Origin of the sequence: Mesorhizobium atlanticum (assembly GCF_003289965.1) — a bacterium.
In the GTDB taxonomy this organism is placed as follows: domain Bacteria; phylum Pseudomonadota; class Alphaproteobacteria; order Rhizobiales; family Rhizobiaceae; genus Mesorhizobium; species Mesorhizobium atlanticum.
This window is the reverse complement of sequence record NZ_QMBQ01000001.1, coordinates 770905-886247: the sequence shown is the minus strand read 5'-3', so window position 1 is coordinate 886247 and position 115343 is coordinate 770905. Positions and strand designations below refer to the sequence as shown.

The following is a 115343-nucleotide window of genomic DNA, read 5'->3' as shown; positions in this document are numbered from 1 at the left end:
TCGCGGCGGCGGCGCAGGATATCGGCTGTCCTCAGCAGCACGCCGGCCCGGTCGGCACCCGGCAGTCCGGCCCACCGGCGATCCTCGAATGCACGGCGCGCCGCCGCGACGGCGGCATTGAGGTCGTCCACCGTGCATCTGGGCGTGAGCGTTACCGGCACGCCGTGGCCCGGCGACCGGCGCTCGAACAAAGCGCCGCCCTTGTGCCAGGATCCGTCCGACCAGAAACCAAATTCGCGCGGTGCATCCGGCAGGGTCGCGCGGTCGGTGAAATCGAGCATGGAATGCCTCCGTTCTGGCGGTGCGCCGGCCGCCCGCCGCTGCAAGCGGGTCGCGCCGGCTCCTAGTTCAATATGATTTGCGTCTTGAGATCCTGGGGCCGCTCGGCCAGGGTCTCGAAGGCGCGCTGGATGTCGTCGAGCGGGAAGGTCGCGCGCGTGAACGCCTCCGTCCGGAAGCGGCCATGCGACAAGAGCGTCAGCGCATCGTGCATGTCTTCGCCCATGCCGGCGACCGAGCCCTTGAGACTGTTCTCCTCGATGATGGTACGAAGGATATCGACCGGCACCGTGTCGTTGGGTCCGGTGAGGCCGAAGAAAGCGACATGACCGCCCTTGCGGATGAGCTCGAAAGCGAGCGCGTAGAGCCGCGGCGAACCGACGCTCTCGATCACGAGATCCGCGCCGCGCCCGCCGGTCCTTTTCAGGACCTCCGCCTTAAGTTGGGCGGGATCGGCGACGGCTGCGTCCGCCCCGGCTTGAAGGGCAAGGCGGCAGCGGTCTTCCGACAGGTCGGCGACGATGATTGGCGCGGCGCCGCACAGGCGCATCATCTGGACATGAAGATTGCCGATCGGTCCTGCTCCGAGAACGACGACGGACTGGCCGAAACTCGCGTGCGCTTTGCGCGCCGCGCGCACCACGCAAGACACCGGCTCCGTCAGGGCAAGCACCTGAACCGGCACATCGTCCGAAGCCGGTATGACAAGCCTGGCTGGCACGCACACATATTCGGCGAACGCGCCGTCACGCCCGATGCCCACCTGCGTCATCGACGGGCAGTTGAGGATCTCGTTGCGGCGACACCAATAGCATTGGCCGCAGCCGATATTGATGTCCGCGACGCAGGTCGTGCCTGGCTTGATGTGCTTCACACGCTCGCCTGTCGCGGCGACCGTTCCGGCGAACTCGTGGCCCGGCACCAACGGCAGCCGGTCGGCGGCATAGTGACCGTTGAACATATGGATGTCGGTGCCGCATATGCCGGTCCGCGAGACGCGGATCAAGGCGTCGTCGGGTCCCACCTCCGGGATGGCGACCTCGCGCAGATCGAAACGGTGCGGAGCGGTCAGGACGGCGGCGCGCATGGTTGCCATCTCACTTCACCGTGCGAAGCTTGGAGCGGTCGATAGTCAAGGCGATGGCGGCGATCAGCACCAGGCCGAAGACCATCTGTTGCTGCGTCGCCGCGATGCCGAAATAGAGCATCGAGGCGCGGATGACCGCCACGATCAGCGTGCCGATCGCGGTATTGAGCACACCGCCGACGCCGCCCGTCAGCGGCGTTCCGCCGACAAGCACCGCGACGATGGCCGGCAGGAGGAAGCCGTTGGCGATCGTCGGCGCGCCGCCCGACAGCTTGACGGAGAACAGCAGCCCGGCCACCGCGGCCAGCCCTCCGGATATCGCAAAGGCGAGGATTTTGTAGCGGGCGACGTTGAGGCCGGACGCGGCCGCGGCCAGTTCGCCGGCGCCCACGGCCTTCAGCGCGCGGCCGAGGACCGTGCGCCGTTCGATGAGCAGGCAGATCGCCAGCAAGCCGATCGCGATGAACAGCTCGTGCGGCACGATGCCGGTTCGACCGATCATCCAGCCGAACGTCTCGTTGCGCTGGGTGGCGTCCATGTTCAGGGCGCGGTTGCCGGAAAGCCATTGCGCCACCGAGAAGCAGATGCCGCCGACGGCCAGCGTGGAGATGAAGGATGGGACGTACATGCGGGTGGTCAGGTAGCCGGAGAGTGTTCCCAGCGTGAATCCGGCAAGGATGCAGAGCGCCGCGACCCAGATCCCCAGCGGCGCCAGGTACACCGAAGCGACGACGGTGATCATGTTCGCCATCGACTGTGCCGACAGGTCGATGCCGCCGATATAGATCGCGAAGGTCAGTCCGAGCGCCATGATGAACAGCGGCACGATATCGCCTGCAAGGCTCAGCAGATTGGCCGGCTTGAGGAAGCTCGGATCGGCGATGCCGACGATCGTGACCAGGACCAGAAGTGTGATCCAGGGGAAGTGCGGCTTGAGGCGTTGGATGTCCATGGAGGCCTCTCAGATCATGTAGTGCAGAAGGTCGTAGAGCGTCGGCTTGGAACCGGGCACGCAGTCGAAGCGCTTCTGGATCTCACCATCCTTGATGACGACGATGGTGTGGGAGAGGCCGATCGCCTCCTCAAGCGTGTCGGCGACCAGGACAACGCCGACCCCGTCGTCGCACATTTCCCTGATCATGTCGTACACATCCTCCTTGGCGCCGATGTCCAGGCCTCGGGTCGGATGATCGAGCAGCATGATGTCGGAGCCGCCCGACCGCCATTTCGCAAGCACGACCTTCTGCTGGTTGCCGCCGGAAAGGTTGCCGCAGTCGGCATATTCGGAGCTTGCCTTGATGGCGAGCTTGCCTATCCATTTCCGGGCCAGGGCACGCTCGTCGGCAACGTCGAGCCAGCCCATCCGCGCATAGTGCGGCATTTGCGACAGCGTCATGTTCTCGTAGACATTCATGCCGGCCACGATGCCCTCGATCTTGCGCTCGCGCGGCACATAGCCGACGCCGCGCTCCACCGCTCCCCGGGCGGTCAGCCTGGAGACGGTCTCGCCCTTGATCTTGAGGGTGCCCTTGGTGGGCGTCCGCATGCCGTAGATCGTTCGAAGGATCGCTTCGCGGCCGGAGCCTTCGGTGCCGACCAGGCACAACACCTCGCCGGCATGCAGCGTCAGCGAGATATCGTGAACCCGCCCCGGCAGGTCCACGCCTGACAGCTCGACCAGCGGCTTCGTCGCGTCGTAGGGCTTTTGCCGCTGTTCGCGATAATATTCCTTGTCCACGTGGCGGCCGACCATCTTGTGCTGGATCGCCTCCGGCGTCGCCGCGCCGCGCGAGACGACGTCGACCACCTGGCCGTCCTTCATCACATAGATGCGGTCCGAGAGCTCCATCACCTCGTCCATGCGATGGGACACGAAGATGAATGAGGCGCGCGTCGTCAGCTCCCGCACGAGCTTGAACAAGAGCTTCACCTCTTCCTCGGCCAGCACCGAGGTCGGCTCGTCGAGCAAGACGACCAGATGACCCTGCACCCGTTCCTCCAGGGTCAGCACCTTGGCCAGTTCCACAAGCTGGCGCTGCGCGAAGGAAAGGCTTGAGGTGATGGTGCGCGGATCGATATCGAGCTTGACCTTTGCAAGCTGCTTCCCGGCGGCTTTGGCCATCGCCTTCCAGTTGACCACGCCGAAGCGCGAGAACTGGTCTTCATAGCCCAGGAAGATGTTTTCCATCACCGACAGGTTGGTGATCAGCGATTGCTCCTGAAACACCATGCCGATGCCTCGCTCCATGGCGTCGCGCGGGCCGGCGAACCGGACGGGCTTGCCATCGATGAGGATCTCGCCGCCGTCGGGCTGGTAGGCGCCGTAGATCACCTTCATGAGCGTGGACTTGCCCGCGCCATTCTCTCCCACCAGCCCGACGATCTCGCCGCGGCTGATGGAAAAGTCGACCGATTTCAGCGCACGGACGCCCGGGAACTTCTTTTCGACGGCTTTCAATTCATACATTGCGGCCTCACTTGACGAACGCGACCGCGCGCCGGTCCGTCGACAGGATGACCGCGATGATGACCAGCAGCCCGAGGACGGCGGCCTGCAGGAAATCGGGCAGGCCGATGACCACCATGCCGTTGTTGATGACGGCGACGATCAGTACGCCGACGAGCGTGTTCCATACCCCGCCGATGCCACCCCAGAGCGCCACGCCGCCGACCACCACCGAAGTGATGGACATGAACATGAAGTTCGATCCGGTGACGGATTCGGCCTGGCCGAGCTTTGCCACCTGCAGGATCGCCGCGATCGCGTAAAAGAAGCCGGCAAGCGAGAAGCCGGCCATCCTCACATGCTGCACCCGCACGCCCGAGGCGTGGGCGAGTTCCTCGCCGCCGCCGACCGCATAAAAGTAACGCCCAAGGCGAGTGTGGGACTGGATGAACCAGGCGAGGACGAGGCAGAGGCCCGCGACATAGACCATCAGCGGAAAGCCGAGGATGCGCCAGGTCAGCAGGGCGCGGAACGTCGGATCGTTGAATTTGACGATGTCGCCGCCGGTCAGCAGGATCGCGGCGCCCGTGCCGACGAATCCGAGCGCGAGGCTCGCCATGAAGGACGGTATCTTCAGCTTGACGTGGATGAAACCGTTCACCAGGCCGATCGCGGCCCCGACGGCAAGAATGACCGGGATTGCGACCCAGCCACCCGACGCGAGCGTTCCACCGAGTGCCAGCATCAGGAAGCAAAAAAGGACGGCCGTCAGGGAAACGACGCCCTCCATGGAGAGGTCGATGGAACCCATCACGATGATGAAGGTCACCCCGACCGCAACCATGAGCGCAGGCGCCGCCGCGATTGCGATGCGCGCGAAGTTGCGTTGCGACAGGAACGAGGGGTTTATCGCCGTGAACAGAACTATGAGCGCGAGAAGCACCATGAAGGGCGCCCAGCGGATCGCGTTCTCCCGCGTGAGGATGCGTGGCAACTCCGGCCTCCCGTCCAAGCGTGCCGTGTAGAGGGGAGCGGCCCGTTCAGGGCCGCTCGATCGAGCTTCGTATCACTTGTACTTGATCTGGCCGTTGCTCGGTCCCCAGAAATCCTTCCAATTGTAGGAAGGAACGGCGTCCAGATATTTGGCCTTGAAGTCCGCGGCGTCCTTTTTGGTGACGAGGACCGTCGGGCCGTAGAATTCGCGGTGCTCCTTCGGTTCCTCCGAAGGTTTGAAGGCGCCGGTCGCGGCGTAATAGGCGAGCGCCGCCGTGATGCCGCCGCCCCAATGCGGATTGGTGAAGACGGTCGCCAGCAGCTTGCCGTCCATCACCAGCTTCACGGCTTCCGGATTTCCGTCATAGGCGACGATCGGCATGTTCTCGATCCCCTCGGCGCGCAGCGCCTCGATCACGCCATAGGCGATGTTGTCGTTGGCGCAGTGCACGCCGGTGATCTTGTCGCCGAAACGCGTCAGGAAAGACGCCATCAGCTCCGTGCCCTTGGTCGTGTCCCAGTCGGCGGGCTGAGCATCGAGGAGCTGGATGTCGGGAAAGTCCTTCAAGGCGTTCTTCAAGCCGTTCAGACGCTCGATTGCCGGGTTGTTGGCGGCAATGCCGCCCAGATGCACGACGCCACCCTTGCCGCCCATGGCATCGAACAGGATCCGCGCCGTCTGCTCGGCCGGCTTCTCGTCCGACCAAGTCATGTGCGAGACGTAGTTGTCGCCGATGTCCCACGGGTGCAGGTCGTCGGTCTTGTTCCAGATCGTGGAAATGTAGGCGCCGGCGTCGCGCACCGCCTCAACCACCGGACGCGCGTTCGGGCTGTCATTGGCGTCGCAGGCGATAGCGCACTTGCCGCCGGTCTTGGCCAGGAAAGCCTTGATGTCGGCCAGCGACTTTTCGGAGGACCCTTCGTTGATCAGCGAGACGAGGGAATCCTTGGACTTGCCGAGGGACTCTACGAATGCCTCGCCGCCCGACACGACCGAGTTCCAGTAAGCCGAGGCGCGGTCGCGATACGACCAGGCGATCGCCGGGTCGCTGATCGCCGCTCGGGCAGCGCCGCCGCCGAAGGCGAATGGCACGGCCATCGCCCCCATGCCGGCAGCCGTGGCGAGCAGGAAATTGCGCCGATTGACGGTCTCGCGCTCGATGAAATCCTTGATGAAAGTCGACATGTTACCTCCCATTTGGCGACAGCCCGCAAGGGCGGGCCGTCTATTGAGCAACCTCGAGAAGCCAGGCCGTCCAAACCGCTCTCTTGATCGCTGAATGCACCATCTAGTTACTTCCTGAATGCGCGAGAGTCAAGCGGCGGCGCGGTGCGCGGCCTGTTGACTTCTTGGACAATTGAAATGACTTTCAGCGCATGACCGATCGTCGACAGCACGCTGGAACTGGAATCAAGGGAGCGGCCAAAGTGGACGCCAAGTCCGAAAAATCAGGCAATGTCGCCAAGAAGAAGCGGCTTCGGGATGCCGAAGCGACCAAGCTTCGTATTCTGGAAGCGGCGAAGAGCGATTTCGCCAAGAATGGCCTCGGCGGCGCGCGCGTCGATGTTATCGCGGCCAAGGCCAACGCCAACAAGCGTATGATTTATCATTATTTCGGCAGCAAGGACGGTCTCTTCCAGACGGTGGTGGAAAATGCCTATCTGGACATCCGCACGGCCGAGCAGAAACTTCATCTCGACGACCTGGAACCGAGGGATGCCCTTGAACGCCTCGTGCGATTTACATGGCAATATTATCTGAAGAATCCGGAGTTTATCACCCTGGTCAACAGCGAGAACCTTCACCGCGCGAAGCATGTGAAGAAGTCCGAACTGATCAAGACCGCCAGCCGCAAATTCGTCGCCATGGTGTCGGGCATACTTGAGCGGGGCGTCAGCAGCGGCGATTTCCGCGCCGGTATCGATCCTGTGCAGCTCAACATCACGATTGCTGCGATCGGATACTACTATCTGACCAACAGGTTTACGGGCTCGATTATTTTCGAGCGCGACCTCATGGAGAAGAACGCTCTAAATGAGCGTCTGGAATTCAATATCGACACCATCATGCGGCTCGTGAGCGCCTGACATCTGGATCGTCGAGATGAAAGCTGCGGCGTCTATCGCAGTTAGAATGAACAAGGCATCTGCCAAGTAGCCTGGTCCTGGATCACCGCGACCCGGCGGACTCCCGCGGAGGGCTCAAGACGGGCTGGGTTGGTCTTGAACCCGCGACCGCGACGCGCGCTTGTTCCTGCGCCCAACCTCAGGCGCGCACCCGCTGATGATGGCATGGCCTGCATAGCTCGAAGGATGGGCTGACGGCGATGGCTTGCCCACGTCGAGCCGCTTTCGCCCGGGCCGGTCCTATTTCAGGAACTGTCGGAAGCGGCGGAGCGAGAAGGCAAACAGGAGCGCGCTGATGACCAGCAGCGCCGCGAGCTGCGGCCACACGACACCAAGGCCCGCGCCGCGGAACAGCACCGCCTGTGCCAGCATGACGAAATGCGTGTTGGGCGCTGCGAACATGATGGCCTGGATGGCGATCGGCATGCTCTCGCGCGGCGTGACGCCGCCGGACAGCACCTGCAGGGGCAGCAGCACCATCATCAGCAGCAGACCGAATTGCGGCATGGACCCGGCGACCGTGGCGAGGAAGATCCCCAGGCAGGTCATGGCGACTATGTCGAGGGCCGCGCCCACCATGAACAGCGTGATCGATCCATTGATGGGGACCGACAGAAGTCCCTGGATGACGAAGACGAGGGCGAGGCCGGATGCTGCAAGCACAACGATGCTCATCGACCAGATCTTGCTCGTCATGATCTCGAACGGAGTGACAGGCATCACCAGCAGATGCTCGATCGTGCCGTGCTCGCGCTCGCGTATCAGCGCTGCGCCGGTGAGCACGATCGACAGCATGGTGATGGAGGAGATCGCATCGGTGATGGCGCCGAACCAGCCCTTGTTGAGTTCGGGGTTGAAGCGCGCCCGCAGGTCGAGGTCGACGGGCAGGGAGGCTTTGGAACGGTAGTGGTCGAGGAATTCGTTCACTTCCCCGGAAACGATCGACTGGATATAGCCTCCGCCGGTAAAGGCCTGCGACATCCGGGTGGCGTCGATGTTGAGCTGAACCGTTGGCGAACGGCCGGCCAGGAGATCGCGCTGGAAGTTCGGCGGAATATCCAGCGCGAAAGTATCCGTGCCTGAATCCATGCGGCTGTCCATCTCTGGCTGGGAGATAAGCAACGGCGCGGTGAAGTAGGGCGGATAAAATGCCGTGACGATACGCGACGAGACCGGCGACTGATCCTCGTCGACGATGGCGATCGGAGCGTGATTGAGCGTCTCGGGCATCGCCTTCGAGGCGGTGTAGATGGCGGCGGTGAAGGCATAGACGATCAGCACAAGCATCATCGGGTCCCGCATGAGACCGCGCAGTTCCTTTATGCCGAGATTGTATATGTTGGCGATGCGCATCACCGGGCCTGTTTTTTCAAGAACGCCGCTCCAAGGCCGAGCAGCACCGGAATGGCGACGAGTAGCGGCACGAACGCGCCGGACAGGTCGGCAAAGCTGAGTGCCTTGGAAAAGACGCCGCGCGAGATCGTCACGAAATAGGTGGTTGGATAGATCCGGCCGATGAATGCGCCCACGCCCTGGAGCGACGACACCGGGTCGATCATGCCAGAATATTGGGTGGCCGGGATCATGGTGATCAGCGCGGTTCCGAAGATTGCCGCGATCTGGCTGCTCATGAAGGTCGACAGGAAAAGCCCCATTGCCGTCGTGGCTGTGACATAGAGAAGGGCGGCGGCGGCGAAAGCCGGGAGGCTGCCGGTCAGCGGCACGCCGAAGAGGAAGATGGCGAAGCCCGTCAAAAGCCCGAAGTTGAGCATCGCGAGGGCGACATAGGGAATTTGCTTGCCGATCAGGAACTCCAGCCGAGTGACGGGCGTGACGTAGAAATTGATGATGGAGCCGAGCTCCTTCTCCCGCACCACGCTGAGCACGGCCAGCATCGCCGGGATCAGCAGCAGAAGCATCGGGATAACCGCCGGAACGATGGCATCGAGACTGCGGACGTCGGGATTGTAGCGATAGCGGATGTCGAGCTGGAAGGCGCTGGCGGTGGCGGCGTCGCCATAGAGTTCACGCGCCTTCTGCGTCAGCCAGCCGGCATGCATTCCCGAAACGTAGCCTTGCACGGTTTCCGCCCGTGTCGGCATGGCGCCGTCGATCCAGGCGCCGACCGTGACGTGGCGGCCGCGCGCAACGTCGCGTCCGAAGCCGGGCGGGATTTCGATCGCGAGGCTGAGCTCCCCGTTCTCCATGCGCCGGTCGAGATCGGCATAGTCGGTGATCGGCGCCTTCTCGGTGAAATAGCGCGAGCCCGCGATCTGCAGCACATAGTCCCGGCTGATCGTCGTGCCGTCGCGATCGAGGACGGCGAAGGAGAGGTTCTCGACGTCCATGTTGATGCCGTAGCCGACCACGAACATCAGGATGAGGCTGCCGACGGTCGCCAGCGTGGCCCGGATCGGATCGCGCAGGAGCTCAAGCGCCTCCCGCCGCGTGTAGGCGAACATGCGGCGCAAATCGAAGGAACGGCCTGTGCCGCTCCTTCCGGGGCGACTGGCCGGCGCCTCCGGGACTTCCGGGACCGGCCTTGTCCCGGCAGTTTCGGCCTGCGTGCCTGTCGCCTCCTCGAGATATCCGACGAAGGCTTCCTCCAGCGTTGCCGCCGACCGGCTTTTGACGATCGCGGCAGGCGTGTCGCTGACCAGGACCCTGCCGGCATGCATGAGCGAGATGCGATCGCAGCGTTCCGCCTCGTTCATGAAGTGCGTGGACACGAAGATCGTCACGTTCCGCTTGCGGGAGAGATCGGCAAGGATCCGCCAGAACCCGTCACGGGCGACCGGGTCGACGCCGGAGGTCGGCTCGTCGAGGATCAGTATCTCCGGAGAATGGATCATCGCCACAGCCAGCGACAGCCGCTGGCGAATGCCGAGCGGGAGCGCTTCAGGCAACGTGTCGACACTGTCGGCGAGGCCGAATTGCTGCGCGACCTCCTCGACCCGGGGCGGGACCGCGGCATCGGCCATGCCGAAGAGGCGGGCGTGGAGCTCGAGATTCTGTCGGACCGTCAGCTCCGAGTAGAGCGAGAACCCTTGCGACATGTAGCCGACGCGCCGCCGCACCTCGATGTGGCGGGGATCGATCTCGCGCCCGAACAGCCGTGCCTTGCCCTCGGACGGCTCGAGCAGCCCGGTCAGCATCTTCATCGTGGTCGTCTTGCCGCAGCCGTTCGATCCGAGGAAACCGAAGATCTCGCCGCGGCCGATGCGGAAGCTCACGTCGTCGACGGCGGTGAAATCACTGAAGCGCATGGTGAGGTGCTCGGCCTCGATGGCGGGTTCGCCGTCGGCGCCGGCGGGCCGCGGAGGAATCACCACAGCCTCGTGGCTGTCCCGCTTCTCCGGCGGGAGAAGGGCTATGAAGGTGGCGTCCAGATCGGGTGCGCCGGTTCTTTCGAGTAGGTCGGCCGGGGTTCCGGAGGCGAGCACGCGGCCCGCGTCCATGGCCACCAGCCAGTCGAAGCGCGCGGCCTCCTCCATATAGGCCGTGGCGATGATGACGCTCATGCCCTCGCGACCCTTGCGGATCTCGCCGATCAGTTCCCAGAACTGGCGGCGCGACAACGGGTCGACGCCGGTGGTCGGCTCGTCCAGGATCAGGAGGTCTGGATCGTGGATGAGGGCGCAGCACAGGCCGAGCTTCTGCTTCATGCCGCCCGAAAGCTTGCCGGCCTGCCGGTCGGCGAAAGGCGCCAGCCCGGTTCGCTTCAGGAGCTCGCCGATGCGGCGCTCGCGCTCGCGCCGATCATGCCCGAACAGGCGGCCGAAGAAATCGATGTTGTCGAAGACCGACAGCGTCGGATAGAGGTTCTTGCCCAAGCCTTGCGGCATATAGGCGATCCTGGGGTAGGCGCTCTGCCGGTGGCCGAGATCGGCCATGTCGCCGCCCAGCACCTCGACATGCCCCTGCTGGATCGTCCGTGCTCCGGCAATCAGGGAAAGCAGGCTGGATTTGCCGACGCCGTCCGGCCCGATCAGGCCGACCATGCGGCCGGCCGGGAAATCGAGCGTTATGGCATCGAGAGCCCGGACCTTTCCGTAAGCGTGGCCGACATTCTCCAGCCGCGCCACGCAGCCTGACGGAAGGGCCACGCCGGCGTCCGGCCGCGCATTCATTGCACGAGCTTTCCCTTGAGGCTCGCTGGCCATTCGGCCTGCGGATCGAGCCGCACATAGGCCACGCCGGGCAGGCCGGTCTTCACCTGCTGGATATATTTGCGGAGCAGCTCCGGTGCGATGTGCGCCTTGATCCGGAACATGAGCTTCAGGCGCTCCTCCTCCGTTTCGACCGTCTTGGGCGTGAACTGCGCGACGTCCGCGACGAAGGTCACCTTGGCGGGGATGATGTATTGCGGCGCCGCGTCGAGCACGAGGCGCACATCGGAGCCGATCGCGACGCGTCCCGCCTGCGCGGTCGACAGGAAGAAGGTCATGTAGACATCGCCGAGGTCGACGAGGTTGAGCACGCGCCCGCCGCCCGCCAGCACCTCTCCAGGTTCCGCCACGCGGAACTGGATGCGCCCGTCGCGCGGCGACGCCAGCGTGGCGTCGCCGATATCGGCGTCGATGCTTTCGATCGCGGCCTGGGCCGCATCGACCGCGGCCTTGGCATCGACCACCTGCGCCCGCGCGGCGTTGATGGCCGCCTCGCTGGCGGCAAGCTGGGCCTGCGCCGCGGCGACGGCGGCCTTCGTGCTCTGCTCGGCCGCGCGGTCGTTATCCAGAACCTGCTGGGAAACGGTGTTGTTGACCGCGAGCTGTTGGGAGCGCGCCAAGGTCCGCTCGGCGGCGTCGAGCTCGGCTTCGCGCTGCGCGACGACGGCGCCGGCCGCCGTCCTTTCAGCCTCGCGCTGCGTCACCAGGCTGCCCGCGGTCTCGACCCCGATGGTGGCGCGCTGAAGCTGCGCCTCCGCCTGACGGCGCTGCGCCTCGAGCTGCGCTGTGTCCATGCGGGCAAGCACCTGGCCCGCCTTGACGAAATCGCCTTCGCCGACAACGATTTCCTTGATCCGCCCCGCCGCCTTCGTCGAGACGTCGATTTCGACCGCCTCGATGCGGCCGTTACCGCTGGCGATGCCTTCCGGCAACTGTCCGTCCTTGGAGCGCTGCCACGCGTAGTAGCCGGCTGCTCCGAAGGCGATCAGGGCGCCGAGGATCAGCCATCGCGGGGAAGCCTTCATAGCCGGCCTCCGGTTTTGCGCGACCCGTCAGCATCGGCCGGCGCCAAAAGCGCCCCCTCGAGATGGACCGGCGCCGGAGACAGCGGCCCCGAAGCGGGGAAGGGAAGGAGCCTTGCCGAGGCAATCTCCCGCCGCCAGGCGCCGATCTGTTCGGCGCTTAAGGTAATGCCGTCCATGTCAGGGGAACTCCGTTCAGGTTGCCAAGCTCGCGCGACCAAAACAGAGACCGGTTGCAGCGACCTTGATCCACATCAATTGTTGGAAAGGGGCCGCTGTGAGCGTCGGGACGGGTGATGAACACGAGGTCGGAGAGCCGCATTTAGCGCGGCCGCGATGATCGCCCTGAACTCATCGCTCCAGGCAGATCGCGACACCTTGGCCGCCGCCGATGCAGAGCGAGGCGAGGCCCTTCCGCGCATCGCGGCGGACCATCTCATGCAACAGCGTCACCACGATGCGGCAGCCGGAGCCGGCCAGCGGATGTCCAAGCGCGATGGCGCCGCCGCTCATGTTGATGATGTCCTCGTTCCAGCCCATCTCGCGATTGACGGCGATGGCCTGCGCGGCGAAGGCTTCGTTGATCTCCATGACGTCGAGGTCGGACGCGCGCCAGCCTGCCTTGTCGAGCGCGCGGCGCGAGGCCGCGACGGGGCCGAGGCCCATATCCATCGGCTCGACGCCGGCGGAAGCGTAGGAGGCGATGCGGGCGAGGGGCGTCAGGCCGCGGAGTTCCTCCATCCGCGCCCCAGACATCACCAGCACCGCCGCGGCGCCGTCGTTGAGACCGGAGGAGTTGCCGGCGGTGATCGTTCCCGCCGCATCGAAGACCGGTTTCAGCCGGCCGAGGCCTTCCATGGTGGTGGAGGGATTGGGATGCTCGTCACGCTCGATGATGAGATCGCCCTGTTTGGTCTTTATCGAGATTGGGACGATCTCGTCGTCGAACCGCCCGGCCCGGGTAGCGGCGTCCGCCTTCTCCTGCGAGCGCAACGCGAAACGGTCCTGTTCCTCGCGGGTGATCTGGTAGCGCCGCGCCAGCGCTTCGGCGGTTACGCCCATATGCACCTGATGGAAGGCATCCCACAGCCCGTCGGTGATCATGGAATCCTTGACGGTGCGCTCGCCCATGCGGATGCCGCCGCGGACGCCGTGAATGACATGCGGCGCGGAAGTCATCGAATCCTGCCCGCCGGCGATCACGCAATCGGCGTCGCCGCAGCGGATGGCCTGCGCGGCGAGATGGATCGACTTCTGCCCGGCGCCGCACACCTTGTTGACGGTCATGGCGGGAACGCTGACCGGAAGGCCAGCCTTGAGCGCGGCCTGCCGCGCCGGGTTCTGCCCGGCGCCTCCGGTCAGCACCTGGCCAATGATCACCTCGCTGACGGCGTCGGGCGCGAGCCGCGTTTGCGCGAGCATCGTCTGGACAAGTTGCGCTCCTAGCTCTGCCGCCGCTAGGCCGGCGAACGCGCCGTTCAACTTGCCGATCGGCGTCCGCTTGGCGGCAACGATATAAACGGCGTCCATTCCAGTCCTCCTCAAATGCCGATTGCCGACCTGCGATCGCGGCTTGACATTCTGGTTATAACCAATAATCATGAAATGCATCGGCAGGCAAGGTCGCGGCATCGAGCCCGGCCTGCATTGCGGGAGGAAATCCATGTCATCCGTGCTTTGGACGCCGGCGCCGGCCGCGTTCCAATCGTCCAACCTTGCGCGCTTTTCGATGGCCAACGGCTTCGATCCGCATGACTACGAGACGCTGCATCGCTGGTCGATCGGCGACCCCGGCGCCTTCTGGCGCGCGGTGTGGGATTTCGGCGAGGTCATCGGTGATCCGGGCTCGAACGCCTTCCTGCGCGACGACAATGCGCCGATGACCAAGAGTCGCTTCCTGCCGGAAGCAAAGCTTAATCTTGCGGAAAATCTGTTGCGCGGCGAGCCGGGCAGGGCAGCTCTTATCGAAGCCGATGAGACCGGTCATTTCCGCACAGTCACGCTCGGCGAATTGCACCGGCTCGTCGCCAGGACGGCGCATGGCCTGCGCGCGGCCGGCATCGGCAAAGGCGATTGCGTCGGCGGTATCCTGCCCAATCGCGTCGAGGGCCTCGCAGCGCTTCTTGCGACGCTCTCCATCGGCGCGGTCTGGTCGTCCTGCTCGCCGGATTTCGGCGCCGCCGCGATCGTCGACCGCCTCGGCCAGATTGGACCCAAGGTGCTGTTCGCCGCGCCGCGCTACCGCTATGCGGGCAAGGAGCATGACATCTCCGCCAGGCTGGCCGAGATCGTCGCCGCGATGCCGACGGTGACGACGCTGGTGCTGACCGGCGAACCGGGCCCCAAGCCGGATTGCGCGGCGGTTTGTGTTTCTTTCGGCGATTTCGGCGGCGACGCGCCACTCTCCTTCGAGCGCGTGCCCTTCGACCATCCGGCCTATGTGCTCTACACGTCCGGAACGACCGGCGCGCCGAAAGCGATCGTCCATCGCGCCGGCGGCGTGCTGCTGCAGCATCTGAAAGAACATTTGCTGCATGGCGACGTCCGCCCGGGCGACGTGATGAGCTGGTACACGAACACCGCCTGGATGATGTATCACTGGCTGATCTCGGGCCTCGCCTGCGGTGCGACCGTGGTGCTCTATGACGGCGCGCCGATCCTGAAATCGGCAGATGGCCTCGATCCCAGCCCGCTCTGGACAATGGCCGAGCGCGCTCGCGTCACGCATTTCGGCACCAGCCCGAAATATCTGGCCACGCTCGCCGCCGAAGGCTACGCGCCGGGGCGCCTGCACGATCTGTCGTCGCTGCGCTCGCTGCTTTCGGCCGGCGCGCCGGTTTCGCCCGGACAGTTCGACTGGGTCTATGAGCATGTGAAGCGCGACATGATCTTCGCTTCCATCTCCGGGGGTACGGAGATCGTAGGCTGTTTCCTGCTGGAATCGCCGATCCATGCCGTTCGGCGCGGCGAGCTGACCGTAAAGGGGCTCGGCCTTGCCGTGGCGGTGATGGACGACCGCAATGCGCCGGTCATCGGCCGTCAGGGCGATCTCGTCTGCACCGAGCCGTTCCCGTCCATGCCGCTGACCTTCTGGGGCAAGGATGGCGACGAGCGCTATCACGCCACCTACTTCGCCGCCCGCCCGGAAATCTGGACGCATGGCGACGTCGCCGAGATGACCGCTTACGGCTCGTGCGTCATCCACGGCCGCTCGGATACGACGCTGAAGCCCGGCGGCGTGCGCATCGGCACCGCCGAGATCTACGCCGCCTGCGAGAACTTTACCGAGATCGAGGATTGCCTTGTTTTCGGGGCGCCGGTCGAGGGCGACGAAGAGATCGTGCTCTGCGTCAAGCTCAAGGACGGTTATGCGCTGAGCCCCGAGCTTGCCGCGCAAATCCGTCGCGCGATCCGTGAAGGCGCCTCGCCGCGCCACGTGCCGCATCGGATCCATGCGGTGCAGGCCGTGCCCTACACGCTGAACGGCAAGCGCGTCGAGGGCGCTGCCCGCACGACGCTCGAGGGCAAGCCAGTCAAGAACATGGCCTCGCTCGCCAATCCGGCATGCCTGGACGAATACCGAGCGCTCGACCGGAGCAAGGCGGCATGAGCCGGGCCAAGGGAGCGATCGTCGGCGTTGGCGAGTTGAAGCCGCAGCGCCTGACGCAAGGTGTGACCACACTGGAGATGATCGCGGAAGTCTCGCGCCTTGCGGTATTCGACGCCGGCTTGGAGCCGGCGGCGATCGACGGGCTGCTGGTCGGACCGCAGGTCGGCGAGACGCCGCAGCATGTCCCGGCGACCATTGCCGAATATCTGGGTCTCGCGCCGACCATGGCCAATGTCGTCGATCTCGGCGGCGCGTCCGGCGCCGGCATGGTCTGGCGCGCGGCCGCAGCGATCGAGGCCGGCATGTGCGAGGCGGTGCTGTGCGTGCTCGCCAACAACCGCGAGGAGGTTGCGCCCCGCTCGCCCAACCGCAACCCGATCCGCGAGTTCGACGTGCCCTTCGGCGCCTCCGGCGCCAACATCTCCTACGCGCTGCTGATGCAGGCGCATGTGGCGGCATACGGCTCGACCGCGCGCGACTTCGCCATGATCGCCGCGGCGGCGCGCGCCAACGCGCAGCTCAATCCCGACGCCATCTTCTATGGCAAGCCGGCCGATGTCGAAGCGGTGCTGGCCTCGCCGATGATCGCCTCGCCGCTGCATCTCCTCGAAATCGTCATGCCGGTCGCCGGCGGCGAAGCGGTCGTCGTCACCTCCGCCGAACGCGCGCGGTCGTTGTGCAAACCGCCCGTCAATCTGCTCGGCGCCGGCGAGAAGGTGACGCATCGTGCCGTGAGCCAGGCGCCGAGCCTCACCTCCGGCCCGCTGAAGAGCGCCATGGCGCGGGCCTTCCAACAATCCGGCACGCGGGCCGATGAGATGGATCTTCTGTCGCTCTACGACTGCTACACGATCATGGTCGCGGCCACGATCGAGGATGCCGGCCTTTGCGCGCCGGGCCAGTTCGGCGCGTGGCTCAACGACCACGACCTTTCGCATAAGGGCGACAAGCCGCTCAACACGCATGGCGGCCAGCTCGGCTTCGGCCAGCCCGACCTTGCCGGCGGCATGACCCATATCGTCGAGGCGGTGCGCCAGTTGCGCGGAGAGGCGGGCGAACGCCAGATCGGCAAGGCCAGGCTGGCACTGGTCACCGGCAACGGCGCGACGATGAGCGAAGCGACCGCGCTCGTGCTGGGAGCCGCCTGATGCCGATCGATTTGAACACGCTCAAGACCGCCGGCCCGACGGTCACCGCGCTGACCAGGCCGTTCTGGGACGCCGCCGCCGATGGGCGGCTGACCATCCAGCACTGCGAGGAGTGCGGCAAGGCCATCTTCTATCCGCGCCCGATCTGCCCCCACTGCTGGAGCAAGCGGCTGATCTGGAAGGATGCGTCGGGCAGGGGACGGCTCAAATCCTTTTCCGAGGTGCATAAGCCCGGCCATCCCGGCTGGCTGCAGGCGGCACCCTATGTGGTCGGCCTGGTCGAACTGCCCGAAGGCCCGACGATGCTGAGCTTCGTCCTGCCCGGCACACGGCCGCTACAAGTCGGGGACATGCTGCTTCTTGCGCCGACCGCCATCGGCGGCCGCGTCCTGCCGGCCTTCAAACCAGTCGAACCCGGAGCAGAGGAGAAGCCGCAATGAGCACCGAGACGAAAGATGGTTGGGTGGGTGTCGTGAAGGGTCGTCCGCAGGTCGGTGCCTTCGCCGAGCGTACGCGGCGCACGAAGATGAGCGACATCGAGGCTTTCACCGACATCACCGGCGATCGCAATCCGCTGCATTACGACCGCGCGCTGGCCGAGAAGTCGGTGTTCGGCAAGCTGATCGTCCAGGGCGGCGTCACCTCCGGCATCCTCAACGCCCTGGTCGCGGAGGATCTGCCCGGGCCTGGAACCGTGTTCCTCGAAGTCGCGTGGAAGTTCGTCAAGGCCGTCGGCGTTGACGAAGAAATCACCGGTCGTGTGGAGGTCAAGGAAGTGCGCCCCGACAAGCCGATCTGCAAGATCGAGACCAGCGTGCGCAATGGCCAGGGCGAGTTTTGCCTCACCGGCACGGCCACAGTCTTCACCGTTCCGCTGCAAGGCGCATGAGCACGGTCAGCGACGGCCGGCTTGGCATGGCGGCCGACGCCGAGCGCTGGCGCGTGCTGTCGCTGCTTTGTCTCGCGGTCGTCCTGTCATTGACCACCTGGTTCTCTGCGACCGCCATCCTTCCCGAATTGAAGCAGGAACTGGCGCTCGGCGCGAGCGCCGAAGCCTGGCTGACCAATGGCGTCCAGGTCGGTTTCGTGATTGGCGCGCTGGCGGCGAGCCTCGTCAATCTGCCGGACCTTGTGCGGCTGAGCCGGCTGATGGCGGCGGCGGCGCTTGTCGCCGCTTTAGCCAACGCGACCTTGCTGCTTCATCCGGGGCCTAGCGGCATAATCGCCGCGCGTATCGTCACCGGCGCCGCGCTTGCCGGGGTCTATCCGCCGGCGCTGAAGCTGGTCGCCACCTGGTTCACACGCGACAGGGGGCTGGCGCTCGGCGCGGTCATCGGCGCGCTCACCGTCGGCTCGGCGCTGCCGCACCTCTTCCGCGCCGTCTCGACCGCGCTCGACTGGCATCCCGTGGTCGCCACCGCCAGCGCCGCGACAGCGGCGGGCGCGCTGCTTTTCCTGCTCTTCGCCAAGGAAGGGCCCTATCCCTTCGGCAAGGCGGTGTTCGAACCCTCGCGCATCGGCCAGGTGTTTCGCCAAAAGCCGCTGCTGCTGGCCAATCTTGGCTATCTCGGCCACATGTGGGAACTCTACGCCATGTGGGCATGGCTGCTTGCCTATACCCGCGCCGCCTTCGAGACGCAGGCGATCGGAACAGCCGCCGCTTCGATTTCGACCTTCCTCGTCGTCGCGTCCGGCATTCTGGGATGTCTGCTCGGAGGCTATCTGTCGGACCGCGTCGGCCGCACCGCCACCACCGCCGGCATGATGATCGTCTCGGGAAGCTGCGCGCTGCTGATGGGCTTTCTGTTCACCGGACCGCTCTGGCTGTTCATGCTGGTCGCCATCGTCTGGGGCATCTCGGTGGTCGGCGATTCGGCGCAGTTCTCCACTGCCGTCACCGAACTTGCCGACCGCCGCTTCGTGGGTACGGCGCTTTCGGTGCAACTGGGCGCCGGTTTCGCGCTGACGGTGCTCGCCATCTGGCTGACGCCGCGCTTCGCCGATTTCATCGGCGGCTGGCGCTGGGCCTTCCTGCTCCTGGTTCCCGGGCCGGTTCTGGGGGCCGCCGCCATGCTATGGTTGCGAAACTTGCCGGAGAGCGTGAAAATGGCCGGCGGCCTCCGCTAGGGAGGCGCTGCCGCTTATCTGAGTCGCGGCAATTGAATTGCGGCGGGACCGGATGGAACAAGCAACCAGAACGCGCGGGCGTCCTCGTTATGATCAGGAAGATGCCGAGGCGGCCGAGGCGTTCCGCTCGATCGGCTCCAAGGTTAAGCTCAACCGCGACGAGGCGGCCCCGCTCTGGGTGCAGTTGCGCAACCAGGTCGAGGAGGCGATCAACACCGGCCTGCTTGCCGCCAATTCGCGCATTCCGTCGGAACAGGCGCTTTGCGATTTCTTCGGCGTGTCGCGCCCCGTCGTGCGCGCCGCGATCGGGTCGCTCTCCAACGAAGGCCGTATCATCAAGATGCCACGCAAGGGCATGTTCGTGGCGGCACCGCGCGAGCATGTCGACTTCATGACCGCCAATCTCGGCGTGTTCGACGATTTGACCGCCAAGGGCCACAAGGTCTCGACCCGCACGCTGGAGATCTACCGCTGCCCGCCGAGCGAGAAGGAGTCGAAGGTCTTCGGCATTCCGGCCAATGGCAGCGTGGTCCGCATCAGCCGCGTCTACATGACCGATGGCGCGCCGATCACCATGACGCGCATCAGCCTGCCGGGACATCGGGTGCCGGGGCTGGAGAACATCCTGTCGGAAAACCAGTCGATCTTCGGCACCATCCGCGCCGTCTTCGGCCTGACGGTGAAGCGCGCCGACCGTTGGCTGCGCGCCGCGCTTCCCACCAAGGAAGAGGCCGATGAGATGGGCGTCGCCGCCAACACGCCGCTGATCGAGATCGAGTCCATCGCCTATGACGCCGACGGCGCCGCGCTCGAATATTACGAGGCCTTCTACAATTCCTCCGTCGCCCGCATCCATATGGCGGTCGAGCAGCCTTCGGCGACCGTGAACGGCGTCGATCGCACCTGAGCTGCATCCGTCCAAAAAAGATTTCGTTTTCTGGTTATAACCAGATTGACGGGCCCGGGAAGCTTCTGTAACGTCCCTGTCATGGGATCGGGAGGAGCCTGATCCCGGAGGCATTATCAGGACCGGTTGGCTTGCGGCGCCGCCTCGGCGGCGAGGGCGGAGTTTTGCCCGCGCTCAAGTCCCTCCTGATGGAGGACGTGCATGGATTACCGGTCGCAATTCGACCTGACGGGCGAGGTTGCCGTCGTCACCGGCGGCGCCAGCGGGATCGGTCTCGAGGCCGCCAGGGCGCTCGGAACTTGCGGCGCGCGTGTCGTCCTGCTCGACATGAATGCGGATGGGCTGAAGGCAGCCGCGGATGAACTGCGAGCCGCTGGGGTCGCGAGCGTCGATGGCCGCGTGCTCGACGTCACAGATCCGCAAGCCGTCGAGGCGATGGCCGCTCGGATCGTCGCGGACTTCGGCAAGGTCGATATCCTGGTCAACAGCGCCGGTATTGCGCGCCTCAACACCGCGCTCGACACACCGGACGAGGAATGGCGCTTGGTGATGAATGTCAACGTCAACGGCGTCTACTGGGCTTCGCGCGCCTTCGGCCGTTCGATGGTCTCCGGCAAGAAGGGTTCGATCGTCAATCTGGGCTCGATGTCGGGCCTGATCATCAACCGTCCGCAGACGGCGCCCTCTTACATGGCGAGCAAGGGCGCCGTGCATATGATGACCAAGGCGCTCGCGGTCGAATGGGCGAAGTCGGGCGTGCGCGTCAACGCGCTGGCGCCGGGCTATGTCGGCACCGAGATGACGCTGAAGATGCGCGAGCGTCCCGAACTCTTCAACACCTGGATCGACATGACGCCAATGGGGCGCTTGGGCACACCGCAGGAGATCGCCTCGGCGATCCTGTTCCTGGCGTCGCCGGCGTCGAGCTACGTGACGGGCGCGATCCTGTCGATCGATGGCGGCTACACGGCCTGGTGACGGACTGAGCAAGGATTGGAATATCGCATGACCGTTTCGGACCGAGATGTGCGCCAGGCCATCATCGATGCCTGTATCGAGATGAACGCGCTCGGCATCAACCAGGGCACATCAGGCAACATCAGCTGCCGCCATGGCGAGGGTATGCTGATTTCCCCGACCAGCACGCCCTACGACACGCTGCAGCCGGAAGACATCGTCTTCATGGGCTGGGATGGTGAGGTCGACGGACGCCTGCCGCCGTCTAGCGAATGGCGCTTCCATCTCGACATCATGAAGGCCAGGCCCGAGGTCAACGCGGTCGTCCACGCGCATCCGACCTACTGCACGACAATCGCCATCATGGGCCGGAAGATACCGGCGATCCACTACATGGTCGCGGTCGCCGGCGGCAGCGACATACGCTGCGCGCCCTACGCCACCTTCGGCACCGCGGAGCTTTCGGCGCACGCGGTGGAGGCGCTGCGCGACCGCAAGGCCTGCCTGCTCGCGCAGCACGGCATGATCGCCGTCGGGTCGAGCCTCGCCCAGGCGATGTGGCTGGCCGTCGAGGTCGAGACGTTGGCGCGCCAGTATCACGGCGCCCTGCAGATCGGCGAGCCGCCGATCCTGTCCGACGAGGAGGTCGAAAACGTCATCAAGCGCATGGCCAGCTACGGCCTGCGTGACAATGACGCCGCCGCCTGAGCGGAGGGCTCTGCCCGAAGCGACCAACAGAGGGGCAGGAGCAGCAACCTACTGTTTCGCATATCCTCCGGGAAGGCTCCGGAGCGATCAACAAGGGAGGAAATGAAATGACGAATTCAATGAAAGGCCTCGTCAAGGCGCTCGCTCTGGGGTTGGCGGCGGCTTGCAGCCTGGCCGTGATCTCCGGCGCGACGGCCGAGGAACTGTCGCTCAAGGGCAAGCGCATCGGCGTCTCGGCGATAGGCACCGACCATTATTGGGACCTGATGGCCTTCAAAGGCATCCAGGACCGCGTCAAGGAACTCGGCGGCGAAGTCATCGCGCTCGACGCCGGCCGCAAGGACCAGCAGCAGATCGCGCAATTGCAGACGCTGATCGCGCAGAAGCCCGATGCCATCATCGAGCAGCTCGGCAACCTCGAAGTGCTGAATCCGTGGCTGCAGAAGATCCGCGACGCCGGCATCCCGCTGTTCACGGTCGATACCGCGACCCCGCACGCCATCAACAACACGACCTCCAACAACTACAATATCGGCGCCGAGATCGCGCTGCAGATGGTCGCCGACATGGGCGGTAAGGGCAATGTGCTGGTGTTCAATGGCTTCTACAGCGTGCCGGTCTGCAAGATCCGCTACGACCAGCTGAAATATGTGCTGACCTCGTTCCCGGATGTGAAGATCGTCGAGCCCGAGCTGCGCGACGTCATCCCGAACACGGTGCAGAGCGCCTATTCCAACGTCACCGACATGCTGACCAAGTCGCCCGAGAAGGGTTCGATCGGCGCGGTCTGGGCCTGCTGGGACGTGCCGCAGATCGGCGCCACGCAGGCGGTCGAAGCCGCCGGCCGCAACGAGGTCAAGACCTACGGTATCGACGGCAGCCCGGAAGTCATCAAGATGGTGATGGACCCGAAGTCGTCGGCCGGCGCGGTCGCGGCGCAGCAGCCCTATGAGATCGGCAAGACCTCGGTCGACAACGCCGCCAAATATCTGGCCGGCCAGAAGGTGCCGCCGTTCACTTTCGTGCCTTCGGTGCTGATCAACAAGGAAAATGCCGCCGAAAAGGGAAAGCCGTTCCTCGACGCCGCCGAGAAGGCTGGCGTTAAATAGAACGGAACGAAACGACGGGCAGCCGCGCCTATGCTGCTGCCCGTCACATCCAACCAGGATTGACGGCCATGCAGACAGCAAAGCGTGACATTGCTGTATCGATGACAGGCATTTCGAAACGGTTCGGTCCGGTGCGCGCCCTGGAGAACGCGAACCTCGAGATCGCGCGCGGCTCGATCCTCGGCCTTGTCGGCCAGAACGGCGCCGGCAAGTCGACCATCATCAAGGTGCTGGCCGGCATCATCAAGCCGGACAGCGGCTCGATTGTCATCAACGGCGAGACCGTCAGCGCGCTGACACCGGCGTCGGTGGAAAAACTCGGCGTCCATTTCATCCACCAGGACCGGCTCCTGGTGCCGACCGCGACCGTCGGCGAAGCAGTCTTCCTGGGCCATGAAATCGGCCTCGGCCCCTTCGTCAGCCGCCGCGCCATGGAGCGCCGGGCCGCGGACCTGCTGAAGCGCTTCTTTGGCATGGAATTGCCGTCCGGAACTCTTGTGAAAGACCTCACAACCGCGCAGCAGAAGGTCGTGCAGATTACCCGCGCACTGGCGCAAAAGGCGTCGGTGCTGGTGCTGGACGAGCCGACGGCGGCGCTGGTCAAGCGCGAGGTCGACAGTCTGTTCGACGTGCTGCGCCGGCTGCGCGACGACGGCATCGCGGTGGTCTTCATCTCCCACTACATGCAGGAGATCGAGAAGCTCTGCGACCGCGTTACCGTGATGCGCAACGGCACCGATGTCGGCACGGTCGATCCGCGCCAGACGCCGATCGACGAGATCATTGCGATGATGATCGCCCGCGATGTCGGCGAGATGTTTCCCAAGCGCTCGGTCGAGCTCGGCGCGCCGGTGCTGGAGGTTTCCAACCTGCGCCTCGGCGGCAGCTTCGAGAATATCGGCTTCAATGTCCGCGCCGGCGAGATCGTCGGCCTTACGGGGCTGCTCGGCTCCGGCGCCAAGGAAATCGTCCAGTGCCTGTTCGGGCTCAAGACTGCCGATGGCGGCCAGGTCAAGGTCGAGGGCAGGGAGCTGTCACTGTCGACGCCGGTGAGGGCGGTGCGCGACGGCATCGCCATGCTGCCGGAAGATCGTCGCGCCCATGGCGTGGCGCTTGGTCTTTCGGTGCGCGAGAACATCTCCTTGGCCAGCCTGCGCCGTTACTCGCGCAGCGGCATGGTCAGCCGTGGCGCCGAGAACCAGGCGGTCGACGGCCTGATCAAGGAACTGTCGATCAAGACGCCGCATCGCGACGCGCTGGTGCGCGAGCTCTCGGGCGGCAACCAGCAGAAAGTGGCTATCGCCAAATGGCTGAGCTGCCAGTCGCGCGTCTATGTGCTGGATGAGCCGACGGTCGCCGTCGATGTCGGCGCCAAGGTCGAGATCTACAATCTGTTGAACCGGCTGGCGGGCGAGGGCGCGGCGATCCTGCTTCTGTCCTCCGACCTGCTCGAATTGGTTGGCGTCTGCGACCGCGTGCTGGTCGTCTATCGTGGCAGGCTTGCCGGCAGCTTCTCCGGCCCTGCGATGAACAGCGATGAGCTGCTGGCGGCTTCGTCCGGCGCCCGCTCGAACGCCGATGGAGTGGCCGCATGAGCGCGAGCGTTCTCCACACGGAAGTCGGCGTGTCCGACGAAAAGCAAGCTGCCGCCAAAAGCGCCGGCCGTCGCTTTGGCGCGCTCGTCGTACGGCTCGGCGCCATCGCCGCCTTCGCCGCGATCATGGCCTATTTCGTCGTCTTCGCGCCGGGCTTCACCTCGACCTTCAACCTGATCAACGTCGTCGAGCAGTCGGCTATCCTGGGCGTGCTTGCCTATGGCATGACTTCCGTCATCATCGGCGGCGGCTCCGACGTCACCGAAGGCGGCATCGACCTTTCGATCGCCGCCAATATGGGGCTCTGCGCCGCTGTCTACGCGACGCTTTTGTCGATGGGCTATGGCGATTTCCTCTCGGTGGTCGCGGCCATTGGCGTCGGCATGGCGGTTGGCGCGCTGAACGCTCTTGCCGTGGTCGGCCTCGGCATCCTGCCCCTGCTGGCCACGCTTGCCGTGCTCAACGTCGCGGCCGGCATGGAACTCACGCTCACCCAGAACACGGTCGTCGGCGCATCCTCCCCGCTGCTCGGCGTGCTGGTCTCCGGCAGCTTCCTAGGCATCTCCGCGCTTGCCTGGGCGCTGATAGTCTTCTCCGCCATCATGATCGTGGTCGTTCACGGCACGTCGTTCGGGCTCAGGCTCTACGCCGTCGGCGGACACCCGGAAGCGGCGCGCGCGGCTGGCATCAGCGTGCCGTTCTACGTGTCATTCACCTATGTTCTCAGCGGCTTCTGCGCGGCAGTGGCGAGCATCCTCACCGTGTCACGGCTGTCGGCGAGCACGCCCGGCTCCGGCGAGCTGCTTCTTTCGGTGCTGGCGGCCGCGCTGCTCGGCACCGTCTTTTCCCGCCGCTTCGTGCCGACCATGGGCGGCACGCTGCTTAGCGTGCTCTTCATCGGCCTTTTGGCCAACGGCTTCCAGCTGCTCAACGTTTCCAGCTACTGGGTCAACGGCGTGCAGGGCGCGCTGATTCTGCTGGTGGTGGCGATCACATCCTTTGCCCGCGGTTCGGAGGGTTCGCGATGAACGTCTCGGCCAACGACAACAACTCAGCCGGTGTGCGCGGCTTCCTCGCCAAATACAGCGTGCTCATCGCCTTCGCGGCGATCGTCGTCTTCTTCGCTGTGGCGAGCCCAACTTTTCTCACGCCGGCCAATCTCTTCAACATGCTGGTCAACAATGTCGTCATGCTGGCGATCGTGGCGCTGGGCCTCACCATCGTCATCTCGTCGGGCGACATCGATCTCTCGGTCGGCGTCTCGGTCGACATGGCAAGCATGGTCTTCGTCATGCTTCTGGCCGCCGGCTACAACGGCGTGGTCGGCGTCGCGGGCGGGCTCAGTGCCGCGCTGATCGTCGGCATTCTCAACGCGATCCTGATCACCAGGCTCAACATCAGCCCGTTCCTGGCGACACTCGGCGTGCTCTTCATCGGTCAGAGCACGCAGCAACTCGCCACCAGCGGCGGCCAGCCGATCTATCTCACCAGCGGCTATGCGGCGGACCAGTTCAACGCCATTGCCCGCACCGCTCTGTTCGGCGTGCCGACCCCGGTGATCGCGCTCATTGTGCTCGCCGTCGCCGTCCATCTCCTGCTGCATCGCTCGGTGTTCGGCCGCTATGTCCAGGCGATGGGCGCGCAGCCGGGCGTGGCCTGGTATTCCGGCATCCGCGTGCCGCGCGAATTGTCGATGGTGCATGTGCTGTGCGCGCTGCTTGCCGGCGTCACCGGCATCCTCTTGTCGGCGACGGTGAAGTCCTATGTGCCGCTCTCCGGCAACGCCTTCCTGCTCGACGCCATCGGCGCCACCTTCATCGGCACGACGCTCAGCCGCGAGCGCAAGCCTTCGGTCATCGGCACGCTGCTCGGCGTGCTGCTCCTCGCCATCGTCAAGAACGGGCTGCTGCTGGTCGGTTGGAATTTCTACTGGCAGCAGGTCGGCATCGGCGTGCTGGTCTTCCTGGTGCTGGCCGCGAGCTTCGGCCTGCGCCGCGCCGCCCATTGAGTTCGAAAGGTCAAGTCAGCCATGCCCCAATTCGACGTCAGCTCGATCGGCTTCTACGTCCTCGACATCCTGGGACGGCCGGTCTCGCGCATCCCCGAAGGCGGTCGCGCCGACTATATCGAGGAGATCCGCATGACCGTCGCCGGCACGGCCGGCGCCACCGGCATGGACTGCGCCATCCTCGGCCTGAAGACGCGCGCCGTCACGACGCTTGGGCTCGACGACATGGGTGACTGGTTCCTCGCCAAGCTGAAGAAATATGGCCTCGAGACGAGCCTTGTCCGTCGCGACGGCAGCGTCCAGACTTCGTCGACCATCCTGCCGGTGCGGCCGAACGGCGAGCGTCCAGCTTTGCATGTGCCCGGCACCGCCACCTTGTTCGAGGTCGCCGATGCCGATCTGGACGCCGCGCTCGACGCGACCGTGGTCCATGTCGGCGGCACCGGGCTCTTGAAGCGCTTCGATGGCGAGCCGACCGTCAAGCTCTTGAAGCGCGCCAAGGAGCTTGGCCGCATCACCACTTTCGACCTTATCCAGGCGACGCCGGAGACCTGGAAGCTGGTCGAGCCGTGCCTTCCTTACATCGACTATTTCGTGCCGAGCATCGACGAGGCTGGCGAGATGGCGCATGACCGCGACCCGGCCCGCGTCGCGTCCTTCTTCAAGGCGCGGGGCGTGAAGAACTGCATCATCACGCTTGGCGCCGGCGGCGTCTATGTCTCGCCCGAGCATGGCGAGGATTTCCATCTGCCGGCCTTCGAGGTCGAGGTCTTCGACACCACGGGCTGCGGCGATTCCTTCACGGCCGGCATCATCGTCGGCATCGTCAAGGGCTGGGATCTGAAGCAGTCCGCTCGCTTTGCCAGCGCGGTCGCCGCCAAGGTGGCGATGGGGCTCGGCTCCGACGGCAAACTCGTTTCATTCGACGACACGGTCGCGGCGATGAATGCGCTTCCGGTCAAGACATCAAAGGTGGAAGCAGCATGACCATTCTTCCTGAAGCCAAGGGCAAGACGGCTCTCGTCACCGGCGCCAGCCGCGGCATCGGCAGGGCGCTCGCGAAGGGGCTCGCCGAAGCGGGCTTCGATGTCGCTATCACCGATCTTCCCTCGCAGGCTGCCGAGCTCGACGTGACCAGGGGCGAGATCGAGGCGGCCGGCCGCAAGGCTTATGTCTACACGATGGACGTCAGCAAGAAGAAGGACGTCGAGGCGACCGCACAGGCGCTGCTGAAGGCCGCGGGCAGCATCGACGTGCTGGTCAACAATGCCGGCATCTTGAAGCCCAGCCTGCTGCAGGATCTCGACGAGGCCAACTGGGACGCGCATTTCGACGTCAACGCCAAGGGCGTGCTGATGATGTGCCAGGCGGTGCTGCCGCATATGCGCGCCAGGAAGTCGGGCAGGGTGATTAACATCGCATCGATCGCCGGCCGCCAGGGCGTGCCGACGCAAGGCCACTACGCGGCGACCAAGGCGGTGGTGATCACGCTCACCCGCGTGCTGGCGCAGGAGGTCGGCATGGACGGCGTCACCGTCAACGCGATCTGCCCCGGCATCATCCTGACCGAGATGGGCAAGAACAATCTGGGCAGCGAAGCCGCGATCCGCCACTGGGAAGAAGTTGCCGCGCTGAAGCGCCTCGGCGCGCCGGAGGACATTATCGGCCCGGTACTGTTCTTCGCCTCGGACCTGTCGGCCTTCGTCACCGGCCAGGCGCTCAACGTCGACGGCGGCATCTACTACCACTGAGGCCTGTAGCTGACCTCTCGGCCGCTCACAGCCTCGGTCCCGCCACCATGCGCGCGACGCGGGCCATGTCGGCGCTCATCTCGCGATCGTCGTCGAGCGGGGCGACCAGCGCCCGCACGGCCTCATAGCTGCGCCGCGCGCCTTCGCCCATCGAGTCCAGCACGCCGCGCAACTCCACGCCCGTGGCGGCGAAGATCAGCTCCATCGCCACCAGATAGCGCAGGCGCTCGATGATCCCCGCCGTCTTGGCCACCACGCGCGGCGCCATCGACGACTGGTCCTCGACGCCGTCCGAGATCGCGAGCGGGCTGAGCGACATCGGATTGGCGAGGTGCCGGATCTCGGCTTCGAGCGCTGCGACCGGTTTCTGCAATTCCGCGTATCCCTGGCGGCTGCCGCCCCTGGCCGACAGGAAGCGCGGCAGCTCCGCCACCGTCGGCGACATCAGCTTCATCGAGCGGTTGGCGGTGCCGACCGCGCAATGCGCCAAAGCCTGGCCGAGGCTTTCCCAGGTCAGCGTGAAGGCGGTGAGGTCGAAATTGCCGTTGGAGACGACCTGCTCCGCCTCAGGCAGGATGACCGGATTGTCGCCGGAATGGCCAAGCTCTATCTCCGTCGCCAGCTTCGCCTGCTCATAGGCATGGAGCAACCCGCCCCACACCTGCGGCACGCAGCGGAAGCTGAGCGGATCCTGCAGGCGCCGCGCGGCGTTGTCTTGCCACAGCCCGCTGCCTGAAAGCTCGGCCCGCAGCCGCGCGCCGATCTCGACTTGGCCGAAGGCCGGCCGCGCCGCCAGCGCGCCCTCGTCGATGGCCTTGAGCGATGCTCGGAACGCCTCGTAGTTCAACGCTACCGCCGCCAGCGACCAGTCGATCAGGCACGCGACTTCCTCGAGCGCCAGGCACGCCGTGCCGGTCGAAAGGCTGTTGGCGACGATGATGGCGTGGCCGTCCTTCTCACGCAGGTCGAGCGGTTCGAGCCCGGCGAGCTTCAGCGCCTCGGCCGACGGCATGATCCTGCCCTGATACTCCGTCTCGCCGTCGCCGCGCAGCGCCCGCGCCAGATGGCCTAGCGGTGCGAGATCCGCTGCGCCCACCGATCCCCAGCTCGGAATGACGGGATGGACGCCGGCGTTGAGTGCGGCGAGCAGGCCGAGCACCACGCCCTCCGAGGTACCGGTGCCACCCGCCGCCATGCCGCAGATGCGCGCGGCCATCAGCGCCCGCACCGCCTCGGTCGGCAGCGACGGGCCGGCGCCCATCGAATGGCTGAGCGGCACGCTGTGCTGGAAGGCAATCAGGTCGGCCTCGGCGAGCGGCGTGTCGACGCAGGCGCCGAGCCCGGTGGTGACGCCGTGGAGCGGCTTGCCGAGCTGGGTGAGATGCTCGATCAGGGCGCGGCTTGCGCGGATGCGGCGCATGGCTTCCTCGCCGAGCACGAGCCGGGCATTGCGCCGCGCGATCTCCGCGACATCTTCCGTGCTGAGCGGCTTGGCGTCGAGGACGATCACTCTGGCTGTCATTGGGCTAGTCCTTTGGGCCTCCGGGAATGGTGGCCGAACGAATGCAGGATATCCGGCATCGGACCCGGCCATTGTCGAAAATCCGCCGTCGCGATTGCCGTTCTTCACCTGGCGGCACGGCGGCGAGAAATGCCAGTGCGGGAACTTTTGCGCCGCTGCTGATTTTGGATATGCTGCGGATCCAAACTGCCAGAAGGTTGCCGTCGATGATGAAGTACCTGACCCTCTCTGCGCTCGTACTGGCTACGGTCGCGACCGTGTCCGCCCAAGCGGTTGCGGGTGAAAAGCATCATCATCGCCATTATCAGCCGGTCGAGCGCGAGCGCTATGTTCCGGCTAGCGACGATCTTCTCTATCAGCTCTTCGGCGGTCCGCGTTACTACGATCAGCAGCTGTTCACCACCGCCGCCGGCGCTTGCTCCTACGACCGCGTCGGGCCGGACGCGAACGCGACGAACAAGATCAACGACCACCATTGCGGGAAGTAGCCTTCGGCCCCGTCCTGACGGGTGCACACATTCTCGCGAAACATTGTATACAATACCGAAGAAAGATGTTGACAATCCGCCTTAGGCGGTTTCCCTTAACGCTATCCGCGCAGCCTATGAGCAAAACACAAAGCGCGATAACCAAGGGGAACTGCCAATATGATCAACCGTCGCTCGACTCTGAAATCCATGGCGCTCGGCGCCGTCTCGGCCCTGGCCATTGCCGCTGTCGGCATTTCGTATGCGCAGGCTGAAAACAAGGAACTGAAAATCGGCTTTGTCGGCGTCACCAGCGGCCCGGCCGCCGCCTGGGGCACCTCGAACGTGCGCTCGATGCAGACGCGCGCCGCCTGGCTCAATGAGACCGGCGGCGTCAAGATCGGCAACGACACCTACAACATCAACATCGTCACCTTCGACGACCAGAAGGACCCCAAGCGCGCCATCGCCGGCATGGAGAAAATGGCGCAGGAAGGCATCCACTATGTCGTCGGCCCGAATGTCGACGACGGCGCGGCCGCGGTGCGTCCCGTCGCCGAGGCCAACGGCATCATCTATTTCCCCTACGCTTTCCCCAAGGCGCTCTACCAAAAGCCGGCCTCCAATGCCGTGCTGGGCATGATCGCCAACTACCAGTCCGGCCCGGCGATCTATAAATATCTCAAGGAAAACAAGGGCGTGAAGAAGATCGCCTTTGTCGCGGCGAATGAATCCGACCCGCTCAGCCAGCGCGACAGCGGTGTCGAGGCGGCAAAGGCTCTCGGCCTGGAAATCGTCGCCCAGAACGACACCTACCAGAACGACACACGTGACTTCACGCCGGTGCTGACGCCGATCGTCGCCCTGAAGCCTGACCTGCTCGTCCTGTCGGGCGTAGCACCCGCCAATGCGCCGCTGCTCATCCGCGCCGCCCGCGAGCTCGGCTATGAAGGCCTGATCTCGACCGAAACCGCGCAGGACGCCAAGGTGCTGCAAGAGGGCGCCGGCGAATATGCCAACGGCTTCATTTCCGTCGGCGGCGCCTCGACGCCGGAGATCGCTTCGGACGAGATGAAGGAATTCGTCGCCCGCTACACCAAGATGTTCGGCGAATACAACGACGAGTCCAACACCAAGGTCTATGCGCTGGAATACATTCTCGACACGCTGAAGGCCAATCCGGCGGCCATCAACGACGTCGCGGAATTCAAGAAGACCATGGACACCTTCTCGGCGCCCAATCCCTTCCTGAAGGGCGACGCGAAGCTCAGCTATGTCGGCGCGACGTCCTTCGGCCAGAAGCGCCAGCTCTCGGTGCCCATGGTGGTCAACGAATACAAGGACGGCGCATTCCAGACCCTGTTCGTCGGCTCCGTCGACTAGCTTACCTTCGAGCGTCACTTCCTCCAGCTTGCCGCGGGGTCCGGGCGATCGGCCCGACCCCGCGGAAGATCGAAGGTATCCATGGAACAGGTCATCGCCAACGGATTGTATCTCGGTGCCCAATACGCGCTGATCGCGCTGGGCCTCACCCTGATCTTCGCCCTGATGAACGTGCTCAACTTCGCCCACGGCCAGATGTATGTGCTGGGCGGGTTCATCACCTACACCGTCTACGGCCAGCTCGGCCTGCCATTCGTGGTCGCGCTGCTCGCATCGGGCGTGACGCTCGCCATCATCGGCGCGCTGATGGAGAAATTCCTCTTCCGCACCGTCATCCGGCGCAGCCACCGCGAGGAAAGCACCATGCTGCTCGCCGCCGCGACCGCCTTTTTCTTCGATGCCGTCATCCTGCTTCTGTTCGGCGAGAAGCAGCGCGGCGTTCCCAAGATCGTCAAGGGAGTCTTCAACGACGTCGGCATCATCATGCCATACGACCGCATCGTCGTCGGCGCGCTGGCGATCGTCTTCATCGCCGCCTTCGTGCTCTACATGCAGTACAGCCGGGTCGGCCGCGCCATGCGCGCGCTCGCCCAGGACCGCGTCGCCGCCCAGCTGATGGGCGTCCGTGTCGACCGCTATTCGATGATCGGCTTCGCCATGGGCGCCATGCTCGCGGGCGTCGTCGGTGGGCTGCTGGTCACCATCACCGGCGTCAATTCCGGCATCGGCGGGCCGATCTCGATCAAGGCCTTCCTGATGGTGATGATCGGTGGCGCCGGCGTCGTCGGCGGCGCGATCGCCGGCGGCTTCATCCTCGGCATGATGGAGTCGGTCGGTCTCACCGTGCTGCGCGAATATGGCGACGTGACCTATCTCGTCATCTTCGCCGCCCTGATGGTGTTCCTGTCGATCCGCCCCAACGGGCTGATGGGCAAGCCCTGGGGTTGATCGCGCCATGACCGTCAATCGCAACACCAGGATCGCCGCGGTCGTCGCTTTCCTGGCGATCGTCTTCATCGCCGTGCCGGTCGCGATCTCGGCCAGCGGCCGCTTCGACCTTTATTACACGCTGACCTCGGTGGCGCTGCTCAGCATCGCCAGCGCCGGCGTCTGGCTCACCTTCTACATCGGCCGCATCAACATCGGCCAGGGCGCCTATGCGCTGACGGGCGGCTACGTCTCGGCCATACTGGTGATGAACCATGGCTGGTCGTTCTGGCTGACGCTGCCGGTTGCCGGCCTGTTCTGCGCCGCCGCCAGCGTGCTGATCGGCCTGCCGATCCTGCGCCTGCGCGGCGTCTACTTCGCCATGGTCACGCTGGTGCTGACCGAGGTGGCTAGACTGCTTGCGCTGGCGCTGCCGATCACCAACGGCGCCAAGGGCATAGTCAGCATTCCGCTGCCCGGCGCGCTGTCGGTCTTCGGCATCACGCTAATCCCCGATTTCGCCACGCTGCAGAATTCGCGGCTTGCCTTCTATCTGCTGGCGGTCACGCTGATGGTGGTCTGCTTCGCCATCATGTACCGGCTGGTCAATTCCCGCATCGGCAAGCTCTGCCAGTCCCTGCAGCAGAATGAGGAGCTCGCCTCCTCGATCGGCGTCAACATCGCCTATCTGCGCGTCATCGCCTATGCCGTCTCGTCCTTCTTCGGCGGCGTTTCCGGCGCCATCTTCGCCGCCATCTCCCAGTCGATCTACCCGTCGAGCTTCACCGTCACCGATTCCGTCAACTTCATGCTGAACTGCTTCCTCGGCGGCCTCGGCTATGTGTTCGGTCCGATGCTCGGCACGCTGGTGCTCTATTTCGGCTGGGACCTTCTGTTCCAGACCGGCCAATTCCAGCTGCTCATCTATTCCGGCCTGATGATCGTCCTGATGCTGGTGCTGCCCAACGGCCTGCTCAGCCTTGCCGAAGCGACCCGGAAGAAGGGGTGAGCCATGGCCGAAATGCTCGAGGTCTCCGGCATCACCAAACGCTTCGGCGGCCTAGTCGCGGTCAACAACGTCTCCTTCTCGGTGCGCGAGAAGGAGATCCTGTCGGTGATCGGTCCGAACGGCGCCGGCAAGTCGACTTTGTTCAAGCTGATCTCGTCCTTCCTCAGGCCGACCACGGGCGAGGTGCGTTTAAAAGGGGAACGGATCTCCGGCCTCGCGCCCCACATCGCCGCTCGCAAGGGGGTCGTGCGCACCTTCCAGGAAACCACCATCTTCAAGAACATGAGCGTGCGCGACAACGTCATCATCGCGCATCACCTGCGCTCGAAGGCGAGCCTGTTCGGCTTCTTCCTCGGCACCGGCACGGCGAAGGAAGACGAAGCGGCCTTCGGCCAATCCGCCGACGAGATCCTGGCGCTGCTCGGCCTCTCCTCGCTCGCCCATGAGATCGCCCGCAACCTACCGCACGGCCACTTGCGCGCTCTGGGCATCGCCATCGGTCTCGCCACCAACCCCTCGATCCTGCTGCTCGACGAGCCCTTCGCCGGCATGAACCATGACGAGACGATGCGCATGGTCGAGATGGTGCGGCGCCTGCGCGAGCGCGGCCTCACCATCCTTCTGGTCGAGCACGACATGCCGGCCGTGATGAAGATCTCCGACCGGCTCGTCGTGCTCAATTTCGGGCAGAAGATCGCCGAGGGAACGCCTGCGGAGATCCAGGCCAATGAGAAGGTGATCGAAGCCTATCTCGGCAGCGAAGACGAGGCGATCGGCCTATGAACCAGATCCTGAACTTCGCCAATGTCGAGCTCTATTACGACCATGTCTACGCGCTGAAGGGCGTCTCGCTGGAGGTCAACGAGGGCGAGACGGTCGCGCTGATCGGCGCCAACGGCGCCGGCAAGTCGTCGATCCTTCGCGCCATCACCGGACTGCGCAAGATCAGGTCCGGCGAGATCCACTATGGCGGCAAGCGCATCGATGGCGCCGCGCCCGACGAGATCGTCAAGATGGGCATCGCCATGGTGCCGGAAGGGCGCCGCGTCTTCCCCTACATGTCGGTCAGGGACAACCTCCTGATGGGCGCCTTCACCCGCACCAGCAAGGCCGAGATCGCGGCGTCGATGGAGATGGTGCTGGGGCGCTTTCCCCGGCTCAAGGAGCGTTTCTCGCAGGCCGCCGGCACGATGAGCGGCGGCGAACAGCAGATGCTGGTCATCGGCCGCGCGCTGATGGCGAAGCCGAAGCTGCTGCTGCTCGACGAGCCGTCGCTCGGCGTTGCGCCAAAACTCGTCCAGGACATCGCCCGCTCGATCGTCGCCATCAATCGTGACGAGAAGGTCAGCGTGCTCCTTGTCGAGCAGAATTCGCGCATGGCGCTGCGCATCTCGCAGCGCGCCTATGCGCTGACCACCGGCTGTGTCGCGCTGAGCGGCAACTCCGCCGAATTGCTGACCGACGACCGGGTCAAGCGACTTTATCTCGGCGGCGAGATTTGAGGCTGATTGGAATGCGCATTCTCGTCATCAACCCCAACACGACAGCGTCGATGACCGCCAAGATCGGCGAGGCGGCGGCGAGCGTCGCCTCAGGCGCGACAGAGATCGTTGCTGTCAATCCCGCCGACGGCCCGCCGAGCATCGAGGGTTATTTCGATGAGGTCTTCGCCATTCCGGGCATCATCGCCGAAATGGGCAAGGCACCGGCTGATGCCTATGTCATCGCCTGCTTCGATGACACCGGGCTCGATGCCGCCCGCTGCGCCACCGAGGCCCCGGTGATCGGCATCGGCGAGGCGGCGTTCCATATGGCGAGCCTTGTCGCCGGCAAATTCAGCGTCGTCACCACGCTTGCCCGATCGGTGCCTGCGATCGAGCACAATCTGGCCAAATACGGCCTCGCCTCGCGCTGCGCCAGGGTGCGCTCGTCGGAAGTCGCCGTGCTCGAGCTCGAACGTCCTGGTTCGAATGCAAGACATCGGATATCGCAGGAGATTGCGCGCGCCATTCGCGAGGACCATGCCGAAGCGATCGTGCTCGGCTGTGCCGGCATGGCCGACCTCGCGCACAGCCTGTCCGAGGAGCATGGGGTTCCGGTGCTCGACGGTGTGGTCTGCGCCGTCACGCTGGCCGAGAGCCTGTTCAAGGTCGGCCTGAAAACATCGAAGATCGGCGGCTATGCGGCGCCGCGCGGAAAGCGGTTCGCCGGCATGTTCGCACCGCTGTCGCCGGCCGGCTGAGGCGCGTCGTGTAAGGCCGGCTGCCCGGGATTGACCACCGCGCAAGCCATATTAGATTGAACCGACCTCTACCAATGGAGGCAAATCAGGCGTTCTGCGCCTGCGCGTTGAAGAGCATGTTGACGGTACTGAGGGAAGACGATCGCGACGACAAGCCGGCGGCACGCTGGTCGCCGATCTATTATGGGCTGAGGGACGCCATCGTCAGCCACCGTCTCGCGCCGGGCACCAAGCTGCCGGAAGACGAACTGGCTTCGATCTATTCGGTGAGCCGCACCGTCGTTCGCGCCGCCCTGCAGGCGTTGGCGCACGACCGGCTGGCACGATTGGAGCCCAACCGCGGCGCCTTTGTCGCGCAGCCGTCCAAGATCGAGGCGCGGGAAGTGTTCGAGGCGAGGGCGCTGATCGAGCCGAAGGTGGCGGCGCTTGCCGCCAGGGCTGCGGTGCCGTCGGACATCGTGCAATTGCGCCACCATCTCGAAAAGGAGCACGAGGCGCTGCATGACGGCCGCGACAGCGACGCCATCATGCTGTCGGCGCGCTTCCATGTCGGCATCGCCGAGATCGCGGCACATTCGGTTTTCACCAACTTTGTGCGCGACCTCGTCTCGCACTCCTCGCTGATCATCGCGCTTTACTGGAAGCGCCGCGACGCGACCTGCGAGAAGCACGCCCATCACGCGCTGGTCGACGCCATCGAGACCGGCGACAGCGCCAACGCCGCCGCCCTGATGAACAGCCATCTGGTCGACCTGCTCTCCGGTCTCGACCTCACCGACAAGGTGGAAAAATCCGACAGCCTGGCGGATCTGTTGCAGACGGCGGTCCAGCCGGGTCGCTGAACCGCCGGAGGACCTGGCTAGGCCGCGGCCGCCTGCGAATAATCCATCCGTTCAAGATCGGCGATAAGGCCGGGTCCGGTCGGGTGCCAGCCGAGATGGGCACGCGTCCATTCGCTCGACGCCGGCATGTCGAGGCCGGCGAACATGGCAAGCCATCCGAAATGGTCCGCTGCTTCTTCCTGCGACAGCGAGACCACCGGCACGTTGAGGCCGGCGCCGATCACTTCCGCAATCTCGCGCATCGGGATGCCTTCCTCGGCGACGGCGTTGTAGCGCACGCCGGCGTCCTGCTTGTCCAGCGCCAGACGATAGAGCTTCGCGACATCCAGCACATGCGCCGACGACCACCGGTTGCGGCCTTCGCCGAGATAGGCCGACAGGCCCTTGGCGCGCGTCTGCGCGATCAGCGGCGTGATCAGGCCCTGCTTCATCGTGTCATGCACCTGAGGCAAGCGCACCACCGACACCTTGACGCCCTTCTCGGCCATCGCCGCGCCGGTGAGTTCCGACAGGATGCGCGGGTTGGGATGGTCGGTGTTGAAGACGTCTTCTCTCGCCGGCTGTCCCTGTTCGGCGGAGCCCATGCCCACACCCGACGTGATGATGAGCAGCCGGTCCGAGCCGGCCAGCGCGCCGCCCAGTGCTTCGATGACGCGCTTGTCCTTCTCGCAATTGGCGATGAAGTTCGAGAAATTATGGTCGAAGGCGGTGTGGATCACCGCATCCGATTTCGCCGCGCCGTCGCGCAGGCTGTCGAGGTCTTCGAGATCGCCGCGATGCGGCTCGGCGCCGGCGGCGACAAGCGACCGCGCGCCGGCCTCGGAGCGGGTCAGGCCGAGCACCTGGTGCCCCGCCGCAAGAAGCTCAGGCACTATTCGGGAACCGATGAAACCGGTCGCGCCGGTAAGGAATACGCGCATGGGAGGTCTCCTGTGGTTGTTTGGAGGCCCTATTTGCGCTATAGCTCATTCTGTTAAAGTAGTGACTTTATCATGGTATAATAGTCAACAGGATGGCAATGCCCCAAGGGACGGCCAACAAAGAGACGACCAACAAGCTGGGCACCTTTCTTCGCGATCGCCGCATGCGCCTCGATCCAGCCGCCTTCGGCTTCGCCACGGGGCGCCGGCGCACCCAGGGGCTGCGCCGCGAAGAGGTGGCGCAGCGCGCCAATATCAGCCCGACCTGGTACACCTGGCTGGAGCAGGGGCGGGGCGGTGCGCCGTCCGCCGATGTGCTGAATCGCATCGCGACCGGTCTGATGCTGACGGAGCCCGAACGCGAGCATCTGTTCATGCTGGGTCTCGGGCGGCCGCCGGAGGTCCGCTACAGAGGGGTGGACAGTGTCACGCCGCGCCTGCAGCGTGTCCTCGACGCCCTGGACCCCAGCCCGGCGATCATCAAGACCGCGACCTGGGATGTGGTGGCCTGGAACCGCGCCGCGGCAGCGATGCTCACCGACTATTCCAAGCTGCCGCGCGAGCAGCGCAACATCCTGCGCCTGATGTTCGGCAACCCGCGCGTGCGCGACGCGCAGGACGACTGGCAGAGCGTCGCGCGTTTCGTGGTTGGCTCCTTCAGAGCGGATGCCACCAGGGCCGGCGCGGGCGCGGAAATCACCGACCTCGTCGAAGAGCTTTGCCGGATCAGCGCGGAATTCGCCGCGCTCTGGCGCGACAATGATGTCGTCCCTGCGCATGGCGAAGGCGTGAAGCGTCTGCGGCATCCCGAGATCGGGCTGATCGAGCTGGAGTTCTCGGTCTTTGCCGTTGACGGCCGGCCCGAGCTCGGCATGATCGTCTACAACCCCGCGACGCCTGCTGATGCGGAACGCATTCAATCGTTGATCGCGTCTCGCGCCGCAAAATGATGGCCACCGTGTCTGGAACTGCGCCAAGGTGCGGCTGCGAAGCGGAAACAGGCACAACGGCAATCCGGTCAGAGTAACATTCGACGTCCAACTTTTCGTGGAAGATCTCTATGACCTTGAATGAGCCCAGTTGGCCGCCCTCCGAAAAGAAGGTTGCCCGTGCTGCCTATGACAAGGCCCTTGAGAGGGCACTGGCCAGCATAATGGCCGAATTTAAAAGGCGGGCGAACGCCGCGACCACGGCCCCCGAGATGTGGGAGGTTGAGGACTATCTGAAAGAGCAACGTCGCGATTTGGATCGGACGTTCGAGTACCGCTATTCGCAGTGACCGTCGTTTTCGCAACTCTCATCCGACAAGGATATCTAGACGAGAACTTGCTCTCGGGTCTGTCGGAAGAAAAACGCGAGGAAATTCGCAGAATGCTTGCGTGACACAAAGGATAAGAAGTTTGGAGGCGTCACTTTCGCGCCGCCGCGCGCCTCAACGCCTGGGGCGGTTGGCCGAAGCTTCTTAGGAAAGCGCGGCGCATCCGTCCGGCGTCGCCGAAGCCGCTCTCCTCGGCGATGCGGTCGAGCGACGCGTTGCTGGTCTCGACCGCCATTCGAGCCGCTTCCAACCGTAGGCGCTCCACCGCCTTGGCTGGAGTCGTGCCGGTCTCCGCGGTGAAGGCGCGGGCAAAGTTGCGTGGGCTCATGGCGGCGCGCTCGGCGAGGCGCTCGACGGTCAGCGTCTCGGCGAGTTTGGTCCGCATCCACTCGATCAGTTCGACGAAGCGGCCCGAACGCCCGCCGAGTTCGACAAGGCCGGAAAATTGCGACTGCCCCCCGGGTCGACGCTGGTGGACGACGAGCTGCTGTGCGGTGCGGCGCGCGATCGCCGGGCCGAGATCGTCCTCGATCAGCGCCAGCGCCAGGTCGATGCCGGCAGAGATGCCGGCCGACGTCCACACGCCGCCGTCCTGGATGAAGATGCGTTCGGCATCGAGCTTCACCGTCGGATAGCGGCGGGCGAAATCGTCGGTGCTCCACCAATGTGTGGTGGCGGCGCGCCCGTCGAGCAGGCCTGCCTCGGCCAGCAGATAGGCGCCGGTGCACACGCTTGCCGTCCGGCGCGGCTTTGCCTGCCGCAGCCAGGCCACGATTTCCTGAGCCGCTGCCATCGATCGGATGATCTCGCCGCCGGAAATGATTGCCGTGTCGAGCGGCCCGCTGTCGGATAAGGGGCGTGCCGAAAGGCGCATGCCGGACGAGCTTTCGACCTCGCCGCCGCCTGGCGCCAGCATATCCAGCCTGTAGCTGCCGGGCTGATAGTGCTCGGCCAGCTCGAAGGCTGCTGCCGGGCCGGCCACGTCCAGCAACTGGAAGCCCGGATGGATGACGATGCCTATCAAGCGCATGGCAGTTTTTGCCCGATATATGTCATTTCGGCCAAAACTTATCCGAGCTAGCCTGCCGGTCAAGCGTTTGAGATCGGAAGGACTGGACCATGAGTTTGCGGATACTGCTGTGGAGCGGCGTGGGGATCGTTGCGCTCCTGACGGTGGCGGCAACCGGTTGGCTGCTATCGCTGCCCTCTGCGTCGCTGGCCGCCGTGCAGCCGGCGATCGACGCCAAGGAGGCCGAAGCCATGCTCACTGCATTGAAGCCGAAGCGCCAGCGCCCGCTGATCGCCATCATAGGCGTCAATGACGGGACCGAGACCACCGATTATCTGATGCCTTACGGCATCCTGCGCCGCGCCGACGTCGCGGATGTCGTGGCGCTGGCGACGCAGCCGGGGCCGGTGCAACTGCATCCGGCCTTGCGCGTCGAGCCGGATGCGACGACGGCGGTGTTCGATGCCCAGCATCCGGAAGGCGCCGACTACGTCATCGTCCCCGCCATGATGCGCGACGACGATCCGAACGTGTTGACATGGATCAGGGCCCAGTCGGCCAAGGGCGCCATGGTGATCGGCGTCTGCGTCGGCGCCACGGTGGTCGGCGCCAGCGGATTGCTCGACGGCAGGCGCGCGACGACACACTGGTATTCGCTGAGCGAATTGCGCCAGAAACACCCAACTATCCGCTATGTCGCCGACCGCCGCTACGTCGTCGACGGGAATGTCGCGACCACGACCGGCATCACCGCGTCGATGCCGATGATGCTGACCCTGATCGAGGCGATTGCCGGCCGCGACAAGGCCGAGGCCGTCGCCCGCGATCTCGGCCTCGACCATTGGGATGCACGCCATGACAGCGGCGCCTTCAAGTTCACGCGGCCTTTCGCGCTGACGGCGATCGGCAACACGCTCGCCTTCTTCAACCACGAGCAACTCGGCATTCCGCTTACGACCGGCATGGACGAGGTGTCGCTGGCGCTGACTGCCGACGCCTGGTCGCGAACCTTCCGCTCCGGCGCCGTCACCTTTGCCGCGAAGGACGGCGCAGTCGTCAGCCGCGCCGGTATCCGCATCCTGCCCGATCAGGTTGCGAGCGATTGGCCGGCGGATCGGAGGGTTTCAGCCATGGCGGATATGCCATCGGCAAAAGCGCTGGACCGGACGCTCGAGGATATCACTGCACGCTACGGCGCGCGCACCACCGATCTCGTCGCCATGCAGCTCGAATACCCTCGAACACAGCCGGCCCAGTGAGCGTCAGCTCTGGCGCTGCCTGCCCGATCGCTTCGAGGGCGCGTCGGCGCTGCCCGGCTGCCTGAGGTGGTCGATGAAAGCGCGCAGCTTCGGCAGTACCTGGTGCCGTTCCGGATAATAGAGAAAAACGCCCGGCGTGGTCACCGCGAAGCGGGCAAGCAGTGCCTGCAGGCGCCCGTCGGCGATCGGCGCTTCGGCGATCGGGCCTGGCACCTGCGCCAGTCCGACGCCCTGGATCGCCGCGCCAAGCAGCGAGGGGTAGTCATGCGCGATCAGCGGCCCCGAGACGATCGCCTCTATCGTCTTGTTGCCGTCGACAAAGGACCATGGCGCGACCGAACCGTTGGAGCGGCGCAGGCGCAGGCAGGCATGACCGCGCAGATCCTCGATGCGCTCGGGCGCCGCGCGCCGGCGCAAATAATCGGGACTGCCGACGACCACCATTGGGAAGGACGGCGTCAGGCGCACCGCGACCATGTCGGGCGCGATCAGATCGCCCATGCGGATGCCGGCGTCGAATCCTTCGGCGGCCAGATCGGCCAGTTCGCCGCTGGCCACGATCTCCAGTTCGATATCGGGATAGGCTTGGCAGAAGGAGGCGATCATCGGCTCCAGCAGCACCGGCACCACTGCCGGCGGCACCGAGAGCCGCAACAGCCCGGCCGGCCGCTGGCCCATGCCACGGGCGATCTCGCTCGCGGCGATCAATTCCTCGAAGGCCGGCCGGGCGCGCGCGAAAAAACGCTCGCCGGCTTCGGTGAGGCCGACGCTGCGCGTTGTGCGGATGAAGAGCGCAGCACCTATGCGCGCCTCGAGCGTGCGTATCGCCTGGCTGATCGCCGACGGCGTGACGGCGAGCTCTGCCGCGGCCTTGCGGAAATTGCGGTGCCTGGCGACGCTCAGGAATGCCTCGACGCCGTCGAGAGCGCCATGCCTGACTGTGAAGTTCTGCTTCATGACCCATCGACATTATCGCGGATAGTCACTGGCAGATAGCGGTCGTATCTCTTGCGTGACTTGGAAGCCTGAAGGGAATTGACATGACCGACGAACTCGATCGCGTGCGCGATCACTACCGCGCGACCGGCTTGACCGATCGGTTGAAGGCCGCGCTTGCGGTCTTTGGGCCTGAGGAACATCGGCTGAAGATCGAGCAATTGGCTACGTTCGATCAGTTCCACACCCGCGGGCTCGCCGCGACGGCGGAACTCGCCAATCTGGCCGCCATCAACGCCGATATGTCGGTGCTCGACGTCGGATCGGGCGTCGGCGGGCCGGCCCGTTTTCTTGCAGAGACCTATGGCTGCCAGGTGACGGGTGTCGATCTCAGCGAACCCTTTGTCGAGGCGGCGCGCTATCTGACCGCGCGAACCGGACAGGACGGCAAAGTATCGTTCGAAACCGGCAGCGCGCTGGCTCTGCCCTTCGAAAACGGGCGCTTCGACGCCGCGTTGTTGCAGCATGTGGCGATGAACATTGCCGACCGGCCGCTGCTCTATCGGGAGATCAGGCGCGTGCTGAAGCCGGGCGGAAAATTCGCCACCTTCGACGTCGTGCTGAATGGCGGCGATCCGCTCTATCCGGTGCCGTGGGCGAAGACGCCGGGCGAAAGCTTCCTGCTGACCGCCGAAGCGACCTGCGAGGCGATCGAGGCCGCCGGCTTCGGCACGGTCGTGCGCCGCGACGACTCGGCCATAGCCAAGGCCTGGTTCGCCGAACTCCGCGCCTCCGGTCCGCCAGCGCTCAATCTCGGCGTCGTCATGGGGCAGGGTTTCGCTGAACTCACCACCAATCTCGGGCGCAATCTCATGCAGGGCAGGCTGGGCATCCTCACCGCGGTGTTCGAAGCCGTTCCGGTCGACTGAGCAATTCCAGGAAAAGTGTTCAGCGGTTAGGCTCGGCGACTTCGCCGTAGCCTTCCGTCCGGAATTGCGAAAACTAACATTGAAAGGAGGCGAAGATGTCGCCGGCGATGATCCTGAACATCCAACTTGGGCTTGGCTACGTGCCCTGGCTGCTTTGCTTTGCCGCCTATATCTGGCCGAGGGTGAGATCGATGGAGCCGGTAGACGCGCAGCGCGCCATCGCAACGCTGCACAGCTTCCGCTTCTTCGGTCTCGTCTTCCTCGTCCCGGGCGTGGTCGGCCCTGACCTTGCTCCTGGCTTCGCAAGCTTCGCAGCCTATGGCGACTTCGCGACCGGACTCCTCGCCATGCTGGCGCTGCTCGCGGTGAAGCGGCCCGCGATCTTCTGGCCACTCGTCGTCGCCTTCAACGTCGTGGGCGTGGTCGACCTTGCTGGCGACTACTACCACGGCGTCGTGCTCGACCTTCCCGGCCATGCCGGCCAGTTGGGCGCGACCTACGCAATCCCGGTCATCTACGTGCCGCTGCTGATGATCACGCATGTAGCAGCCTTCTATCTGCTGGCGCGTTCCAGGCGCCATCAGCCGGCAGCGGCCTAGTACATAGGGTTTGCCATGTGCTTGGGCGCTGGAAATTCGCTCGTGATCTCCGGCTGCACCGGACGCTCGAGATAGGTCGACAGCACCACATAGCTGCGCGTCGAGGTGACGCCGGGCGTGTCGTACAGACGGCCCAGCAGGCCTTCCAGCGCGCGGGTGTCCTCTGTGCGAACCTTGAGCAGCACGCAAGTGTCGCCGGCGACGGTGTGGATCTCCTCGACCTCGGGATATTTCGAGACCGCCATCAGCTCCGGCGTCTTGCCCCAGCCCCTTGTGTCGATATGCACGAAGGCCAGCAGCGGCTTCTTCACCGCCCGCGGATCGATGATCGCCGATGTGGCGCGGATGGCGCCGCTGCGCTTCAGCCGCTTGACCCGCTCATGCGCCGCCGGCGGCGACAGGCCGACGCGCTCGCCAAGGTCAGCATAGCTGATGGTCGCGTCCTCGACGAGAACGCCTAATATTTTTCGGTCGATCGGGTCGATGTCACGGGTCGGGTGCTTGTTCCGCTGAATGTCATCTGTTTCTGCGTCCATATGGAAATTCCCCGTTGCTGCGGAATTTAATTCGGCCATTATGATGATATGTCGAACAGCAATCAATCAGCAATTATGACTGACGCGCCGCGCGCGCCGATCCCGGCCGCCGCCTATCTGCTGACGGGTTGCATTGCCGTCATCGGCTCCAATTCGCTGGTTCTGGGACCCATCGCGCCCGCCGTCGCGGCGTCGTTCGGCGCCAGCGTGCCGGCGGTAATGACGGCTGCCGCCGCCTTCGGCCTCGGCACGTCGGCCAGCGCGCTCTTCCTTGCCCGCTACATTGACCGCATCGGCGCGCGCCGCATGCTGCAGGGCGCATTGCTGCTGCTGGCCATCGCGCTGGTCGCCAGCGCGCTCGCGCCGACGGTGACGGCGCTGGTGGCATCTCAGCTCGTCGCCGGCATTGCCGCCGGTATCGCCATGCCGGCGATCTATGCCAGCTCGGCCGCGATCGCGCCGCCCGGCCGCGAGAGCGGCACCATCGGTGTCGTGCTGACCGGCTGGACGCTCTCCATGGTCGCCGGGGTCTCGCTGTCGGCGGTGCTCGCCGATCTCATCCACTGGCGCGCCGTCTTCGCGGCCGTGGCGCTGCTGGCGGCAGCGGCCGTTGCCGGCTTGGCGACGATCTCGTTGCACGACACCAGGAAGAGCGGCCCGGCGCCGTCGCCCCTGGGCGCGCTCGCGGTTTCCGGCATCCTGCCGTTGCTCATTGCCTGCGGCGCCTTCATGACCGCTTTCTACGGCGTCTACGGTTATCTTGGCGATCATCTCCACGAAGCTCTCGGCGAGCCGGTCAGCGCCAACGGCCTTGCGGCCGTCGCCTACGGCCTCGGCTTCGGCGCGGCCGCCTTGCTCGATGGTGTCATCGATCGCCTCGGCGCGCGCCGTGTCATGCCCTTCGCCTATCTGCTGGTTGGCGCCGTCTATGTCGCGATCGCGCTGGCGAGTGGCGGCTTCGGCCTGCTGATCGCAACGATCGCAGTTTGGGGTCTGGCCAACCATTTCGGCCTGAATGTGCTGGTCATGCGCCTCACCGCCCTCGACCCGGTGCGGCGCGGCACCATCATGGGCCTGAACAGCGCCGTCACCTATCTCGCCGTCACCGTCGGCACGGCAGGCTTCGGCCCGCTCTACACGAGCCTGGGCTTCGCAAACTGCGCCCTGATCGCCGCGGGATTGATGCTGGTGGCGGCGGGCGCGGCGGCGTGGCGGTCGCCCGCCGGACGATAGGCTTGCATCCCCGTCCACCGCTTCGCTAAGGCTTGTGACCTCCGTAAGGAACGCAAGCCGATGAAGACCAGCCTCGAGATCACCGCCGAGCCCTTGCCGCAGGAACTCGCTTTCCTGAGCGGGAGTCTCACCGCTTTCAACGACGCCGATGTGGGCGCGTCGGGCCGGAAGCCGTTGGCGATCTTCGTGCGCGACGAGCATGGCGTCATCGTCGCCGGCATTTCCGGCTACACCGCCTGGGGCTGGCTTTACGTGCAATGGCTGTGGGTCGACGAAAGGCTGCGTGGCCGCCGCGTTGCCACCGACATGCTCGACGCCGCCGAGCAGGAGGCTGTCGCGCGCGGCTGCCACGGCGCCTGGATCGACACCTTCAATCCGATCGCCGAAAAGGTCTATCGGCGTCAGGGCTATGAGCCGTTCGGCAAGCTGCCGGATTTTCCGGCCGGTCGCAGCCGCGTCTTTCTGCAGAAGAAGCTGCCTTAGAGCAATTCCAGGAAAAGTGTGGAGCGGTTAGGCTCGGCGTCTTCGCCGTAGTCTTCCGTCCGGAATTGCGTCAAAAACAAACTAGCCCGCGAGTTTCCCGCCGCGCAGCGGCTCAGGCGCGCCGGTGGTGCTTGGAAAGCTGATCGGCAGGCCGCGCAGCACGCGCACGGCGAGGAAGGCAAAACACTCCGCCTCCACGGCGTCGCCCTTCCATCCGAGCGTCTCGGCCTGCACCACTTCGACGCCGGCGCGGCTTTCGAGCATCGCCATCATCGTCGGGTTGTGGCGGCCGCCGCCGCTCACCGCCAGCCGTTTCGGCCTTCGCGGCAAAAGATCGAGCGCCTTGCCGACGGCCGAGACGGTGAAGGCCGTCAGCGTCGCCGCGCCATCCTCGGCGTTTAGCCCTTCGGCCATCGCCGCCGTGAAGTCGAACCGGTCGAGCGATTTCGGATAGGGCTTCGTCAGGTAGGGATGCTGCAACAGCCTGGCGAGCCGTTCCTCATCGACCTTGCCTGCAGCCGCCAGTCTGCCGTCGCGGTCCATCTCGCCGAGGCCCTTCGCCTTGATGAAATCATTGACCGGCGCATTGGCCGGTCCGGTGTCGAAGGCGACGATATTGTCCTTGCCGTCCCACCAGGTGATGTTGCCGACACCGCCGAGATTGAGCACGGCGGTGTCGCCGCTCGGGTCGGCTTCTTCCAACAGCGCCGCATGATAGGCGGCCGCAAGAGGCGCGCCTTGCCCGCCGGCCGCCACGTCGGCCGAGCGGAAATCATAGGCGACCTTGGTGCCGAGCAGCGAAGCCATCAGTTCGCCGTCGCCGAGCTGGCGAGTTCTTCCGATCTTGCCTGGCTGTGGCGCGCGATGCAGCACCGTCTGGCCGTGAAAGCCGACGATTCCGATATCGGCCATGTGCATGCCCTGGCTCTCGACCAGGTTCTTGACTGCCGCCGATTGGGCCCGCGTCAGCGCTTCTTCGGCTTCGCGAAAGATTGCCGGCTCCGGCCCCTCGAAATTCCAGGTGCGCGCCTGGCGCAGCGTCTCTTCGAGCAGGGCGCGGATCGATTGCGGGTAGGGGGCCAGCGTGTAGGTGCCGGTGTCGGCGATGCGCTCGCCGTCGGTCTTGATCAGCGCCACGTCGATATTGCCGTCGAGCACCGTGCCGGTCATCAGGCCGACGGCCCAGATTGGTTCCATGGTCCTTCCTCGAATCGCCCTTCATCCACGTGTCGGACGGATCGGCCCGCCAAGCAAGTCTTTCGCCGCGCCCCTTGCCGGCGGCCTTTTGCGCCAAATGGCGAAAATCGAGCAACCACGTTCTTGCCTCTTGCCGCCGAAGGCGCGAGCCTGCGCGACCTCACCGACCTGTCTCAAGGAGGAAATGCAATGGCAGCCAATGTTGCAGTGATCGCGGGCGCCGGCTCCGGGCTGAGCGCCTCACTGGCGCGGCTTCTCACCAAGGAGGGCTTCCGCGTCGTCCTTGCCGCGCGCAACGTCGACAAACTGGCTGCGCTGGTCGAGGAAACCGGCGCGCAGGCCGTGGAAACCGATGTGTCGGACCCGGCCTCCGTCGAGCGGCTGTTCGAGGTGGCCGACAAAGCGGGTCCGCTCGAAATCGCCGTCTTCAACGCCAGCGGCCGCACGCGCGGCCCGATCGCCGAACTGGATCCTGGGGCGGTCAAGCAAGCGCTGCTCGTCGGCGCCTATGGCGGCTTCCTGGTCGGCCAGCAGGCTGCGCGCCGGCTTCTTGCGCGCGGCTCCGGCTCGATCCTGTTCACCGGCGCCACCGCGAGCCTGAAAGGCTTCTCCGGCTCGGCCGGTTTCGCCATGCCGAAATTCGGCCTGCGCGGGCTGGCGCAATCGATGGCGCGCGAGCTTTCCCCGAAGAACATCCATGTCGCGCATTTCATTATCGACGGCCAGATCGCGTCACCCGCGAGGACGCCCGAGCGGCCGGACAGCCATTTGTCACCCGATGCGATCGCCGAGGCCTATCTCGCCGTCCATCGCCAGCATCGCAGCGCCTGGAGCTTCGAGGTCGAGCTGAGGCCTTGGGTCGAGACCTTCTAACGGCCGTTGCATGAACCTTACAACAACGCGCCTGCCGTGCTCGCGTTATTTTAGGAAGTCTGCATATTTGCCGACGCCATTTTAGCGACCTGCAATGTAAAAAGGCGAAAAATAAAAGATACCTTTACTTAACTTCGGCGTGCATACTGCGGTTTGGTCAGATCTGTTGTCCGGCTCTCCTGCGCGAATTGAGAATGGGCATGCCGCTTACACGTCGCACGCTGTTTGCAGCCGGAGGCGGAGGGCTGCTGATCGCGCAGGCGCAAGCCGTGGCCACGCAGGCCCAGGCGCAAGACGCTCCAAAACCCATCGTAAGCGACAACAAGCTGCGCATCGCCATGCCGGCTTTCGCCTCCGATCCGTTCTTTCCGGCCGATGGCTCAGGCGACAATGGCATCGACATGGACCTTGCGCGCGGCATAGCCGCCGAGCTCGGCGTCGAACCCGTGTTCGACCGGTCCGCCGTGACCTTCGATGGCATGGTGCAAAAACTGACCTCCGGTCAGGCGGACCTGGCGATCGGCAAGCTCAGCCGCACGCTTAAGCGCGGCCGCTCGATTCTCTATTCCCGGCCTTACGCCATGCTGCACCAAGGGCTGCTCGCCAATCGCGTGAACCTGGCGCGCGTCACGCAAGGCAAGCCACCCGAACAGATCATCCGCGATTTCTCCGGCGAGCTCGGCGTGATCGAAGGCTCGTCCTTCGCCACCTATGCGGCAACCACCTTCCCGCACGCCACGATCCAGCGCTTCGCGGGCTGGAACACGGTCATCGATGCGATCCGCAACGGCACGATCGACCTCGCCTATCGCGATGATTTCGAGATCAAGAAGCTGATGGTCGACGATCCGTCGATGACGGTCGTCGCGCGCTCGATCACGCTGACCGACAAGGTCGACACGATCGCGGTCGGTGTCAGTCCGGCCAATCCGCATCTGGCGGCCTTTGTCGATCTCTATCTCGATCTTGCGCGAGGCCAGCAGGTCCTCAACACCGACGAGATCATCGCGCGCTATCGCCAGGGGAGCAAAGCCTGACGATGGCCGTCTCGGATGCAGCCGAATCCATGCCTCTCGATTGGCGCCTGGCGGCGAAGCGCATCCTGCGCTCGCCGTTGACGACGATCATCATGATCCTGGCCGGGATCTTGTGCGGGCTCTACTATCCGGCCTTCGCCCATGCGATCAGCCCCGTCGCGCAGGTGTACCTGAATTTCCTCAAGATGGTCGTCCTGCCTTACCTGGTCTCGTCCGTCATCTTCTCGATCACCGCCATGGTCCAGGACCCGAAATCGGTGCGCTATCTCGGCAAGGTCGGCATAGCGGTGCTGGTCGTGTCGTTCCTCGCCGTGCTGGTCAGCGGCACCTATTCGTTGGTTCTCAAGCCAGGCCAGATCGAGAACCCGCAGTCTCGCATCGAGCTCGGCGAGTTCATCAATTCGCAAGGCAGCGTCTCCACCGATCTGGCCTTCCCGTTCCAGCCGCCACCGCCCACCAGCGACCCGAACAGCGGCCATTCGATCTTCATGGATCTGGTGCCGAACAACGTCTTCAACGCGCTGGCGTCGGGCCAGACCATTCAGGTGCTCTTGTTCTGCCTGCTTTTCGGGCTGGCGATGGGCAAGATCCCGCAGCCCTCGTCGCTCAGCCTGTCACAGGCGCTCAACGCGGTGTACCGGGCCTGCACGGTGCTGACCAACTGGTTCGTCTGGGGACTGCCCTTCGCGACCTTCATCCTGATCGCCGACCAGACCGCGTCGACCGGCACCAAGCCGCTGATGCTGATGGGCGGCTATTTGCTGGTGATGGGCCTTTCCTGCCTGACATTCCTCGCCGGCGCGTTTGCTATCATCGCCATACGCTCGCGGCGAAGCTACTGGGCCACGATCAAGACCCTTCAGCCGCTTCTGATGGTGGCCATCACCACGCGCTCCACCGTCGCCTCGCTGCCCTGGGTCATCAACCTTTTGAGCGAGCGGCTGCGCTTCAATCTTGTGGTGGTCGAGCTGCTCGTGCCGCTGCAGGCGGCGCTGTTGCGGACCGGCCCGGCGCTGGTCTACACCTCGGGCACCCTGTTCATTGCCCAGCTCTACGGCCATCAGCTGGCGATCCCGGACCTTTTGCTTGTCGGCATCGTCTCCGCGCTTCTGGCGCTGACGACAGGCGGCATGGGCAGCCTGCTCATCCTGTCGCAGATGTCCATCGTATGCGGCTATCTGAAGCTTCCCTTCGAGGCGGCCTTCGCCCTGTTCGTCGCGGTGGACGCGGCCGTGGACACGCTGATGACGCTGTCCAGCGTCTCCACCGTCGCCGCAAGCACGGCAATGATCGCGCCCAGCCACAGGGAGACGGCGCAGTCTGACGAAACCGTCGCGCAAGAGTTCGAAGCCGAGCCCGCCCGATGATCGACGACGCCATCCGTCCTCAGCTCGGCATCATCGGCGGTCTCGGGCCACTGGCATCGGCCGACTTCTACTACAAGCTCACCCGGATGACCGAGGCGCTGCGCGACGACGAGCATGTGCCTTCCGTCATCCTCAGCGTGCCGCAATTGCCCGACAGGACCGAAGCGATCCTCGGCAACCATGACGGTCCGCTGGCGCCGCTGCAGGCCGCGGTCGCAACGCTCAACGCGCTCGGCGTCGCCTGCATCGCCATGCCCTGCAACACCGCTCATCATTGGTACGACAGGCTGGCGGCGGACTCGAGAGCCGAGATCATCCACATCGGCGAAGCGGTGGTGGCGGAAATCCGCCGCAGCCTGGACCGGGGCAGGGTTGCGAATCTCGCGACCCGGGGCACGCTTGTCTCCGGCTTCTATCAGCACAGGATACTGGAGGCCGGGTTCGACCTCTGCCTGCCGCCGGACGCCGAGTTTCAGGAACGCGTCGACAGCGCGATCATGCTCGTCAAGGCCGGCTCGATCGTGCAAGCCGCAGCCGAGACCGAGCGCGCGCTTCATCTCGCGCAAATGGCCGGCGCCGACGTCGCTCTGCTCGGCTGCACGGAACTGTCCGTCGTGGCAGCCAGCCTCGGCGACACGAACGGCCTGGTCGTCATAGACAGCAACGCGGCGCTGGCGCGGGTCAGCCTGCAACGGTTGGGCTACCCTGTGCAGGAAGCGCGAGGACTGCCGACTGTGCCCCGCTTGCGGGGAAGCGATCGGTTGAGTTGGCGCGTCGCGCAGCAGGCCTCCTGAGCGCTTACCGTTTGATCGCGTAAAACCGGCTGCCAGCAGCCAATGTGCTCCAAGTCATAAAATCTTTGAGAGAATATTTTCCGCCTCCCGTCTAAGAGGAAATGCGCTTCTTTGCCCGAGCGGGCAGCATTGGTGATGCTTGATATCAAGGCTTCGCATCCCGCCAGGCCAAAATGATTTCAGGATCGCAAGGAACGAATCATGTCCGAACGCGGCAACGCTTCAAATTCTCTCGTTACGTCAATCAGCAGGCGCGCCGGACTGGCGGCACTTCTCGCCACGACATTGGCCGTCATCGGCCTCACCGCGCCATCGCCGTCCTTCGCCGAGGACAAGAAGGCGATCAAGGTCGGCATCATCAGCGGCGAGGACGAGGATGTCTGGCGCGTCGTCACCGCCGAGGCGGCCAAGAAAGGGCTGACGATCGAGACCGTCGTCTTCAACGACTACACCCAGCCCAACGAGGCGCTGGAGCGTGGCGAGATCGACGCCAACGCCTTCCAGCACAAGCCCTATCTCGACAACCAGATCAAGACGCAAGGCTATCACATCGTGCCGGTCGGCTATACCGGCGTCTGGCCGATCGGGCTCTATTCGAAGAAGCATGCCAAGGTCGCTGACCTGCCGGAGGGCGCTGTTATCGGCCTGCCGAACGACCCGTCAAATGAGGGCCGCGCGCTGCATGTGCTGGAGCATGAAGGCCTGATCAAGCTCAAGGACGGCACCGGCATCCTGGCGACCACCGCCGACATTGCCGACAACCCGAAGAAGCTCGAGATCAAGGAGCTCGACGCCGGCATTGTCGGCCGCTCGGTCGACGATCTCGATGCCGCCGTTGTCAACACCGACTGGGCGCTGAAGAGTGGCCTCGGCCCTCAAAACCGCATCGCGCAGGAGCCGGTGGCCGACAATCCCTATCGCAATTTCATCGCGGTCAAGGCCGGAAGCGAGAACGAGCCCTGGGTGAAGACGCTGGTCGCCTCCTACCAGAACGAGACGGTCAAGGCCGAGTTCGACAAGGTCTACAAGGGCACCGGGATCAGCGCCTATTGACCGGCGCATGGCTGGCAGAAATGGGCGGTCCGCTGTTGAGCGGGCCGCCGTCGCGTTTGCGTGGTACTGAAACGGAAGCAGATATGAACCAGCATGTCACGGCTGAGACAGGCGATCCGGTTGCTGTCGATCCCGCAGCGCCGCAAGACGTCGTCCGCCTTGTCGATCTGAAGCGCCGGTTCGGCGCGACGGCGGCGCTCGACGGCGTCTCGCTGACCGTGAAGAAGGGCGAGATCCTCGGCATCATCGGCCGCAGTGGCGCCGGCAAGTCGACGCTGATCCGCTGCCTGAACGGGCTGGAGCGGCCGGATTCCGGCGAGGTCTTCATCGAGGGTCGCGAGATCAGTCGTCTGAGCGAACACGAGCTGCAGCCGCTGCGCCGCCGCATCGGCATGGTCTTCCAGCACTTCAACCTTTTGTCGGCGAAGACCGTCGAAGACAATGTCGCGCTGCCGCTCAAGATCGAAGGGCGGCCGCGCGCCGAGCGCATGGCCCGCGCGGCTGAATTGCTGCAGCTCGTCGGCCTGTCGGAGAAGGCCAAAGCCTATCCCGCTTCGCTGTCGGGCGGCCAGAAGCAGCGCGTCGGCATCGCCAGGGCTTTGGCCGCGCGGCCGGCACTGCTCTTGTCCGACGAGGCGACATCGGCGCTCGATCCGGAGACGACGCGCTCAATCCTGGCGCTGCTCAAGGACATTAATTCCAGGCTCGGCCTCACCATCCTGCTCATCACGCACGAGATGGAGGTGATCCGCTCCATCGCCGACCGCGTGGCGGTGATCGATGCTGGCCGCATCGTCGAGGAGGGCGCCGTCTGGCAGGTCTTCGCCGATCCGAAATCGGAGATCACGCGCAGTCTGCTCGGCGGCATCCGGCCGCAATTGCCGCCCGAGATCGCCAGTCGGCTAGCCGCAGGCGAGGGCGCCGAAACGATCCTCCGGATCGATGTCGCCGGAGAAGCCGCGCGTCGCCCGCTGCTGTCCGAACTGAGCGCCAGCGTGCCCGGCGCGTTCCGGCTTGTTCATGGCGGCATCGATCATGTGCAGCAGCAGCCCGTCGGCACGCTGTTCGTGGCTGTTCCTGGAGCCGATGCCGCCCATCTGGCGGCCGTTATCGCTTTCCTTGAAGACCGCGGCGCGCGGGTGGAGGTGCTTGGCCATGTCGCCGGTCCTGTTTGAACTCCTGCTTCGCTCGATCTGGGAGACGGTGCTGATGACCGGCGCGTCCGGTCTCATCTCGCTTGTCTTCGGCCTGCCGCTCGGCCTTGCCCTGGTCGCCACCGATCGCGGCGGCATCGCCGAGAACCTTTGGGTCAACCGCATCCTCGGCGCCATCATCAACGGCTTCCGCTCGGTGCCCTTCATCATTTTGCTGGTGGCGCTCATCCCGCTGACGCGGCTGATCGTCGGCACCTCGATCGGCACCTGGGCGGCGATCGTGCCGCTGTCGATCGCGGCGACGCCCTATTACGCCCGCATCGCCGAAGTGTCGCTGCGCGAGGTCGATCATGGACTGATCGAAGCGGCGCGCGCCATGGGCGGCAACCGCTGGACGATCATTCGCGAGGTGCTGGTGCCGGAGGCGCTGCCCGGCATCGTCGCCGGCTTTACCGTGACGCTGGTGACGCTGGTCGGCGCCTCGGCCATGGCCGGCGCCATCGGCGCCGGCGGCCTCGGCGACCTCGCCATCCGCTACGGCTACCAGCGCTTCGAAACCAGCGTCATGGTCGCCGTTGTCGTCGTGCTCATCGTGCTGGTCTGCGGCATCCAGTGGATCGGCGACCGGCTGGTCGCTCGTCTGGATCGTCGTGGATGATGTGCGGTATCCGAACGCAATTTGCCGCAAAAGCCGGGAATTGAGCGCCGGCTTGCTCCGTTTGCAATGAGATTGGTCGGCGTGTTTCTTCACCGGCAATGAGGCGCATGTCATCGTGCGGCAGGGTCGCTAGAACAAAGAGTTACCGTAAGAGGAGCCTGTCCATGCCCAGAATAATTCCGGTGCTCGATCTCGACCGCCTGGAGCAGGGTCCATCCGAGCTTCGGACTTTCTTGTTTGATTTGCGCACCGCCGCCCGCGATGTCGGCTTCTTCTATCTAAGCGGCCACGGCATCACCCAGCCGGAGATCGACGCGGTGCTGGGTGCCGCGCGCGGCTTCTTCGCCTTGCCGGAAGCCGACAAGCTCGCCATCGAGATGGTGAAGTCGCCGCAGTTCCGCGGCTATACGCGCGCCGGCGGCGAACTGACCAGGGGCAAGGCCGACTGGCGCGAGCAGCTCGACATCGGCGTCGAACGCGCGACCATTGCGCAGGGGCCGGGCGTGCCGGCCTGGACGCGGCTGCAGGGCCCGAACCAGTGGCCTGCCGCTCTCCCCGATCTGAAGCCGGCGCTGCTCGCCTGGCAGGCCAAGGCGACCGATGTGGCGATCCGGCTGCTCAAGGCCTTCGCGTTGTCGCTCGACCAGCCGGAGGACGCCTTCGATGCGATCTATCGTGGCGAGCCGAACCACCGCATGAAGATCGTGCGCTATCCCGGCCGTGACACGACCGGCGACGACCAGGGCGTCGGCGCGCACAAGGATGGCGGCTTCCTGACCCTTCTGCTGCAGGACGAGAACAAGGGCCTGCAGGTCGAATATGACGGCAGCTGGGTGAACGTGGACCCGATCCCTCAGACGCTGGTCGTCAACATCGGCGAACTGCTCGAACTCGCCTCGAACGGCTATCTCAGGGCAACCGTGCACCGCGTCGTCACGCCGCCCGCCGGCATCGAACGGATTTCGGTGCCGTTCTTCTTCAGCGCCCGGCTCGACGCTACGATCCCGCTGCTTGACCTGCCGGAGGAACTGGCGGCCGAGGCGCGCGGCCCGGCCAGCGACCCGGACAATCCGCTGTTCCGCAACGTCGGAACCAATGTGCTGAAAAGCCGGTTGCGATCCCATCCCGACGTCGCTCGGCGCCATTATGCGGGTCTGTTGGAAAAAGCATCGGCCGGCGGCTGACGATTGAGATACTTCAGGGCGAGATTTTCCGCATTTTTGGTCTTTTTTGGAATTTCGTTCGTGGAAAATACACCGCCGAGACCCCAAATAGGCAACATCGCTCGGTGTTTTCCTCCCATTGCGCCGGGCGATGTTCCTCTCTGAAGGTTGTGACCTTCATGCTTGGCCGGGCCGCTTTTGCGCCCGGCCTTTTTCTTGCAGGGTAAGCCCGCCCGGCCGCGCTTGCTCGCATTGGCACCCGCGGCGTGGCGCTGATTGGGAACCGCGCCGAGCGCGCCTGCTCGAATGCTGGCCAGGCTGGTCCAGGCGGAGTCGACAATGAACGGGCCGGCGTCTGTCGCCGGCCTGTTCCTCTGTCCGGGTCAGGCGGCCTTGACCTTCAGTTCTTCTTCGCCGCGCACCATCCTGGCCACGCCGGCGAAGTCGAGCTTGCCGGAACCGAGCACCGGCACTTTCGGCACGACGCGCACCTCGGCCGGCACCATCAGGTCCATGGCGCCGTTCGCCTTGGCGAAGGCGAGGAAGTCCGCGCGGGTCGCGCCGGAAGCTTCCGTGATCAGGATCAGCTTCTCGCCCTTGCGCGCGTCCGGCACTGTGGCGACCGCGGACAGCGAGCCTTTCCACAGTTCGCCTGCCAGCGCCTCAACCGCCGCCAGCGAAATCATCTCGCCGCCGATCTTGGCAAAGCGCTTGGCGCGGCCGCGGATCGAGATGAAGCCGGCGTCGTCAACGGTGACGATGTCGCCGGTGTCATGCCAGCCGTCTTTCAGGGGCTCGATCACGCCGGGGTTCTCCGCGCGCAGATAGCCCGACATGACGTTCGGACCGCGCACGAAGAGCCGCCCGCCTTCCTCGACGCCGGGCACCGGGTCCAGGCGATATTCCATGCCGGGCATGATTTTGCCGACGCTGCCCGACTTGTTGTACATCGGCGTGTTGATGGCGATCACCGGGGCTGCTTCGGTCACGCCGTAGCCCTCGAGGATGCGCAGGCCGAACTTCTCCATATAGGTCGTGCGCGTCGCGGCCTTGACCGGCTCGGCGCCCGCGAAGCAGTAGCGCACCGAGCGGAAGTCATAGGGATGCGCGGTGCGCGCATAGCCGGCGAGGAACGTATCGGTGCCGAAAATGATCGTCGCGTTCGACCCGTAGATCAGTTCCGGCACGATGCGGTAGTGCAGCGGCGAGGGGTAGAAATAGACCGGCACGCCCGAGATCAGCGGCAGCACCGTTCCCGCCGTCATGCCGAAGGAGTGGAAGATCGGCAGCACGTTGAACACCTTGTCGCCCGAGTGGAAGTCGATGCGCGAGGCCGCCTGGGCGGCGTTGGCCAGGATGTTGCGGTGGGTCAGCACCACGCCCTTGGGCGTGCCTTCCGAGCCGGAGGTGAACAGGATCGCCGCCGGGTCGTCCGCCTTGCGCGCCACCCGCGGCGTCGTCTTGCGCAAGAGGCCAAGCAACTTGTCCTTGAGGCCGATCGTGGCGCGCAGGTCGTCGAGCCAGACGATGTCGACCGAGCGGCCGATTTCCTCCACCACCGGCCCGAGCTTCGCCTGCTCGACGAAGGCGCGGGAGGTGAGCACGGTCTTTACCTCGGCCGCCTTGCAGGCCGACAGGATGTTGGCCGCGCCGGCGGTGAAGTTGATCATCGCCGGCACCTTGCCCGCCGACATGACGCCGAGCAGCGTCGCGCAGGAGCCGTTGGCGTTGGGCAGCATGATGCCCAGCGTCTGCTGTCCGGCATACAGGTGCTCGAACTTCTCGCCGAGCACCGCGGCTGCGGTGAGCAGCTTGCCGTAGCTCAGCGAACCGGTGACCGGATCCTGCACGGCGAGTTCCTTCATGCCGCGCTCGTTAGCCGTCTCGATGATCTTCTGAAGCACCGTCTTGTCGATGTCCTGGGTACGGAAGACGAGGTCCGACATCACCTGGTAGAGCGCCGAGCCCGCCGCGGCGCGGCGCTGACGCCCCTTCAGTTCCTGGGCAACTTCGAGCTTCACCGGCTCCAAGATGGTCACCTTGACCTTCGGGAACAGGCGACGGCGCACATGCTGCGAGGAGAGCCGCGAGAAATAGCTCTTCTCCAGCCCCTCGATGCGCACCGGCACCACCATCGAGCCGGTCTTGTCGGCGACCATGGCGGCGCCGTCATAGACCTTCATCAGGCCGCCGGTGACGGTGATGCGTCCCTCCGGGAAGATGACCAGCGGATCGCCGCCCTGCACGATCTTGATCAGCGTGCGGGTCGACATCGGCTTCGCGGGATTGAGCGGCAGCGCCCGGGCGAGCTTCATGAACGGCTTCATCCACCAGGCCTGGGCGATCGTGTAGTCGATGGCGAAGACCGGCTCCTCGTCGGTCAGCGTCAGCGCCAGCGGACCATCGAGGAAGCTGACATGGTTGAGCGCCAGGATCGGCGCCTTGCCGGCCGCCTTGAGGTTGTCCAGCCCCTCGACCTCCAGCCGCAGGAAAGCGCGGAACAGGATCGAGACAAAGTCGCGGAACGGGTTGGTCGGCAGGAATTTCAGCATCAGCCAGGCGGCGACGGCGTTGGCGACGACGAGGCCGAACAGGATGCCTGCGATCGAGACGCCCGCCGCCTGGATGGCGGCGACAAGGATGCCGCCGACGGTCATGAAGCCGGCGTTGACGATGCTGACCGCCGCGACGACGCGGGCGCGGCGCGCTTCCGGCGACCAGGCCTGCACGGCGGCGAAGGTCGGCACGACAAGGAAGGCGGCGGCAATGGCCATGCCGGCGAGGTCGATGGCGACGCGGACGGTGTTGGGGCCGGCGAAGAAGGCCGACAGGCTGGCGGCTGTCGGCGAAGGCTGCATGCTGCCGATGGTCCAGGCCAGATGCAGGCCGAACAGCGCCATCAGCGCGGTGCCGACCGGCGCCGGCAGCAGGACCATGCGCCCTTGCGACATCCAGGCTGCGATGGCCGAGCCGATGGCGATCGAGACGGCGAACACCGCGAGATAGGCGGTGACCGCGATCTCGTTGCCGCCGAGCGAGTCCTTGATCATCGCCGGCAGGATCGAAAGCACGATGGCCCCGACCAGCCAGAACCACGAGGTCATCAGGCCGGCGCGCCAGATGCGCGTGTCGGTGCGCAGTTCGGCGACCTGCCGCCAAGTCGAGCGGAAGATGTTCCAGTCGATGGTGAGGTTGGGAGCCGCCGAACCGGTGGAAGGGATGTAACGGCTGACGAACCAGCAACCGACGGCCAGCGCCATCATGATCGGTCCGAACACCGAAACACCGATGCCGTCTGCGGAAACGACGCCGCCGGCAATCGTGCCGCCGAGGATCGCGGCGAAAGTGGCCGATTCGATCCAGGCATTGGCCTTGGGCAGTTCCTTGCGTTCGAGATGGTCCGGCAGGATGCCGTATTTGATCGGTCCGAACAGCGCCGAGATGATGCCGAACATCAAGAGCGCCGTCATCAGCACCGGGATCGAGGACAGCGCGATGCCGACGACGGCGACAGCGGCCGCGGCGATCTCGGTGAATTTCAGCCGGCGCGCGATCAGCGCCTTGTCGAAGCGGTCGGCGATCTCGCCGCCAAGCGCCGAAAGCAGCAGGAAGGGGGCCATGAAGATGGCGCCGGCCAGCGTCACCAGCGACGCCGCCTGGTCCTTCGCCAGCGTGAAGAGAATGAGGAACACCAGCGTGTTCTTCAGGAAATTGTCGTTGAAGGCCGAGAGGAATTGCGTCCAGAAGAGAGGCGCGAAGCGCCGCGACATCATCAGATGGGTGTTCATGGCAATTTCCATTGGGCAAGCCCGACTGGCAATCCGATTGGACTGAGCGGTGACTTACGCGGTTTGAGCCTTGTTTACCGGGAAGCGGTTAAACTTCGTTACTGCGATTTATTCCAATCCATTTGTTTCTTGCCCTTGGCGCCCCACATCTGTCGTCCGCGATCGGTCTGAAGGGCTTGCAGGCGCTGGAATATTTGCGGGCTTGGCTGTCGGTGAGCATCGATATGGTCCTTTCGTTTCAGGCTTAGGCTGCGTCGGCGTGGGCTTGTTTCAGGCCAGATACAATCCAGTGAACATTGTTCATGTTCGCAGCATAGCACATCGTGAACGGCGTTCAAGAAAAAAATGAACAGCGTTCACATATCGAATTGTTGGATGAGAACATGCTCATTGCGAGCTTCGCGCGACCCGGGGTTCAGGAGAACAACGGAACGTTAGACAAGCTCTCGATTTTGAGTCGACTGGAGCTACACCAGCCGGCCGCAAACGGCTATCAATCGTCGCGAAGTCATGCTTCGGGGTGGTGAGAGGCGCGCGGCTTGCAGCTGGATTTGAAAACAATCGAGGCTTTGGCCCCCGATCAGGCCTCGCTTGGCGCTGCCGCCAAGCTGACCAAGCGGTCCAACTGGCCCAGGCTTGAAGCGCATGAACAGCTGCCGCTGATCTGGGGCGAGTGCCAGGGCTCGGGCTCCAACCCTTACCGGGTCGCGTTCGACACTTCCGACCACGGCTATAAATGCACCTGTCCGTCGCGAAAATTTCCCTGCAAGCACATACTGGCGCTGACCTGGATCGGCGCTACCGCGCCGGCGAGCTTCGCGCGCGTCGACCAGACGCCTGACTGGGTCAATGACTGGCTCAGCCGACGCCGCAAGCCTGGGCAGCCGCCGGCCACGGGACCAGCTCGCGCGGAAGGCAAAAGCATCGACGAGGCATCGCGGCTGGAAGAGGCACCACCTGTTGAGGACGCTGCTGCCGCCGAACGCCGCGAGGCGGCGCAGCGCAAGCGAGCAGAGGACACGCGCAGCGCGGTCTCGGCCGCGCTCGACGAGCTCGACCAGTGGATTGCCGACCAGTTGCGGCTCGGCCTTGCCGGCTTTGTCGATGCCTCGAGCGAGCGCTGCCGCCGCATCGCCGCACGGCTGGTCGACCTGAAGGCGACGGCGCTGGCCGGGCGCGTCGACGAGTTGCCCGCGAAGCTGATGGCGCTGCGCGGCGAGGAGCGGCCGGACGCCGCGATCCGCGAGCTGGGCAAGCTGGTGCTGCTCGCCAAGGCCTGGCGCGCCGCGCCGGACGATGCCGAATTGAAACGCCTGGTCTCGACATCGGAGACGCGCGACCAGATCCTCGCCAACCCCGACGCCGTCCAGGTTGAGAGCGACTGGGAGGTGCTTGGCGAAAAGATCGAGGCCCGCCGCGACGGCCTCGTCAGCCACGCCACCTGGCTGCTCGACCTGAAAAGCACGACGCCGCGATTTGCCGTCCTGCTCGATTTCTTCCCCGCCTCGGCCGGGCGGCGCTCCGGCGCCTTCGCGGCGGGCGACCGCTTCAGGGCGAGGCTGGTGTTCTATCCGGCGCGCAATCCGCTGCGGGCGCTGGTCGCCGAACGGCTGGGGGACGTGGCGCCCGGCACATGGCCGACATTCGCCCCTGATGCAGCAGGCGATCCGCTGGCCGCCTGCGCCGCCTTCCAGGACGGTGCCCCATGGCTGTCCGACTGTCCCATCATCCTGCCGGCCGGTGCGATCGCGCTGGATGAAAAGGACGGTGCCTGGTGGCAGGCGGCAAGTGATCCGCACGGCATCGCCTTGCCTGTCGCCGGCTCCGTCCACCAGACGTTGCTCGGCATCGATCTCGCGGCGACCGCCGCACTCTGGAACGGCGCCAGGCTCGAGCTGCTGGCCTCGCAAAGCAGCATCGGGAGGCTCGATCTGTCATGAACGAGCTCGATCAGGCCGGACTGGCACGATTGCGCGACGGCTGGATTTCCGGCGGCGCCATGTTCGAATTCGCCCCGGTCGAGTGGAAAGAGGTAGCCACCGCTTCCAGCCCGGACGAGCAGGAGCGGCGGCTGTTGGCCATCGCCGCGCAGGCGCTGGATGTCGCGCTCCGCCCCGCGGCGCCGAAGACCTTGAAGCGGCGCCCGCCGCTGCCGGTGCTGGCCTTGCCGATGCTGCCGGAGCGGTTGCGACCGTTGCTGCGTGCCGCATTGAAATATGCGGCCGATGCGAGGCTCAAGACCCGCGTCGCCGCGCTCGTCGCCAGCCGCGGCTTCGTGCTGCATCCGATGGACTGGATGCCCAGTGTGTCGGATCAGGAAAGCCCGGACATCTACGCTCCCTGGGTCGACTGGCAGGCAGGCGCGGACAGCCAAAAGCAGTCGCGGCGCGAGGATTTGACGGCGGAAACCTGGGACGATTTCTACCCCGCCGCGCGCCGTAGCGCGCTGATCGATTTGCGGCGCTCCGCACCCGCATTGGCGCGGACCCTTATCGAGACAAAAGGGGCAAGCGAGCCCGCCGAGGTCAGGCTTGCGCTCGTCGAACTCATGCGTTTTGGCCTGGGGGCCGATGACGTGCCATTTCTGAAGAGCCTGTCCGCCGATCGCTCAGGCAAGGTGCGCGAAATGGCCGGCCGGCTGCTGGCGAGGTTGGGCGAACGGGGCAATCAAGCGGATGGCGGGTCGGAAGATTCGACAGCCGAACTCGCCGCTTTCATTGAGGAAGGCAAATCCGGCTTCATCCGCCGCCGCGCCACCTACGCGCCGATAAAACCCAAGTCACAGGCGCAACAAGCCCGTCGCGCCGACCTGTTCGCATCCTGCTATTTCGGCGATCTCGTCGTCCGCTTCGGCAGGACGGAGCCCGATTTCATCGGCGCATGGCAGTTCGGGGTCGATGACGGCGCCGATCTTTTTCTCGTTCGAATGGTTGCGGTGTCCGGCAGCGATGAGGCGGTGGCCTCTCTGGCGGATCTGCTTGCCGCAGCTGGCGGCAGGCTGGCGATTCTCGGCCTCCAACTCACGGCGCGTTTGGACAGCGGCAGGAAGCGTGTCCTGGTCAGGCAGATCCTGAATGATGCGCAAAATCTGGCCGCGCTCATCCTGGTCGAAGGCGCTGAAGCGGGCTGGCTGGAATGGAGCGACCTCGCAAAGGGCAAGACGCTTCCAGCGCTGCGTTCCGCCGTCTCGGGTGACAATGACGTCACGAGGCGAAACGCCGAGCAATATCTCGAAGCCGTCGGCTTTCTGGCCAGTCCGGTGTCGGCGGAAAAATTGATCGGCGAGGTCGTCGCCGCCGGCCTGCCGCCCGCATCCCCATCGCTTAGCCTGCTGCGCCTCAACGCGGCGCTGGCCGGAAACCCCAACCAGATGATCAACCCGGAGAAGATCGCATGAACGCAGCCATCCGCCTTCCGGCCGAACAGGTCTACGCCGCCGAACTGCAGGCGCTTGCGCGCGGCGACGACCGCCAGAAGCCTGCCGGCTGGAGCCTGTCGCCGAAAGCCGTGCTCACCTATCTGATGGGCGGCAAGGCGAGCGACGGCACGGTGATCTCGCCGAAATATGTCGGCCGCCGGCAATTGATGGAAACGGCGGTCGCCACGCTCGCGACGGACCGGGCGCTGCTCCTGCTCGGCGTTCCCGGAACCGCGAAATCCTGGGTCTCGGAACATCTCGCCGGCGCCATCATGGGCAATTCGACGCTGGTCGTGCAGTGCACCGCCGGCACGGACGAGAACCAGATCCGCTATGGCTGGAACTATGCCCAGCTGCTCGCCAAGGGCCCGAGCCAGGAAGCGCTGGTGCCGACGCCGCTCTATCGCGCCATGCAGGACGGCAAGCTTTGCCGGCTGGAAGAGCTGACGCGCATGGGCTCCGACGTGCAGGACACGCTGATCACCGTGCTGTCGGAAAAGATGATGCCGGTGCCGGAGCTGAACACCTCGATCTACGCGCAGCGCGGCTTCAACATCATCGCCACCGCCAACAACCGCGACAAGGGCGTCAACGAACTCTCCTCGGCGCTGAAGCGCCGCTTCAACGTCGTGGTGTTGCCTTTGCCGGACGACATGGCGGAGGAAGTCTCGATCGTCTCCCGGCGCGTCGGCGAGATGGCCGGCGGGCTGGACCTGCCGGTGCCGAAAAATGTCGGCGAGGAGATCGCGCGGGTGCTCACCATCTTCCGCGAGCTGCGTTCGGGCGCCACTGCCGACGGCAAGGTGACGCTGAAGACGCCGTCGGGCTCGCTCTCCACCGCCGAGGCGATCGCCACCATGGTCAGCGGCCTCAGCCAGGCGGCATGGTTCGACGACGGCAAGCTCCACGCCGAAGGGCTGGCGCCAAGCTTGGTCGGCGCCATCGTCAAGGACCCGGTTCAGGACAAGGTGGTGCTGGAGGAATATCTGGAGACGGTGCTGAAGAAGCGTCCGGATTATGCCGGCTATTATGCGGCGCTCAACGCGGCCATCTGAACCATGACGCAAGGCGGCATCAGCTATTTCGGCATTCGCCACCATGGCCCGGGCTCCGCTGGGAGCCTGGTCAAGGCGTTGCAGGAATTGCAGCCGGTCGCCGTGCTGATCGAGGGGCCGGTGGATGCCTCGCCGCTGTTGCCGCTGCTCGCCAGCCCCGACATGAAGCCGCCGGTGGCGCTGCTCTGCTATCCGGAGGACGACCCCGCCGCGACCAGCTTCTGGCCTTTCGCCGAATTCTCGCCGGAATATCAGGCAGCACTTTGGGCCGTCGCCAACAAGGCGGCGCTGCGCTTCATCGACCTGCCGTCGGCCGCGCGGCTTGCGGAGAAGGCGCCTGAAGGGGCAGCGGACACCGAAGCAGCCGAGGCGGACGTCACGGACGAGCAGGGCGAAGAACCCACGCGCATCCAGGATCCGATCGGCACGCTGGCACAAGCCGCCGGCTATGAGGACGGCGAGAGCTGGTGGTCGGATATCATCGAGCAGAACCCCGAACCCGGCCCGATCTTCGCGGCCATCGCCGACGCGATGACGACGCTGCGCGAGGGCGAGGGCGCGATCGCCAAGTTCGAGGCCATGCGCGAGGCGCATATGCGGTTGGAGATCGCCGCCGCGCGGAAGGAATTCGACGGGCCGCTGGCTGTCGTCTGCGGCGCCTGGCATGTGCCGGCCCTTCAAACGGCGCATACGCAAAAGAGCGACCAGGCGCTGCTCAAGGGCATCGGCCGGCGCAAGACCACGATGACCTATGCGCCGTGGACGGGGCCGCGCCTGGCACTGGGCTATGGCTATGGCGCCGGCGTCGTCGCGCCCGGCTGGTGCAAGCATCTGTGGCAGACGCACGGGCAGGGCGACGCCTCGGTCCTGTGGCTGGCGCGCATCGCCACGGTGCTTCGCGCCAAGGGCCACATGATTTCGACCGCATCGCTGATCGAGGCGGAGCGTCTGGCGCGCGCGCTAGCCGCAATCCGCGAACGGCCGAAGCCGGGCTTCGAGGAACTGCGTGACGCTTCGATTTCGGCCCTCTTCAACGGCGAGGCCCTGCTGTGGAAGATGGTCGAGGCCGAGCTGCTCCTTGGCGCCGATGTCGGCGAGATCCCGCCCGACACGCCGCTCGCGCCGCTGATCGACGATCTGCAGCGCAACCAGAAGGCGGCGCGGCTCAAGCCCGAGGCGCTGGAGCGGGAACTTTCCGTCGACTTGCGCAGCGACAGCGGTCTCTTCCGCTCGACCTTGCTGCATCGGCTGAACGTGCTCGGCGTCAATTGGGGCAGGCTGACGGATGTCGGGCGCAGCCGCGGCACATTTCGCGAGCGTTGGATGCTCGCCTGGCAGCCGGAATATGCGGTGCGCCTGGTCGAGAACCTGGTCTATGGCCCGACCATTGAGAAGGCCGCCAATGGCCGGCTGATCCAGATGATCGGCGCCGCCGCGACGCTCGATGCTTTGGCCACGCTGGTGCAGAGCGCGATTACCGCCGCCCTGAGCGAGGCATCCGCCGCCGGTCTTGCGGCGCTCGAGGAAAAGGCGGCGCACAGCAGCGAGTGCCTGGAGTTGTTGGCCTCGGTGCCGCCGCTGGCCGACATCATCCGCTACGGCGAAGCGCGCAAGACCGAGACGGAACGGCTCGCCGGCCTGCTGGAGCGGCTGATCATCGAAGGCTCCATCGCGCTGCCTTACGCGGCGCGCGATCTCGATGCGCAGGCCGCCGCCGCGCTGATGGCGGCGCTGCGCAAGGCCGACGAGGCGATCAAGCTGGTCGAACCGGATGAGCATGTCCTCGAAGCCTGGCGCCACGGGTTGGCGGCCGTGCTCGATTCCTCACGCTCGACGGCGCTCGTCGCCGGCTGCGCAGCGCATCTTCTCTACGAAGCAGGGCGGCTCTCAGCCGATGAGACCGCCGATCTCCTGGCAAGGCGCCTGTCGCCGGGAACGCCCGTGATCGATGCCGCCGCCTTCTTCGAAGGTTTCTTCAGCGGCGCCGGCCAGCGGCTGATCTATGACGAGGGCTTGCGTGGCGCGGTCGATGCCTGGTTGGCCTCGCTGGACGAGGAGGCTTTCGTGGCGCATCTGCCATTGCTGCGCCGCGTCTTTTCCAACCTCGACAGCATGGAGCGCCGCCGCCTGATCGAAGCCGTGCTTGGCAAAAGAGCGAGCCTGCCCGCCGGCCTGACGTCGGCGCCGGATGGTGGCGCGGCATGGAACAGGCATTTTGGTCTTCTCGCAAAGCTGCTGGCAGGGGAGGCCAATCATGGCTGACGAAACGACCGGGTTGGATCTCGAACCGGCAACGGACAATCGCGAGCGTCGCTGGCGGCTGGCGATCGGGGCTGACGACGAGACATCGTCGGCGCTGTCGGCCGAGGACCGAAAACTGTCGGCGGCGCTCGATGCGCTTTATGGCGACGGCAGCGGCGACACCGCCGGCGATGCGCGCAAGCGGCGCGGCGGGCTCGGCCGCTCGGCGCCCCGCGTAGCGCAATGGATGGGTGACATCCGCTCCTTCTTCCCCGAGCAGGTCGTCCAGGTCGTGCAGAAGGATGCCTTCGAGCGGCTCAACCTGAAGCAGATGCTGATGGAGCCCGAGTTCCTCAAGGCGATCGAGGCCGACGTCAATCTCGTCGCCGACCTCGTCTCGCTGCGCTCGGCGATGCCGGACAAGACCAAGGACATCGCCAGGTCCATCATTTCCGACATCGTCGCCAAGCTGATGCAGCGCTTGGAGCAGAAGACCGCCGAAGCGATCCGCGGCGCGCTCGATAAGTCGCGGCGCACCAACCGGCCGCGCCAGCGCGATATCGACTGGCCGCGCACCATCACAGCCAACCTTCGCCACTACCAGCCGGACCATAAGACCGTCGTGCCGGAAAAGCTGGTCGGCTTCATGCGTCGTCAGCGCCGACTGGTTGACCTCGACGAGGTGACGCTCTGCGTCGACCAGTCCGGCTCGATGGCAAGCTCGGTCATCTACGCCTCGATCTTCGCCGCCGTGATGGCCTCGCTGCCGGTGGTGCGGACCAAGCTGGTTTGCTTCGACACGGCGATCGTCGATCTGACTGAAGAACTCAGCGATCCGGTCGAGGTGCTGTTCGGCGTCCAGCTCGGCGGCGGCACCGACATCAACCAGGCGGTCGCCTATTGCGCCGAGCGCATCGAGCGGCCAACCAAGGCGCATTTCGTTCTGATCACCGATCTCTACGAAGGCGGCAACGGCAAGGAGCTCCTGCAAAGGCTGGCGGCACTTGTCCGGTCGGGCGTCAACGTCGTCGTGCTCCTGGCGCTCACCGATCAGGGCCGTCCCGGCTACGATCCGTCGATGGCCGGGTCGGTCGCCGCACTCGGCATCCCGGTCTTTGCCTGCACGCCCGACCATTTCCCCGACATGATGGCGGCGGCGCTGCGCCGCGAGGATATCGGCGCCTGGGCGGCGGGCGCCGATATCAAGCTTATCCGCGCTGACGCTGAAACGCCCAACGCCGCCGAATAGCCCTCGGCGGCGTTCGCTTTTTCCGTGACCTGATTGTGACAGGTCGTGCGGATGCTGCTCAGCCGAATTTCGGATCTAGGCTGCCCGACTTGTAGCGCTTGGCCATGTCCGCCAACGGGATCGGCTTGATCTTCGGCGCGTTGCCGGCGGTGCCGAACTGCTCGAAGCGCTCCTTGCAGAGCTTCTTCATGGCAGCCATCGCCGGCGTCAGGTATTTGCGCGGATCGAACTCCGACGGGTTCTCGGTCAGCACCTTGCGGATCGCGCCGGTCAGCGCCATGCGGTTGTCTGTGTCGATGTTGATCTTGCGCACACCATGCTTGATGCCGCGCTGGATCTCTTCCACCGGCACGCCCCAGGTCGGCTTCATCTGGCCGCCATATTTGTTGATGATCTCCTGCAACTCCTCCGGCACCGAGGACGAGCCATGCATGACCAGATGCATGTTGGGCAGGCGGCGATGGATCTCCTCGATTACGTTCATCGCCAGCACCGCGCCGTCCGGCTTGCGCGAGAACTTGTAGGCGCCGTGGCTGGTGCCCATGGCCACCGCCAGCGCGTCGACATGCGTGTCGCGCACGAACTGCTCAGCCTGCACCGGGTCGGTCAGCAACTGGTCGTGGCTGATCGCGCCTTCGACGCCGTGGCCGTCTTCCTGCTCGCCGCCGCCGCTCTCCAGGGAGCCCAGCACGCCGATCTCGCCTTCCACCGAGACACCACCCCAATGCGCCATGTCGACGACACGCCGGGTGATGCCGGAATTGTAGGCGTAGTCGGCCGGCGACTTGCCGTCCTCCTTCAGCGAGCCGTCCATCATCACCGAGGTGAAGCCGTACTGGATCGCGGTGACGCAAGTGGCTTCGTTGTTGCCGTGGTCGAGATGCATGCAGACCGGAATATCGGGATGGATCTCGACCAGCGCGTCGATCAGCTTGGCCAGCACCACGTCATTTGCATAGGCACGCGCGCCGCGGCTGGCCTGAAGGATGACCGGCGACTTGGTCTCCTCGGCCGCCTCCATGATGGCGAGGCCTTGTTCCATATTGTTCATGTTGAAGGCAGGTACGCCATAGCCGTGTTCGGCGGCATGGTCGAGCAATTGTCTCAGTGTGATGCGAGCCAACGAATAGTCTCCCGTATCTGGTTCGAGCCCGTTTGAAATGGCCGCCCGGCGTCGGGCGGCCCCGTTGCTTCTGGCTGGATTTCCGACGCACCGCAACCACTCTCGTTGCGGTCCTGAAATCCAAATCGGTTTAGTTCTGGTGCACCGGTTGCTCAGGCGGCGATCTTTGCACGCGCGGCGAGGATCTCGACGCAAGCCTTCGCGGCTTCCTTGCCCTTCACGATGAAATGCTCGTGGAAGAAGCGGTGGTGCTCGGCACTCTCATGATAATTGTGCGGCGTGAGCACCGCCGACAGCACCGGCACGCCCGTCGCAAGCTGCACATTCATCATGCCGTCGACGACGGCGCTCGCCACGAAGTCGTGGCGATAGATGCCGCCATTGACGACGAAGGCGGTACCGAGGATCGCGGCGTAGCGGCCTGTCTCGGCGAGGGTCTTGGCGTGCAGCGGGATCTCATAGGCTCCCGGCACGTCGAAGACCTCGACGGCAAAGCCGCCAAGGGCGGCAAGCTCTGCCTCGAACGCCGCCACGCACTGGTCGACGATATCGGCATGCCAACGCGCGCGGATGACGGCGACGCGAAGGGCAGTATGGTCTTTGGGGAAATGCTGATTCATGGGTCCTTCCTTCCGTTTCGAACCAGAATCAGGACGCACGACGCAAAAAACCGGCCCGCGCGAGCGGACCGTCTTTAGCGATCGTTCTCTTCCATCCGGACTTTAACCGTCGGCCCCGGAATCGCACCGGATCTGCTGACCCTTCCGTTTACGCGAAAGGCGCTCGCGGGCTTGAGCCGAGGCTCTTACCGCCGGTGGGGACTTTCACCCCGCCCTGAGAACATTAACGCAGGTTTTATGGGAGAGGAGGACGACGCTGTCAATTGGCGTCTAGCCAATCTCTCCCTTGTTGGGGATGCCCGGCAGGGTAGAGGGGGCGCTGTCCCGCCGACGTAGCTAACCTTGGGTTCCTCGCCCCGCCAGAGGCCGGGAGAGGTTTCCGCGAAGCGGACGGAGAGGGGCCTTCGTAGGGCGCTCCCCTCTCCGTCTCGGCTTCGCCGAGCCACCTCTCCCCACTTGCGTGGGGCGAGGAACCTTGATCCTGCAGCGCCGCGATCCTCTGCGCCCCCCACGAGGGGGGGAGATCAGCTACCCCCGCTCCGGAAACATCGCCTTCAGCCCCTCGCGCGAGGCCTTTGCCACGCCGCGCTCAGTGATCAGCCCGGTCACCAGCCGTGCAGGCGTCACATCGAAGGCCGGGTTCGCCGCCGGCGTCTGATCCGGCGACACCCGCACCTGCGCGATCTTGCCGTCGGCCGTCTTGCCCCAAACCAGCGAAACCTCGTCGCCCGAGCGCTCCTCGATCGGGATTTCCGCAAGTCCGTCGGCGACGGTCCAGTCGATGGTGGGCGAGGGGAGCGCGACATAGAAGGGCACGTCATTGTCCGCGGCGGCCAGCGCCTTCAGATAAGTGCCGATCTTGTTGCAGACGTCGCCATTGGCGGTGGTGCGGTCAGTGCCGACGATCACCATGTCGATGTCGCCATGCTGCATCAGATGGCCGCCGGCATTGTCGACGATCAGCGTATGCGGCACGCCGTGCCCGGCCATCTCCCAGGCGGTCAACTGGGCGCCCTGGTTGCGCGGCCTGGTTTCGTCGACATAGACATGCACTGGAATGCCGGCCTCCGTCGCGAGGTAAATGGGGGCGGTCGCGGTGCCGTAGTCGACCGTCGCGAGCCAGCCGGCATTGCAATGGGTGAGGATGTTGACGGTTTCGCCGGGCTTCTTCTTCGCCGCTATCTCTCTGATGATGGCAAGCCCATTCTCGCCGATGGCGCGGTTCAACCCGACATCCTCGTCGGCGATCTCGGCGGCCCGCTTGTAGGCAGCCTCCGCGCGTTCCTTCGACGCGAGCGGCTTCAGGTGCCGCCGCATCTCGTCCAGCGCCCAGCGCAGGTTGATCGCCGTCGGCCGCGTCTTGTTGAGCGTCTCCCACACTGCGTCGAGCGCTTCGTCCGACGGATCGTCCATCATCTGGATGGCGACGCCATAGGCGGCGGTGACGCCGATCAGCGGCGCGCCGCGCACCCACATGTCGCGGATCGCGGTGGCGATGCCGCCGACAGTTCCGATCTTTTCGATGCGGAACTCATGCGGCAGCCAGCGCTGGTCGATGATCTCGACCGACCGCTTGTCGTCGCTGAGCCAGATGGTGCGGTAGTGGCGTTCGCCGACGTTCAAATTCTGTTCTCCTGTTCGATCAGCGCGGCCAGATTGTTGACCTCGTCGATGCTGTGGATCTGCCGCCGGTTGACGGCGATGTGGCGGCCGAAGCGCAAAGCCTTGGCCTCACATCTGGCGCGCAGGTCTTGATCGGCAATGGTCTCGAAATCGGCATTGTGGGCCAGCCCAAGGATGCGCCGGTGCACCTCGATGCCGGCAAAGCCGAGCAGGTCGGTCCAGATGGAATGCAGCATGTGGTCGAGCGCCTGCTCAGCGCCCAGCCTGTCGCCCTGATCCTCGAACAGGCTCCGCTGGTAAAGCATGCCGGTGCGTTCGGTGCGCCACAGATGCGAGAACTCGGCGCGGAAGGTCGCCCAGGTCTCGGCCGTGACGCCGAGCAGATAGGCGCGCATCGAGTCGCGGCTGCCGTTTTCCTCATGGCCGCGTTGCGAGAAGAAGGCCATCCAGAAATTGGCGAGCAGCATGCCGACATCGAAGGCGATCGGACCGTAGAAGGCGAACTCCGGATCGATCATCCGGGTCTCTGTGTCGGTGACCATGATCGAGCCCGAATGCAGGTCGCCATGCAGCATGGTCTCGGCATTGGCGGCAAAGAGATGTTTCAGCCGCTGCGCCTCGACCTTGAGGTCGCGATCGGCGCGCAGTTCGGCGACCAGACCGTCGAGCTGCGGGCTGGTGTGCCGATTCATCTTGGCGTCGAAATACGGATCGGAGAACACCAGGTTCTCGGTGATGTCGCAAAGCTCGACATTGTCGGCGAACAGCGCCAGGTCGGCCTTCCGCTCTCTTGCCATCATCGACAGGTCGGAGCCACGGAACAGCGTGCGGGCCATGAACAGGCCGATCTCGCGCGCGATGTTCGGCAATTCGCGGCCGTCGATCAGCGCGCGCCTGAGAATGACGTGCGGCGGCGCCAGATATTCCATGACGATCAGCGCCTGGGTTTCGTCGAAATGGTAGATCGCCGGCACCGAGCCGGGCGCGCGGCGCTCTTGCCTGGTCAGCGCATGATATTCGAAGAAGGAGCGCTTGAGCGGCAGCGGCCAGCTGTCGCCGACCAGCCGCACATAGGGCAGCGCCTGCTTGACCACCGCGGCGCCCTGGTCGCCCTCGACGATAAACACGAGGTTGAGATTGCCGTCGCCGACCTCGCGTACTTTCCAGCGGCTGGCATCCTTGCCGATGCGCTCGGTCAGCGCCGCGGTTCCGCCAAGGCGCTTCGGCAGCGTCTCAACCGACAATGCTTCGAACTTTCCAGTCATGCTCTCCCCTCCTGCGCGTGGTTTCCGACGATAGCGGAGCCACGGCGGCGGGGCCAAGCTAGGAAGCGCTCTGGCAAATGTCAATCGTGTTGACAATTGACGAATGAGCCCATAGCGTCACGGATCAGGGAGGAACGAATGGGCGCAGATGCCGTGTTCCGTGTGGACGGCCTCAGGAAATCCTTTGGCCAGAACGAGGTGCTTGGCGGCATCTCGCTCGAACTTCATTCGGGCGAGGTTACCGTGCTGATGGGCGCCAACGGCGCCGGCAAATCCACCCTGGTCAAGATCATCAGTGGCGTCTATGCGCGCGGTGCCGGCACGATGCGGCTCGCCGGCAATGCGTTCGATCCGCAGACCCCCGCCGAGGCCATCCGCGCCGGCGTCGTCACCGTGCACCAGAACATCAATGACGGCGTGGTGGCCGACCTCGATGTCGCCACCAACCTGACGCTCGACCGGCTGAGCGGCAAAGGTGCGTCATTGCTGTTCAAGCCAGCCAATGTCCGCGCCGAAGCCAAGGCTGTCGCCGACCGTATGGGGCTCACAATCGACCTCAAGGCGCGCGTCAGCGATCTGTCACTGGCCGACCGGCAGATGGTGGCCATTGCCCGCGCCATGGCGCACGAGCCCAAAGTGCTGATCCTCGACGAGCCGACCTCGTCGCTGTCGAGCGCCGAGGCCGACCGGTTGTTCTCGCTGATCGACCGGCTGCGCGGTCACGGTGTCGCCATCCTCTATATCTCGCACCGCATGTCCGACATCAGGCGCCTCGCCGACCGCATCGTGTCGATGCGCGACGGCGTCATCTCCGGCGCATTCGATCAAAAACCGCTTGATTACGAGGGTGCCGTCAACGCCATGCTCGGGCGCAAGATCCATCTCGACAGGGTCGTCGCCAGACACTCGGCCAGCGCGATCTTCACCGCCGAGGGGCTGCGGATCGCGCAAGGGTCGAAGCCGATCTCGATGACGCTCGGCGCCGGCGAGGTGGTGGCGATCACCGGCCTTGTCGGCGTCGGCAAGACGGCGTTGGCCGAAACGCTGTTCGGCGTGCGCAAGCCGCTTGCCGGCACCATGCATATGGATGGCAAGCCCTACGCGCCGGGCTCGGCGCGCGAGGCGATCGCCGCCGGTGTCTTCCTGGTTGCCAAGGATCGCGCCGAGAGCGGCATCGTCGGCGGCTTCAACATCGAACGCAACATCAGCCTGCCGTTCCTCAAGCGCATGTCGAGCTTCAGTGTCATGAAGACGCGCGCCGAGCGTGTCGCCGCCCGCCGCCAGATCGACGAGCTCGGCATCGTCTGCCGCTCCGAAAAGGACGAGCTGTCGGCGCTTTCCGGCGGCAACCAGCAGAAGGTGATGGTGGCGCGCTGGATGTCGCAGGCTTCGCGCCTCTTCATCCTCGACGAGCCCTTCCAGGGCGTCGACATTTCGGCGCGCCGCGACATCGCCGCGAAGCTTCGAGCCAGCGCCGACGGCCGGGCGACGCTGATCTTCGTCACCGAGATCGACGAGGCGCTGGAAACCGCCGACCGCATCCTGGTGATGTCGGAACACACGATCGTCGGCGAGCACCGCAACGCCGATATCGACCTCGACCGGCTGCTGGCGGAAGTGGCCGGCGGCCCGCTTCACAGCGCTGCGTGAGGGGGACAAATTGCAGGGAGTGGACTGGGAATGCGTTTGAGTTCGAATGCCGCGCGGCGGGGCGCTGAATGATGCGCGACTACGCCATCCGCTACGGCTTCATCGTCCTGCTGGTCGGGCTGATCGCCTATTTCGCTGTTGCAGCCGACGGCTTCGTTTCGCCGCAAAGCGCGGTCTTCATCTTCCAGTCGGTGGCCATCACCGGCGTGCTGGCGCTCGGTGTCACCGCGACGCTCGTCGTCGGCGGCTTCGACCTGTCTATTGGCTCAGTCGCTACCAGCGCCATGATGGCGGCCTCTTACGCCATGGTGGTGCTGGAGCAGAACGCCATCGTCGCCGTCATCGCCTGCCTGGTCATCGGCGTCATCGTCGGCCTGATCAACGGCTGGCTGATCGTCTATATGCGTGTGCCCGATCTGCTGGCGACGCTCGGCATGATGTTCCTGCTGCTCGGCCTGCAGCGCATCCCGACCGAAGGACGCTCGATCGCCACCGGCATGACCATGCCCGACGGCTCGGTCGCCAACGGCAAGTTCTCGGAAGCCTTCCTGGCACTCGGCCGCCATCGCATCGACTTCTTCATCCCGAACCTGATCCCGGTTTCAGTGGTGGTGCTGGTCGTGCTTGCGGTGCTGATCTGGTTCTTCCTCGAATACACCCGCTTCGGCCGCATGATGTATGCCGTCGGCTCCAATGAGCGAGCCGCCGAACTCGCCGGCGCGCCTGTCAAGGCATACAAAATCTGGGCTTATGTCATTTCGGGAGTTTTTGCCTCGATCGGCGGGATTCTGCTCGCTGCCCGGCTTGGACGCGGCGACATCGCCTCGGGTAATAATCTGCTGCTCGACGCAGTTGCGGCGGCGCTCATCGGCTACGCGGTGCTCGGCGCGGCCAAGCCCAACGCCTTCGGCACGGCCGTCGGCGCGGTGTTCGTCGGCGTCCTGCTGCAAGGCCTGACGATGATGAACGCCCCTTACTACACGCAGGATTTCGTCAAGGGCGCGGTGCTCGTCGTCGCCCTTGTCTTCACCTTCGCCCTTTCCGGCAGGGGCAAGAGATAGTTGCGACCGGGACATTGATGAGAACACAAACGGAGGAAAAAGTGAGCATCACAAGGAGACTTTTGGGGAAGGCGGCACTCGGCCTCGCCGGCGCGGCGCTGCTGATGCAGGGCACGGCATTGGCGGCAGACAAGCCGGCGCCATTCGACAAGCCGGGCGTCAAGATCGCGCTGGTGCGCTATCTGTCGACCGGTGACTTCTTCCAGGCCTATCTGTCCGGCGTCGAGGCGCAGGCCAAGGCGCTCGGCGTCGATCTGCGCGTGCTGGACAGCCGCCAGGACGCCGCGCTCCAGGCCGACATGGTCGACCAGGCGATCGCGCTGGGCGTGCAGGGCATCATCATCCAGCACGGCCTGACGGAATCGATGAAGGACGCCGCCCAGCGCGCTGTCGACGCCGGCATCAAGGTCGTCGCCTTCGACGTCAATGTCGAGAATCCGAAGATCCCGCAGATCGAGCAGTCCGACCGCGACCTAGCCAGGCTCGCGCTGGAGCAGGCGGTGAAGGACAATGGCGAGAGCTGGAAGGCCGGCTATGTCTATGTCGCCGGCATCGCCCCGCTCGACCGCCGCAACGAGACCTGGGTGGACGTCAAGAAGAAATATTCGGGCATCAGCGAGGTCGCGCAGTTCGGCACGCTCGACAACCCGATCGCCAACTCGGTCGCCAACCAGGCGCGCTCGGTGCTGCAGGCGCATCCCGACATCAAGGTGATGTTCGCGCCCTATGACGAGTTCGCCAAGGGCGTGAAGATTGCCGTCGACGAGGCCGGCCTGAACAAGGGCATCAAGATCTACTCGGCCGATATCTCGACCTCGGATATCGCCGCGATGCGCGAGCCGGACAGCGCCTGGGCTGCCACCGCCGCCACCAACCCGGCCGTCGTCGGCCAGGTCTCGGTGCGCGCGCTGGCGCAGCTGCTTGCCGGCGAGGATCCCGGCCACAACGTCATCGTGCCGCCGACGCTGATCACCCAGAAGGAGCTGATCGACAAGGACATCAAGAACATGGAAGACCTGTCGGCCAAGCTGCCGCAGTTCGCCCATGCCAATGTCGCCATGCCTGCCTGGATGCCGAACCCGAATGCCAAGTAAGGGCTCAGGCCGTCGCAAAATGAAGAGAGCGGTCCAATGGGCCGCTCTCTGTCTTTGTAAGGGCCGTTGCGGCCTCACCGCTGCCAGAAAGGCAGTTTGGCGATCTCCGCCTCGACCTCTTCTTTCGTCAGTCCGATATCGTCGATCAGATGCGGATTGTCCATCGCCATGCGCTTGAGCTCGAAGCGGAAATAGGCCTGCTTGCGGCGCTCGGCGACGAGGCCGCGCCAGGCCGCGAGGCTGAAGCGCCGGCGGCCTGTGCGCATTGCGGACGGCGCCGCCAGACATGTGGAAGGCGCAAAGCTGTCGTTCATGGCAACCTCCATCGAAACGAGGGTTCCGAAGGCCCTCGACCTGATTGAGATTGCACTGTGCCGCAGGCGACCGGCGGCGTAATTAAGCCCTCCCAAATAGTTCTCAAAACTTCCAAATCGGCTAGAGCGGTTCACCGTTTCACGGAAACGGCGAACCGCTCTATCCCTTTGTTTTTACGCAATTCCGGGCGGAAGGTTACGGCGAAGGCGCCGAACTTAGCCGCTCACACTTTTCCTGGAATTGCTCTATAGATCGCCGCATGCAGGGATCGCGCTTTGCCTTCGGACCGTTTGTGCTTGATCCGGGCGCGGGAACGCTGCTTCGGGGCGATGTTCCCGTTGCCGCCGGCCATCGCGGACTGAAGCTGCTCGAGGCCCTCGTCGCGCGTCCCGGCGAAATCCTGGCCAAGGCCGAGCTGATGGACGCTGCCTGGCCGGGCACCGCCGTCGAGGAAGGCAATCTCACCGTCCAGATAGCGCAGCTCAGGAAGCTGCTCGGACCGGCGACCGGTGGCGGCGAGTGGATCGCCACGGTGCCGCGTGTCGGCTATCGCTTCACCGGTACCGTCGAACAGGCCGACGCCACACGCAAACCCTTGCCGCTGCCCGACAAACCGTCGATCGCCGTGCTGCCCTTCATCAATCTGAGCAACGACCCCGAGCAGGAGTCTTTCGCCGACGGCTTGACCGAGGACCTGATCACCGATTTGTCGCGGATACCGGGTCTCTTCGTCATCGCGCGCAATTCGGTCTTTGCTTACAAGGGCAGGGCCATGGACGTGCGCGCCATCGCCGGGGAGCTCGGTGTGCGCTATCTGCTGGAGGGCAGCGCAAGACGCGCCGCGGGACGCGTGCGCATCAACGCGCAGCTGATCGACGCGCTGAGCGGCGAGCATCTGTGGGCGGAGCGTTTCGACCGCGGCCTGGAGGACATCTTCGCCGTTCAGGATGAGGCTACCAGTAAGATCGTCGAGGCGTTGCTCGGACGGCTGCGCGCGCCGCCGGAGCGCAATCGGCCGAAGAGCCTCGAAGCCTACGATCTCGTCGTGCGGGCACGCAAAATGTTCGACGAGTCGCCGCAAATGGCGCGCGAAGCGCATCTGATGCTCACGCGCGCGATCTCGCTCGACCCGGACTATGCCGAGGCCTATCGCTGGCTTGCGATGAACCACTGGATGGGCTGGGTGCATTGGGGTGAGCCGTTCGAGCCTGCCCGCAGCACGGCTCTGCAACTGGCGCACAGGGCAGTGGCGATCGATCCCAACGACGCCGGCTGCCGCTGGGTGCTCGCCAACCTGCTTGCCTATGAGCGCGATTTCGAACAGGCCGAGATTGAGTTCGCCAAGGCGATCGAACTCGATCCGAACGAGGCGGATATCTGGGCGACATTGTCCGACATCGAGGTGCTGGCCGGCCAGGTGGACTTGAGTCTCGAACACATCCGCAAGGCATTCCGGCTCAATCCATTTCCGCCGAGCTGGTATTACCTGACGCTCGGCCAGGCGCAGTATGCGGCCCGCGACTATGAGGCGGCCGTCGAGACGCTACGCCGCGACGAGACCTACCGCACCAGCTCACGCCGCTTCCTCGCGGCAAGCCTGGCGCAGCTCGGCCGCCTCGACGAGGCGCGCACCGAGGTCGCGCTGTTCCTCGTCGGCAATCCGCATTTCTCTACGCAGCGCTGGGTCGACACGGAGCCGTTCCGCGACGAGGCGACGCTCGGGCATTTCGTCGATGGCTTCCGCAAGGCCGGCCTGCCGGAGTGATGCGGCGATCTGAGCTATTAGTAGCTCAACCCTGGCCTCAGCGGCCGGCGCGCGCCAGCCCGTGCGCCACCAGGCGGTCGATGACTTCCGGGTAGCTGACGCCGCTCGCCGCCATCGCCTTGGCGTACATGCTGATATTGGTGAAGCCGGGAATGGTGTTGAGCTCGTTGATCAGGAAATTCAGGTCCGGCATCAGGAAGAAGTCGACGCGGGCCATGCCGTCGCAGCCAAGCGCTCTGAACGCCTTTGCGGCTGTGCCCCGCATGGCTTCCTCGACCTCCGGCGGCAGCTCGGCCGGCACGATCAGTGCCGCGCCGTCTTCGTCGATGTACTTGGCATTGTAGTTGTAGAAGCCGTGGCTCTCCGCGGGCACGATCTCGCCTGGACGCGAGACGAAAAGTTCGCCCGCGGGGCTCTCCAGCACGCTGAATTCGATCTCGCGGCCACGAACGAATTCTTCCGCCAGCAGCTTGCGGTCGTGCTGGAAGGCTTCTGTCAGCGCCCGGTCGAATTCCTGGCTGGCATTGACCTTCGCGACGCCGACCGACGAACCTTGCCGCGCCGGCTTGATGAAGAGCGGCAGGCCGAGCTGCTCTTCCAGTTCGGTGAGCGATGGCGCCGCACCCTCGTCGATCGCCACCGAGCGTGCGACGGGCAGCCCGGCCGCCTTCAGCAGCCGCTTGGCGATGTCCTTGTCGAGGGCCGTGGCGGAGCCGAGGATGCCGCAGCCGGCAAGCGGCACGCGCGCCACTTCGGCCAATCCCTGCACCGCGCCGTCCTCGCCATGCAGGCCATGCAGCACCGGAAACAGTATATCGATGGCGGGAAGGTCGTGGGGAGTCCCGCCGGCGGGTATCGCCAGCATCCGTCCATGCCCGCCCGGCACCAGGCAGAGCTGCGTGCCAGAGGATGGCGTTGCCAGCGCGCCGCCCTCGAAGCTGCTTAGCAGCCACAGTCCTTCGCGCGTGACGAAGATAGGAACGGCATCGTATTTCGCCGGATCCAGCGCGGCCATGACATTGGCCGCCGAGAGCAGCGAGACCTCATGCTCGGCTGAGCGCCCGCCGAACAGCACGCCGATACGAAGTCTTTTTGCGGGCATCGACAACTCCACCAATGATCAGGGTTGGAGCTCGCACGCGAAACACCAGACATCCCCTTCAACCGTAGTAAGCGGAGGATTGGAGTGGGACTTTGACCGGTTGCAGCAGTTTTTCAGCAGAAGCGCGAAAGGCACTCCGTCCTGAGAGGTGTCAACGCGAGAAGAGCGGTGCGTCGTTTCGTGAAACGACGAACCGCTGCAACGGTGCTCGTCACCGCAACGCCGCCGCGATGTTGCCGCCGTCCACCGTCGTCACGTCCGCCGTGGTGCGCTCGGCCAGCGCCTGATGGAGGAAGGCCTGCGCCACGTCGTCGGCCGTCACTTCCTGCCCGAGCAGATTGCCGGACATGTATTCCTTCTCCGACACGCCGCGCGCGCCGGAGCGGCTGGCAATCATGGCGTCGGTCAAAAGGCCCGAGCGGATGCGGTCGGCGTTGACCGCGTTGGAGCGGATGCCATAGGCGCCGTAATCCAGCGCATACTGCCGTGACAAGAACAGCGTCGCCGCCTTCGGAATGCCGTAGGCGCCGAATTTCGGGCCGGGATTGATCGCCTGCTTCGAGGTGTTGAAGAGCAACACGCCGCCGGTACCCTGTTCCAGCATGATGCGCACCGCATTCTGCGCTGCCGACTGATGGGCGAAGAAATTGAGCTCGAAGCTCTTGCGCAAGGTGGCGTCGTCCAGTTCGCCGATGCGGCCTTCCCAGGCCGCTCCCGCATTCGAGACCAGGATGTCGACGCCGCCATAGACGGCCACCGCCTTGTCGAAGGCGGCGCGCATCTCGTCAGGCTTGGTGATGTCGGCGCCGATGCCGATCGAGTTGTTGCCGGCCGCCTTCGCCGCGTCGGCGGCCTTGGCGGCGTCGAGATCGACCATCACCGCATGCGCGCCATTGGCCGCGAACAGTTTTGCCGTCGCGGCGCCGATGGCGCCGGCGCCGCCGGTGATCAGCACCACCTGGCCGGTCAGCGGCTTCGGCTTGTTGGAGGCAAGCTTGGCCTGCTCCAGCGACCAGTATTCGAGCGGGAAGAGATCGGCTTTGGACAGCGGATGGAAATTGCCGACGGCCTCGGCGCCGCGCACCGCCTCGATCCACATCTCGCCGACATCGGAAGCGATCTTGGCATCCTTCAGCGTGCGGCCATGGCCGAACATCCCCAGCCCCGGAACCAGCGTCAGGCGCGGCATCGGGTCGAGCATGGTGCGCTTGACGTCGTCCAGCGCGTCGTTGGTCTCGAAATAGGCGGTGTAGTCCTTGACGAAGGCCTCGACATGGCTGCGCACCACGGCCTTGAAGTCGCCGAGCTTGTCGGCGTCGGGCGCCGGCACCGCCATCGGTCCCGTCTTGATGCGGATCGACAGATCGGGCGTCGAGACGCCGCGGCCGGCCAACTCGGCAATCTTGGCCGAATTGATGAAATCGACGATGGCGTCCGAGGTGCGGAAGTCGCTGATCATGCGGTCGAAACGGCCTTCGCCGCGCGACACGGCCACCGCGCCGCGCAGCGTCGGCGCGATGTCGCCCGGCTTGGCGAGTTTTGCCGGCAGCGCAGCCTTGGCCGCCTGCGGCTTGCCGTTTTTGGCGACGTAGTCCTCGGCCACAGTCACGTAATGGATCATGCGGTCATAGGCCTGCTTGGCGTCGTCGCCGAAGGTGAAGATGCCGTGCTTGTCGAGGATCAAACCCTCGACGCTCGGGTCGGCGTCATAGATGTCGGCCGCGACCTTGGCGAGGTCGAAGCCCGGCTTGATGTAAGGCACGTAACCCATCTTGTCGCCGAACACGGCCCTGATCAGCGGTTTGCTGTCTTCCTGGTCGACGATGGCGAGGATCGCGGTCGAATGCGTGTGGTCGACGAATTTGTGCGGCAGGAAGGCGTGCAGAAGTGTCTCGACCGACGGGTTGGGAGAGGCGGGATCGATCAGGTTGGAGCGCTGCAGCGCGACCATGTCCTCGTCGGAGAGCTTGGTAAGCGTGCGCGCCTTGAGCAGCGCGCCCATCTTCACCGCCGGCAGGCCTTGCGGCTCGATGACGGCCATGTCCCAGCCGCTGCCCTTGACGCACAGCACATCCCACTCGTCGCCGAGGAGATCAGTGGCCTTGGTCTTGCAGGACGTGTTGCCGCCGCCATGCAGCACCAGCCGCGGCTCTCCGCCGAGCAGGCGGGTCGTGTAGACGCGCAGCGCAAGGTCGCCGCCGACGCCCTTCTTGGCATAGTCGGTAACCGTCTTCTCCGCGTCGGCATCGTTCCAAAGATTCTTCATGTCGTTCCGTCCGATACTCGTCTTTTTGCTCATGAACAGAAAGCCGCGACGCCTGTATGACAGACAGAAGCGGCGAGGGTGGTTTTTCTAAGAGGCCTTTTTGGTTGCCGCCTCGGCGTACTGGAGCAGGCGCCCGGCCATATGCGCCCCGATCACCAGATGCGTGCAGAGCCCGCCGGCGATGGCTGAAAGCAGCGGCTCGAACTTGGTGTCTTCCTGCACCACCATCAACCGCTTCCCGATGGCGCGCAGCGAAGCGAGCTCGGCGGAGATGACGCGCCGGTTGTAGCTGCAGTCGAGCACCTCGCCCCTGGCGTCGATGATCTGTCCGGCGATGACGCCGGCGGCGCCCTGGCTGCGCAGTCCTTCCATCTCGGCCGGCGACAGCGCGCCGCATTTGACCAGATGGCTGTCGGCATCGACCGCGCCGACGGAATAGAGCGCGAGGTCGCACTCGGCGATGCCGGCGAGCTGGTCGCGGATCACCGGCTCGGCGCGCAGGCTCTTCGCCAGCTCTTCCGTCGACAGCACCAGCGGCGCGTAGAAGTTCAGGCCCTTGGCGTTGAGCCGCCGCGCGATCTCCATCGTGCACTGGTCTGGCCGGTAGGAATAGGGCGCGCCGAGATTGCCGCAGAGCTGCACCACGGTCACGTCCTGTAGGTCGGCGAAGGACATGATGTCGGCGATGGTGTAGACGGTGCGGCCCCAGGCGACGCCGATGCGGTCGCCCTTCTTCACCAGCTCGAGGAAGACGCTCGCCGCCAGCACGGCGATGTCGGTCGAAGGGTCGGCGAGATAAGCATTTTCCGGCGCGATCCAGACGGCGTCCAGCCCGAAGGCATCTTCGACCTTGCGCGCCATGACATCGTCGGTGAAAAGCTGCGTCGAGGTCGAGATGTTGACGATGCCGGTCTCGCGCGCCTTGCGCAGGTACATGGCGACCGAGGCCCGCGAAATGTTAAGCTGGCTCGCCACTTCGTCCTGGCGAAGGCCGTGCGCATAGTAAAGCCAGGCGGCCTTGTGGATGAGCTGTTCTGCCGGTCTGATCGCCATGCCGCCTCCTCGGCTGACATTAGTCACGGCTCTCGACAAAAGTCAAATTTGCACACCAGGGCCGCGATCGCCTCGCGGCGCGGCCCAATCCGGATCGCCATTCTACCAAGCCGGCGCAGCATAGCATTTTCGGCCGCGGAAGGGGGATGGCGTGACGGCGGGCCTAGGGTTAGAAAGCTCGAAAAGAACATTGGGGAGAACGGGATGGCCAATCCCTACGAACAGGATCTCGACAGGAACGCCGCCAATTATCAGCCGTTGACGCCGCTCACTTATCTTGAACGCGCGGCCAAGACCTATCCCGACCACATCGCCATCATCCATGGCAGCCAGCGCATCACCTATCGCGAGTTCTGGCGCCGCTCGTTGAAGCTTGCCTCGGCGCTTGCGAGGCACGGCATCGGCAAGGGCGACACGGTGACGGTGATGCTGTCCAACACGCCGCCGATGCTGGAAGCGCATTTCGGCGTGCCGATGACCAAGGCGGTGCTGCATTCGCTGAACACCCGCCTCGACGCCGCCGTCATCGCTTTCCAGATCGACCATGCCGACTCGAAGGTGCTGATCGTCGACCGCGAATTCTCGGGCGTGGTCAAGGAGGCCCTGGCGTTGGCCAAGTCCAAGCCATTGATCATCGACTACGATGACCCCGATTATGCCGCCGACGCTCCCTACCCGAAGGGCGAGCGGATCGGCGTGCTCGATTATGAGGACTTCGTCGCCGCGGGCGACGAGGCGTTCGCATGGTCGATGCCGGATGACGAATGGGACGCCATCTCGCTCAACTACACCTCCGGCACGACAGGCAACCCGAAGGGCGTCGTCTACCATCATCGTGGCGCCGCCCTGATGGCCTACACCAACACCATCCATGCCGGCATGGCCAGGCACGCGGTCTATCTGTGGACGCTGCCGATGTTCCATTGCAACGGCTGGTGCTTCCCCTGGACGCTTGCCGTGCAGGCCGGCACGCATGTCTGCCTGCGCTGGGTACGGGCGAAACCGATGTACGACGCGATCGCCGATCACGGCGTCACCCATCTGTGCGGTGCGCCGATCGTCATGTCGGTGCTGATCAACGCCAAGGATGAGGACAAGCGCCAGTTCCCGCAGACCGTCACCTTCAACACTGCCGCGGCGCCGCCGCCGGAGGCCGTGCTGGCGGGCATGGCCGACGCCGGCTTCGCCGTCACCCATCTCTACGGCCTCACCGAAACCTACGGCCCGGCCGTCGTCAACGAATGGCACAACGAGTGGGACGCGCTGGAGAAGGGGCCCAGGACGGCGAAGAAAGCGCGCCAGGGCGTGCGCTATGCCTCGCTCGAGGGTCTTACGGTGATGGACCCTCAGACGATGGAGGAGACGCCGGCCGACGGCGAGACCATTGGCGAGGTCATGTTCCGCGGCAACATCGTCATGAAGGGCTATCTGAAGAACCGGAAGGCCACCGACGAGGCCTTCGCCGGCGGCTGGTTCCATTCCGGCGACCTCGGCGTCATGCATCCGGACGGCTACATCCAGCTCAAGGACCGCTCCAAGGACATCATCATCTCGGGCGGCGAGAACATCTCCTCCATCGAAGTCGAGGACGCGCTCTACAAGCATCCGTCGGTCGCCTCCTGCGGCGTTGTCGCGCGCGCAGACGACAAATGGGGCGAGGTGCCGGTCGCCTATGTCGAGCTGAAGCCCGGCAAGACCGCGACAGAGGCCGAGATCATCGAGCATTGCCGAGGGTTGCTGGCGCGTTTCAAGGTGCCGAAGGCGGTCGTGTTCGCGGAGATCCCGAAGACCTCGACGGGCAAGATCCAGAAGTTCCGGCTGCGGGAGATGGCTAAGGGGGCGTAGTTCGCCCCAACACGGCCGCGACATCGACAATTTGCGCCAGCGCCCGCGACTTCGTCATCCTAGGGTCTGCGCCGCGTCGCTTCGCTCCTTGCTCCGCCCTAGGATGACGACCCCATCAGCGTCGGCTGCCAATCGCAGGCGCCGATTGAAGGCCGCGCCCGCTGTCACCATCTGTCACCAATTATACGTGTACGTCGATTCCGCGTTGACTCCTCGCTCCTTTCGTTTTACGACTGACGAAAATTGAAATTCGTCACTTATCAAACGAAAGTGCCATGTCCGAAGCCGCCGACATCGTGGCAGACCCAGCCAAACAGGAGAATGTGACCCGCATTCTCGACTGCGCCGAGCGGCTCTTCCGCCACTACGGTTACGGCAAGACCAATGTCGCCGACATTGCCCGCGAGCTCGGCATGTCGCCGGCCAACATCTACCGCTTCTTTGCCTCCAAGGTTGAAATCCACCAGGCCGTCTGTGGCCGCATGCTCGGCGCTAGCTACAAGATGGCCTACGAGATCATGCATCTGCCGATCAGCGCCGAGGAACGGCTGCGCCGCTACATCCATGCGCAGTACAAGATGACGCTGGAGGTCATGCTCGACCAGGAGAAGGTGCATGAGATGGTCATCGTCGCGCTGGAGCGCGACTGGTCCGTCATCGACAAGCATGTCAACAGCATCCACGACCTCTACGCCGAAGTGATCCGCGAGGGCATCGAGGCCGGCGAGTTCAGACAACAGGATCCGGAAACGGCCTCGCGCTGCTTCGGCGCCGCGACCGTTATTCTCTGCCATCCGCAGATGGTGGCGCAGTGCCTTGCCAAGACCAACCGGGCGATGCCCGACGAACTTATCGACTACGCCATCAGAGCCTTGAAATAGAAGCCGTCCGCCGGGTGCGGTCGACAAATCATCTCCAATTCGGGAGCGCTAAGGTGTCTTTGTCCAGTTCCATCCTCCGCAAGCTGCCGGCTGCACGCCTCTCAACCGCCGCCGTCGTTGCGGCAATGCTCGGCCTTGCCGGCTGCAGCCAGGAGAAAGCCGAGGTCGTCCAGGAAGTCGTCCGGCCGGTCAAGGTTGTCGAGATCGGCGAGGCGCAGACCACCCGTCAGCTCGATTATTCCGGTTCGGTGCGCGCCCGCACCGAGATGAATCTCGGCTTCCGCATCGCCGGCAAGGTCACCGAGCGCCTGGTCGACATCGGCCAGCACGTGAATGAGGGCGACGTGCTCGCCCGCGTCGATCCTGCCGATTACGAACTGTCGGTGAAGAGCGCTGCGGCCAGCCTCGACGCCGCCGAGCGCCAGGTCGAGACCGTCGACCTCGCCAGGAAGCGCGCCGAACAGCTCTATGCCAAGAATTTCGCGCCGAAGTCGCAGCTCGACCAGGCGCGGCTGACCTACGACCAGGCCGTGGCGACCCGCGATGCCGCTCGTTCGACGCTGGCCCAGGCGCAGAACCAGGTTCAATACGCCGATCTGAAAGCCAGCAAGAACGGCATCGTCACCGCCATCTCCGCTGACGTCGGGCAGGTGGTCGCGGCCGGCACGCCGGTGATGACTGTCGCGGTGGATGGCGAGAAGGAAGTGTCGATCGCGGTGCCGGAGATGGACATTGCCGGCTTCAAGCCCGGCAAGGAGGTCAAGGCGAGCTTCTGGTCGGACGAAGGCTTGACGCTTGACGGCAAGGTCCGCGAGGTCGCCGGCAGCGCCGATCCGCAGTCGCGCACCTTCGCCGTCCGGGTTTCGCTGCCCAACGATCCGCGCGTGCTGCTCGGCATGACCGCCAATGTCCAGGCGACCGTCGGCAACAAGACGCAACTTGTGTCGATCCCGCTGACCGCGATGACCGAGAAGGATGGCAAGCAGATCGTCTGGACGGTGGACCGTGCCTCCGACACCGTGCATCCGCGCCCGATCAAGGTCGCCAACTTCACCGCCGACGGCGTCACCGTGGCCGACGGCCTGAAACAGGGCGATGTCGTGGTCGCGGCGGGCACCCAGTTCATGGCCGAAAACTTGAAGGTCAAGCTTTCTGGCGACGTCCAGCAATCCGCCTCGGCGGAGGACGTCGCAACCACCAGCAGCCTGCACTAACCAGGCGCGACAGACGCCTTTCCCGCTCTCGCTGCATCAAGCCGCGAGCCGGGGAGGGCATGGGTTCCGGGCGGCGGACGCCAGATCGCGGGATACCGGCATGTTGGCTCCCCCCCGCGGCAGTGCCGCGTCGTCCTGCGTGATTTGCGAGTCTCTCTCTCCGCTTGAGGGTCTCGCCGCCCGGAAACCCGACCGAGAATTCACAGGCAATGCCAGGTGTGCATTGCCGGCCAATTGGACTGGACTTGTGCCATGACCACGACCGACAGCAGCACTGAAAAGCGGCCCTTCAACCTTTCGCGCTGGGCGATCGGACATCCGAGCATCGCGCGCTTCCTGTTCGGGCTGATCATCCTGGCTGGCGCGCTCGGCCTGATGCGCATGGGCCAGAAGGAAGACCCGGACTTCACCTTCCGCGTCATGGTGGTGCAGGCGATCTGGCCCGGCGCCTCGATCCAGGACATGGAAGACCAGGTCGTCAACAAGATCGAGCGCAAGCTGCAGGAAACGCCGCATCTCGATTTCGTGCGCTCCTACACGCGTGCCGGCAGCGCCATCATCACGCTTCAGGTGAAAGGCGACACCAATGCCGAGGAGGTCAAGGACGCCTTTTATCAGGTGCGCAAGAAGGTCGGCGACATTTCCAATGAGTTGCCGCAAGGCCTGCTCGGCCCCTATTTCAACGACGAGTTCGGCGACACCTTCATCACGTTGCATTCGATCAGCGGCGACGGCTTCACCTATCCGGAGCTGAAGAAATTCGCCATCCAGGCGCGCGACATGCTGTTGACGACGCCGGGCGTCGAAAAGGCCGTCATCATCGGCGACCAGCCGGAGAAGATCTATATCGACGTCTCATCCAAGGCGCTGGCCGAGCGCGGCCTGACCACCCTCGACCTGCAGAACGCCGTCAAAGGGCAAAACGCGGTCGATCCGGCCGGCTCGGTCGACACCGGCCTGCGCTCGGTGCGCATCTCGGTCGAGGGCGACGTCACCAAGGCCGCGGACATCCGCGAACTGAGGCTGCGCTCCGGCAGCCAGGTGACGCGGCTCGGCGACATCGCCACGGTCTCGTCCGGCCTCGAAGACCCTTATGAGCGCAAATACCGCTTCAACGGCCATGAGAGCGTCCAGGTCGGCGTCGTCATGGCCAAGGGCTTCAACGTGAGGGACGTCGGTAAGGATGTCGAGGCGACTTATCAGCGCTTCGAGGCTGGGCTGCCCTACGGCGTTTCGGTCGACCAGATCTCCGACCAGCCGGAGGTGGTCAAGGACGCGGTGAGCGAATTCATGGAAGCGCTGGGCGAAGCGCTGCTCATCGTGCTCGCCGTCTCGCTCCTGTCGATCGGCTGGCGCTCGGGCCTGGTGATAGCCATCGCCATCCCACTGGTCTTGGCCGCGACCTTCGCCATCATGTACGAGATCGGCATCGACCTGCAGCGCATCTCGCTCGGCGCTTTGATCATCGCGCTCGGCCTCCTGGTCGACGACGCCATGATCGTCGTCGAGATGATGGAGCGAAAGCTGGAGGAGGGGCTGGTCAAGATCGAGGCGGCGAGCTTCGCCTACACCTCGACAGCCTTCCCGATGCTTACCGGCACGCTGATCACCACGGCGGGCTTCATCCCGGTCGGCTTCGCGGCGTCCACCGCCGGCGAATATGTGCGCACCCTGTTCTACGTCGTCGGCATCGCGCTCGTCGTGTCGTGGTTCGTCGCGGTCTATTTCACGCCCTGGCTGGGCTACATGATCCTGAAGCAGCGCAAGCACGCGGGCACCCATCACGATGTCTTCGACACCCGCTTCTACCGCCGCCTGCGCGCGACCGTTACCTGGGCCGTGCGTCACCGCATCATCGTTCTGGTGATGACCCTGGTGACCTTCGCCACCAGCCTGTGGGCCTTCCAGTTCATCCCGCAGAACTTCTTCCCGCAGTCGTCGCGCCCGGAAATCCTGGTCGATCTCTGGCTGCCGGAAGGCACCTCGATCAAGGAGGTCGAGAACCAGGCCAAGGCGCTGGAAGCCAGGATGATGGACGATCCCGACAAGCGCTTCATCGCCACCTATATCGGCGAAGGCGCGCCACGCTTCTTCCTGCCGCTCGACCAGCAACTCCGCAATCCCAACTTCGCCCAGCTGCTGGTGATGGCCAAGGACGAGCCGGCTCGCGAGCGGTTGATCGTCAAGATGCGCGGCATCCTGGCCAAGGACTTCCCGTCGATCCGCGGCAAGGTCGACCGTCTGTTCCTTGGACCGCCGACCGGCTGGCCGGTGCAGATGCGCATCATGGGTCCGGACCGCAAGGAGGTGCGCCGCATCGCCGACGAGGTGAAGGCGAAGTTCCAGGCCAACCCGCTGCTCGGCGCCATCCATGATGACTGGCTGGAGCCGGTGCCGGCGATGAAGCTGGTGATCGACCAGGATCGTGCTCGCGCCCTTGGCGTCACCTCGCAACGCATCCGCCAGATGCTGCAGGCGACCATGTCCGGCGCGCCGCTCGACGACTTCCGCGACGGTGAGGAGACGGTGTCGATCGTCGCCCGCGAGCCCGAGGCGAGCCGCCATCTCCTGTCCTCGGTCGACTCCGTCTATATCCCGACCGACTTCGGCGGTTCGGTGCCGCTCTCGCAGGTGGCCAAGGTCGTGCCCGTCTTGGAGCAGGGCATCGAATGGCGGCGCAACCGGCTGCCGACGATCAGCGTGCGCGCCACGTTGCCGGACGGCGTGCAATCGAACGACGTCGTCACCAAGATGTACAACGACATGAAGGACCTGCGCGCCGGCCTTGCGCCCGGCTACCAGATCCAGATCCAGGGCGGCGCCGAGGATTCGGCCGAGAGCCAGGCTTCGATCGCCGCCAAGGCGCCGATCATGCTGGCGATCATCGTCGTGCTTCTGATGGTCCAACTGCAGCATTTCGGCAAATCGATGCTGGTGCTGGCAACCGGCCCGCTCGGCATTATCGGCGCCGCCGCGGCGCTGCTGATCAGCGGCGCGCCCTTCGGCTTCGTCGCCATCCTCGGCGTCATCGCGCTGCTCGGCATCATCATGCGCAACTCGATCATCCTGGTCGACCAGATCGATCAGGACATCGCGGCAGGCATGGATCGATCGGAAGCGATCGTGGGTGCAGCCGTGCGCCGCTTCCGGCCGATCATGCTGACCGCGCTCACCGCCGTCCTGGCGCTGATCCCGATCTCGCGCGCCGTCTTCTGGGGGCCGCTCGCCTACGCCATGATGGGCGGCATCCTGGTCGCCACCGTGCTCACCATTCTGGTGCTGCCGGCCGGCTACGCGCTGTTCTTCGGCCGCGCGCCGAAGAAAGCCAAGACCGACGAGCAGGCGCCGGAGTCGGAGAAGATCGAAGGCATCGAACGGCCGCAGCTGGCACTGGCCGCGGAATAGAACAAAGGTGGCAACCTAGAGAGCAATTCCGTCCGGAATTGCGTGAAAGCAAGCCTCATCCGCCATCGGCGAAAGCCGGTGGCGGATGATCCGCATCAAGGGTCAGCTGGGCGAAAATACTCCGCGGCAGGGCTTCGGCAAAACAGAATTCCTTTTCAGCGGCGCGATGCAGGCCGATCCTGCGCTAATATCGGAGCGGCAACGCTCGTCATCGCTGGATCATTCCTCATGTCAGAAAAACGGCAATTGCGACTCGGCGCCTTCATGCGCCCCGTCAGTCTTCACACCGGCGCCTGGCGCTATCCGGGCGCCTACGCGGACGCCAACTTCAACTTCGCGCATTTGAAGCGCTTCGCGCAGACGCTCGAGGCGGCGAAGTTCGACGCCTTCTTCATGGCCGACCATCTGGCCGTGCTCAACATGCCGATCGAGGCGCTGCGGCGCAGCCACACGGTAACGTCGTTCGAGCCGTTCACGCTGCTCTCGGCGCTTGCCGCCGTCACCGATCATATCGGCCTGGTGGCGACCGCTTCGACCACCTTCGACGCGCCCTATCACATCGCCCGGCGCTTCGCCTCGCTCGACCATATCAGCGGCGGACGCGCCGGCTGGAACATCGTCACCACGTCCAATCCCGACGCGGCGCTGAATTTCGGCCTCGACGAGCATGTCGAGCATGACGAGCGCTACCACCGGGCGCGCGAGTTCTACGATGTCGTGACCGGACTGTGGGACAGTTTTGCCGACGACGCCTTCATCCGCGACGCCGAAAGCGGCCTCTATTTCGATCCATCGAAACTGCATGTGCTCGATCACAAGGGCGAGCACCTGTCTGTGCGTGGCCCGCTCAACATCGCCAGGCCGGTGCAGGGCTGGCCGGTCATCGTCCAGGCCGGCGCGTCCGACGTCGGGCGCCAACTGGCCGCCGAGACGGCGGAGGTGATCTTCGCCGCGCCGCCCGACCTGGCATCCGGCCGGCGCTTCTTTGCCGACGTGAAGGGCCGGGCGCAAAAACTCGGCCGCGCGCGCGACGACATCAAGATCCTGCCCGGCGCCTTCGTCGTCGTCGGCGACAGTGTCGAGGAGGCGCGGGCCAAGCGCGCGAAGCTGGACAGTCTCGTCTATTACGAGAGCGGCATCGCCTCGCTGTCGATCGCGCTTGGCCATGATGCGTCGGGTTTCGATCCCGACGCTCCGCTGCCCGACATTCCCGAGACCAATGCCTCGAAGAGCAGCCGCGAGCGCGTCATCGAGCTGGCGCGCAAGGAAAGCCTCACGGTCCGCCAACTGGCCCAGCGGCTCGGCGGCTATTCCGGTCTGGCTTTCGTGGGCACCGCCAAGACCATTGCCGACGACATGGAGGAGTGGTTGCTCAGCGACGGCTCCGACGGGTTCAACGTCATGTTCCCCTATCTGCCCGCCGGGCTCGACGATTTCGCCGAGAAGGTCGTCCCCGAGCTGCAGCGGCGCGGGATCTTCAGGCGCGAATATGAAGGATCGACGCTGCGCGAGAATCTCGGCCTGAAGCGGCCGCCGAACCGGTTCTTCGAAGAAGTGGCTGCCCGCAAGGCAGGTTGACGCCGAGATCGAGGCGATCGCAAAAAACAAACGGGCGCGCCGAAGCGCGCCCGTTTCCTTTCAGGTTGCCACGTCAGATAACGAACACCCAGTTGGCGATCAGCATCACGATCACGCCGGCCACGAGCGTCAGGTAGGGCAGCACGCCCGCCTTCTTGACCGAGAGGTCCGCCCCCGCCATGCCGAGATCGGCCAGCATATGCTCGGGGAACTTGCCGCCATCCTGAATATAGTGACGGAAGCAGAACACCGGGATGATCAAGGCAGCCGTTATCAGGCCGGCCCACAGCGCCATCGGGTTCCACACCTTGGCGCCCGCACCCATGAAGATGGCGTTGACATAGGCGAAGATGGCACCGATGCCGAGCAGCCAGGTCGGCGCCTTCCACGGCCGGTTGATATGGCCGTTGTCGATGCGGTGGATCCAGCCGGCATTGAGGTTGAGGAAGTTGAAGATGATGTAGCCGCAGTTCGACACGGCGAGGATGAAGAAGAAGCTCGTCGCGTCGGCCGAGGCGATCGCCAGAACGGCCAGGTTGAAGCAGAGATCGGTCCACATCGCCCGCGTCGGCGCGCCGTGCTCGTTGACATGGCTGAGATAGCGCGGCAGCCAGCCGTCGACCGAACCCTGGTAGAGCGTGCGCGAGGAGCCGGCCATCGCCGTCATGATGCAAAGCACCAGCGCCAGGATCATCAGCATCACCAGCAGGCTGTGGATCAGCTTGCCGCCGCCGACCATGCCGGCCAGCGCGTCGGCGACGCCCGAGCCGTCGACAATCGGCGTCGCCAGCATACCGTTCAGGCCCAGAACGCCCTGGAAGGTGAAGGGCACCAGGATGAACAACAGCATGCAGAGCAGGCCGGAATAGAAGATGGCCTTGAACGTGTCGGTGCCGGGGTTCTTGAACTCAGACGTGTAGCAGACCGCGGTCTCGAAGCCGTAGGTCGACCATGCGGCGATGAACATGCCGCCCAGCACCAGGGTCCAGCCGGCGATGTTCCACGACCCGGGGTCAGGCGCGTATGCGGCCGCCAGCGGCACCAGCGGCGAGAAGTTGGCGTAGTTGATCTGGCCGGTGACGATCGGCACGACGCCGACGATCAGCATCGGGATGATGACCAGCAGGCCGATATATTTCTGCACATTGGCCGTGCCGAGGATGCCGCGATGCTGGATGGCGAAGATGACCAGCATCAGCACCGCGCCGATGAAGAAGGTGGCGTTGAGCGTGAACGAAACGGGACCCAGCGTATGGCCCCACAGCGTCCAGTTGCGGATCGCCGGCGTCGCGGCGGCCGTGACCGCGGCGATGGCGTCGGCGGGAGCCGTCCCGGCATGCGCGGCGATATAGGCGACCACCTCGGGCGAGGTTTCGGAGAAGACCGGGATCGGCGCCAGCGCGTTGAGGATATAGGCGGCGGCGATCGAGCAGCCGAGCGACAGCACCGGCGACCAGGCAAACCAGTTGCACCACACCGACAGCGGCGCGATGAATTTCGAATAACGCAGCCAGGCGGTAGCGCCGTAGATCGAGGCGCCGCCCGACTTGTTCGGGAACAGGCCGGCAATCTCCGCATATGTGAAGGATTGCAGGAAACCCATGATCATGGACACCGTCCAGATCAGAAAGGCAAGCGTCCCGGTCGTGCCGGCAATGCCGCCGATCGAGAACAGGACCAGTGCCGGAACACCGCTTGCCACCCAGAAGGCGCCACGCCAGTCGATATGCCTGAGCAGCTTGCTTTCGGCAGGCTGCTCCAGGGCCGTGCTTATCGTGCTCATATCTTGTGTCTTCCCCTTTTTTCTGTTCCCCGCCGGCGACGCTTCGGCTCTCGCGAAGCTTGCTCCCCGGCCACTATGGTCCGACTGTCGTGTTTCCACTCAGTCGTATTTTTTTCTTTAGAGTGAAGATTGATCCGACGCGCTTTCGCGTCAAGCGTTTTGTGAATGTCATGCACATCACGCTTGCGAAACATCCTTCTTCCCTTCTCCACAAGGGCAGAAGGGAAAGATCGCAGCTATCAGGAACGAGGCTTGGTCTTTTGCGGATCGTAGTGCGCGAAGGGCACGACGCGCGCGGGCAGCCGCTTGGCGTGGCCGTCGAGCTTGCCGATCTCGACCTCCGCGCCGATCTCGGCATGGGTGACGTCGAGCCTTGCCAGCGCGATGTTTTTGCCCAGCACCGGCGAGCGCATGCCGGAGGTCACGACGCCGATCTGGGCGCGCCCGACATGGACGCAGTCGCCATGGCCGACCGGGATATTGGCGTCGATGTCGAGGCCGACGAGCTTGTGCTGCGGATGCTCCTTGCGCCGGATCAGCGGGTCGCGGCCGACGAAGTCGTCGGCCTTGGTCTTCAGCGGCACGGTGAAGCCGATGCCGGCCTCGAACGGATCGGTCTGGTCGGAGAATTCGTAACCGGCGAAGATCAGCCCGGCCTCGATGCGCACCATGTCGAGCGCCTGCAGGCCCATCGGCTTCAGCCCATGCGGCTGGCCGGCTTCCCAGACGGCGTCGAACACCTTTTCGGCGTCGCGCGGATGGCACCAGATCTCATAGCCGAGCTCGCCCGTATAGCCCGTGCGCGAGACCACGACAGGCACGCCGTTGCCGCCGCCGATGCGCGCGACGGCGAAGCGGAACCATTCGAGCTCGCCGATCGAGGGCTGCACCGGCGAGGTCCAGACGACCTCCTTCAAGATGTCGCGGCTCTTCGGCCCCTGCACTGCGATGTTGTGCATCTGGTCGGTGGAGGAGCGCACCAGCACGTTGAGGCCGAGCTTCTTGGCCGTCTCACGCAGCCATTCGCCGGAGAAATCGTCGCCGCCGACCCAGCGGAAATTGTCCTTGCCGAGTCTCAGCAGCGTGCCGTCGTCGATCATGCCGCCATGCTCGTAGCACATCGCCGTGTAGACGACCTGGCCGACGCCGAGCTTCTTGACGTCGCGGGTCAGCGTGTATTGCAGCAGCGCTTCGGCGTCGGGTCCAGTGACCTCGAACTTGCGTAGCGGCGACAGGTCCATGATCACGGCATCCTGCCGGCAGGCCCAGTATTCGGCGATCGGCCCTTCCTTGGCGAAGGAATTAGCGAGCCAATAGCCCCTGTATTCGACGAAATCGCGCGTGTGCTTGGCAAAGCTCGAATGAAAGGCTGTCTCGCGGGTCATTTTCGGTTCCGAGTCGGGCTTCATGCGTCTGGCGATCGCTCGCGAGAATTTGTGCTGGCCGGAATAGGTTCGCACATGGATGTCGGTCAGGTCCCAGCCATTGGCGGGCGTGGTGTCGTCCGGGCAGGCCGAGGACACGCAGATGATATCAGTCAGCGCCCTGAGCAGCACATAGTCGCCCGGCCGCGACCACGGCTCGTCCGACACCATCACGCCATGCGCGTCGATCGCCGTGTTGAAGAAGAAGTTGATCGCCATCCAGCCGGCGCGGGGCGTCACGCCCTTGTCGGCAAGCGCCTTGTTGAAATTCTCCGAGCAGTTGGTGTGACCGGGATAGCCGATGTCGTCGTAATATTTGGCGGCGCAGGCGAGCGCGAAGGCGTCGTGCCGCCCGCATGTGTCCTGCACCACCTCGACCAGCGGCTCCATGTCCTGGTTGTAATATTTCGAATGCAGGCCGGGCATCGGATAGGCCGAGCCCATCAGCGTGCGGGTCGTCGTCACGTCGAGCGGCAGGTCGCGGCCCTTGTCCAGCTTGCGCGCCGAAAAGCACTGGAAGTCGGTGCATTGCCGGCCATCGACATCGATGATCTGCAGATAGTCGCCCGCCTTGACGAAATAGGATTCGGCGGTCGCCGATCTCACGCGCAGATCGAGCACAGGATCGGCCAGCGGATCGGCAAGCTGCCCTCTTGTCTTCAGTCGGATGGTGGCGCGGCGCACCAGGACGGTCAGTGGCGTCGCGGTGTTGTGGCCGTCGACCAGCATCGGCCCGCCGGGCGCGGCAATCAGCAGCGCGCCGTCGCGCTGCACGGAAAAACTCTGCTCGGCGCCGGCCGGTGTGGCGCCACCGAACACGCGCACGGCCTTCGGCTGGTCGAGCTGCACCTTCCGGCGCTCGAGGCTGAGACGCAGCGCCGAGAGACTGTCGTCGCCCTCGGCGAGCAGCGCCTTGACGCCGGCGGCGTTGCTGTTCGACCGTTCGCCGAAAATGCCGGGATCGGTCGCGCCGGATGTGTCCCAGGCCAGCAATTCGCAGGGTTGGCCGCCTTCGACATTGGTGACGCCGACGCTGTCGCCCGCCTCGACGTCGATCAGCACCGCGCCGTTGCCCTGCACCGTATAGCGCTCCAGGCCCGGCGGCAGCCGGATCTCGCCGGGGCGCAGGATCAGGCTAGGCTTGGGCGGCCTGGACAGGACGGCGGGGTAGGGCGACTGGCTCATCTCAAACCCTCCTCCGAGCGAGAAACAAGTTTGCCTGTGTGTAAAATTATTTTCGCTGAGAGAATAGCAGGGGGAATGCGTTTGGCAAGGCGGGACTTCCCTTCCCCTTGGGGGAGAAGGTGGCCGCGCAGCGGCCGGATGAGGGGTGCTCCAGGGAAAGCCGACGTCTCACTCCGCTGGAACACCCCTCATCCGTCTCGGCGCTGGCGCGCCGATCCACCTTCTCCCGCAAGGGAGAAGGAGAGGGCGCATCGCTACGCCAAATCTTCCGAATGACCGATCGTCACGCCGTGCTCGGCAGCGGAGTCGAGGATGGTGTGCCAGAGGCTCTCGGCGAAAGTCGCGAACACCAGGAGATTGAACACCGCCTGCCCATTGCGATCATCACCGCGCCACAGCGTGACACTCGTGTGATCCATCGAGGTCGCAGCCGCCGCACCCACGCCGAACACATCGGGATGCAAATCGATCGACGACAGCTTGGCGAGCATCGCGCGGGCCTTGTCGCCGGAGATGCTGATCAGCGCCCGCGCATGCGATTGGTCGGAAAGCGAGGCCGAGCCGGCAAAGACGGAGGCAAGCGCGTCGATCGAATGCTTGCCACCCTTGGACAGCACGAAGAACTGGTCCGGTCCCGACCAGATCACCGTCGCATCGGCAATGCTGACAGCCTTGGGCGTCTCCGGCGCGGCAGCACCGAGGCGCGCCTTCGCAGCCGCGATCGTCTCGCCGGCCTTGCCGCGCCGCGCCATCACCTGGACAAGGTCGAAATTGCGGATCTCGGTCAGCGACACGCCGGCTTCGCCTTGCGCGCCATAAGGGCCGGCGACGAGCGCGCGGTCGAGCGGGCTGCGGATGTCCCAGGAAAAATCAGCCACGCTGGCGCCCTCCATCCGGATCGTAGAAGACGGAATTGCAGAACTCGACATCGTAGTCCTCGCCGCGCAACGGGTCATGCGCGCGCACGATCTCGCCGATGCGCTCGCGGCCGCGCTCGACAAGACCCAAGCCGATCCACTGGTCGAGCACCGGCGAGAAACAGACCGAGGTGACATAGCCCTGGTCGTTCTCAGGCCCGGGCGTCTCGCCCTTCGGAATGATATGCGCGCCGGAACGCAGGCGCCGTGCCTTATCTGTCGGCTTGATGCCGACGACCACCTGTCGATTCGGCACGGTGAGCGCCTCGCGGCCGGCCATGACACGGCCGATGAAATCCTTCTTGGTCGACATCATCTTGCCGAGGCCGAGATCACCAGCCGTGGTGGTGCCGTTGAGCTCCGGTCCGGCGACATGGCCCTTTTCGATGCGCATCACACCGAGTGCTTCGGTGCCGTAGGGCGTCACCCCGAACGGTTTGCCGGCGAGCATCAGATTGCGCGCCATCGCCTCGCCGTAACGCGCCGGCACCGAAATCTCGAAGGCCATCTCGCCGGAGAAGGAGATGCGAAACAGCCTCGCCTTCAGGCCGCCGCGCAGCTTGACCTCGCGCGCGCCCATGAACGGGAAACCTTCGTTCGACAGGTCCTCGGCCGGATCGACGATCTCCTTCAAGAGGTCGCGGGTCTTCGGCCCGGCGATCGAGAACTGCGCCCACTGGTCCGAGACGGAAGTCAGCTGCACATCGAGCTCGGGGAACAGCACCTGCCGGCAGAACTCCAGATGCTGCATCACCAGCCCGGCCTTGGCCGTGGTGGTGGTGAGGAAATAATGGTCTTCGGCCAGACGCGAGGTCGTGCCGTCGTCATAGACGATGCCGTCCTCGCGCAGCATCAAGCCGTAGCGCGCCTTGCCGACGGCGAGGCTGGAGAAGGCGTTGATGTAGACGCGGTCGAGGAAGGCACCGGCATCGGGCCCGTGCACGTCGATCTTGCCGAGCGTCGAGACATCGCAGAAGCCGACGCCGCTGCGCACCGCCTTGACCTCGCGGGTGACCGATTCCAGCCAGTCCTTCTCGCCCGCGCGGGGATACCACTGGGCGCGTTTCCAAAGCCCGGTATCGACGAAGACGGCACCCTGTTCGGCCGCCCAATGATGCGACGGCGTCAGCCGCGTCGCATGGAAATTTTCGTCGCGATGGTGGCCGGCGAAAGCGCCGATGGCGACCGGCACATAAGGCGGCCGGTAGATCGTGGTGCCTGTCTCGGGGATCGACTTGCCGGTGACCGCCGCCATGATGGCGAGGCCGGCGACATTCGAGGTCTTGCCCTGGTCGGTCGCCATGCCGAGCGTGGTGTAGCGCTTCAGATGCTCGACCGATTGAAAACCCTCGCGCTGCGCCAGCTCGACATCGGAAGCAGTGACGTCATGCTGCTGGTCGACGAAGGCCTTGCCGTTGCCGGCGACATGCCAGAGCGGCGTCAGCGAGAACGCCTCATCGTCGGCGACAGGCATGGAGCCGATATTGCCGCCGCGCCCGGCATCGCGTGCCGCGGCAGCGCCGGCTTCGAACCCTTCGCGCAGGCAGGCGCCGAGACCGAAAGCGCCGTTGGCCGCGCCGGCCGCGACCATTCCGGGCGGCGCGCCGTCCGGCACGAAGGCGGCGATGTCGTCGCGCCATTTCGGCCGGCCGCGATGATAGGAGGTGAGCCCGACCGCCGGGTTCCAGCCGCCCGACACGGCAAGCCCGTCGGCCTCGACCTCGGCGCGCGCGCCACCGGTCAGCGCGACGGAAATCTTGCGCACGCCGGCCTTGCCGCGATCGACAGCGGAGACCGAGCCGTGCAGCACCGGGAAGCCGCCCTTGCTGGCCAGCGAGCGATGCGCCGGCGAAACGTCCGGCCGGGCATCGATCACGGCCGCCACCTGCAGCCCTGCCGCGATCGCCGTTTCGGCCGTTCGCCAGCCATCCTCGTTGTTGGTAAAGAGCGCGATGCGTCTCGCCGGCGTGGCGGCGTAGCGGTTGATGTAGCTGCGCATGGCCGACGCCATCATCACGCCCGGCGTATCGTTGCCGGCAAAGACGATGGGACGTTCGATCGCGCCGGCGGCGACGACGCAGCGCTTGGCCACGATCCGCCATAGCCGCTGCCGGACCTGGTGTTCCGGCGGCACCGGCAGATGGTCGTTGACGCGCTCGATTGCGCCATAGGTGCCGCCGTCATAGACGCCGAACAAAGTCGTGCGCCTCATGATGCGCACATCCGGCATTGCAGTCAGTTCGGCAACCGCGCCCGCGATCCATTCGGCGGCGGGCAATCCGTCGATCGTGCCGCCATCGGCGAGCAGCCGCCCGCCGAGGACAAAATCCTCTTCGCACAGGATGACGCGCGCGCCGCTACGGCCGGCGGCAAGGGCAGCCGCCAGACCGGCCGGACCGGAGCCAGCGATCACCACGTCGCAATGCGCCCAGGCCTTGTCATAGTGGTCGGGATCGGAAACGCCCGCCGCGCGGCCAAGACCGGCGGCGCGGCGGATCGCCGGTTCGTAGATCGCTTCCCAGAATTTTGCCGGCCACATGAAGGTCTTGTAGTAGAAGCCGGCGACGAAGATCGGCGCGAACAACTGGTTGACCGACATGACGTCGAAATTGAGCGACGGCCAGCGGTTCTGGCTGGCGGCTTCGAGGCCTTCATAGAGCTCGGCCGTGGTCGCCTTGGTGTTCGGCTCGCGCCGCGCGCCGCTGCGCAATTCGACCAGCGCGTTGGGCTCTTCCGAACCGGCGGTGAGGATGCCGCGCGGGCGATGATATTTGAACGAGCGGCCGACGAGCTTGATGCCGTTGGCAACCAGCGCGGAAGCCAGCGTGTCTCCCTTGAAGCCCAAAAAATTCTTGCCGTCGAAGCGGAAGCTGAGCGGTGCCGTACGGTCGATGAGACCGCCATTGTTCAGCCGGTTTGCCTGATCGCCGCGCATCATGCGCCAACCTTGGCGGCGCCGGCGCCCGCAGCCGGCTCGACGGCCGAAATCTCATGCGTCAGCGTGTTGCGCGTGACCTTCAGCCAGGCCCGGCAGCCGCCGCCGTGATACCAGTACTCGCTGATCACGCCGGCGATGTTGTCGCGCAGATAGACGTAATCGTAGACGGCGTCCTCGCCGGCGTCGGCCGCGGGGCGCTGCGGCTTGGCGTCGCCGAGATAGGTGAACTCGCCGAGTTCGCGTTCGCCGCAGAAGGGACAGATTATGCGCATGGCTGGGTCTTCAATGGAGGTTCGGTTGGGCGCCCTGGCCCTTCTCGTCGATCATGGCGCCGCGCTGGAAGCGGTCGAGGCGGAAGCGGGCAGCCTCCTTGTGCGACTCGTCGCGCGCCAGAAGATGAGCGAAGACGAGGCCTGAGCCCGGCGTTGCCTTGAAGCCGCCATAGCACCAGCCGGCATTGATATAGAGGCCGTCGACCGGGCTCTTGTCGATGATCGGCGAGCCGTCCATCGACATGTCCATGATGCCGCCCCACTGGCGCAGCAGCCGCACGCGGCCGATCATCGGGATCAGCGCCATGCCGCCTTCGCAGACGTCTTCCATCACCGGCAGATTGCCGCGCTGGGCGTAGGAATTATAGCCGTCGATGTCGCCGCCGAAGACCAGCCCGCCCTTGTCGGACTGGCTGACATAGAAATGTCCGGCGCCGAAGGTCATGACGCCGGGGATGAGCGGCTTGATCGCTTCCGAGACGAAGGCCTGCAGCACATGGCTCTCGATCGGCAGGCGCAAGCCGGCCATCGCCGCGACGTGCGAGGAAGAACCCGCAACCGCCATGCCGACCTTGCCGGCGCCGATCCTGCCGCGCGAGGTCTCGACGCCGGTGACCTTGCCGTTGGCGTCGCGCGTGAAGCCGGTGACCTCGCAGTTCTGGATGATGTCGACGCCGAGCGCGCTCGCCGCATGCGCATAGCCCCAAACCACGGCGTCGTGGCGAGCCGTGCCGCCGCGCCGCTGCAGCAGGCCGCCCTGCACGGGGAAGCGCGCATTGTCGAAATTCAGGAATGGCAGCATTTTGCGCAGCGCCGCCTGGTCGAGCAGCTCGGCGTCGATGCCGTTGATGCGCATCGTGTTGCCGCGCCGGGCGAAGGCGTCGCGCTGCGCGTCGGAATGGTAGAGGTTGAGCACGCCGCGCTGGCTGACCATGGCGTTGTAGTTGAGGTCCTGCTCCATCGTCTCCCACAGCTTCATCGACAACTCGTAGAAGCCGGTATTGCCGGGCAGGCCGTAATTGGAGCGGATGATGGTGGTGTTGCGGCCGGCATTGCCGGAGCCGATCCAGCCTTTTTCGAGCACCGCGACGTTGCGGATGCCGAACTCGCTGGCAAGGAACCAGGCAGTGGCGAGCCCGTGCCCGCCGCCGCCGATGATCACCACGTCGTAGCGATCCTTGGGTGCGGCGTCGCGCCAGGTGGGCTTCCAGTTCTTGTGGCCGGAGAGGGCGGCGCGGGCGAGCGAGAAGATCGAATATTTCATTGCGTCATTCCGAGGCCGCCCACCCGCAACGCTGGATGCTAGATATCCAGCGTGTGGTCGCGCTCCCACTGCGTGAAGTGCGAAGCATAGGAATTCCATTCCTGCTGCTTCAGCTTTAGATATGCCGACGAAAATTCCTCACCCAGCGCCGCCTTGAGCGATTTGTCGTTGTCGAATTCGCGCAGCGCGTCGAGCAGGTTGAGAGGCAGTTTCGGCGCGTCCGTCACGGTATGGCCGAACTGGTACATGTCGATGTCGTAGCGCTTGCCGGGGTCGGCCTTCGAGCGGATGCCGTCGAGGCCGGCCGCGATGATCACGGCCTGCAGGAGATAGGGATTGGCGGCGCCGTCGGGCAGGCGCAGCTCGAAGCGTCCGGGTCCCGGCACGCGCACCATATGCGTGCGGTTGTTGCCGGTCCAGGTCACCGTGTTCGGCGCCCAGGTCGCGCCCGAAATGGTCCGCGGCGCGTTGATGCGCTTGTAGGAATTGACCGTCGGATTGGTGATCGCGGCAAGCGCCGAGGCATGCTTCATGATGCCGCCAAGGAAGTTCCTGCCCTTGGCGGACAGGCCAAGCTCTTCCGAATTGTCGGCAAATACATTGGTCTTGCCGGTCTCGTCCCACACCGAGATATGCGCGTGGCAGCCATTGCCGGTCAGGCCCTGGAAGGGCTTGGGCATGAACGTCGCGCGCAGGCCGTGCTTCTCCGCGATCGACTTGACCATGAACTTGAAGAAGGAGTGCTTGTCGGCGGTCGCCAGCGCGTGATCGAAGGTCCAGTTCATCTCGAACTGGCCGTTGGCGTCCTCGTGGTCGTTCTGGTACGGGCCCCAGCCGAGCGCCAGCATATGGTCGCAGATCTCGGCGATGACGTCGTAGCGGCGCATCACCGCCTGCTGGTCGTAGCAGGGCTTCGAGGCTGTGTCGTATTCGTCGGAGATCGCCTTGCCGTCGGGCGAGATCAGGAAGAACTCGGCCTCGACGCCGGTCTTGACATGCATGCCGTCGCGGGCGGCTTCATCGATCACCCGTTTCAGCGTGTTGCGCGGCGCCTGGTCCACGAGCTTGTCGTCCATCACGCAGGTGGCCGCCACCCAGGCAACCTCTGGCTTCCAGGGCAACTGGATCACCGAATCCGGATCCGGCACGGCCAGCATGTCCGGGTGCGCCGGCGTCAGGTCGAGCCATGTCGCGAAACCGGCGAAGCCCGCACCATCCTTCTGCATGTCGGCGATCGCCTGCGCCGGCACCAGCTTGGCGCGTTGCCCGCTGAACAGGTCGGTGTAGGAGATCATGAAATATTTGACGCCGTTCTCCTTGGCGAATGCGGCGAGATCGTTCCCCATTATAGTTCCTCGCTTATGTGATCTTGGAAGTTGTCCTAGAAGCCGTTCTTCCCCGGTATCCAGTTGGTGCCGGCCAAAGGAACGCCTGCCATGGCGGCGGCTTCGATCGAGAGCGCGACGAGATCCTCGGGCTCGAGATTGTGCAGGCTGTTCTTGCCGCAGGCACGCGCAATCGTCTGCGCCTCCAGCGTCATCACCTTGAGGTAGTTCGCCAGCCGCCGTCCGGCCGCGATCGGGTCGACCCGCTTCATCAGCTCCGGATCCTGCGTGGTGATGCCGGCCGGGTCGCGGCCCTCGTGCCAGTCGTCATAGGCGCCGGCCGTGGTGCCCAGCGCATTGTATTCCGCCTCCCAGCGCGGGTCGTTGTCGCCGAGCGCGACCAGCGCCGCCGTGCCGATCGACACCGCGTCGACGCCGAGCGCCAGCGCCTTGGCGACATCGGCGCCGTTGCGGATGCCGCCGGAGACGATCAGCTGCACCTTGCGGTGCATGCCGAGGTCCTGCAGCGCCTGCACCGCCGGCCTGATGCAGGCAAGCGTCGGCTGGCCGACATTTTCGATGAACACTTCCTGCGTCGCGGCCGTGCCGCCCTGCATGCCGTCGACCACGACGACGTCGGCGCCGGCCTTCACCGCGAGCGCGGTGTCGTAGTAAGGCCGCGCGCCGCCGACCTTGACGTAGATCGGCTTTTCCCAGTCGGTGATCTCGCGCAACTCGAGGATCTTGATCTCGAGATCGTCCGGACCGGTCCAATCCGGGTGGCGCGAGGCCGAGCGCTGGTCGATGCCCTTGGGCAACGTGCGCATCTCGGCGACGCGGTCGGAAATCTTCTGGCCAAGCAGCATGCCCCCGCCGCCCGGCTTGGCGCCCTGACCGACCACCACCTCGATGGCGTCGGCGCGGCGCAGGTCGCGCGGGTTCATGCCGTAGCGCGAAGGCAGGTATTGATAGACCAGCGTCTTCGAATGGCCGCGTTCTTCCTCGGTCATGCCGCCGTCGCCCGTCGTGGTCGAGGTGCCGGAAAGCGTGGCGCCGCGCCCCAACGCTTCCTTGGCCGGGCCGGAAAGCGACCCGAAGCTCATGCCGGCAATGGTGATCGGGATCTTCAGCTCGATCGGCTTCCTGGCGTGGCGTGAGCCGAGCACCACCGAGGTGTCGCAGCGCTCGCGATAGCCTTCCAGCGGATAGCGCGAGATCGAGGCGCCGAGGAAAAGCAGGTCGTCGAAATGCGGCAGCTTGCGCTTGGCGCCGGCGCCGCGGATGTCATAGATGCCGGTCGCGGCCGCGCGGCGGATTTCGGAAAGCGTGTAGTCGTCGAAGGTCGCGGATTTGCGCGGCGTCGTCGGCGGGTTGCGGTAGGTCATCTTGCCTCAATACGCGTCGGCGTTATCGATGTTGAAATTGTAGAGTTTGCGGGCCGAGCCGTAGCGCTTGAACTCCGACGCCTTGACGCCGGTGACGCCGGCCCTGTCGAGCAGGCCCTGCACCAACTCCAAATGCTCGGGCCGCATCTCCTTGGCGATGCAGTCGGCGCCGAGGCTTTCCACCTTGCCGCGCACGAAGAGCCGCGCCTCGTAGATGGAATCGCCCAGCGCGTCGCCGGCATCGCCCAGCACCACGAGGTTGCCGGACTGCGCCATGAAGGCCGACATGTGGCCGATATTGCCATGCACGACGATGTCGATGCCTTTCATCGAGATACCGCAACGCGATGAGGCGTTGCCCTCGATGACCAGCAGGCCGCCGCGGCCGGTGGCGCCGGCATACTGGCTGGCGTCCCCCTTGATGACGATCGAGCCCGACATCATGTTCTCGCCGACGCCCGGGCCGGCCGAGCCGTGCACGGTGATCGCGGCGCCGTCATTCATGCCGGCGCAGTAATAGCCGACGCTGCCGCGCACATCGATGCTGACCGGCTGGTCGACGCCCACGGCCACCGAATGGCTGCCCTTCGGGTTGAGCACTTCCCAGGCGGTCTCGTTCGAGCCGGGCGTCAGCTTGTGTAGCGCCTGATTCAACTCGCGCAGCGTATGCTGCGAGAGGTCGAAGACCCTCGCATGGCTCTGATCGCGCTCGGCTTTCGACATTGTGTTTGCCGGCATCGGCTCAATGCTCCCAGAAATAGACGGTTGCGGGCTCCGGCTCCCAGACCCGCGCATTGTCGATGCCGGGCAGCTTGGTGAGCGCGCGATATTCCGAGCCGAAGGCGACATACTGGTCGGTCTCGGCCATCACGGCCGGCTTGCAGGCGATCGGGTCGCGCACCACGCCGAAGCCGTTCTTGGTGCCGACGACGAAGGTGAAGAAGCCGTCGAGGTCGGAGAGCGTACCCTCCAGCGCCTCGCCGAGATTCTTGCCATGCGCCATCCTGTTGGAGAGATAGGCGGCCGCCACTTCGGTGTCGTTCTCGGTCTCGAACTTCATGCCGTCGCGGATCAGCTCGCGCCGCATATTGTTGTGGTTGGAGAGCGAGCCATTGTGCACCAGGCACTGGTCGGCGCCGGTCGAGAAGGGATGCGCGCCCATCGTGGTGACCGCCGATTCGGTCGCCATGCGGGTGTGGCCGATGCCGTGCGTGCCGGTCATCGAGCGGACGTCGAAGCGGTCGACGACGGCTTCCGGCAGGCCGACTTCCTTGTAGATCTCCACAGCCTCGCCTGCGCCCATGATGCGGATGTCGGGTCTGAGCGTCTGCAGCGCCTCGCGCGCGGTGTCGACCTTGTCCGGCGTCGTCCGGATGACAGCGTGGGTGGACTTTACCGCGACGCTGACCGGCGCGCCGATCGCCTTGGCAAGTTCGGCGTCGAGGCCGCGGAAATCGCGGTCGGGCTTCGGCGATTGCACGGTGATCTTGGCCTCATTGCCGGTGGCCGCGCCATAGATGGCGATGCCGGCGCTGTCCGGGCCACGGTCGCTGAGCGACACCAGCATCTCGGACAGCATGGCGCCGAGCTTCGGCTCCAGCGCCTTGTCCTTCAAGAAAAGTCCGACGATTCCGCACATGCCAGCCTCCGACGTTTTTTGGCTCTCAGATGATGTACCCAATGAGTAAGCCGAATTCAATTGGTATGAAAGAATTTTTCCTGTGGTTACATGTTGGACGGCGCATTGCCCTCGGCACTATCGCCGTCCGGGCGCGGCTTGTGAACCCAGATCGCGTGGCGGATGCGGGCGATCCTATAGGCGTCGAGGATCGAGAAGGCGTAGATCAGGAAGCCCCCGGCATGGCGGCCGATGAAGCCGGCGTCGGCCGGCGCCAGCTTGGTCGTTATCCAGCCAAGGATCACCATGAAGAACAGGAACTGCAGGCCGCGCGCCGGCACGCCGAGCATGACGTGGCCGCTTGCCGGCAAGACGATCGCGGCGCCGAGCACGAGATAGGGATTCACGGGTGCAGGGTTGGCGGTTCCGTCGCTCATGCCGCCTGCCTTTCGCGCCGGTTGATGGCTTGGCGAAGTGTCGAGGCCGCCTCGAGCAACCGTTCGATCAAGGCCGGATCGATCCCGGCATCGCCGAAGGCGGCCTGCCGGAACACGCCGTAGCGAGCTCGCTCGGCCTCGGCCAGCAGCCAGACGATGCGCACGCCCTTCGGCGTGATCAGCAATTCCTTGGCGCGCCCCTCGGCAAAAACCTCTGTATGCGCGGCGATCAGATCCTGCGGAAAGGCGACGCCTCTGCGATCCGTCTTGAGCACCGCTTCGGCGGGAAAGCCGAGCACCTTCGGCAGCGTGTGCGGCAGATGGTCGAAATTGGAAAATGTCGTCGCCGAATTCGGCCGCATCATCATGTCGAACACACCCGGCACCGCGACCGGCTCGGTGATCGAGACGCTGAGCCAGCGCGTCGGCAGCTTTCGTGTCGCCAGGGTGTCGACGATAGTGCGCACTTGGACTCGCTGACCGCTCCAAGACCCTGCCCAGGTGACGACGCCGGCCGTGCCGTCGGAAATGTCGTCGGCATCGGGAACGACACTGCGAACATTTGTCAAATCGGCGGCCAAGGCCGCCTTCGCCCTGTTGCGGCTGGCGCGCGCGAGCCACGCAATATGCGCGACGACGGCCAATGCGATCGCCCCGGCAAGCAATACTGACGTCAGTTCCGACATTTCGACACGCCACGGCCCGCCGTCGACAGGCGGGCCTTCACTCCACTCAATAACCCTGCGGCTTCGGCCACGGCATGGAGAACTGATCGCCGCGCCGCACGAATTTGTACCGGTAAAAGTGGAACCAGAGCGAGATCAGGAAATAGAACACCGTCATCGCGATCAGCTGCGAGCCGAAGCCGAGGAAGATGGCGAAGAACGTCACCATGCACAGGCAGAACAGCACGATCGCCGGCAGCGGATGGAAGGGGTGCGTGTAGCCGCGGCGGATCGTGCCCAGCGGCCATTTCTTGCGGAACATCATGATGTTGATGCTCATGAAGGTGTATTGCAGCACGCCCGACAGGATCGAGAAGGTGATCGCTTGGTTGAGGTCGGCGATGAAGGCGAAGGCCAGCGCGATCGGCAGCAGGAACAGGATCGAACGGTAAGGCGTGCGGTATTTCGGATGCACCGCCGAGAACCAGCTCGGCAGATAGCGGTCGCGGCCGAGCGAGAACCAGGCGCGCGCCGCGTCGTTGATGCAGCCATTGGCCGAGGCGAGCGCCGACAGCAGCGTCGCGATGAAAAGCAGGTTTTCCAGCAGCGGGCTGCCCGTCAATTTGCCGGCGTCCCACAGCGGATAATAGGTGATGCCAAGATATTCCCAGGGCATCAGCGAGGCGCAGACATACCAGGTCATGGCGGCCGCGATCAGCAGCGTGATCATGCCCGCCATGGTGCCGTAGGGCAGGGAGCGCGCCGGCGAGCGCACTTCCTCGGCGGCCTGGGTCGTGCCTTCGATGCCGAGATAATACCAGATGCCGAACTGGAAGGCGGCGATCACGCCGATCCAGCCATAGGGAAGCGCGTTGCCGGGAGTGACCAGCTCGTTGAGCTTCAGCACCGCGCCTTGCGTCCACGGGCTGACCGAGAAGAACAGGATGACGATCGAGATATAGGCGATTGCGGTGATGACGAAGTTGACGTTGAGCGTCATCAGCACGCCGCGATAGTTGAGCCAGGCGAGCACCACGATGGTGGCGGCGATGAAGGAGTTATGCGTCAGCCCCTCGACGCCTGCCTTGGCGACGATCGTGTCGCCGAGCAGGATCGCGTCCGACACTTCGAGCATGGTGTAGGCAAAGACCAGGAACAGCGCGACGTTGAACGCCATCAGCGGCCCGACAATGTGCTTGGCCTGCGCGTATTGGCCGCCGGCGGCGGCGACCGTGGACGTCACCTCCGAGTCGATCATGGCGACCGAGGTGTAGAGCAGGCCGACGATCCAGCAGACGATCAGCGCGGCCAATGCGCCGCCCTTGTCGGCCGCGAAGTTCCAGCCGGTGAACTCGCCGACCAGCACGATGCCGACACCGAGCGCCCAGACATGGGCGGGGCCGAGCACCCGAAGCAGCGAGACCCTGTCGCCATGGATTGTCGTGGTTTGTGCCGTTTCAACCGCAGCCGTCATGTCAGTTCCCCACTCAGATCCGGTGCTTTTCGGAAACGGCCTCGAGCTCGCCTTCGCGCGAGGAGGTCAGCATGTCCTCGGAATAGGTCGTGTCGACCTTGAACCAGTCGTAGAGCATCCACAGCGCAAGCACGGCCGAGATGCCCCAGCAAACATAAGACAGTCCCATCCACATGATGTTTTCCCCGGACTCTTTGTCGTCGTCGAAGATCTATTTGTCGTCGAACTTCTCGTTGATGACCTCGCGATATTCCTTGTCGGAGGCCCGGAACAGGAAGACGAAATAGGCGACCAGCACGATCGCCATGATTATCAGCGTCGGCCAGTCGATGATGTAGTGGAAACGGTTCTGGATGATGTCATGCGCGGTCTCCGGCGTGTACCCCAGCTTCTCCCAGACCGAGGCCATGGTCGCGTTCTGGCCGAGCGCGTCCCAGGTCTTGGCGTCGAGTGGGTCGATCGACTTCGCCGCCCCGGCAAGACCGAGCTTCAGCGGCAGCCAGAGTGCCACGAAAATTGCGACCACCACGACCGCGATGTCGAAGATCTGTCCAGCCTTGCTTTGCTGCGGCGGGGTATAGCGGGCCATGGTTTCTCCCTCAGGATTGACGGTTGCGGGCCGCGTCGGCGTTCTTGATGTCGAGCCCGTAGATGAAATCCTTGTCCTCCTTGTAGTGGTTGAGCATGGCCAGGATCGCGGCGGTGTTGAAGATCAGCACCGCGGCAGCCGCGATCACCACCACGAGCTTGATCCCGCTGTCGGGGATGTAGGCCCAGGTCATCAGGAGGACGAAGAGGATCGTCGCCCACAGGCAAACGATCAGGAGCACGGATCCGCGCACGTCGGAACGGTACAGCGCTTCGATGCGCTGCTGCAGGTCGGACATCGGTTTTTCCCCTTCTGGCGACGTCCAGCCCCGAAATCGACCGGGCGTCCACTCTTTCTAGAGAGTGAAATTTTTTTCATAAATTCCGACCGATCTTTGAAATTGTCAAGCCGGAATTACGCTCCGTAAGCCATTTGTCCCCGGGCAAGAAATTTGCCTGACAATGAAATTTTTTGCTTTAAGGGGATTGCGGGGCTCCGCCGTTTGCGGTCAATATTCGGGCAAGCTCCGCCACCAAGCAGGAGCAGGGAACAGCAACCGCTTAAGCGACCTAAATTGCACGGAGGACGATCGGATGACGGCATCCTGGAGATTCTCGACCCTGGCGGATCGCCATCGCGCGCTCGGCTCGAAGCTCGAGGACTGGAGCGGCATGGGCACCGCCTGGACCTACGACAAGGATCCCAACGAGGAATATATCGCCATCCGCACCAAGGCCGGGCTGATGGATGTCTCCGGCCTGAAGAAGGTCCACATCACCGGGCCGCACGCCTCGCATCTGATCGACCTCGCCACCACGCGCGACGTGGAAAAGATCTATCCCGGCAAGTCGGCCTATGCCTGCATGCTGAACGAGGCCGGCAAATTCACCGACGACTGCATCCTCTACCGCATCAGCCCGAACTCGTGGATGGTGGTGCATGGCTCCGGCACCGGCCATGAGGAATTGCAGCGGGCGGCGATGGGTCGCGATGTGTCGCTGCGCTTCGACGACAATCTGCATGACCTGTCGCTGCAGGGGCCGACCGCGGTCGACTATCTCGCCAAGCATGTGCCGGGCATCCGCGACCTTAACTACTTCCATCACATGCAGACGCAGCTCTTCGGCTTGCCCGTCATGATCTCGCGCACCGGCTACACCGGCGAGCGCGGCTACGAGATCTTCTGCCGCGGCCAGGACGCCGGCACGATCTGGGACCGCATCCTCGACGAGGGCAAGAGCGCCGGCATCATCCCGTGCCGCTTCACCACACTCGACATGTTGCGCGTCGAGAGCTACCTGCTCTTCTACCCCTACGACAATTCGCAGAAATATCCGTTCGAGAACGAAGGCCCTGGCGACACGCTGTGGGAGCTCGGCCTCGACTTCACCGTCAGCCCCGGCAAGACCGGCTTCCGCGGCGCCGAGGAACACTACCGGCTGAAGGGCAAGGAACGCTTCAAGATCTATGGCGTGCTGCTCGACGGCAAGGAACCGGCGGACGAAGGCGCGCCGGTCTATCGCGACGGCAAAAAGGTTGGCGTGGTGACCTGCGCCATGTATTCGCCGCTGGTCGAGAAATCGATGGGCATCGCCCGTCTCGACGTCGACTGCGCGGTCAAGGACACCAAGCTCGAGATCCGCAACAGGAGCGGTTCGATCAAAGCGACAGCGCAGCCGCTGCCGTTCGACGATCCGAAGAAGACCAAGCGCACCGCCAAGGGTTGAGGCATCATCAGCGGGGAGGGGTTTTAAGGCACCAGAGCATGATCCCGAAAAGTGGGAACCGGTTTTCGGAAAAGATCATGCTCCAACTGATCTAAGGTAGAATGGCAGCCAAGACGATCATCAGCCGGCCCATTTACGGGATACTGTCTCCACAGCCCGGCAAGCATCACCTCTTCATCGCCGATGCCGAAGGCGCGCTCGCGATCACGGACATGGGCGGCAAGGCGCCGCCTGGCTTTTTCGACGGTGCCGAGATTGTCTTCATTCCGGGTCCCGAGGGCAAGCATATCGCCGCGCTTGAGGCGCTGAAGCCGGCGCAACTCCATATCGCGCCGTCCTTCGCCAGCCTCTTGCCCCGGCTGAGGCAGACGCTGACCAACGCCCATATGGGCCTGCGGCTCTATCTTGCCGGCACCGAGGGCCTGATCGGCCAGGCCATGCAGGTGGCGCTCGAAGCCGGCATCGACCACACTTCCATGCAGACCGAGCATCGCGGCTCGCTGGCGCGCCGCATGCAATGCGTGCACTGCAAGGGCATCACCGAGAACGTCACGACGCAGCCGGCGCTCTGCTCGCATTGCGGCCTGCTGCTTCTGGTGCGCGATCACTATTCAAGGCGCCTCGCCGCCTTCCAGGGCGTATGCATCAACGCCGAGGATCGCTCCGAGATTCCTCCGATGGAGGAGGCCTTCCCATGAGCACCGGCACCACCAAGCTCGATGTCGTTGTCAGCGACGTCGTTCCCGTCAACGAACTGGTCACGCGCTTCCACTTCCGCCGCCGCGATGGCGAGCTGCTGCCGACCTTTTCCGGCGGCGCCCATGTCGTGGTCGAGATGCGCGACGGCGACCGCACCAGGCTCAATCCCTATTCGCTGATGGGCTCGCCGCTCGACACGCGCGAATACACGATCTCGGTGCGTCGCGACGATGTCGGTCGCGGCGGCTCGCTGTTCATGCACCGACAGGTCAAGCCCGGCCTGGAGATGGTGATCAGCTATCCGGTCAACCTGTTCTCGCTCGATCTCAGAGCCAAGAAACACCTGATGCTGGCCGGCGGCATCGGCATCACGCCGTTCATGGCGCAGACGTCGCAACTGGCGGGCGCCGGCGGCAATTTCGAGCTGCATTACACCTGCCGCACCGCTTCGCTCGGCACCTATGCCGATGTCTTGCAGCAGCGTTACGGCAACCGGGTCAAGCTCTATCACGACGACCGCGAGGAGCGCATCGATCTTGACCGGCTCCTGTCCTCGCAGCCACTCGGCACGCATCTCTATGTCTGCGGCCCGGCCGGCATGATCAACTGGGTGCGCGACCGCGCCGCGGCGCTCGGCTGGCCGCCGGAGACCGTGCATTTCGAGCATTTCGCCGCACCCCAGCCCGGCGCGCCCTTCGACGTGACCTTGGCCGTCAGCGGCAAGACGATCCGCGTCGACGAACAGCAGAGCCTGCTGGAAGCCATGGAAGCGGCGGGCGTCGACCCGCCCTATCTTTGCCGTGGCGGGGTCTGCGGCCAATGCGAGACCAATGTCATTTCCTCGGACGGCAAGTTCATTCACAACGATCACTGGCTGAGCGAGGAAGACCACCGTTCCGGCTGCAAGATCATGCCTTGCGTCTCGCGCTTCGAGGGCAAGTCGCTGGTCCTGGAAAGATAGGAGGCGTCAATGGGCATAACCTTTCGCAAGGAAACCTTTCGCGACGACTACACCTTCAGGAACAGCCCCGAGCATATCAGGCGCTTTCCGTTCCCGTTCAACGAAGACGCCTACATGTATGCGGTCAACATCGAGCCGCATGTCGTCGGCCCGAAAGGTTCGGTGCTTGAAAACCTGATCGACGTCGACGAGCACTATGTGGCCGAGATGCAGGACCGCGCCTTGGTGCTGGCCGAGGATCCGCTGCGCTGCCAGTCGCTGCCGCATATGACGCTGGCGGGTTGGGACCTGCTCGAGCTTTTGATGGAGCAGCAGGCGCTCGGCTATCCCGAGCATTTCACGTTGGAGCGCAACGGCGACCGCTGGCGCTGGATCAACCGGCCGCTCGGCATCGACGATACTTTCACCTTCGGCGACACCTCGACGCTGCCTTATGGGCCGATGGAATACATCACCCGCCAGAGCCAGGGTGATTTCTGCATCCTCGACCAGCGCGACGGCAATCTGTGGATGGATGCCGGCATGGTCACCACCCAGGCCGACTGGTCGCTCGATTTCGACATCGGCATGAACTTCTTCGAATGGCATGCGCCGGTGCCGCTGGCGCATGAGAAGGGCATCTTCACCCGCGCGCTGAAATTCCTCACCAACATCCAGCAGGGCAAGCCGGCCAGGCGCCTCAACTGGACGATGACCATCAATCCGCGCCTCGACACCAGCCCGGAGAATTATCACAAATGGGGTCCGGATCGCGCCACGGTCACGCCCGAAAATGTCGGCCAGAAGGTGCATCTGCGGGTCGAATTGCAAAGCTTCTGGCGGCTGCCGCGCTCCAACGCCATCGTCTTCCCGATCCGCTGCTACCTGATCAAGATGGACGAGCTGGTCACCCAGCCGAAATGGGCGCGCCGCCTGCACCGCGTCATCCGCGACCTGCCGGAAGACCTCGCCACCTACAAGGGTTTGACGCGCTACCGGCCGACGCTGGTGGAATGGCTGTCCAAGCTCGATGACGTCAGCTCGACCAGCCCGGGGTTTGGGCCGGACTGAGGACTTGGGTTCCTCTCCCCACTATCGTGGGGCGAGGAACCAGGTGCTCACCCCGCGCTGTTCTGCGGATAGCAGATGATCGACAGATACCGCATCGGCAGCTGCGTCAGCTCTTCCGGTCCGTGCGGCGCGTCGGCGTCGAAGAACAGGCTGTCGCCCGGCTTCATCGGATAGAGGTTGTTGCCGTGCCGGTACACGACCTCGCCTTCGAGCATGTAGAGGAACTCCATGCCCGCATGCTGGAACGTCGGGAACACGTCAGAATTCTCGGTCAGCGTGATGAGGTAGGGCTCGACCACGACGCCGCTGGTGTTGGCGCCGATATGGCCGAGCAGATTGTACTGGTGGCCGGCGCGCGTGCCGCGCCGCTCGACATCGACGCCTTCGCCCGCCTTGACGAAGACGGCGCTGTGCTCTTCCTCAAAACGGCGGAAGAAGGCGGTCACCGGAACGCCCAGCGCCCGCGACAGCGCCTGCAGCGTCGTCAGCGACGGCGAGGTGATGCCGTTTTCGATCTTCGACAGCATGCCGAGCGAGATGTCGGTGGCGGCGGCGAGATCGGCGACGGTGATGCCGAGCTTCTTGCGAAACGCCCGCACCTCATGGCCGATCGCCACTTCCAGCACCTTCTCGCGCGTGTCGCGGATGGCGTGCGGGTTCTGCGTCAGCGGCGTGCGGATCGTGCGCCCGTCCGCCGAAACGCGTTTTGGCGGCACCTTGCCCTTGGCGGCCGCAGCGGCGGGCTTTGTGTCAGAGGTCTTGTTTGCCATGTCGCCCTCGAATCCGCGGATTTATTTCACTCAAGGTGAACATATGCGGTGGCGATACGGAAGCGCAACCGCCACGGCAGGCCGCTGTATATCGCGGCAGCACTTCGCCCGCGTGGAGCCCGCCGCCGCCTTTGCGCACAAAAACCGTTTCACGCAAACGCCGTTGCCGCAGATGCTTGTTGACAGCACCGAAGAGCGAATTACTGTCACTGTGAGTGAAATTTGTTTCGTGGGAGCAATTCCAGGAAAAGTGTCGAACGGTTTTCCGCCCGGAATTGCGTCGAGAAAAAAGTCGAAATCAAAAAGGAGGCCCGCAATGAAATCTCGTGTTGCCGTCATCGGTGCCGGACCGTCGGGGCTGGCGCAGTTGAGGGCCTTCAAATCGGCCGCCGACAAGGGCGCCGAAATCCCGGAAATCGTCTGCTTCGAAAAGCAGAGCGACTGGGGCGGGCTGTGGAACTACACCTGGCGCACCGGCCTCGACGAACATGGTGATCCGGTGCACGGCTCGATGTACCGCTATCTGTGGTCGAACGGCCCGAAGGAATGCCTCGAATTCGCCGACTACACCTTCGAGGAGCATTTCGGCCGGCCGATCGCGTCTTATCCTCCGCGCGCCGTTTTGTGGGACTACATCAAGGGCCGGGTCGAGAAATCCGGGGTGCGCAAATGGGTGCGCTTCAACACGCCGGTGCGCATGGTCACCTACTCCGACGAGACGAAGAAATTCACCGTCACCGCGCATGACCGCACCAACGACATCACCTACTCGGAAGAGTTCGACAATGTCGTCGTCGCCTCCGGCCATTTCTCCGTGCCGAACGTGCCGTATTTCGAGGGCTTTTCAACCTTCAACGGCCGCATCCTGCACAGCCACGACTTCCGCGATGCCATGGAATTCAAAGGTAAGGACATTCTGATCATCGGCCGCTCGTATTCGGCCGAGGACATCGGTTCGCAATGCTACAAATACGGCGCCAAATCGATCACCTCCAGCTACCGTTCCAAGCCGATGGGCTTCAAATGGCCGGAGAACTGGAAGGAGGTGCCGCTGCTGCAGAAGGTCGTCGGCAAGACGGCGCATTTCAAGGACGGCACCACCAAGGATGTCGACGCCATCATCCTGTGCACCGGCTACCTGCATTCCTTCCCCTTCCTGACCGACGATCTCAAGCTCAAGACCGCCAATCGCATGTGGCCGCTCGATCTCTATGAGGGCGTCGTCTGGGAGAAGAACCCGAAACTGTTCTACATCGGCATGCAGGACCAGTTCTATACCTTCAACATGTTCGACGCCCAGGCCTGGTACGCGCGCGACATCATCATGGGCCGCATCAAGCTGCCCTCGGCCGAGGCGATGGCCGAGCACAGCGCCAAGTGGCAGGCGCGCGAAGAGACGCTGGAGGATGCCGAGCAGATGATCTGGTTCCAGGGCGACTATACCAAGGAGCTGATGGACCAGACCGATTATCCGGGCTTCGACGTCGAGGCGGTCAACCACACCTTCATGGAGTGGGAGCACCACAAGATGGAAAACATCATGACCTTCCGCGACAATGCCTATCGCTCGCTGATGACCGGCACCATGGCGCCGCTGCACCACACGCCGTGGCTGCAGGCGCTGGACGATTCCATGGAGAGCTATCTCGAGGTGAAGGGCGTCGCGGCAGAGTAGGACGGCGCGCCTCCGCCCACATTCGTTAAGCCGGCAAGGGTGGGGAGTCTCACGGGACACCCCACCAGTCTACCAGCACACGTAGCCGCCATCGACGATCAGGTCGAGGCCGGTCACGAAGCTGGAAGCGCGACTGGCCAGGAATACGGTCGGTCCGACCATTTCCTCCGGCGCCGCCATGCGCCCCATCGGCGTGTCGCGCTTGAAGATCTTTATTTCCTCAGCCACCTCGGGCCGCTTGTTCATCGGCGTCAGCGTGTAGCCCGGGCTGACGACATTGACGCGCAGGCCGCGGTCCGCCCACTCCATGGCGAGGCTCTTCGACAGGTGGATGACGGCGGCTTTGGAGGAATTGTAATGCGCCTGCGTCAGCCCGCGGTTGACGATGGTGCCCGACATCGAGGCGATGTTGATGATGGAGCCCGCGCGCCGAGGGAGCATGACGCGCGCCTCAGCCTGACAGGACAGAAACACGCCAGCGACATTGACTTCATGCACCTTGCGCCATTTTTCCAGTGCCATGGTCTCGGCCGCTTCGGAGCCGGCTATGCCGGCATTGTTGACGGCGACGGTCAGCCCGCCGAGTTCGGCTTCGATGCGACCGATCGCCGTCGTCAGGTC

Annotated in this window: 101 protein-coding genes and 1 riboswitch (2 of these 102 only partly in view); of the genes, 57 read left to right on the top strand and 44 right to left on the bottom strand. The window is 64.8% G+C overall.

The features are described 5' to 3' along the window. From DPM35_RS04545 to DPM35_RS04520, 6 genes are all read right to left on the bottom strand, one after another. Positions 1–281: the 5' end (the start) of an aldehyde dehydrogenase family protein gene (locus DPM35_RS04545; protein ID WP_112126084.1), read on the bottom strand. 1216 nt of this gene lie to the left of the window's left edge; only the first 281 of its 1497 coding nucleotides appear in the window; the start codon lies at positions 279–281; the stop codon falls past the left edge of the window. A gap of 62 nt (positions 282–343) precedes the next feature. Further along, a complete protein-coding gene (locus DPM35_RS04540) occupies positions 344–1375 on the bottom strand; it encodes a zinc-dependent alcohol dehydrogenase (RefSeq protein ID WP_112126083.1) in 1032 nt (343 codons plus the stop codon). 1 nt (position 1376) lies between these two features. Continuing rightward, positions 1377–2318 (bottom strand): ABC transporter permease, encoded by a 942-nt coding sequence (locus DPM35_RS04535; RefSeq protein ID WP_112126082.1) that lies wholly within the window; start codon positions 2316–2318, stop codon positions 1377–1379. 9 nt (positions 2319–2327) lie between these two features. Beyond that, positions 2328–3833, bottom strand: coding sequence for a sugar ABC transporter ATP-binding protein (locus tag DPM35_RS04530; RefSeq protein ID WP_112126081.1), 1506 nt, complete (start codon positions 3831–3833; stop codon positions 2328–2330). A gap of 7 nt (positions 3834–3840) precedes the next feature. Continuing rightward, positions 3841–4806 carry an ABC transporter permease gene (locus tag DPM35_RS04525; RefSeq protein WP_112126080.1) on the bottom strand — a complete coding sequence of 322 codons (966 nt, stop codon included), beginning with the start codon at positions 4804–4806 and terminating at the stop codon, positions 3841–3843. Between the two features lie 72 nt (positions 4807–4878). After that, on the bottom strand, positions 4879–5991 hold the full coding sequence (locus tag DPM35_RS04520; RefSeq protein WP_112126079.1) for a sugar ABC transporter substrate-binding protein: 1113 nt from the start codon (positions 5989–5991) through the stop codon (positions 4879–4881). Positions 5992–6233: 242 nt separating this feature from the next. Between DPM35_RS04520 and DPM35_RS04515 the strand changes: the two genes are divergently transcribed. After that, the gene (locus DPM35_RS04515; RefSeq protein ID WP_245431424.1) at positions 6234–6893 is read left to right on the top strand and encodes a TetR/AcrR family transcriptional regulator; all 660 of its coding nucleotides are present in this window, start codon (positions 6234–6236) and stop codon (positions 6891–6893) included. A gap of 279 nt (positions 6894–7172) precedes the next feature. On the opposite strand, the gene DPM35_RS04510 is transcribed toward DPM35_RS04515, so the two are convergent. The 5 genes from DPM35_RS04510 to DPM35_RS04490 all read right to left on the bottom strand — a co-directional run bounded on the left by DPM35_RS04510 (position 7173) and on the right by DPM35_RS04490 (position 13653). Further along, positions 7173–8285 carry an ABC transporter permease gene (locus DPM35_RS04510; RefSeq protein ID WP_112126077.1) on the bottom strand — a complete coding sequence of 371 codons (1113 nt, stop codon included), beginning with the start codon at positions 8283–8285 and terminating at the stop codon, positions 7173–7175. Continuing rightward, on the bottom strand, positions 8285–11062 hold the full coding sequence (gene rbbA, locus DPM35_RS04505; RefSeq protein WP_245431423.1) for a ribosome-associated ATPase/putative transporter RbbA: 2778 nt from the start codon (positions 11060–11062) through the stop codon (positions 8285–8287). Before rbbA ends, DPM35_RS04510 begins: the two co-directional genes overlap by 1 nt. After that, positions 11059–12126 (bottom strand): HlyD family secretion protein, encoded by a 1068-nt coding sequence (locus DPM35_RS04500; protein ID WP_112126075.1) that lies wholly within the window; start codon positions 12124–12126, stop codon positions 11059–11061. Before DPM35_RS04500 ends, rbbA begins: the two co-directional genes overlap by 4 nt. Further along, positions 12123–12302, bottom strand: coding sequence for a hypothetical protein (locus DPM35_RS04495; protein WP_112126074.1), 180 nt, complete (start codon positions 12300–12302; stop codon positions 12123–12125). The genes DPM35_RS04500 and DPM35_RS04495 overlap by 4 nt, the downstream gene beginning before the upstream one ends. 172 nt (positions 12303–12474) lie before the next feature. Further along, complete coding sequence (locus DPM35_RS04490) at positions 12475–13653, bottom strand: acetyl-CoA C-acetyltransferase (protein ID WP_112126073.1); 1179 nt, start codon at positions 13651–13653, stop codon at positions 12475–12477. A gap of 133 nt (positions 13654–13786) precedes the next feature. Between DPM35_RS04490 and DPM35_RS04485 the strand changes: the two genes are divergently transcribed. From DPM35_RS04485 to DPM35_RS04420, 14 genes are all read left to right on the top strand, one after another. Then, positions 13787–15733, top strand: coding sequence for an acetoacetate--CoA ligase (locus DPM35_RS04485; RefSeq protein WP_112126248.1), 1947 nt, complete (start codon positions 13787–13789; stop codon positions 15731–15733). Continuing rightward, positions 15730–16881, top strand: coding sequence for a thiolase family protein (locus DPM35_RS04480; protein ID WP_112126072.1), 1152 nt, complete (start codon positions 15730–15732; stop codon positions 16879–16881). Before DPM35_RS04485 ends, DPM35_RS04480 begins: the two co-directional genes overlap by 4 nt. Next, on the top strand, positions 16881–17321 hold the full coding sequence (locus DPM35_RS04475) for a Zn-ribbon domain-containing OB-fold protein (RefSeq protein WP_112126071.1): 441 nt from the start codon (positions 16881–16883) through the stop codon (positions 17319–17321). The genes DPM35_RS04480 and DPM35_RS04475 overlap by 1 nt, the downstream gene beginning before the upstream one ends. Next, positions 17318–17770: a MaoC family dehydratase gene (locus tag DPM35_RS04470; protein WP_112126070.1), complete on the top strand. Its 453-nt coding sequence runs from the start codon at positions 17318–17320 to the stop codon at positions 17768–17770. The genes DPM35_RS04475 and DPM35_RS04470 overlap by 4 nt, the downstream gene beginning before the upstream one ends. Then, positions 17767–19008, top strand: coding sequence for an MFS transporter (locus DPM35_RS04465; RefSeq protein WP_112126069.1), 1242 nt, complete (start codon positions 17767–17769; stop codon positions 19006–19008). The genes DPM35_RS04470 and DPM35_RS04465 overlap by 4 nt, the downstream gene beginning before the upstream one ends. A 52-nt stretch (positions 19009–19060) precedes the next feature. Beyond that, a complete protein-coding gene (locus DPM35_RS04460) occupies positions 19061–19915 on the top strand; it encodes a GntR family transcriptional regulator (protein ID WP_112126068.1) in 855 nt (284 codons plus the stop codon). 201 nt (positions 19916–20116) lie between these two features. Continuing rightward, on the top strand, positions 20117–20893 hold the full coding sequence (locus DPM35_RS04455) for an SDR family NAD(P)-dependent oxidoreductase (RefSeq protein ID WP_112126067.1): 777 nt from the start codon (positions 20117–20119) through the stop codon (positions 20891–20893). A 27-nt stretch (positions 20894–20920) separates the two neighbouring features. Further along, positions 20921–21580 (top strand): L-fuculose-phosphate aldolase, encoded by a 660-nt coding sequence (locus DPM35_RS04450; RefSeq protein WP_112126066.1) that lies wholly within the window; start codon positions 20921–20923, stop codon positions 21578–21580. A 107-nt stretch (positions 21581–21687) separates the two neighbouring features. Next, positions 21688–22689: a sugar ABC transporter substrate-binding protein gene (locus DPM35_RS04445; RefSeq protein WP_198419706.1), complete on the top strand. Its 1002-nt coding sequence runs from the start codon at positions 21688–21690 to the stop codon at positions 22687–22689. 68 nt (positions 22690–22757) lie between these two features. Then, positions 22758–24284 (top strand): sugar ABC transporter ATP-binding protein, encoded by a 1527-nt coding sequence (locus DPM35_RS04440; protein WP_181591915.1) that lies wholly within the window; start codon positions 22758–22760, stop codon positions 24282–24284. Next, entirely contained in the window at positions 24281–25312 is a 1032-nt protein-coding gene (locus DPM35_RS04435) for an ABC transporter permease (RefSeq protein ID WP_112126063.1), read from the top strand. Before DPM35_RS04440 ends, DPM35_RS04435 begins: the two co-directional genes overlap by 4 nt. Then, the gene (locus DPM35_RS04430) at positions 25309–26292 is read left to right on the top strand and encodes an ABC transporter permease (protein WP_112126062.1); all 984 of its coding nucleotides are present in this window, start codon (positions 25309–25311) and stop codon (positions 26290–26292) included. The genes DPM35_RS04435 and DPM35_RS04430 overlap by 4 nt, the downstream gene beginning before the upstream one ends. A 21-nt stretch (positions 26293–26313) precedes the next feature. Next, positions 26314–27279: a carbohydrate kinase family protein gene (locus DPM35_RS04425; protein ID WP_112126061.1), complete on the top strand. Its 966-nt coding sequence runs from the start codon at positions 26314–26316 to the stop codon at positions 27277–27279. After that, a complete protein-coding gene (locus DPM35_RS04420) occupies positions 27276–28043 on the top strand; it encodes an SDR family NAD(P)-dependent oxidoreductase (RefSeq protein ID WP_112126060.1) in 768 nt (255 codons plus the stop codon). The genes DPM35_RS04425 and DPM35_RS04420 overlap by 4 nt, the downstream gene beginning before the upstream one ends. Positions 28044–28068: 25 nt before the next feature. Here the strand turns inward: DPM35_RS04420 and DPM35_RS04415 are convergent, their stop codons facing one another. Beyond that, the gene (locus DPM35_RS04415) at positions 28069–29565 is read right to left on the bottom strand and encodes an HAL/PAL/TAL family ammonia-lyase (RefSeq protein ID WP_112126059.1); all 1497 of its coding nucleotides are present in this window, start codon (positions 29563–29565) and stop codon (positions 28069–28071) included. A gap of 71 nt (positions 29566–29636) precedes the next feature. On the opposite strand from DPM35_RS04415, the gene DPM35_RS04410 reads away from it, so the two are divergent. The 8 genes from DPM35_RS04410 (at position 29637) to DPM35_RS04375 (ending at position 36435) form a co-directional block, all read left to right on the top strand. Further along, a complete protein-coding gene (locus DPM35_RS04410; RefSeq protein WP_342633663.1) occupies positions 29637–30053 on the top strand; it encodes a hypothetical protein in 417 nt (138 codons plus the stop codon). 159 nt (positions 30054–30212) lie between these two features. Then, the gene (locus DPM35_RS04405) at positions 30213–31415 is read left to right on the top strand and encodes an ABC transporter substrate-binding protein (protein WP_112126057.1); all 1203 of its coding nucleotides are present in this window, start codon (positions 30213–30215) and stop codon (positions 31413–31415) included. An 81-nt stretch (positions 31416–31496) separates the two neighbouring features. Next, positions 31497–32363, top strand: a complete 867-nt coding sequence (locus DPM35_RS04400) for a branched-chain amino acid ABC transporter permease (RefSeq protein ID WP_112126056.1) — start codon at positions 31497–31499, stop codon at positions 32361–32363. 7 nt (positions 32364–32370) lie between these two features. Then, positions 32371–33351 (top strand): branched-chain amino acid ABC transporter permease, encoded by a 981-nt coding sequence (locus DPM35_RS04395; RefSeq protein ID WP_112126055.1) that lies wholly within the window; start codon positions 32371–32373, stop codon positions 33349–33351. A gap of 3 nt (positions 33352–33354) precedes the next feature. After that, positions 33355–34134 carry an ABC transporter ATP-binding protein gene (locus DPM35_RS04390; RefSeq protein WP_112126054.1) on the top strand — a complete coding sequence of 260 codons (780 nt, stop codon included), beginning with the start codon at positions 33355–33357 and terminating at the stop codon, positions 34132–34134. Beyond that, the gene (locus tag DPM35_RS04385) at positions 34131–34853 is read left to right on the top strand and encodes an ABC transporter ATP-binding protein (protein ID WP_112126053.1); all 723 of its coding nucleotides are present in this window, start codon (positions 34131–34133) and stop codon (positions 34851–34853) included. The genes DPM35_RS04390 and DPM35_RS04385 overlap by 4 nt, the downstream gene beginning before the upstream one ends. 11 nt (positions 34854–34864) lie before the next feature. Next, positions 34865–35593 carry an aspartate/glutamate racemase family protein gene (locus DPM35_RS04380; protein ID WP_112126052.1) on the top strand — a complete coding sequence of 243 codons (729 nt, stop codon included), beginning with the start codon at positions 34865–34867 and terminating at the stop codon, positions 35591–35593. A gap of 116 nt (positions 35594–35709) precedes the next feature. Next, positions 35710–36435 (top strand): GntR family transcriptional regulator, encoded by a 726-nt coding sequence (locus DPM35_RS04375; protein WP_181591914.1) that lies wholly within the window; start codon positions 35710–35712, stop codon positions 36433–36435. A 17-nt stretch (positions 36436–36452) separates the two neighbouring features. On the opposite strand, the gene DPM35_RS04370 is transcribed toward DPM35_RS04375, so the two are convergent. Continuing rightward, entirely contained in the window at positions 36453–37355 is a 903-nt protein-coding gene (locus DPM35_RS04370; RefSeq protein WP_112126050.1) for an SDR family oxidoreductase, read from the bottom strand. Positions 37356–37453: 98 nt separating this feature from the next. Here DPM35_RS04370 and DPM35_RS04365 point away from each other — a divergent pair, with 98 nt between their 5' ends. Then, a complete protein-coding gene (locus DPM35_RS04365; RefSeq protein ID WP_112126247.1) occupies positions 37454–38305 on the top strand; it encodes a helix-turn-helix transcriptional regulator in 852 nt (283 codons plus the stop codon). Positions 38306–38415: 110 nt separating this feature from the next. Continuing rightward, positions 38416–38634, top strand: a complete 219-nt coding sequence (locus DPM35_RS04360) for a hypothetical protein (RefSeq protein ID WP_245431422.1) — start codon at positions 38416–38418, stop codon at positions 38632–38634. 130 nt (positions 38635–38764) lie between these two features. On the opposite strand, the gene DPM35_RS04355 is transcribed toward DPM35_RS04360, so the two are convergent. Continuing rightward, entirely contained in the window at positions 38765–39697 is a 933-nt protein-coding gene (locus DPM35_RS04355; protein ID WP_198419708.1) for a GlxA family transcriptional regulator, read from the bottom strand. A gap of 95 nt (positions 39698–39792) precedes the next feature. Between DPM35_RS04355 and DPM35_RS04350 the strand changes: the two genes are divergently transcribed. Then, positions 39793–40941 (top strand): DJ-1/PfpI family protein, encoded by a 1149-nt coding sequence (locus DPM35_RS04350; RefSeq protein WP_112126048.1) that lies wholly within the window; start codon positions 39793–39795, stop codon positions 40939–40941. Positions 40942–40944: 3 nt separating this feature from the next. On the opposite strand, the gene DPM35_RS04345 is transcribed toward DPM35_RS04350, so the two are convergent. Beyond that, complete coding sequence (locus DPM35_RS04345) at positions 40945–41898, bottom strand: LysR family transcriptional regulator (RefSeq protein WP_112126047.1); 954 nt, start codon at positions 41896–41898, stop codon at positions 40945–40947. 83 nt (positions 41899–41981) lie between these two features. Between DPM35_RS04345 and DPM35_RS04340 the strand changes: the two genes are divergently transcribed. Continuing rightward, a complete protein-coding gene (locus tag DPM35_RS04340; protein ID WP_112126046.1) occupies positions 41982–42806 on the top strand; it encodes a class I SAM-dependent methyltransferase in 825 nt (274 codons plus the stop codon). Positions 42807–42901: 95 nt separating this feature from the next. After that, the gene (locus DPM35_RS04335) at positions 42902–43405 is read left to right on the top strand and encodes a hypothetical protein (RefSeq protein ID WP_112126045.1); all 504 of its coding nucleotides are present in this window, start codon (positions 42902–42904) and stop codon (positions 43403–43405) included. On the opposite strand, the gene DPM35_RS04330 is transcribed toward DPM35_RS04335, so the two are convergent. Next, positions 43402–43941: an Lrp/AsnC family transcriptional regulator gene (locus tag DPM35_RS04330; RefSeq protein ID WP_112126044.1), complete on the bottom strand. Its 540-nt coding sequence runs from the start codon at positions 43939–43941 to the stop codon at positions 43402–43404. The two genes, DPM35_RS04335 and DPM35_RS04330, sit on opposite strands and share 4 nt — an antisense overlap. Before the next feature lie 48 nt (positions 43942–43989). On the opposite strand from DPM35_RS04330, the gene DPM35_RS04325 reads away from it, so the two are divergent. Next, a complete protein-coding gene (locus tag DPM35_RS04325; protein WP_112126043.1) occupies positions 43990–45174 on the top strand; it encodes an MFS transporter in 1185 nt (394 codons plus the stop codon). Positions 45175–45234: 60 nt separating this feature from the next. Further along, complete coding sequence (locus DPM35_RS04320; RefSeq protein WP_112126042.1) at positions 45235–45657, top strand: GNAT family N-acetyltransferase; 423 nt, start codon at positions 45235–45237, stop codon at positions 45655–45657. Positions 45658–45738: 81 nt separating this feature from the next. Here DPM35_RS04320 and DPM35_RS04315 read toward each other — a convergent pair whose 3' ends face one another. Next, a complete protein-coding gene (locus tag DPM35_RS04315; RefSeq protein WP_112126041.1) occupies positions 45739–46854 on the bottom strand; it encodes an anhydro-N-acetylmuramic acid kinase in 1116 nt (371 codons plus the stop codon). Between the two features lie 189 nt (positions 46855–47043). Here DPM35_RS04315 and DPM35_RS04310 point away from each other — a divergent pair, with 189 nt between their 5' ends. The 8 genes from DPM35_RS04310 to DPM35_RS04275 all read left to right on the top strand — a co-directional run bounded on the left by DPM35_RS04310 (position 47044) and on the right by DPM35_RS04275 (position 54974). Continuing rightward, a complete protein-coding gene (locus DPM35_RS04310) occupies positions 47044–47727 on the top strand; it encodes an SDR family NAD(P)-dependent oxidoreductase (RefSeq protein ID WP_112126040.1) in 684 nt (227 codons plus the stop codon). A gap of 200 nt (positions 47728–47927) precedes the next feature. Continuing rightward, the gene (locus DPM35_RS04305) at positions 47928–48764 is read left to right on the top strand and encodes a substrate-binding periplasmic protein (protein ID WP_181591913.1); all 837 of its coding nucleotides are present in this window, start codon (positions 47928–47930) and stop codon (positions 48762–48764) included. A 29-nt stretch (positions 48765–48793) separates the two neighbouring features. Then, the gene (locus DPM35_RS04300; RefSeq protein WP_245431421.1) at positions 48794–50131 is read left to right on the top strand and encodes a dicarboxylate/amino acid:cation symporter; all 1338 of its coding nucleotides are present in this window, start codon (positions 48794–48796) and stop codon (positions 50129–50131) included. Then, positions 50128–50925 (top strand): cysteate racemase, encoded by a 798-nt coding sequence (gene cuyB, locus DPM35_RS04295; protein WP_112126038.1) that lies wholly within the window; start codon positions 50128–50130, stop codon positions 50923–50925. Before DPM35_RS04300 ends, cuyB begins: the two co-directional genes overlap by 4 nt. A 201-nt stretch (positions 50926–51126) precedes the next feature. Continuing rightward, positions 51127–51978: a MetQ/NlpA family lipoprotein gene (locus DPM35_RS04290; protein ID WP_112126037.1), complete on the top strand. Its 852-nt coding sequence runs from the start codon at positions 51127–51129 to the stop codon at positions 51976–51978. Positions 51979–52061: 83 nt separating this feature from the next. Then, positions 52062–53153, top strand: a complete 1092-nt coding sequence (locus DPM35_RS04285) for a methionine ABC transporter ATP-binding protein (RefSeq protein ID WP_112126036.1) — start codon at positions 52062–52064, stop codon at positions 53151–53153. After that, entirely contained in the window at positions 53134–53790 is a 657-nt protein-coding gene (locus DPM35_RS04280) for a methionine ABC transporter permease (RefSeq protein WP_112126245.1), read from the top strand. Before DPM35_RS04285 ends, DPM35_RS04280 begins: the two co-directional genes overlap by 20 nt. 164 nt (positions 53791–53954) lie before the next feature. Beyond that, a complete protein-coding gene (locus DPM35_RS04275) occupies positions 53955–54974 on the top strand; it encodes an isopenicillin N synthase family dioxygenase (RefSeq protein WP_112126035.1) in 1020 nt (339 codons plus the stop codon). 362 nt (positions 54975–55336) lie between these two features. Here DPM35_RS04275 and DPM35_RS04270 read toward each other — a convergent pair whose 3' ends face one another. Continuing rightward, on the bottom strand, positions 55337–58741 hold the full coding sequence (locus DPM35_RS04270) for an acyl-[ACP]--phospholipid O-acyltransferase (RefSeq protein ID WP_112126034.1): 3405 nt from the start codon (positions 58739–58741) through the stop codon (positions 55337–55339). A gap of 539 nt (positions 58742–59280) precedes the next feature. On the opposite strand from DPM35_RS04270, the gene DPM35_RS04265 reads away from it, so the two are divergent. The 5 genes from DPM35_RS04265 to DPM35_RS04245 are packed head-to-tail and all read left to right on the top strand — an operon-like array spanning position 59281 to position 66704. Then, positions 59281–60681 (top strand): SWIM zinc finger family protein, encoded by a 1401-nt coding sequence (locus tag DPM35_RS04265; protein ID WP_112126033.1) that lies wholly within the window; start codon positions 59281–59283, stop codon positions 60679–60681. A gap of 29 nt (positions 60682–60710) precedes the next feature. Then, entirely contained in the window at positions 60711–62138 is a 1428-nt protein-coding gene (locus DPM35_RS04260) for a DUF5691 domain-containing protein (protein WP_245431420.1), read from the top strand. After that, positions 62135–63214, top strand: a complete 1080-nt coding sequence (locus tag DPM35_RS04255; protein ID WP_112095179.1) for an ATP-binding protein — start codon at positions 62135–62137, stop codon at positions 63212–63214. The genes DPM35_RS04260 and DPM35_RS04255 overlap by 4 nt, the downstream gene beginning before the upstream one ends. Positions 63215–63217: 3 nt before the next feature. Further along, the gene (locus tag DPM35_RS04250) at positions 63218–65476 is read left to right on the top strand and encodes a DUF5682 family protein (protein WP_112126031.1); all 2259 of its coding nucleotides are present in this window, start codon (positions 63218–63220) and stop codon (positions 65474–65476) included. Beyond that, entirely contained in the window at positions 65469–66704 is a 1236-nt protein-coding gene (locus DPM35_RS04245) for a VWA domain-containing protein (protein WP_112126030.1), read from the top strand. The genes DPM35_RS04250 and DPM35_RS04245 overlap by 8 nt, the downstream gene beginning before the upstream one ends. Positions 66705–66762: 58 nt before the next feature. Here DPM35_RS04245 and fba read toward each other — a convergent pair whose 3' ends face one another. From fba to mtnK, 4 genes are all read right to left on the bottom strand, one after another. Continuing rightward, positions 66763–67827: a class II fructose-bisphosphate aldolase gene (fba, locus tag DPM35_RS04240; protein ID WP_041005077.1), complete on the bottom strand. Its 1065-nt coding sequence runs from the start codon at positions 67825–67827 to the stop codon at positions 66763–66765. Between the two features lie 152 nt (positions 67828–67979). Then, positions 67980–68447, bottom strand: a complete 468-nt coding sequence (locus tag DPM35_RS04235) for a 6,7-dimethyl-8-ribityllumazine synthase (RefSeq protein WP_112126029.1) — start codon at positions 68445–68447, stop codon at positions 67980–67982. Positions 68448–68526: 79 nt separating this feature from the next. Continuing rightward, positions 68527–68673, bottom strand: a riboswitch (FMN riboswitch). Positions 68674–68975: 302 nt separating this feature from the next. After that, positions 68976–70070, bottom strand: a complete 1095-nt coding sequence (gene mtnA / locus DPM35_RS04230) for an S-methyl-5-thioribose-1-phosphate isomerase (protein WP_112126028.1) — start codon at positions 70068–70070, stop codon at positions 68976–68978. Next, positions 70067–71335 (bottom strand): S-methyl-5-thioribose kinase, encoded by a 1269-nt coding sequence (mtnK, locus tag DPM35_RS04225; RefSeq protein ID WP_112126027.1) that lies wholly within the window; start codon positions 71333–71335, stop codon positions 70067–70069. The genes mtnA and mtnK overlap by 4 nt, the downstream gene beginning before the upstream one ends. A 138-nt stretch (positions 71336–71473) precedes the next feature. Here mtnK and DPM35_RS04220 point away from each other — a divergent pair, with 138 nt between their 5' ends. The 3 genes from DPM35_RS04220 to DPM35_RS04210 all read left to right on the top strand — a co-directional run bounded on the left by DPM35_RS04220 (position 71474) and on the right by DPM35_RS04210 (position 75140). Next, complete coding sequence (locus DPM35_RS04220; protein WP_112126026.1) at positions 71474–72985, top strand: sugar ABC transporter ATP-binding protein; 1512 nt, start codon at positions 71474–71476, stop codon at positions 72983–72985. Positions 72986–73053: 68 nt separating this feature from the next. Beyond that, positions 73054–74046: an ABC transporter permease gene (locus tag DPM35_RS04215; protein ID WP_112126025.1), complete on the top strand. Its 993-nt coding sequence runs from the start codon at positions 73054–73056 to the stop codon at positions 74044–74046. A gap of 41 nt (positions 74047–74087) precedes the next feature. Then, positions 74088–75140: a substrate-binding domain-containing protein gene (locus DPM35_RS04210; RefSeq protein WP_112126024.1), complete on the top strand. Its 1053-nt coding sequence runs from the start codon at positions 74088–74090 to the stop codon at positions 75138–75140. 74 nt (positions 75141–75214) lie between these two features. Here DPM35_RS04210 and DPM35_RS04205 read toward each other — a convergent pair whose 3' ends face one another. Then, positions 75215–75454 carry a DUF1127 domain-containing protein gene (locus DPM35_RS04205; protein WP_112126244.1) on the bottom strand — a complete coding sequence of 80 codons (240 nt, stop codon included), beginning with the start codon at positions 75452–75454 and terminating at the stop codon, positions 75215–75217. Between the two features lie 260 nt (positions 75455–75714). On the opposite strand from DPM35_RS04205, the gene DPM35_RS04200 reads away from it, so the two are divergent. Next, positions 75715–77220 carry a winged helix-turn-helix domain-containing tetratricopeptide repeat protein gene (locus tag DPM35_RS04200; RefSeq protein WP_112126023.1) on the top strand — a complete coding sequence of 502 codons (1506 nt, stop codon included), beginning with the start codon at positions 75715–75717 and terminating at the stop codon, positions 77218–77220. 37 nt (positions 77221–77257) lie between these two features. On the opposite strand, the gene DPM35_RS04195 is transcribed toward DPM35_RS04200, so the two are convergent. The 3 genes from DPM35_RS04195 to DPM35_RS04185 form a co-directional block, all read right to left on the bottom strand. Further along, positions 77258–78322, bottom strand: coding sequence for a D-alanine--D-alanine ligase family protein (locus DPM35_RS04195; protein ID WP_112126022.1), 1065 nt, complete (start codon positions 78320–78322; stop codon positions 77258–77260). Between the two features lie 211 nt (positions 78323–78533). Continuing rightward, entirely contained in the window at positions 78534–80588 is a 2055-nt protein-coding gene (locus DPM35_RS04190) for a bifunctional aldolase/short-chain dehydrogenase (protein ID WP_112126243.1), read from the bottom strand. An 87-nt stretch (positions 80589–80675) separates the two neighbouring features. Beyond that, positions 80676–81641, bottom strand: coding sequence for a sugar-binding transcriptional regulator (locus DPM35_RS04185; protein WP_112126021.1), 966 nt, complete (start codon positions 81639–81641; stop codon positions 80676–80678). 204 nt (positions 81642–81845) lie between these two features. Between DPM35_RS04185 and DPM35_RS04180 the strand changes: the two genes are divergently transcribed. The 5 genes from DPM35_RS04180 to DPM35_RS04160 all read left to right on the top strand — a co-directional run bounded on the left by DPM35_RS04180 (position 81846) and on the right by DPM35_RS04160 (position 90564). Further along, on the top strand, positions 81846–83486 hold the full coding sequence (locus tag DPM35_RS04180) for an acyl-CoA synthetase (RefSeq protein ID WP_112126020.1): 1641 nt from the start codon (positions 81846–81848) through the stop codon (positions 83484–83486). Positions 83487–83761: 275 nt separating this feature from the next. Continuing rightward, positions 83762–84367, top strand: coding sequence for a TetR/AcrR family transcriptional regulator (locus DPM35_RS04175; protein WP_112126019.1), 606 nt, complete (start codon positions 83762–83764; stop codon positions 84365–84367). A gap of 53 nt (positions 84368–84420) precedes the next feature. Further along, entirely contained in the window at positions 84421–85581 is a 1161-nt protein-coding gene (locus tag DPM35_RS04170; protein ID WP_112126018.1) for an efflux RND transporter periplasmic adaptor subunit, read from the top strand. Positions 85582–85833: 252 nt separating this feature from the next. Next, positions 85834–88986, top strand: coding sequence for an efflux RND transporter permease subunit (locus tag DPM35_RS04165; protein ID WP_112126017.1), 3153 nt, complete (start codon positions 85834–85836; stop codon positions 88984–88986). Between the two features lie 228 nt (positions 88987–89214). After that, a complete protein-coding gene (locus tag DPM35_RS04160; protein ID WP_112126016.1) occupies positions 89215–90564 on the top strand; it encodes an LLM class flavin-dependent oxidoreductase in 1350 nt (449 codons plus the stop codon). 73 nt (positions 90565–90637) lie between these two features. Here DPM35_RS04160 and DPM35_RS04155 read toward each other — a convergent pair whose 3' ends face one another. The 16 genes from DPM35_RS04155 to DPM35_RS04080 all read right to left on the bottom strand — a co-directional run bounded on the left by DPM35_RS04155 (position 90638) and on the right by DPM35_RS04080 (position 108138). Beyond that, positions 90638–92347, bottom strand: coding sequence for a trimethylamine N-oxide permease (locus DPM35_RS04155; protein ID WP_112126015.1), 1710 nt, complete (start codon positions 92345–92347; stop codon positions 90638–90640). 239 nt (positions 92348–92586) lie between these two features. Continuing rightward, a complete protein-coding gene (locus tag DPM35_RS04150) occupies positions 92587–94956 on the bottom strand; it encodes a trimethylamine N-oxide demethylase (RefSeq protein WP_112126014.1) in 2370 nt (789 codons plus the stop codon). 254 nt (positions 94957–95210) lie between these two features. Continuing rightward, entirely contained in the window at positions 95211–95834 is a 624-nt protein-coding gene (locus tag DPM35_RS04145; protein WP_112126242.1) for a sarcosine oxidase subunit gamma, read from the bottom strand. Then, a complete protein-coding gene (locus tag DPM35_RS04140) occupies positions 95827–98808 on the bottom strand; it encodes a sarcosine oxidase subunit alpha (protein WP_112126241.1) in 2982 nt (993 codons plus the stop codon). Before DPM35_RS04140 ends, DPM35_RS04145 begins: the two co-directional genes overlap by 8 nt. Next, positions 98808–99083, bottom strand: a complete 276-nt coding sequence (locus DPM35_RS04135; protein WP_112126013.1) for a sarcosine oxidase subunit delta — start codon at positions 99081–99083, stop codon at positions 98808–98810. The genes DPM35_RS04140 and DPM35_RS04135 overlap by 1 nt, the downstream gene beginning before the upstream one ends. 10 nt (positions 99084–99093) lie before the next feature. Then, positions 99094–100347 carry a sarcosine oxidase subunit beta family protein gene (locus DPM35_RS04130; RefSeq protein WP_112126012.1) on the bottom strand — a complete coding sequence of 418 codons (1254 nt, stop codon included), beginning with the start codon at positions 100345–100347 and terminating at the stop codon, positions 99094–99096. A gap of 38 nt (positions 100348–100385) precedes the next feature. Beyond that, on the bottom strand, positions 100386–101693 hold the full coding sequence (gene glnT / locus DPM35_RS04125) for a type III glutamate--ammonia ligase (RefSeq protein WP_095818845.1): 1308 nt from the start codon (positions 101691–101693) through the stop codon (positions 100386–100388). Positions 101694–101728: 35 nt separating this feature from the next. Further along, positions 101729–103057 carry an FMN-binding glutamate synthase family protein gene (locus DPM35_RS04120; RefSeq protein ID WP_112126011.1) on the bottom strand — a complete coding sequence of 443 codons (1329 nt, stop codon included), beginning with the start codon at positions 103055–103057 and terminating at the stop codon, positions 101729–101731. 6 nt (positions 103058–103063) lie between these two features. Further along, the gene (locus tag DPM35_RS04115; protein ID WP_181591911.1) at positions 103064–103795 is read right to left on the bottom strand and encodes a GltB/FmdC/FwdC-like GXGXG domain-containing protein; all 732 of its coding nucleotides are present in this window, start codon (positions 103793–103795) and stop codon (positions 103064–103066) included. Between the two features lie 4 nt (positions 103796–103799). Beyond that, the gene (locus tag DPM35_RS04110) at positions 103800–104696 is read right to left on the bottom strand and encodes a class II glutamine amidotransferase (RefSeq protein WP_112126009.1); all 897 of its coding nucleotides are present in this window, start codon (positions 104694–104696) and stop codon (positions 103800–103802) included. A gap of 86 nt (positions 104697–104782) precedes the next feature. Beyond that, positions 104783–105112 carry a hypothetical protein gene (locus DPM35_RS04105; protein WP_112126008.1) on the bottom strand — a complete coding sequence of 110 codons (330 nt, stop codon included), beginning with the start codon at positions 105110–105112 and terminating at the stop codon, positions 104783–104785. Then, positions 105109–105798, bottom strand: coding sequence for a hypothetical protein (locus tag DPM35_RS04100; RefSeq protein WP_181591910.1), 690 nt, complete (start codon positions 105796–105798; stop codon positions 105109–105111). The genes DPM35_RS04105 and DPM35_RS04100 overlap by 4 nt, the downstream gene beginning before the upstream one ends. 46 nt (positions 105799–105844) lie before the next feature. Further along, entirely contained in the window at positions 105845–107251 is a 1407-nt protein-coding gene (locus tag DPM35_RS04095) for an APC family permease (protein ID WP_112126007.1), read from the bottom strand. 13 nt (positions 107252–107264) lie between these two features. After that, positions 107265–107426 carry a hypothetical protein gene (locus tag DPM35_RS04090; protein ID WP_112126006.1) on the bottom strand — a complete coding sequence of 54 codons (162 nt, stop codon included), beginning with the start codon at positions 107424–107426 and terminating at the stop codon, positions 107265–107267. A gap of 36 nt (positions 107427–107462) precedes the next feature. Continuing rightward, on the bottom strand, positions 107463–107840 hold the full coding sequence (locus tag DPM35_RS04085) for a hypothetical protein (protein ID WP_112126005.1): 378 nt from the start codon (positions 107838–107840) through the stop codon (positions 107463–107465). A gap of 10 nt (positions 107841–107850) precedes the next feature. Then, the gene (locus tag DPM35_RS04080) at positions 107851–108138 is read right to left on the bottom strand and encodes a hypothetical protein (protein WP_112126004.1); all 288 of its coding nucleotides are present in this window, start codon (positions 108136–108138) and stop codon (positions 107851–107853) included. Positions 108139–108433: 295 nt separating this feature from the next. Here DPM35_RS04080 and DPM35_RS04075 point away from each other — a divergent pair, with 295 nt between their 5' ends. The 4 genes from DPM35_RS04075 to DPM35_RS04060 all read left to right on the top strand — a co-directional run bounded on the left by DPM35_RS04075 (position 108434) and on the right by DPM35_RS04060 (position 112277). Beyond that, positions 108434–109567, top strand: coding sequence for an aminomethyl transferase family protein (locus DPM35_RS04075; protein WP_112126003.1), 1134 nt, complete (start codon positions 108434–108436; stop codon positions 109565–109567). Positions 109568–109668: 101 nt separating this feature from the next. Beyond that, complete coding sequence (locus DPM35_RS04070; protein ID WP_112126002.1) at positions 109669–110265, top strand: dimethylamine monooxygenase subunit DmmA family protein; 597 nt, start codon at positions 109669–109671, stop codon at positions 110263–110265. Then, positions 110262–111227 (top strand): PDR/VanB family oxidoreductase, encoded by a 966-nt coding sequence (locus DPM35_RS04065; protein WP_112126001.1) that lies wholly within the window; start codon positions 110262–110264, stop codon positions 111225–111227. The genes DPM35_RS04070 and DPM35_RS04065 overlap by 4 nt, the downstream gene beginning before the upstream one ends. Before the next feature lie 9 nt (positions 111228–111236). After that, positions 111237–112277: a heme-dependent oxidative N-demethylase family protein gene (locus DPM35_RS04060; protein WP_112126000.1), complete on the top strand. Its 1041-nt coding sequence runs from the start codon at positions 111237–111239 to the stop codon at positions 112275–112277. Positions 112278–112324: 47 nt separating this feature from the next. Here DPM35_RS04060 and DPM35_RS04055 read toward each other — a convergent pair whose 3' ends face one another. Beyond that, positions 112325–113047 (bottom strand): helix-turn-helix domain-containing protein, encoded by a 723-nt coding sequence (locus tag DPM35_RS04055; RefSeq protein ID WP_112125999.1) that lies wholly within the window; start codon positions 113045–113047, stop codon positions 112325–112327. Between the two features lie 316 nt (positions 113048–113363). On the opposite strand from DPM35_RS04055, the gene DPM35_RS04050 reads away from it, so the two are divergent. After that, positions 113364–114722: an NAD(P)-binding domain-containing protein gene (locus tag DPM35_RS04050; protein WP_112125998.1), complete on the top strand. Its 1359-nt coding sequence runs from the start codon at positions 113364–113366 to the stop codon at positions 114720–114722. A 69-nt stretch (positions 114723–114791) separates the two neighbouring features. Here DPM35_RS04050 and DPM35_RS04045 read toward each other — a convergent pair whose 3' ends face one another. Continuing rightward, positions 114792–115343, bottom strand: the 3' portion of a protein-coding gene (locus DPM35_RS04045; RefSeq protein WP_112125997.1) for an SDR family oxidoreductase. The gene runs 213 nt beyond the window's last position; only the last 552 of its 765 coding nucleotides appear in the window; its start codon lies off the right edge, out of view; its stop codon occupies positions 114792–114794.

Coding starts and splice junctions, on each gene's coding strand:
- DPM35_RS04540 (WP_112126083.1), bottom strand. CDS start 1,375: ATGGCAACCATGCGCGCCGCCGTCCTGACCGCTCCGCACCGTTTCGAT.
- DPM35_RS04535 (WP_112126082.1), bottom strand. CDS start 2,318: ATGGACATCCAACGCCTCAAGCCGCACTTCCCCTGGATCACACTTCTG.
- DPM35_RS04530 (WP_112126081.1), bottom strand. CDS start 3,833: ATGTATGAATTGAAAGCCGTCGAAAAGAAGTTCCCGGGCGTCCGTGCG.
- DPM35_RS04520 (WP_112126079.1), bottom strand. CDS start 5,991: ATGTCGACTTTCATCAAGGATTTCATCGAGCGCGAGACCGTCAATCGG.
- DPM35_RS04510 (WP_112126077.1), bottom strand. CDS start 8,285: ATGCGCATCGCCAACATATACAATCTCGGCATAAAGGAACTGCGCGGT.
- rbbA (WP_245431423.1), bottom strand. CDS start 11,062: ATGAATGCGCGGCCGGACGCCGGCGTGGCCCTTCCGTCAGGCTGCGTG.
- DPM35_RS04500 (WP_112126075.1), bottom strand. CDS start 12,126: ATGAAGGCTTCCCCGCGATGGCTGATCCTCGGCGCCCTGATCGCCTTC.
- DPM35_RS04495 (WP_112126074.1), bottom strand. CDS start 12,302: ATGGACGGCATTACCTTAAGCGCCGAACAGATCGGCGCCTGGCGGCGG.
- DPM35_RS04490 (WP_112126073.1), bottom strand. CDS start 13,653: ATGGACGCCGTTTATATCGTTGCCGCCAAGCGGACGCCGATCGGCAAG.
- DPM35_RS04485 (WP_112126248.1), top strand. CDS start 13,787: ATGTCATCCGTGCTTTGGACGCCGGCGCCGGCCGCGTTCCAATCGTCC.
- DPM35_RS04480 (WP_112126072.1), top strand. CDS start 15,730: ATGAGCCGGGCCAAGGGAGCGATCGTCGGCGTTGGCGAGTTGAAGCCG.
- DPM35_RS04475 (WP_112126071.1), top strand. CDS start 16,881: ATGCCGATCGATTTGAACACGCTCAAGACCGCCGGCCCGACGGTCACC.
- DPM35_RS04470 (WP_112126070.1), top strand. CDS start 17,318: ATGAGCACCGAGACGAAAGATGGTTGGGTGGGTGTCGTGAAGGGTCGT.
- DPM35_RS04465 (WP_112126069.1), top strand. CDS start 17,767: ATGAGCACGGTCAGCGACGGCCGGCTTGGCATGGCGGCCGACGCCGAG.
- DPM35_RS04460 (WP_112126068.1), top strand. CDS start 19,061: ATGGAACAAGCAACCAGAACGCGCGGGCGTCCTCGTTATGATCAGGAA.
- DPM35_RS04455 (WP_112126067.1), top strand. CDS start 20,117: ATGGATTACCGGTCGCAATTCGACCTGACGGGCGAGGTTGCCGTCGTC.
- DPM35_RS04450 (WP_112126066.1), top strand. CDS start 20,921: ATGACCGTTTCGGACCGAGATGTGCGCCAGGCCATCATCGATGCCTGT.
- DPM35_RS04445 (WP_198419706.1), top strand. CDS start 21,688: ATGACGAATTCAATGAAAGGCCTCGTCAAGGCGCTCGCTCTGGGGTTG.
- DPM35_RS04440 (WP_181591915.1), top strand. CDS start 22,758: ATGCAGACAGCAAAGCGTGACATTGCTGTATCGATGACAGGCATTTCG.
- DPM35_RS04435 (WP_112126063.1), top strand. CDS start 24,281: ATGAGCGCGAGCGTTCTCCACACGGAAGTCGGCGTGTCCGACGAAAAG.
- DPM35_RS04430 (WP_112126062.1), top strand. CDS start 25,309: ATGAACGTCTCGGCCAACGACAACAACTCAGCCGGTGTGCGCGGCTTC.
- DPM35_RS04425 (WP_112126061.1), top strand. CDS start 26,314: ATGCCCCAATTCGACGTCAGCTCGATCGGCTTCTACGTCCTCGACATC.
- DPM35_RS04420 (WP_112126060.1), top strand. CDS start 27,276: ATGACCATTCTTCCTGAAGCCAAGGGCAAGACGGCTCTCGTCACCGGC.
- DPM35_RS04415 (WP_112126059.1), bottom strand. CDS start 29,565: ATGACAGCCAGAGTGATCGTCCTCGACGCCAAGCCGCTCAGCACGGAA.
- DPM35_RS04405 (WP_112126057.1), top strand. CDS start 30,213: ATGATCAACCGTCGCTCGACTCTGAAATCCATGGCGCTCGGCGCCGTC.
- DPM35_RS04400 (WP_112126056.1), top strand. CDS start 31,497: ATGGAACAGGTCATCGCCAACGGATTGTATCTCGGTGCCCAATACGCG.
- DPM35_RS04395 (WP_112126055.1), top strand. CDS start 32,371: ATGACCGTCAATCGCAACACCAGGATCGCCGCGGTCGTCGCTTTCCTG.
- DPM35_RS04390 (WP_112126054.1), top strand. CDS start 33,355: ATGGCCGAAATGCTCGAGGTCTCCGGCATCACCAAACGCTTCGGCGGC.
- DPM35_RS04385 (WP_112126053.1), top strand. CDS start 34,131: ATGAACCAGATCCTGAACTTCGCCAATGTCGAGCTCTATTACGACCAT.
- DPM35_RS04380 (WP_112126052.1), top strand. CDS start 34,865: ATGCGCATTCTCGTCATCAACCCCAACACGACAGCGTCGATGACCGCC.
- DPM35_RS04375 (WP_181591914.1), top strand. CDS start 35,710: ATGTTGACGGTACTGAGGGAAGACGATCGCGACGACAAGCCGGCGGCA.
- DPM35_RS04370 (WP_112126050.1), bottom strand. CDS start 37,355: ATGCGCGTATTCCTTACCGGCGCGACCGGTTTCATCGGTTCCCGAATA.
- DPM35_RS04365 (WP_112126247.1), top strand. CDS start 37,454: ATGCCCCAAGGGACGGCCAACAAAGAGACGACCAACAAGCTGGGCACC.
- DPM35_RS04360 (WP_245431422.1), top strand. CDS start 38,416: ATGACCTTGAATGAGCCCAGTTGGCCGCCCTCCGAAAAGAAGGTTGCC.
- DPM35_RS04350 (WP_112126048.1), top strand. CDS start 39,793: ATGAGTTTGCGGATACTGCTGTGGAGCGGCGTGGGGATCGTTGCGCTC.
- DPM35_RS04345 (WP_112126047.1), bottom strand. CDS start 41,898: ATGAAGCAGAACTTCACAGTCAGGCATGGCGCTCTCGACGGCGTCGAG.
- DPM35_RS04340 (WP_112126046.1), top strand. CDS start 41,982: ATGACCGACGAACTCGATCGCGTGCGCGATCACTACCGCGCGACCGGC.
- DPM35_RS04335 (WP_112126045.1), top strand. CDS start 42,902: ATGTCGCCGGCGATGATCCTGAACATCCAACTTGGGCTTGGCTACGTG.
- DPM35_RS04330 (WP_112126044.1), bottom strand. CDS start 43,941: ATGGACGCAGAAACAGATGACATTCAGCGGAACAAGCACCCGACCCGT.
- DPM35_RS04325 (WP_112126043.1), top strand. CDS start 43,990: ATGTCGAACAGCAATCAATCAGCAATTATGACTGACGCGCCGCGCGCG.
- DPM35_RS04320 (WP_112126042.1), top strand. CDS start 45,235: ATGAAGACCAGCCTCGAGATCACCGCCGAGCCCTTGCCGCAGGAACTC.
- DPM35_RS04315 (WP_112126041.1), bottom strand. CDS start 46,854: ATGGAACCAATCTGGGCCGTCGGCCTGATGACCGGCACGGTGCTCGAC.
- DPM35_RS04310 (WP_112126040.1), top strand. CDS start 47,044: ATGGCAGCCAATGTTGCAGTGATCGCGGGCGCCGGCTCCGGGCTGAGC.
- DPM35_RS04305 (WP_181591913.1), top strand. CDS start 47,928: ATGCCGCTTACACGTCGCACGCTGTTTGCAGCCGGAGGCGGAGGGCTG.
- DPM35_RS04300 (WP_245431421.1), top strand. CDS start 48,794: ATGCCTCTCGATTGGCGCCTGGCGGCGAAGCGCATCCTGCGCTCGCCG.
- cuyB (WP_112126038.1), top strand. CDS start 50,128: ATGATCGACGACGCCATCCGTCCTCAGCTCGGCATCATCGGCGGTCTC.
- DPM35_RS04290 (WP_112126037.1), top strand. CDS start 51,127: ATGTCCGAACGCGGCAACGCTTCAAATTCTCTCGTTACGTCAATCAGC.
- DPM35_RS04285 (WP_112126036.1), top strand. CDS start 52,062: ATGAACCAGCATGTCACGGCTGAGACAGGCGATCCGGTTGCTGTCGAT.
- DPM35_RS04280 (WP_112126245.1), top strand. CDS start 53,134: ATGTCGCCGGTCCTGTTTGAACTCCTGCTTCGCTCGATCTGGGAGACG.
- DPM35_RS04275 (WP_112126035.1), top strand. CDS start 53,955: ATGCCCAGAATAATTCCGGTGCTCGATCTCGACCGCCTGGAGCAGGGT.
- DPM35_RS04270 (WP_112126034.1), bottom strand. CDS start 58,741: ATGAACACCCATCTGATGATGTCGCGGCGCTTCGCGCCTCTCTTCTGG.
- DPM35_RS04255 (WP_112095179.1), top strand. CDS start 62,135: ATGAACGCAGCCATCCGCCTTCCGGCCGAACAGGTCTACGCCGCCGAA.
- DPM35_RS04250 (WP_112126031.1), top strand. CDS start 63,218: ATGACGCAAGGCGGCATCAGCTATTTCGGCATTCGCCACCATGGCCCG.
- DPM35_RS04245 (WP_112126030.1), top strand. CDS start 65,469: ATGGCTGACGAAACGACCGGGTTGGATCTCGAACCGGCAACGGACAAT.
- DPM35_RS04235 (WP_112126029.1), bottom strand. CDS start 68,447: ATGAATCAGCATTTCCCCAAAGACCATACTGCCCTTCGCGTCGCCGTC.
- mtnK (WP_112126027.1), bottom strand. CDS start 71,335: ATGACTGGAAAGTTCGAAGCATTGTCGGTTGAGACGCTGCCGAAGCGC.
- DPM35_RS04220 (WP_112126026.1), top strand. CDS start 71,474: ATGGGCGCAGATGCCGTGTTCCGTGTGGACGGCCTCAGGAAATCCTTT.
- DPM35_RS04215 (WP_112126025.1), top strand. CDS start 73,054: ATGATGCGCGACTACGCCATCCGCTACGGCTTCATCGTCCTGCTGGTC.
- DPM35_RS04205 (WP_112126244.1), bottom strand. CDS start 75,454: ATGAACGACAGCTTTGCGCCTTCCACATGTCTGGCGGCGCCGTCCGCA.
- DPM35_RS04200 (WP_112126023.1), top strand. CDS start 75,715: ATGCAGGGATCGCGCTTTGCCTTCGGACCGTTTGTGCTTGATCCGGGC.
- DPM35_RS04195 (WP_112126022.1), bottom strand. CDS start 78,322: ATGCCCGCAAAAAGACTTCGTATCGGCGTGCTGTTCGGCGGGCGCTCA.
- DPM35_RS04190 (WP_112126243.1), bottom strand. CDS start 80,588: ATGAAGAATCTTTGGAACGATGCCGACGCGGAGAAGACGGTTACCGAC.
- DPM35_RS04185 (WP_112126021.1), bottom strand. CDS start 81,641: ATGGCGATCAGACCGGCAGAACAGCTCATCCACAAGGCCGCCTGGCTT.
- DPM35_RS04180 (WP_112126020.1), top strand. CDS start 81,846: ATGGCCAATCCCTACGAACAGGATCTCGACAGGAACGCCGCCAATTAT.
- DPM35_RS04175 (WP_112126019.1), top strand. CDS start 83,762: ATGTCCGAAGCCGCCGACATCGTGGCAGACCCAGCCAAACAGGAGAAT.
- DPM35_RS04165 (WP_112126017.1), top strand. CDS start 85,834: ATGACCACGACCGACAGCAGCACTGAAAAGCGGCCCTTCAACCTTTCG.
- DPM35_RS04160 (WP_112126016.1), top strand. CDS start 89,215: ATGTCAGAAAAACGGCAATTGCGACTCGGCGCCTTCATGCGCCCCGTC.
- DPM35_RS04155 (WP_112126015.1), bottom strand. CDS start 92,347: ATGAGCACGATAAGCACGGCCCTGGAGCAGCCTGCCGAAAGCAAGCTG.
- DPM35_RS04150 (WP_112126014.1), bottom strand. CDS start 94,956: ATGAGCCAGTCGCCCTACCCCGCCGTCCTGTCCAGGCCGCCCAAGCCT.
- DPM35_RS04140 (WP_112126241.1), bottom strand. CDS start 98,808: ATGCGCGGCGATCAGGCAAACCGGCTGAACAATGGCGGTCTCATCGAC.
- DPM35_RS04135 (WP_112126013.1), bottom strand. CDS start 99,083: ATGCGCATAATCTGTCCCTTCTGCGGCGAACGCGAACTCGGCGAGTTC.
- DPM35_RS04130 (WP_112126012.1), bottom strand. CDS start 100,347: ATGAAATATTCGATCTTCTCGCTCGCCCGCGCCGCCCTCTCCGGCCAC.
- glnT (WP_095818845.1), bottom strand. CDS start 101,693: ATGGGGAACGATCTCGCCGCATTCGCCAAGGAGAACGGCGTCAAATAT.
- DPM35_RS04120 (WP_112126011.1), bottom strand. CDS start 103,057: ATGACCTACCGCAACCCGCCGACGACGCCGCGCAAATCCGCGACCTTC.
- DPM35_RS04115 (WP_181591911.1), bottom strand. CDS start 103,795: ATGCCGGCAAACACAATGTCGAAAGCCGAGCGCGATCAGAGCCATGCG.
- DPM35_RS04110 (WP_112126009.1), bottom strand. CDS start 104,696: ATGTGCGGAATCGTCGGACTTTTCTTGAAGGACAAGGCGCTGGAGCCG.
- DPM35_RS04105 (WP_112126008.1), bottom strand. CDS start 105,112: ATGAGCGACGGAACCGCCAACCCTGCACCCGTGAATCCCTATCTCGTG.
- DPM35_RS04100 (WP_181591910.1), bottom strand. CDS start 105,798: ATGTCGGAACTGACGTCAGTATTGCTTGCCGGGGCGATCGCATTGGCC.
- DPM35_RS04095 (WP_112126007.1), bottom strand. CDS start 107,251: ATGACGGCTGCGGTTGAAACGGCACAAACCACGACAATCCATGGCGAC.
- DPM35_RS04090 (WP_112126006.1), bottom strand. CDS start 107,426: ATGTGGATGGGACTGTCTTATGTTTGCTGGGGCATCTCGGCCGTGCTT.
- DPM35_RS04085 (WP_112126005.1), bottom strand. CDS start 107,840: ATGGCCCGCTATACCCCGCCGCAGCAAAGCAAGGCTGGACAGATCTTC.
- DPM35_RS04080 (WP_112126004.1), bottom strand. CDS start 108,138: ATGTCCGACCTGCAGCAGCGCATCGAAGCGCTGTACCGTTCCGACGTG.
- DPM35_RS04075 (WP_112126003.1), top strand. CDS start 108,434: ATGACGGCATCCTGGAGATTCTCGACCCTGGCGGATCGCCATCGCGCG.
- DPM35_RS04070 (WP_112126002.1), top strand. CDS start 109,669: ATGGCAGCCAAGACGATCATCAGCCGGCCCATTTACGGGATACTGTCT.
- DPM35_RS04065 (WP_112126001.1), top strand. CDS start 110,262: ATGAGCACCGGCACCACCAAGCTCGATGTCGTTGTCAGCGACGTCGTT.
- DPM35_RS04060 (WP_112126000.1), top strand. CDS start 111,237: ATGGGCATAACCTTTCGCAAGGAAACCTTTCGCGACGACTACACCTTC.
- DPM35_RS04055 (WP_112125999.1), bottom strand. CDS start 113,047: ATGGCAAACAAGACCTCTGACACAAAGCCCGCCGCTGCGGCCGCCAAG.
- DPM35_RS04050 (WP_112125998.1), top strand. CDS start 113,364: ATGAAATCTCGTGTTGCCGTCATCGGTGCCGGACCGTCGGGGCTGGCG.